General features: G+C 68.8%; 102 protein-coding genes and 6 pseudogenes. 55 read left to right on the top strand and 53 right to left on the bottom strand.

What is annotated here, in order from left to right; all coding sequences use genetic code 11:
- Positions 1–240: 240 nt before the first annotated feature.
- A complete protein-coding gene (locus tag AC07EQ_RS21120; RefSeq protein WP_478389621.1) occupies positions 241–966 on the top strand; it encodes an aspartate/glutamate racemase family protein in 726 nt (241 codons plus the stop codon).
- Positions 967–1,008: 42 nt separating this feature from the next.
- Here AC07EQ_RS21120 and AC07EQ_RS21115 read toward each other — a convergent pair whose 3' ends face one another.
- A complete protein-coding gene (locus tag AC07EQ_RS21115; protein ID WP_478389620.1) occupies positions 1,009–1,668 on the bottom strand; it encodes a GntR family transcriptional regulator in 660 nt (219 codons plus the stop codon).
- Between the two features lie 116 nt (positions 1,669–1,784).
- Here AC07EQ_RS21115 and AC07EQ_RS21110 point away from each other — a divergent pair, with 116 nt between their 5' ends.
- The 5 genes and pseudogenes from AC07EQ_RS21110 (at position 1,785) to AC07EQ_RS21090 (ending at position 4,481) form a co-directional block, all read left to right on the top strand.
- Positions 1,785–1,916: a hypothetical protein gene (locus tag AC07EQ_RS21110; protein ID WP_478389619.1), complete on the top strand. Its 132-nt coding sequence runs from the start codon at positions 1,785–1,787 to the stop codon at positions 1,914–1,916.
- 323 nt (positions 1,917–2,239) lie between these two features.
- Positions 2,240–2,416 (top strand): hypothetical protein, encoded by a 177-nt coding sequence (locus tag AC07EQ_RS21105; protein WP_478389618.1) that lies wholly within the window; start codon positions 2,240–2,242, stop codon positions 2,414–2,416.
- Between the two features lie 4 nt (positions 2,417–2,420).
- Positions 2,421–3,134: an ABC transporter ATP-binding protein gene (locus tag AC07EQ_RS21100; RefSeq protein ID WP_478389617.1), complete on the top strand. Its 714-nt coding sequence runs from the start codon at positions 2,421–2,423 to the stop codon at positions 3,132–3,134.
- A gap of 539 nt (positions 3,135–3,673) precedes the next feature.
- Positions 3,674–4,048, top strand: a pseudogene (locus AC07EQ_RS21095) (reverse transcriptase/maturase family protein); the annotation flags it as partial.
- Positions 3,954–4,481, top strand: a complete 528-nt coding sequence (locus AC07EQ_RS21090; RefSeq protein WP_478389653.1) for a group II intron maturase-specific domain-containing protein — start codon at positions 3,954–3,956, stop codon at positions 4,479–4,481. The pseudogene AC07EQ_RS21095 and the gene AC07EQ_RS21090, both read left to right, overlap by 95 nt.
- Before the next feature lie 302 nt (positions 4,482–4,783).
- Here the strand turns inward: AC07EQ_RS21090 and AC07EQ_RS21085 are convergent, their stop codons facing one another.
- A complete protein-coding gene (locus AC07EQ_RS21085) occupies positions 4,784–5,443 on the bottom strand; it encodes a hypothetical protein (protein ID WP_478389655.1) in 660 nt (219 codons plus the stop codon).
- A gap of 1,065 nt (positions 5,444–6,508) precedes the next feature.
- Between AC07EQ_RS21085 and AC07EQ_RS21080 the strand changes: the two genes are divergently transcribed.
- The gene (locus AC07EQ_RS21080) at positions 6,509–6,871 is read left to right on the top strand and encodes an ISL3 family transposase (RefSeq protein ID WP_478389616.1); all 363 of its coding nucleotides are present in this window, start codon (positions 6,509–6,511) and stop codon (positions 6,869–6,871) included.
- 61 nt (positions 6,872–6,932) lie between these two features.
- Here AC07EQ_RS21080 and AC07EQ_RS21075 read toward each other — a convergent pair whose 3' ends face one another.
- The 4 genes and pseudogenes from AC07EQ_RS21075 to AC07EQ_RS21060 form a co-directional block, all read right to left on the bottom strand.
- On the bottom strand, positions 6,933–7,121 hold the full coding sequence (locus AC07EQ_RS21075) for a hypothetical protein (protein WP_478389654.1): 189 nt from the start codon (positions 7,119–7,121) through the stop codon (positions 6,933–6,935).
- A 29-nt stretch (positions 7,122–7,150) separates the two neighbouring features.
- Positions 7,151–7,249 (bottom strand): annotated as a pseudogene (locus AC07EQ_RS21070) (GntR family transcriptional regulator); the annotation flags it as partial.
- 211 nt (positions 7,250–7,460) lie between these two features.
- Positions 7,461–7,901 (bottom strand): ester cyclase, encoded by a 441-nt coding sequence (locus AC07EQ_RS21065; RefSeq protein ID WP_478389615.1) that lies wholly within the window; start codon positions 7,899–7,901, stop codon positions 7,461–7,463.
- 69 nt (positions 7,902–7,970) lie between these two features.
- Positions 7,971–8,477 carry a carboxymuconolactone decarboxylase family protein gene (locus AC07EQ_RS21060; RefSeq protein WP_478389614.1) on the bottom strand — a complete coding sequence of 169 codons (507 nt, stop codon included), beginning with the start codon at positions 8,475–8,477 and terminating at the stop codon, positions 7,971–7,973.
- Between the two features lie 161 nt (positions 8,478–8,638).
- On the opposite strand from AC07EQ_RS21060, the gene sigJ reads away from it, so the two are divergent.
- Positions 8,639–9,562 carry an RNA polymerase sigma factor SigJ gene (sigJ, locus tag AC07EQ_RS21055; protein WP_478389613.1) on the top strand — a complete coding sequence of 308 codons (924 nt, stop codon included), beginning with the start codon at positions 8,639–8,641 and terminating at the stop codon, positions 9,560–9,562.
- A gap of 184 nt (positions 9,563–9,746) precedes the next feature.
- The gene (locus AC07EQ_RS21050) at positions 9,747–12,743 is read left to right on the top strand and encodes an arabinosyltransferase domain-containing protein (protein ID WP_478389612.1); all 2,997 of its coding nucleotides are present in this window, start codon (positions 9,747–9,749) and stop codon (positions 12,741–12,743) included.
- Positions 12,744–12,903: 160 nt separating this feature from the next.
- Here the strand turns inward: AC07EQ_RS21050 and AC07EQ_RS21045 are convergent, their stop codons facing one another.
- On the bottom strand, positions 12,904–14,133 hold the full coding sequence (locus AC07EQ_RS21045) for a trans-sulfuration enzyme family protein (protein ID WP_478389611.1): 1,230 nt from the start codon (positions 14,131–14,133) through the stop codon (positions 12,904–12,906).
- A gap of 99 nt (positions 14,134–14,232) precedes the next feature.
- Between AC07EQ_RS21045 and AC07EQ_RS21040 the strand changes: the two genes are divergently transcribed.
- The 3 genes from AC07EQ_RS21040 (at position 14,233) to AC07EQ_RS21030 (ending at position 17,533) form a co-directional block, all read left to right on the top strand.
- A complete protein-coding gene (locus tag AC07EQ_RS21040; protein ID WP_478389610.1) occupies positions 14,233–14,736 on the top strand; it encodes an Lrp/AsnC family transcriptional regulator in 504 nt (167 codons plus the stop codon).
- A gap of 138 nt (positions 14,737–14,874) precedes the next feature.
- Positions 14,875–16,284: an endoglycoceramidase I gene (locus AC07EQ_RS21035; protein WP_478389609.1), complete on the top strand. Its 1,410-nt coding sequence runs from the start codon at positions 14,875–14,877 to the stop codon at positions 16,282–16,284.
- A 238-nt stretch (positions 16,285–16,522) separates the two neighbouring features.
- The gene (locus AC07EQ_RS21030; protein ID WP_478389608.1) at positions 16,523–17,533 is read left to right on the top strand and encodes a phosphotransferase family protein; all 1,011 of its coding nucleotides are present in this window, start codon (positions 16,523–16,525) and stop codon (positions 17,531–17,533) included.
- A gap of 110 nt (positions 17,534–17,643) precedes the next feature.
- On the opposite strand, the gene AC07EQ_RS21025 is transcribed toward AC07EQ_RS21030, so the two are convergent.
- Positions 17,644–18,228: an O-methyltransferase gene (locus AC07EQ_RS21025; protein WP_478389607.1), complete on the bottom strand. Its 585-nt coding sequence runs from the start codon at positions 18,226–18,228 to the stop codon at positions 17,644–17,646.
- A gap of 391 nt (positions 18,229–18,619) precedes the next feature.
- On the opposite strand from AC07EQ_RS21025, the gene AC07EQ_RS21020 reads away from it, so the two are divergent.
- Positions 18,620–19,270 carry a GntR family transcriptional regulator gene (locus tag AC07EQ_RS21020; protein WP_478389606.1) on the top strand — a complete coding sequence of 217 codons (651 nt, stop codon included), beginning with the start codon at positions 18,620–18,622 and terminating at the stop codon, positions 19,268–19,270.
- 153 nt (positions 19,271–19,423) lie between these two features.
- Here the strand turns inward: AC07EQ_RS21020 and AC07EQ_RS21015 are convergent, their stop codons facing one another.
- Entirely contained in the window at positions 19,424–20,353 is a 930-nt protein-coding gene (locus tag AC07EQ_RS21015) for a carbamate kinase (protein WP_478389605.1), read from the bottom strand.
- An 88-nt stretch (positions 20,354–20,441) separates the two neighbouring features.
- Between AC07EQ_RS21015 and AC07EQ_RS21010 the strand changes: the two genes are divergently transcribed.
- From AC07EQ_RS21010 to AC07EQ_RS20995, 4 genes are read left to right on the top strand one after another with little or no spacing between them, the layout of a single operon-like run.
- A complete protein-coding gene (locus tag AC07EQ_RS21010; protein ID WP_478389604.1) occupies positions 20,442–21,401 on the top strand; it encodes an oxamate carbamoyltransferase subunit AllH family protein in 960 nt (319 codons plus the stop codon).
- Positions 21,398–22,942, top strand: coding sequence for an acyl-CoA synthetase FdrA (gene fdrA, locus AC07EQ_RS21005; protein ID WP_478389603.1), 1,545 nt, complete (start codon positions 21,398–21,400; stop codon positions 22,940–22,942). The genes AC07EQ_RS21010 and fdrA overlap by 4 nt, the downstream gene beginning before the upstream one ends.
- Positions 22,939–24,390: a YlbE family protein gene (locus tag AC07EQ_RS21000; protein ID WP_478389602.1), complete on the top strand. Its 1,452-nt coding sequence runs from the start codon at positions 22,939–22,941 to the stop codon at positions 24,388–24,390. Before fdrA ends, AC07EQ_RS21000 begins: the two co-directional genes overlap by 4 nt.
- A 10-nt stretch (positions 24,391–24,400) precedes the next feature.
- Positions 24,401–25,711 carry a cytosine permease gene (locus tag AC07EQ_RS20995; protein ID WP_478389601.1) on the top strand — a complete coding sequence of 437 codons (1,311 nt, stop codon included), beginning with the start codon at positions 24,401–24,403 and terminating at the stop codon, positions 25,709–25,711.
- A 99-nt stretch (positions 25,712–25,810) separates the two neighbouring features.
- Here AC07EQ_RS20995 and AC07EQ_RS20990 read toward each other — a convergent pair.
- Both AC07EQ_RS20990 and AC07EQ_RS20985 read right to left on the bottom strand, forming a co-directional pair.
- Positions 25,811–26,131: pseudogene (locus AC07EQ_RS20990) on the bottom strand (nuclear transport factor 2 family protein); the annotation flags it as partial.
- Between the two features lie 130 nt (positions 26,132–26,261).
- Positions 26,262–26,885, bottom strand: coding sequence for a TetR/AcrR family transcriptional regulator (locus AC07EQ_RS20985; protein ID WP_478389600.1), 624 nt, complete (start codon positions 26,883–26,885; stop codon positions 26,262–26,264).
- Positions 26,886–26,952: 67 nt separating this feature from the next.
- On the opposite strand from AC07EQ_RS20985, the gene AC07EQ_RS20980 reads away from it, so the two are divergent.
- From AC07EQ_RS20980 to AC07EQ_RS20940, 9 genes are all read left to right on the top strand, one after another.
- Positions 26,953–27,594, top strand: coding sequence for an MSMEG_1061 family FMN-dependent PPOX-type flavoprotein (locus AC07EQ_RS20980; RefSeq protein ID WP_478389599.1), 642 nt, complete (start codon positions 26,953–26,955; stop codon positions 27,592–27,594).
- Between the two features lie 13 nt (positions 27,595–27,607).
- Entirely contained in the window at positions 27,608–28,516 is a 909-nt protein-coding gene (locus AC07EQ_RS20975) for a PDR/VanB family oxidoreductase (RefSeq protein WP_478389598.1), read from the top strand.
- A gap of 363 nt (positions 28,517–28,879) precedes the next feature.
- Entirely contained in the window at positions 28,880–29,827 is a 948-nt protein-coding gene (bla, locus tag AC07EQ_RS20970; protein ID WP_478389597.1) for a class A beta-lactamase, read from the top strand.
- A gap of 228 nt (positions 29,828–30,055) precedes the next feature.
- Positions 30,056–31,084 carry an iron-siderophore ABC transporter substrate-binding protein gene (locus AC07EQ_RS20965; RefSeq protein WP_478389596.1) on the top strand — a complete coding sequence of 343 codons (1,029 nt, stop codon included), beginning with the start codon at positions 30,056–30,058 and terminating at the stop codon, positions 31,082–31,084.
- Positions 31,081–32,124: a FecCD family ABC transporter permease gene (locus AC07EQ_RS20960; protein ID WP_478389595.1), complete on the top strand. Its 1,044-nt coding sequence runs from the start codon at positions 31,081–31,083 to the stop codon at positions 32,122–32,124. Before AC07EQ_RS20965 ends, AC07EQ_RS20960 begins: the two co-directional genes overlap by 4 nt.
- Positions 32,121–33,176 (top strand): FecCD family ABC transporter permease, encoded by a 1,056-nt coding sequence (locus tag AC07EQ_RS20955; protein WP_478389594.1) that lies wholly within the window; start codon positions 32,121–32,123, stop codon positions 33,174–33,176. Before AC07EQ_RS20960 ends, AC07EQ_RS20955 begins: the two co-directional genes overlap by 4 nt.
- On the top strand, positions 33,173–34,018 hold the full coding sequence (locus AC07EQ_RS20950) for an ABC transporter ATP-binding protein (protein ID WP_478389593.1): 846 nt from the start codon (positions 33,173–33,175) through the stop codon (positions 34,016–34,018). Before AC07EQ_RS20955 ends, AC07EQ_RS20950 begins: the two co-directional genes overlap by 4 nt.
- Positions 34,019–34,118: 100 nt before the next feature.
- On the top strand, positions 34,119–34,277 hold the full coding sequence (locus tag AC07EQ_RS20945; RefSeq protein WP_478389592.1) for a hypothetical protein: 159 nt from the start codon (positions 34,119–34,121) through the stop codon (positions 34,275–34,277).
- Positions 34,274–34,816, top strand: a complete 543-nt coding sequence (locus AC07EQ_RS20940; protein WP_478389591.1) for a cysteine hydrolase family protein — start codon at positions 34,274–34,276, stop codon at positions 34,814–34,816. Before AC07EQ_RS20945 ends, AC07EQ_RS20940 begins: the two co-directional genes overlap by 4 nt.
- An 89-nt stretch (positions 34,817–34,905) precedes the next feature.
- Here the strand turns inward: AC07EQ_RS20940 and AC07EQ_RS20935 are convergent, their stop codons facing one another.
- Positions 34,906–35,235 carry a hypothetical protein gene (locus tag AC07EQ_RS20935; protein WP_478389590.1) on the bottom strand — a complete coding sequence of 110 codons (330 nt, stop codon included), beginning with the start codon at positions 35,233–35,235 and terminating at the stop codon, positions 34,906–34,908.
- Positions 35,236–35,363: 128 nt separating this feature from the next.
- On the opposite strand from AC07EQ_RS20935, the gene AC07EQ_RS20930 reads away from it, so the two are divergent.
- The 3 genes from AC07EQ_RS20930 to AC07EQ_RS20920 all read left to right on the top strand — a co-directional run bounded on the left by AC07EQ_RS20930 (position 35,364) and on the right by AC07EQ_RS20920 (position 37,136).
- Entirely contained in the window at positions 35,364–35,594 is a 231-nt protein-coding gene (locus AC07EQ_RS20930; protein ID WP_478389589.1) for a hypothetical protein, read from the top strand.
- Between the two features lies 1 nt (position 35,595).
- Entirely contained in the window at positions 35,596–35,841 is a 246-nt protein-coding gene (locus AC07EQ_RS20925; protein WP_478389588.1) for a hypothetical protein, read from the top strand.
- A gap of 74 nt (positions 35,842–35,915) precedes the next feature.
- Entirely contained in the window at positions 35,916–37,136 is a 1,221-nt protein-coding gene (locus tag AC07EQ_RS20920) for a GNAT family N-acetyltransferase (RefSeq protein ID WP_478389587.1), read from the top strand.
- Positions 37,137–37,486: 350 nt separating this feature from the next.
- On the opposite strand, the gene AC07EQ_RS20915 is transcribed toward AC07EQ_RS20920, so the two are convergent.
- Both AC07EQ_RS20915 and AC07EQ_RS20910 read right to left on the bottom strand, forming a co-directional pair.
- The gene (locus tag AC07EQ_RS20915; RefSeq protein ID WP_478389586.1) at positions 37,487–38,725 is read right to left on the bottom strand and encodes a polysaccharide biosynthesis protein; all 1,239 of its coding nucleotides are present in this window, start codon (positions 38,723–38,725) and stop codon (positions 37,487–37,489) included.
- Entirely contained in the window at positions 38,722–40,224 is a 1,503-nt protein-coding gene (locus tag AC07EQ_RS20910) for a cell shape-determining protein (RefSeq protein WP_478389585.1), read from the bottom strand. Before AC07EQ_RS20910 ends, AC07EQ_RS20915 begins: the two co-directional genes overlap by 4 nt.
- Positions 40,225–40,519: 295 nt before the next feature.
- Between AC07EQ_RS20910 and AC07EQ_RS20905 the strand changes: the two genes are divergently transcribed.
- The 3 genes from AC07EQ_RS20905 to AC07EQ_RS20895 are packed head-to-tail and all read left to right on the top strand — an operon-like array spanning position 40,520 to position 43,493.
- On the top strand, positions 40,520–41,287 hold the full coding sequence (locus AC07EQ_RS20905; protein ID WP_478389584.1) for a CDP-alcohol phosphatidyltransferase family protein: 768 nt from the start codon (positions 40,520–40,522) through the stop codon (positions 41,285–41,287).
- Positions 41,288–41,289: 2 nt separating this feature from the next.
- Positions 41,290–41,742 carry an FAD synthase family protein gene (locus AC07EQ_RS20900; RefSeq protein ID WP_478389583.1) on the top strand — a complete coding sequence of 151 codons (453 nt, stop codon included), beginning with the start codon at positions 41,290–41,292 and terminating at the stop codon, positions 41,740–41,742.
- Positions 41,739–43,493: a right-handed parallel beta-helix repeat-containing protein gene (locus AC07EQ_RS20895; RefSeq protein ID WP_478389582.1), complete on the top strand. Its 1,755-nt coding sequence runs from the start codon at positions 41,739–41,741 to the stop codon at positions 43,491–43,493. Before AC07EQ_RS20900 ends, AC07EQ_RS20895 begins: the two co-directional genes overlap by 4 nt.
- 268 nt (positions 43,494–43,761) lie before the next feature.
- Here the strand turns inward: AC07EQ_RS20895 and AC07EQ_RS20890 are convergent, their stop codons facing one another.
- Both AC07EQ_RS20890 and AC07EQ_RS20885 read right to left on the bottom strand, forming a co-directional pair.
- The gene (locus tag AC07EQ_RS20890; RefSeq protein WP_478389581.1) at positions 43,762–45,420 is read right to left on the bottom strand and encodes a PQQ-binding-like beta-propeller repeat protein; all 1,659 of its coding nucleotides are present in this window, start codon (positions 45,418–45,420) and stop codon (positions 43,762–43,764) included.
- Positions 45,417–46,589, bottom strand: coding sequence for a DUF1972 domain-containing protein (locus AC07EQ_RS20885; protein ID WP_478389580.1), 1,173 nt, complete (start codon positions 46,587–46,589; stop codon positions 45,417–45,419). Before AC07EQ_RS20885 ends, AC07EQ_RS20890 begins: the two co-directional genes overlap by 4 nt.
- Positions 46,590–46,797: 208 nt before the next feature.
- Between AC07EQ_RS20885 and AC07EQ_RS20880 the strand changes: the two genes are divergently transcribed.
- Positions 46,798–48,099: an O-antigen ligase family protein gene (locus tag AC07EQ_RS20880; protein ID WP_478389579.1), complete on the top strand. Its 1,302-nt coding sequence runs from the start codon at positions 46,798–46,800 to the stop codon at positions 48,097–48,099.
- Between the two features lie 2 nt (positions 48,100–48,101).
- A complete protein-coding gene (locus AC07EQ_RS20875) occupies positions 48,102–49,244 on the top strand; it encodes a glycosyltransferase (RefSeq protein WP_478389578.1) in 1,143 nt (380 codons plus the stop codon).
- Between the two features lie 15 nt (positions 49,245–49,259).
- On the opposite strand, the gene AC07EQ_RS20870 is transcribed toward AC07EQ_RS20875, so the two are convergent.
- The 7 genes from AC07EQ_RS20870 to AC07EQ_RS20840 form a co-directional block, all read right to left on the bottom strand.
- Positions 49,260–50,774 (bottom strand): sugar transferase, encoded by a 1,515-nt coding sequence (locus tag AC07EQ_RS20870; RefSeq protein WP_478389577.1) that lies wholly within the window; start codon positions 50,772–50,774, stop codon positions 49,260–49,262.
- 437 nt (positions 50,775–51,211) lie between these two features.
- A complete protein-coding gene (locus AC07EQ_RS20865) occupies positions 51,212–51,772 on the bottom strand; it encodes a hypothetical protein (protein ID WP_478389576.1) in 561 nt (186 codons plus the stop codon).
- A gap of 343 nt (positions 51,773–52,115) precedes the next feature.
- A complete protein-coding gene (locus AC07EQ_RS20860) occupies positions 52,116–52,334 on the bottom strand; it encodes a hypothetical protein (protein WP_478389575.1) in 219 nt (72 codons plus the stop codon).
- A 427-nt stretch (positions 52,335–52,761) separates the two neighbouring features.
- On the bottom strand, positions 52,762–53,184 hold the full coding sequence (locus AC07EQ_RS20855; RefSeq protein ID WP_478389574.1) for an SRPBCC family protein: 423 nt from the start codon (positions 53,182–53,184) through the stop codon (positions 52,762–52,764).
- A 166-nt stretch (positions 53,185–53,350) separates the two neighbouring features.
- Entirely contained in the window at positions 53,351–54,811 is a 1,461-nt protein-coding gene (locus AC07EQ_RS20850; RefSeq protein ID WP_478389573.1) for an MFS transporter, read from the bottom strand.
- A gap of 208 nt (positions 54,812–55,019) precedes the next feature.
- Positions 55,020–55,424: a RidA family protein gene (locus AC07EQ_RS20845; protein ID WP_478389572.1), complete on the bottom strand. Its 405-nt coding sequence runs from the start codon at positions 55,422–55,424 to the stop codon at positions 55,020–55,022.
- A gap of 22 nt (positions 55,425–55,446) precedes the next feature.
- A complete protein-coding gene (locus AC07EQ_RS20840; RefSeq protein ID WP_478389571.1) occupies positions 55,447–56,277 on the bottom strand; it encodes a phytanoyl-CoA dioxygenase family protein in 831 nt (276 codons plus the stop codon).
- Positions 56,278–56,380: 103 nt separating this feature from the next.
- On the opposite strand from AC07EQ_RS20840, the gene AC07EQ_RS20835 reads away from it, so the two are divergent.
- A complete protein-coding gene (locus AC07EQ_RS20835) occupies positions 56,381–57,043 on the top strand; it encodes a TetR/AcrR family transcriptional regulator (protein WP_478389570.1) in 663 nt (220 codons plus the stop codon).
- A gap of 25 nt (positions 57,044–57,068) precedes the next feature.
- Here AC07EQ_RS20835 and AC07EQ_RS20830 read toward each other — a convergent pair whose 3' ends face one another.
- From AC07EQ_RS20830 to AC07EQ_RS20815, 4 genes and pseudogenes are all read right to left on the bottom strand, one after another.
- Positions 57,069–57,395 carry an FAD-dependent oxidoreductase gene (locus AC07EQ_RS20830; protein WP_478389569.1) on the bottom strand — a complete coding sequence of 109 codons (327 nt, stop codon included), beginning with the start codon at positions 57,393–57,395 and terminating at the stop codon, positions 57,069–57,071.
- Positions 57,396–57,493: 98 nt separating this feature from the next.
- Positions 57,494–58,357: pseudogene (locus AC07EQ_RS20825) on the bottom strand (flavin monoamine oxidase family protein); the annotation flags it as partial.
- Between the two features lie 36 nt (positions 58,358–58,393).
- A complete protein-coding gene (locus AC07EQ_RS20820; protein ID WP_478389568.1) occupies positions 58,394–59,707 on the bottom strand; it encodes an NAD(P)/FAD-dependent oxidoreductase in 1,314 nt (437 codons plus the stop codon).
- Between the two features lie 432 nt (positions 59,708–60,139).
- Positions 60,140–61,216 carry a glycosyltransferase gene (locus AC07EQ_RS20815; RefSeq protein ID WP_478389567.1) on the bottom strand — a complete coding sequence of 359 codons (1,077 nt, stop codon included), beginning with the start codon at positions 61,214–61,216 and terminating at the stop codon, positions 60,140–60,142.
- A gap of 664 nt (positions 61,217–61,880) precedes the next feature.
- Here AC07EQ_RS20815 and AC07EQ_RS20810 point away from each other — a divergent pair.
- Positions 61,881–62,489 (top strand): hypothetical protein, encoded by a 609-nt coding sequence (locus AC07EQ_RS20810; protein ID WP_478389566.1) that lies wholly within the window; start codon positions 61,881–61,883, stop codon positions 62,487–62,489.
- Between the two features lie 172 nt (positions 62,490–62,661).
- On the opposite strand, the gene AC07EQ_RS20805 is transcribed toward AC07EQ_RS20810, so the two are convergent.
- Complete coding sequence (locus tag AC07EQ_RS20805) at positions 62,662–63,252, bottom strand: DUF4232 domain-containing protein (RefSeq protein WP_478389565.1); 591 nt, start codon at positions 63,250–63,252, stop codon at positions 62,662–62,664.
- Positions 63,253–63,708: 456 nt separating this feature from the next.
- Here AC07EQ_RS20805 and AC07EQ_RS20800 point away from each other — a divergent pair, with 456 nt between their 5' ends.
- The gene (locus AC07EQ_RS20800) at positions 63,709–65,628 is read left to right on the top strand and encodes an FAD-binding monooxygenase (RefSeq protein ID WP_478389564.1); all 1,920 of its coding nucleotides are present in this window, start codon (positions 63,709–63,711) and stop codon (positions 65,626–65,628) included.
- 24 nt (positions 65,629–65,652) lie between these two features.
- Here the strand turns inward: AC07EQ_RS20800 and AC07EQ_RS20795 are convergent, their stop codons facing one another.
- From AC07EQ_RS20795 to AC07EQ_RS20785, 3 genes are all read right to left on the bottom strand, one after another.
- Entirely contained in the window at positions 65,653–66,660 is a 1,008-nt protein-coding gene (locus AC07EQ_RS20795; RefSeq protein WP_478389563.1) for a glycosyltransferase, read from the bottom strand.
- Positions 66,661–67,070: 410 nt separating this feature from the next.
- Positions 67,071–68,060 carry a glycerophosphodiester phosphodiesterase family protein gene (locus tag AC07EQ_RS20790; protein ID WP_478389562.1) on the bottom strand — a complete coding sequence of 330 codons (990 nt, stop codon included), beginning with the start codon at positions 68,058–68,060 and terminating at the stop codon, positions 67,071–67,073.
- Between the two features lie 282 nt (positions 68,061–68,342).
- Positions 68,343–68,987 (bottom strand): GyrI-like domain-containing protein, encoded by a 645-nt coding sequence (locus tag AC07EQ_RS20785; RefSeq protein WP_478389652.1) that lies wholly within the window; start codon positions 68,985–68,987, stop codon positions 68,343–68,345.
- 486 nt (positions 68,988–69,473) lie between these two features.
- On the opposite strand from AC07EQ_RS20785, the gene AC07EQ_RS20780 reads away from it, so the two are divergent.
- Positions 69,474–71,492, top strand: a complete 2,019-nt coding sequence (locus AC07EQ_RS20780) for a transglycosylase domain-containing protein (protein ID WP_478389561.1) — start codon at positions 69,474–69,476, stop codon at positions 71,490–71,492.
- A gap of 275 nt (positions 71,493–71,767) precedes the next feature.
- On the opposite strand, the gene AC07EQ_RS20775 is transcribed toward AC07EQ_RS20780, so the two are convergent.
- The 7 genes from AC07EQ_RS20775 to AC07EQ_RS20745 all read right to left on the bottom strand — a co-directional run bounded on the left by AC07EQ_RS20775 (position 71,768) and on the right by AC07EQ_RS20745 (position 79,610).
- The gene (locus AC07EQ_RS20775; RefSeq protein ID WP_478389560.1) at positions 71,768–73,363 is read right to left on the bottom strand and encodes a methyltransferase; all 1,596 of its coding nucleotides are present in this window, start codon (positions 73,361–73,363) and stop codon (positions 71,768–71,770) included.
- A gap of 455 nt (positions 73,364–73,818) precedes the next feature.
- Positions 73,819–74,610 carry a crotonase/enoyl-CoA hydratase family protein gene (locus tag AC07EQ_RS20770; RefSeq protein ID WP_478389559.1) on the bottom strand — a complete coding sequence of 264 codons (792 nt, stop codon included), beginning with the start codon at positions 74,608–74,610 and terminating at the stop codon, positions 73,819–73,821.
- 52 nt (positions 74,611–74,662) lie between these two features.
- Positions 74,663–75,781 (bottom strand): acyl-CoA dehydrogenase family protein, encoded by a 1,119-nt coding sequence (locus AC07EQ_RS20765; protein WP_478389558.1) that lies wholly within the window; start codon positions 75,779–75,781, stop codon positions 74,663–74,665.
- 1 nt (position 75,782) lies between these two features.
- Positions 75,783–76,598 carry an enoyl-CoA hydratase/isomerase family protein gene (locus AC07EQ_RS20760; RefSeq protein ID WP_478389557.1) on the bottom strand — a complete coding sequence of 272 codons (816 nt, stop codon included), beginning with the start codon at positions 76,596–76,598 and terminating at the stop codon, positions 75,783–75,785.
- The gene (locus tag AC07EQ_RS20755) at positions 76,598–77,545 is read right to left on the bottom strand and encodes an acyl-CoA dehydrogenase family protein (RefSeq protein WP_478389556.1); all 948 of its coding nucleotides are present in this window, start codon (positions 77,543–77,545) and stop codon (positions 76,598–76,600) included. Before AC07EQ_RS20755 ends, AC07EQ_RS20760 begins: the two co-directional genes overlap by 1 nt.
- The gene (locus AC07EQ_RS20750; protein WP_478389555.1) at positions 77,542–78,468 is read right to left on the bottom strand and encodes an acyl-CoA dehydrogenase family protein; all 927 of its coding nucleotides are present in this window, start codon (positions 78,466–78,468) and stop codon (positions 77,542–77,544) included. Before AC07EQ_RS20750 ends, AC07EQ_RS20755 begins: the two co-directional genes overlap by 4 nt.
- Positions 78,469–78,470: 2 nt before the next feature.
- Positions 78,471–79,610: an acyl-CoA dehydrogenase family protein gene (locus AC07EQ_RS20745; RefSeq protein ID WP_478389554.1), complete on the bottom strand. Its 1,140-nt coding sequence runs from the start codon at positions 79,608–79,610 to the stop codon at positions 78,471–78,473.
- Between the two features lie 382 nt (positions 79,611–79,992).
- Between AC07EQ_RS20745 and AC07EQ_RS20740 the strand changes: the two genes are divergently transcribed.
- The 3 genes from AC07EQ_RS20740 (at position 79,993) to AC07EQ_RS20730 (ending at position 83,234) form a co-directional block, all read left to right on the top strand.
- A complete protein-coding gene (locus AC07EQ_RS20740; RefSeq protein WP_478389553.1) occupies positions 79,993–81,402 on the top strand; it encodes an MFS transporter in 1,410 nt (469 codons plus the stop codon).
- 97 nt (positions 81,403–81,499) lie between these two features.
- A complete protein-coding gene (locus tag AC07EQ_RS20735) occupies positions 81,500–81,685 on the top strand; it encodes a hypothetical protein (RefSeq protein WP_478389552.1) in 186 nt (61 codons plus the stop codon).
- A 25-nt stretch (positions 81,686–81,710) separates the two neighbouring features.
- Positions 81,711–83,234, top strand: a complete 1,524-nt coding sequence (locus AC07EQ_RS20730; RefSeq protein WP_478389551.1) for a class I adenylate-forming enzyme family protein — start codon at positions 81,711–81,713, stop codon at positions 83,232–83,234.
- Between the two features lie 35 nt (positions 83,235–83,269).
- Here the strand turns inward: AC07EQ_RS20730 and AC07EQ_RS20725 are convergent, their stop codons facing one another.
- The 4 genes from AC07EQ_RS20725 to AC07EQ_RS20710 all read right to left on the bottom strand — a co-directional run bounded on the left by AC07EQ_RS20725 (position 83,270) and on the right by AC07EQ_RS20710 (position 86,925).
- The gene (locus tag AC07EQ_RS20725; protein WP_478389550.1) at positions 83,270–83,404 is read right to left on the bottom strand and encodes a hypothetical protein; all 135 of its coding nucleotides are present in this window, start codon (positions 83,402–83,404) and stop codon (positions 83,270–83,272) included.
- 183 nt (positions 83,405–83,587) lie between these two features.
- Positions 83,588–84,409: a cyclase family protein gene (locus AC07EQ_RS20720; protein ID WP_478389549.1), complete on the bottom strand. Its 822-nt coding sequence runs from the start codon at positions 84,407–84,409 to the stop codon at positions 83,588–83,590.
- Between the two features lie 311 nt (positions 84,410–84,720).
- On the bottom strand, positions 84,721–85,983 hold the full coding sequence (locus AC07EQ_RS20715) for a cyclase family protein (protein WP_478389548.1): 1,263 nt from the start codon (positions 85,981–85,983) through the stop codon (positions 84,721–84,723).
- Between the two features lie 204 nt (positions 85,984–86,187).
- On the bottom strand, positions 86,188–86,925 hold the full coding sequence (locus tag AC07EQ_RS20710; RefSeq protein WP_478389547.1) for an SDR family NAD(P)-dependent oxidoreductase: 738 nt from the start codon (positions 86,923–86,925) through the stop codon (positions 86,188–86,190).
- Between the two features lie 312 nt (positions 86,926–87,237).
- Here AC07EQ_RS20710 and AC07EQ_RS20705 point away from each other — a divergent pair, with 312 nt between their 5' ends.
- Genes AC07EQ_RS20705 through AC07EQ_RS20680 form a run of 6 tightly spaced genes read left to right on the top strand, consistent with a single transcriptional unit; the run spans position 87,238 to position 93,645 of the window.
- Positions 87,238–87,990: an ABC transporter ATP-binding protein gene (locus tag AC07EQ_RS20705; RefSeq protein WP_478389651.1), complete on the top strand. Its 753-nt coding sequence runs from the start codon at positions 87,238–87,240 to the stop codon at positions 87,988–87,990.
- A gap of 28 nt (positions 87,991–88,018) precedes the next feature.
- Positions 88,019–88,864, top strand: a complete 846-nt coding sequence (locus tag AC07EQ_RS20700; RefSeq protein ID WP_478389546.1) for an ABC transporter permease — start codon at positions 88,019–88,021, stop codon at positions 88,862–88,864.
- A 40-nt stretch (positions 88,865–88,904) separates the two neighbouring features.
- Positions 88,905–89,909: an ABC transporter substrate-binding protein gene (locus AC07EQ_RS20695; RefSeq protein ID WP_478389545.1), complete on the top strand. Its 1,005-nt coding sequence runs from the start codon at positions 88,905–88,907 to the stop codon at positions 89,907–89,909.
- Complete coding sequence (locus AC07EQ_RS20690; RefSeq protein ID WP_478389544.1) at positions 89,906–92,038, top strand: acetate--CoA ligase family protein; 2,133 nt, start codon at positions 89,906–89,908, stop codon at positions 92,036–92,038. The genes AC07EQ_RS20695 and AC07EQ_RS20690 overlap by 4 nt, the downstream gene beginning before the upstream one ends.
- Complete coding sequence (locus tag AC07EQ_RS20685) at positions 92,035–93,177, top strand: thiolase family protein (RefSeq protein ID WP_478389543.1); 1,143 nt, start codon at positions 92,035–92,037, stop codon at positions 93,175–93,177. Before AC07EQ_RS20690 ends, AC07EQ_RS20685 begins: the two co-directional genes overlap by 4 nt.
- A gap of 30 nt (positions 93,178–93,207) precedes the next feature.
- Complete coding sequence (locus AC07EQ_RS20680) at positions 93,208–93,645, top strand: Zn-ribbon domain-containing OB-fold protein (RefSeq protein WP_478389542.1); 438 nt, start codon at positions 93,208–93,210, stop codon at positions 93,643–93,645.
- Between the two features lie 107 nt (positions 93,646–93,752).
- On the opposite strand, the gene AC07EQ_RS20675 is transcribed toward AC07EQ_RS20680, so the two are convergent.
- Positions 93,753–94,496 (bottom strand): FadR/GntR family transcriptional regulator, encoded by a 744-nt coding sequence (locus AC07EQ_RS20675; RefSeq protein WP_478389541.1) that lies wholly within the window; start codon positions 94,494–94,496, stop codon positions 93,753–93,755.
- Between the two features lie 729 nt (positions 94,497–95,225).
- Between AC07EQ_RS20675 and AC07EQ_RS20670 the strand changes: the two genes are divergently transcribed.
- Positions 95,226–95,600 (top strand): VOC family protein, encoded by a 375-nt coding sequence (locus AC07EQ_RS20670; RefSeq protein ID WP_478389540.1) that lies wholly within the window; start codon positions 95,226–95,228, stop codon positions 95,598–95,600.
- A gap of 20 nt (positions 95,601–95,620) precedes the next feature.
- Positions 95,621–95,782: pseudogene (locus tag AC07EQ_RS20665) on the top strand (hypothetical protein); the annotation flags it as partial.
- 89 nt (positions 95,783–95,871) lie between these two features.
- On the opposite strand, the gene AC07EQ_RS20660 reads toward AC07EQ_RS20665, so the two are convergent.
- From AC07EQ_RS20660 to AC07EQ_RS20645, 4 genes are all read right to left on the bottom strand, one after another.
- Positions 95,872–97,083, bottom strand: coding sequence for an amidohydrolase family protein (locus AC07EQ_RS20660; RefSeq protein ID WP_478389539.1), 1,212 nt, complete (start codon positions 97,081–97,083; stop codon positions 95,872–95,874).
- A 53-nt stretch (positions 97,084–97,136) separates the two neighbouring features.
- A complete protein-coding gene (locus tag AC07EQ_RS20655; protein WP_478389538.1) occupies positions 97,137–98,138 on the bottom strand; it encodes an ABC transporter ATP-binding protein in 1,002 nt (333 codons plus the stop codon).
- Positions 98,135–98,923, bottom strand: a complete 789-nt coding sequence (locus tag AC07EQ_RS20650; protein ID WP_478389650.1) for an ABC transporter ATP-binding protein — start codon at positions 98,921–98,923, stop codon at positions 98,135–98,137. The genes AC07EQ_RS20655 and AC07EQ_RS20650 overlap by 4 nt, the downstream gene beginning before the upstream one ends.
- 689 nt (positions 98,924–99,612) lie before the next feature.
- Entirely contained in the window at positions 99,613–100,890 is a 1,278-nt protein-coding gene (locus AC07EQ_RS20645; protein ID WP_478389537.1) for a M20 family metallo-hydrolase, read from the bottom strand.
- 134 nt (positions 100,891–101,024) lie between these two features.
- On the opposite strand from AC07EQ_RS20645, the gene AC07EQ_RS20640 reads away from it, so the two are divergent.
- Entirely contained in the window at positions 101,025–102,074 is a 1,050-nt protein-coding gene (locus AC07EQ_RS20640; RefSeq protein ID WP_478389536.1) for a LacI family DNA-binding transcriptional regulator, read from the top strand.
- A gap of 290 nt (positions 102,075–102,364) precedes the next feature.
- Here the strand turns inward: AC07EQ_RS20640 and AC07EQ_RS20635 are convergent, their stop codons facing one another.
- Both AC07EQ_RS20635 and AC07EQ_RS20630 read right to left on the bottom strand, forming a co-directional pair.
- Positions 102,365–103,267 (bottom strand): S1 family peptidase, encoded by a 903-nt coding sequence (locus AC07EQ_RS20635; protein WP_478389535.1) that lies wholly within the window; start codon positions 103,265–103,267, stop codon positions 102,365–102,367.
- 463 nt (positions 103,268–103,730) lie between these two features.
- Positions 103,731–104,107 (bottom strand): annotated as a pseudogene (locus AC07EQ_RS20630) (IS5/IS1182 family transposase); the annotation flags it as partial.
- 204 nt (positions 104,108–104,311) lie between these two features.
- Between AC07EQ_RS20630 and AC07EQ_RS20625 the strand changes: the two are divergent.
- The 3 genes from AC07EQ_RS20625 to AC07EQ_RS20615 all read left to right on the top strand — a co-directional run bounded on the left by AC07EQ_RS20625 (position 104,312) and on the right by AC07EQ_RS20615 (position 107,095).
- On the top strand, positions 104,312–104,983 hold the full coding sequence (locus tag AC07EQ_RS20625) for a response regulator transcription factor (RefSeq protein WP_478389534.1): 672 nt from the start codon (positions 104,312–104,314) through the stop codon (positions 104,981–104,983).
- Positions 104,980–106,497 (top strand): sensor histidine kinase, encoded by a 1,518-nt coding sequence (locus tag AC07EQ_RS20620; RefSeq protein ID WP_478389533.1) that lies wholly within the window; start codon positions 104,980–104,982, stop codon positions 106,495–106,497. The genes AC07EQ_RS20625 and AC07EQ_RS20620 overlap by 4 nt, the downstream gene beginning before the upstream one ends.
- A gap of 193 nt (positions 106,498–106,690) precedes the next feature.
- Positions 106,691–107,095, top strand: a complete 405-nt coding sequence (locus AC07EQ_RS20615; RefSeq protein ID WP_478389532.1) for a hypothetical protein — start codon at positions 106,691–106,693, stop codon at positions 107,093–107,095.
- A gap of 98 nt (positions 107,096–107,193) precedes the next feature.
- Here the strand turns inward: AC07EQ_RS20615 and AC07EQ_RS20610 are convergent, their stop codons facing one another.
- On the bottom strand, positions 107,194–107,769 hold the full coding sequence (locus AC07EQ_RS20610) for a cytidine deaminase family protein (protein WP_478389531.1): 576 nt from the start codon (positions 107,767–107,769) through the stop codon (positions 107,194–107,196).
- Positions 107,770–108,472: 703 nt separating this feature from the next.
- On the opposite strand from AC07EQ_RS20610, the gene AC07EQ_RS20605 reads away from it, so the two are divergent.
- On the top strand, positions 108,473–108,601 hold the full coding sequence (locus AC07EQ_RS20605) for a hypothetical protein (RefSeq protein ID WP_478389530.1): 129 nt from the start codon (positions 108,473–108,475) through the stop codon (positions 108,599–108,601).
- A gap of 301 nt (positions 108,602–108,902) precedes the next feature.
- Here AC07EQ_RS20605 and AC07EQ_RS20600 read toward each other — a convergent pair whose 3' ends face one another.
- A complete protein-coding gene (locus AC07EQ_RS20600) occupies positions 108,903–110,390 on the bottom strand; it encodes an MFS transporter (RefSeq protein ID WP_478389529.1) in 1,488 nt (495 codons plus the stop codon).
- A 25-nt stretch (positions 110,391–110,415) separates the two neighbouring features.
- Between AC07EQ_RS20600 and AC07EQ_RS20595 the strand changes: the two genes are divergently transcribed.
- Positions 110,416–110,853 carry a MerR family transcriptional regulator gene (locus tag AC07EQ_RS20595; protein WP_478389528.1) on the top strand — a complete coding sequence of 146 codons (438 nt, stop codon included), beginning with the start codon at positions 110,416–110,418 and terminating at the stop codon, positions 110,851–110,853.
- A gap of 76 nt (positions 110,854–110,929) precedes the next feature.
- Here AC07EQ_RS20595 and AC07EQ_RS20590 read toward each other — a convergent pair whose 3' ends face one another.
- Both AC07EQ_RS20590 and AC07EQ_RS20585 read right to left on the bottom strand, forming a co-directional pair.
- On the bottom strand, positions 110,930–111,130 hold the full coding sequence (locus tag AC07EQ_RS20590) for a hypothetical protein (RefSeq protein WP_478389527.1): 201 nt from the start codon (positions 111,128–111,130) through the stop codon (positions 110,930–110,932).
- The coding region (locus AC07EQ_RS20585) for a hypothetical protein (protein WP_478389526.1) at positions 111,127–111,820 on the bottom strand (694 nt) is incomplete at its 5' end. The genes AC07EQ_RS20590 and AC07EQ_RS20585, both read right to left, overlap by 4 nt.

Raw genomic sequence — 111,820 nt, 5'->3', positions numbered from 1 at the left:
AACAGTGGAAAGGGGGAAGACCGCGTGTCGGAACGGGGGAGGGCAACAGGGTGGGGGGGGGGAGCCCCCAAGCGGGGAGAGGGGGGGGGGGGGTTCCCCGCGCGGCATCGGCCGATCGCGCCCGGGGCTCCGGTCGTGTCGAGCGCCGCCTTCGACGATCCTCGGCTGATAGCGATGCCCGCGATGCTCCGCCGGACGCCTCCGCCGGAGATGCAGCCACACCTTGAGAGGACGGCCCTGTTGTCGCACACCGACGCTCCGACGGTCATCGTGGTGAATCCCAACACGAACCGGGAAACGACCACGATGATGGCTGATCTGGCGCAGCGCCACCTGGCACCGGCCGGCCTCGCGGTCGAGGGCATCACGGTCGCGCGAGGCCCTTCGATGATCACCGATCCCGACGCCCTCGCCGAGGCCGCCGGGCACGTCGTGGACGTGGTGCGGCGCCACCTCACCGGGCCGGTCGGCGACCGGGCCGTCGCGGTGATCGTCGGTGCGATCGGCGATCCCGGCCGTGCGGAACTCGCCGCCTCGTTGGACGTGCCGGTCGTGGGGATCGGGCAGGCCTCGATCCTCGCCGCGGCCGGTCGGGGCCGACGGTTCGGCATGGCCACCAGCACTCCGCTGCTCGTCGACTCCCTCGCCGGATTGGTCGAGGGACACGGCAGGGCCGAGACGTTCACCGGCGTGCGCCTCACCGATTCGGCCCCGCTGGCCCTCGCCCGCGACCCCGAACGGCAGTACTCGGAGTTGGCCGCGGCGGCGAGGGTCTGCGTCGACGAGGACGGCGCGGAGGCGGTCATCGTCGCCGGCGGGCCGCTGAGCCAGACCGCTCGCCGGCTTGCCGAACTCGGCTTCGTCGAGATCGTCGAGCCGCTGCCCAGCGCCAGCAGGCTGGTCGTCGACGTGCTGGCGACACGGCCCGGAGCGGCCGGGCGTTCAGCGCAGGTCCGACCAGGCTGATGCGGGCGAGGTCGAACCTCCCCGGCCGTGGTCCGGGGAGGTTCAGGTGCCGAAGAGGAACTCCAGCGTGCGTTCGCGGGACGCGCGCACGTGGTCGCTGGCCGCGGCGGCCGCCACGCCGGGGTCGCCCGAGGAAATGGCCTCGCACAGCGTCTCGTGCTCGGCGTGGATGAGGTCGAAGTCCTCGATCTTGCGGCGCAGCCAGCCGACCTGACCCATGAGGGGCTCGAGCGTCTTCCCCAGCAGCGCGTTGCCGGAGAGCTCGGTGATCTCGTCGTGCAGCCTGGAGTTCGCCGCGTGCGCGGCCTGGACATCGCCGGCGGCGATGGCCTCCCGCGCCTCCCGCATCGTCGCGGCGAGGTGGTTCTCGGTCCCCTCCGCGATGTGCTCGGCCGCCTGCTGGGCGGCGAGGATCTCCAGCATCTCGCGAACGTCGAACAGTTCCCTCACCTGGCGCCGGTCGAGCACGCGCACGACGAGCCCGCGAGTGGGCAGGTACTCGACGATCCCCTCGTTCTGCAGGATGCGGAGCGCCTCGCGGACGGGCAGTCGCGAGACCGAGTACTGCTCGGCGAGCTCGCGCTCGACGAGGCGGGTGCCGGGCGGCAGCGTCCCGTCGTAGATCCCGTTCCGGATGCGTTCGCCGACGATGTCGCGCAGCGGCTTCTCATGCCGGTACAACTTGCTGGACGGCGTCGCCACTGATCACCACGTACCTTCGTCGGACCTGCATCGGATGCCATCATCTTATCGACCTGCACGCCCACCACGCGGCGCTTGAGACGCTCCCGCCCCGGCGAGGATCACGTCCGGTCGTCGTGCAGGATCACGCGGAGGATCTCAGCGCGGACGCCGCCGAGAACCACGCCCGTCGGGTGCTGCGCACCGCCGGCTACGAGCACTACCTGAACGCCCCCGACTGGGGTCGCGCACGAATCCAGTTCGAATGACCGATCGACACATTCGCGGCGGAGGGCGCCCGCGACTTGCCTGCTCCGGCGACGCGCCGGAGTGGCTGGCGCAGTTGGCGCGACGGTACGCCGCGTGGTGCGTTGAGGCAGGGCGGAAGTAACGACCGTGTGCAACCTCCTTCCATCGTGTCCATCAGGTCAAGGCGACCGAGGCCAGCACACCGACCACGGACACGATCGAGGCGAGGGTGGACCAGAGTCGTCTGATTTCGTTGCAGGACAGCGGGATCAGGTGGTCGACTTCGAATGCGGAGCCCCATTTTACGGTTGCGGTTGCGGGGTCGCTGTTCCGGCTGGAGCCGGTGGCCGCCGCGGTCGCGGTGAGCTGGTTCGTGCTCGCGGGCGCACCCATGCTCGACGGCCGGGTGCCGGTGCTGTTCGACGGCCCGCTGCCGGTGCTGTGGTCGGCGCTGATCGTCCTCTCCCTCGCCGTGCTGTACGTGCGCCGCGCGAGCCTCCACCACACGTTCAGGAGTTGATCCGTTGCCTACCATCGAAATCCAGGACCTGACCGTCCGATTCGGACGCCGCACCGTGCTGGACGGGATCACCGCGCAGCTCGGCGTCGGGGTGCACGGCCTGCTCGGTCCGAACGGCGCCGGGAAGTCGACGCTGTTGCGAGTGCTGGCCACACTGATCACCCCGAGCAGCGGTTCGGTCCGGCTGCTGGGCCGCACCGACCTGCGCGAGATCCGCCGCCGAATCGGCTACCTGCCGCAGGAGTTCGGCTACTACCCGAGGTTCACTGTGCGGGCGTTCGTGGAGAACTTCGCCTGGTTGACGGAGGTCCCCGCGGCGGAGCTGCCGATGGCGGTGGACCGAGCGCTGACCCGGGTGGGGCTGGTCGACCGCGCGGACGACAAGCTCAAGCGGCTCTCCGGCGGCATGCGCCGACGGGTAGGCATCGCGCAGGCCATTGTGAATGATCCGAAGATCCTGCTGCTCGACGAGCCGACCGCCGGTCTGGACCCCGAGCAGCAGGTGGATTTCCGCGCGCTGCTGCGCGAACTCGGCGAGACCTGCTGCGTGGTGTTGAGCACGCACCTCATGGGCGATGTCCAGTCCTGCAACCAGGTGTGCGTACTGGATTCCGGACGGGCGGTGTTCCGGGGACCGCCCGGCGAGCTGGCCGCCGGCGGCAGCCTGAACGAGCGCTACCGCGCCTTGCTGAGCGCAAGCCGGGCGGGCGCAGCATGAAGCAGCTCCGACGATGTCGGGACGCGCCAGCACTGCCAGATGGTGCGGGTCCGGCTAGCGAGGCCAGAGGGTACAGCGAAAGCGAACCAGTGGTTGACGCCCCGTAAGCGTAGTACCGGCTCCAACCTGGTGGATATGGGCCGAGATGCAGTGCGCGGTCCCAGTTTTGCGAGGGGACCGACTCCGACACCGCCTTTTTCGACCGTTGAGGAGGCTACGCCGAAGGTCTGCGGCGTAGGCGTGGCGATGCTGCCGGGGTAGAGCTGGGTGCCTGCCTGGCCGATCGAACACCGAGTGAACGTGGGAACCGCCCCCGTTCGCCCTCCCCGCGCAGCAGCCAGCCGGGCGGCGGGCAGGTCCGTTGCCGACTGAGGGGCGTGGGGCGGGGCGGAGGTCTCGTAGTACTCCGAGCCGGGGAAAGCCCGGTACATAGGGAAGGAGACCAGCAAGTCAGCAAGGAGGATGCTGGAATGCCGGGAGGACGTGGGTGAATACCGACGCGGCGCCGTCGTGTCGGGGACAAACGCGTTCTGGCTCTGGTGAAGGCGTTCCTGAAAGCAGGGATCCTCAGCCAGGACCGGCAGTTCAGGAACACCGAGACCGGCACTCCGCAGGGAGGCATCCTCGCGCCGCTGCTGGCCAACATCGCCCTGTCGGTCCTGGACGAGTATCTCGCCCAGGTCGAGGGCGGCCCGGCCACCCGTGAGTGGGAGCATCGCAAGCGACGGTTGCGTGGCCAGGCCAACTACCGGTTGATCCGGTATGCGGACGATTTCCTGGTCATGGTCTCCGGCAACCGCGCACACGCCGAAGGAGTGCGTGACGCGGTGGCGGCGGTCCTGGCGCCGATGGGCCTGCGCCTGTCGGAAGCCAAGACGATGGTCACCCATATCGACGAGGGTCTCGACTTCCTCGGCTGGCGCATCCAGCGTCACCGCAAGCGGGGCACCAACCGGCAGCACATCTACACCTATCCGGCCAAGAAGGCCCTCAAGGCGGTCATGGCTAAGGTCAAGAAGATCCTGCCGGGAGAACAACAACGAACCCTTGGCGGTCCTGCTGCGCCGGCTCAATCCGGTGCTGCGGGTCTGGGCCACCTACTTCCGGGCCGGGGTGTCCGCCTCGACGTTCCAATACCTGTCCAAGTACGCCTGGGAACGGGTAATGGGATGGATCAGGCGCAAACACCGCAAGATCACCTGGAAGGACCTCCGACGGCGCTTCTGCGGCGGCGAATGGTGGCCCACCGACGGTCAGTACTACCTCTTCGACCCCGGCCGGATGCGGATCATCCGCTACCGCTACCGAGGGACGAAGATCCCGACACCGTGGGCCGCCACCAGTTGAGGAATACCGGCCGCTCGGCCGGGACTTGTGGAGAGCCCGGTGCTCAGTAATGGGCACGCCGGGTTCGGCGGGCGGCCCGAGGAAACGGACCAGTCGAGAGACCGGCACCGCGCCTCGGGCCGACCCAACAGAGCCGAGGGCAAGAAACACAACGCCGCACTGATCTGCCTGGCCCGACGACGTTGCGACGTCCTGTTCGCCATGCTCCGCAACAAGACCCTCTACCGGCCAGCCCGACCCACAACCCAAGCCGCAGCACCCCCAGCCACCGTGCTACACGGTGGCCACGACCCCGTCGCCCGTCACACAGGCTCTGAGGATCCTGCGGGTGCGATCTCGATGACCCGCCAAGGTTGTTCGACGTCGGTGTATTTGAACGCGTCCTTTACCGCACCATTCGGTGCCACCCACCAGATTTCCAGAGCTGTGGGAAAACGCGAGAGAGCAGAAAGGTGGCCGGTCGTGGATGCGGATCCTGCGGGTGCGATATCGAAGGTATGCCAGCCTGTTTTGTCGTCATACCAGTACGCGCCCTTCACCGCACCATCCGGCGCCACCCAAAAGATTTCCATACTCGTAGGAATACGCGAGACAGCAGCACAACGGCTGTCCGGAGATGCGGATCCTGCGGGTGCGATCGGGTAGGTCGTCCAAACTCCGCCATCATAATGGTATGCACCCTTCACCGCGCCATCCGGCGCCACCCACCAGATTTCCATAGCCTCAGGAAGACGCGAGAGGGCAGTAATGCGCGTGGTCGTGGATGCGGATCCCGCGGGTGCGACCTCGTAGGTATGCCAAGGTGGGCTCTCCTGGAAGAACGAACCCTTCACCGCACCATCCGGCGCCACCCACCAGGTTTCCATCTTCGTGGGATGACGCGAGTCAACAGCGAGGCCGAGCTGGGATGATGCATATGTAGTACTGTTTACCACAGCGGCCGTAGTGGTCATCGTTGTCATCGGTGCTCCTCGATGAGCTTGGGGGAATTACATCGGGATACCCGGTCGCGATGGCTGCCCAATATGGCGAACAGCCCATCCCGACAACTCGGATGAACTCCCGAGTAACCGTAAAATCGAGATGATTAGCTACCTATTGCGCACAATTGGCCCGATACAAGGCAACCGCAGGCTGCAATTCGGGCGCATGCGGCGTTTAAAATCGCTGTTATTCGGAGACTTGTGCGTGAAACTACGCTACGCACATGAGGATCGCAGCGATAGGCTCCTATGCGTCGCGGTAACACCATCACCCCCTCGGCGACTACTGCTACAACAAGACAACGGTATCAAGCGGCGGCCTGAGTACGAAATGGTCGAAAGTCTCTTCTGCGTTCCCGCAGCGCCGTGAATATTCCGCGTGCACTGTCGGTTACGTCAAGAGGCTCCGGGAAATCCGACAAGAAGTTTTTATGAGATCAATTCTTTCGGGGCGTGATCGCGCGCGTGCCCGCATCGGTAGCGAGAGCCGTACGTCCTGATGGATGAAGAGCGAACGGCGCCTTTGCTTCGCCAGGCGATGCGAAGGTGCCGTTCACCTCGAAAAACTCAGCGTCCCGGAGCCAGCGTGAAGCCGGCGCCGAGGCCACCTCGGGCGTTCATGTCGTTGATGATCGACAGGATGGACGCGCTGCTGCCGGCGCCCCAGGTGTGGCCGAGCAGCGTCGTTCCAACCGCGACCGGCGAGCCCTACCGCCCACCCAACGCAACGCCCCCGCCCGCCTGGTCGAAGGCGCCACCGTGCACGGCTGGAAACAAGCCCTCGGCCAACTCGCCCTGCACTTCCCCGACCGACTCGACCCCCACCTCAACTAACCCGACATACACAAACCACTTGACAAGCCCCGGCCCAACGCGGGAGCGCTACTCCGCCATCCATGCCTTGCGCGCCGAAGGCGTGGGCATCAGAGCAATCTCCGCTCAACTCGGACTGGCGCGTGGGACCGTTCGCCGTTTCGCGCAGCCGGCCGCGTTCCCCCGCCGCCCCTCAAACCACCTTCGGTGCGGCGGGTCGTGGGTTGGATCATGAGCGATCCGTCCAACATGGAATCAAAGAGCCAATGCCGGCTCGACGCGATTCTCGCTGCCAGTCCACAACTTACCGCGCTGGCTGGTCATGTCCGTGCCTTCGCCACCATGATGTGGGGCGTGCGCGGTCAGGATCTGGAGGGATGGATGGCCGCTGTCGACGCTGACGATCACCCGGCCTTGCGCTCCTTCGTCCTTGGCCTGCGACGCGACCAGGACGCCGTCACCGCCGGACTGACCCTGCCCTACAACAGCGGCCCGGCGGAAGGGCACGTCAACCGGATCAAAATGATCAAAAGACAAATGTTCGGCCGAGCCAAGCCCGACCTGCTCCGCAAACGCATCCTCCTCAGCGACTGAGCCCCAGGCCAGATTCACGGAAACCGCGCCAGAGCCATGATCCAGCTGCCGTTGACACGCGTTAATGAACACGCGGCGCGGTAACTAGGTGAAATGCTGCTCGTACCCGGGACGCGCGCACGTGGTCGCTGGCCGCGGCGGCCGCCACACCGGGGTCGCCCGAGGAAATGGCCTCGCACAGCGTCTCGTGCTCGGCGTGGATGAGGTCGAAATCCTCGATCTTGCGGCGCAGCCAGCCGACCTGACCCATGAGGGCTCAAGCGTCTTCCCCAGCAGCGCGTTGCCGGAGAGCTCGGTGATCTCGTCGTGCAACCTGGAGTTCGCCACGTGCGCGGCCTGAACATCGCCGGCGGCGATGGCCTCCCGCGCCTCCCGCATCGTCGCGGCGAGGTGGCGGGTCGCCTTGCTGCTCATGCTCCCGACCTGACGATCCTGCTGTGCGGGCTGTGGTTGAAGCACCTCGATAACCGCGCGGCGATCACCCCAGCCTCACACGCGACACCCTGTCCACAAGAGACACCGAACAGCTGGAACCGGACGACCCAATACGAACCTGTAAGATCGCGGTCGCCCGGATCAGGAGTTTCTCCTAGAACTCTCCGGGAATCGCGCCGAGCTGTCGCAGCTGCGCGAAGACGTCGACGACTCCTCGGATCTCGACGATCCGGCCGCCGGCGAAGCGGACGATGAAGATCTCGTTGTAGGTAACGGCTTTTCCGGTGGGCTGGAGGCCCCGGTACTCGCCCAGGTGGGTCCCGGTCACCGTGTTCCTGAACACGACCTTGTCCCCCTCGGCGACCATTTCCTCGACCGCGACGTGAATGTCGGGGAACGCGCGCAGGAGTACCGCCCACACCTGCTTGAGGGCCTGCGCTCCGCCCACATCCATCGGCACCGGCGTGTGGAACTGCACGTCCGGCACGACGAGCTCGTCGATCGTCTTCGCGATGATCTCCGCATCACGGATGTTCATGGCGTCGTGGAAGCGGCGGAACGTCGCCTTGTTGTCGGCTTCCTGGTCCGTTGGCATCTGGTTTCTCCTCAGGTCGGACATTTCCGCGTTCGGGGTGCGGGCGCCCGCACCCCGAACCGGTTGGCGTTACTTGCTGTAGTTCTTCCCCGGGGGCCTGCCGGGGATCGGCTTGCCGATGAGAGCGACCGGGACGAACAAGCAGAAATGCCCCATCGCCATGGTGAGCGTCCAGAGCGCTTGGTCGTCGTAGTGGGCGGCGGCCTTGGCGAACAGCTCGTCGGAGACGCGCTCCCCGAACGGGTTCGGGGTGAGGACGGCCTCCACCAGTTCCAGAACGACTCGTTCGGCGTCGGTGAAGTAGGGCGCGTCCTGCCAGGTGACGACGGCGGTGATGCGTTCCTCGGCCTCCCCTGCCTTGCGGAGGTTTTCGGTTGCTCGAATGGTGTGGTAGGTGCTGCCGACGATCTGCCCGGCTCGGAGCTGCATCAGGCCGACGGTGCCCTGCGCGACGGGACCGTTCCGGGTGGCGTTGAGGACGGCCGCGGAGAGCTTCGCCAGCTCGGGGAACTGGTCGGTGAGGTCGGGCAGTCGCGACTTGATGTCATCGCGCTGGGTCGTCGTGGGTGTGGACATGGCCAGGTGTTCCTCTCGGTCTCAGTGGCGCGCTGGACGGCGTCACACCGGTTCGACAACGCCGGCCCCCGGAATGTGAGGCGAGGTGGCGATGTCACAGTTCGGCGCGCTGTCTTGTCCTACTGGTGAGGACAGCTGCGACCGAGGGAGCCGGCGACACCATGACCACGCGATCCGAACCCGCGCACGACCGATCCGACCCGAACCTGGGCGCGATCATGAGCGAGCGGCGTCAGCTGATCAATCTCGCCTATCGGCTCCTCGGCTCCTTGGCCGATGCCGAGGATGCCGTCCAGGAGACCTACGCGCGCTGGTACACCCTGTCCCGGGAGGAGCAGGACGCCATCGCATCCCCCGGCGCCTGGCTGACGAAGGTGGCCAGCCGCATCTGCCTCAACCTGCTCGGCTCGGCCCGCGCCCGGCGGGAGCGCTACGTGGGCGAATGGCTCCCCGAGCCGCTACCCGAACCCGCGGAGTGGACCGGCGGCGTCGTCGACCCGGCCGACCGGGTCACCCTCGACGAGTCGATCAACATGGCCTTCCTCGTCGTGCTCGAGTCGATGACCCCGGCGGAACGCGTCGTGTTCATCCTCCACGACGTCTTCCGCTACGCCTTTCCCGAAGTGGCCGACATCGTCGGCCGGACACCGGCGGCCTGCCGCCAACTTGCCACCTCGGCCCGCCGCCGCATCCGCACCGCGCAGGCACCCGCGACCCCGGCAGCCCGGCGAGCCGACATCGTCCGGGACTTCAAGCAGGCCTGGGAAGCCAAGGACATCGACGCCCTCATCGGTCTCCTCGACCCCCGCGTCACGGTGATCGGCGACGGCGGCGGGCTCGCCAGCGTCAGCCGCCACCCGATCGAAGGCGCGCAGCAGATCGCGCGTGGCCTGGTGGGTCTTGCGACCCTCGCCCCCGATGTGACGTTCCTGGAACGAACGGTCAACGGCCAGCCCGGTCTGGTCGCCCAGCAACACGGCGTCATCGTGACCGTGTACGCGTTCGGCATCGCAGCAGGGAAGATCAAGAACATCTGGGCCGTGCGAAACCCCGAGAAGCTGCGGCCGTGGAAGTCATCTCGCTGACGGGGCGCGTTCTCCTTGCCCGGTCGCTCGAAGCACGGGTGCACGGGCGGTTCCCGCTGACTTCGCGGGCAGCCTTCCCGGCTTTCGTAATCTGCTGTCGACTGCGCCGATCATGCTGCAAGATTGACGCACGGGGATAGCGGCCTTGGGCGGTCAGTGAACTTCTCCCCTTTGATCACGAAGAATGAGGCAGAGCTTGGGAGACGTTCCGCCGAGCCGGCACGACCGCGCCCCGCGCGGCAATCGCCGGCTCGCCGCGTTGGCCGGTCTGACGCTCTTGCTCGGAGTGCTCGCCGTGCTCGCGCCGGTGAAGACGGATGCGCCGCTGGTCACCTGGCCGCGAGCCGGTGACGCGACGCCGTCGACGGTGTTGCCGCTGTCCCCGTACCGGCCGCTGGACTTCACCGCCACGATCCCGTGCGAAGCGCTGCGCACCAGCACCGCACCCGCGTTGCGCACGCACGCCCCGGGCAACCCCGGCCTGGAAGTGGCCGCGCGGGCAGGGCAAGCACGGTTCCTGGTCGACGGCAGCGAGATCCTCGCCGACCCGCTGCGCGCGACGTGCGAGTACCAGGTGATGGCCGACGCCACCGGAATCCGCGTCTCCCGAGACGGCACGCTCCTGGTGAACCGGCCGGACCTGCTGCCGCCGCAGGTCTCCGAGCTGTCCACCACGTGCTCGGTCGACGGCCTCGAAGTCGCGCTGCACCCCGATGCGCGCTACGAATCCTCGCCCAGTGCCTTGAAAATCGCGCTCCTGCTGGCACACTCGGCGTGCCTGATCGCGCTGTTGGTGCTCGCATGGCGGCGGTGGCGGGGCCGGCAGTCGATGAGCGGCCTGACGATCCCCCGCTTCGCCGCCGCCGACGCGGTGATGGTGCTGGTCGCCGCGGCGTGGGTGCTGCTCGGGCCGGTCAACATGGACGACGGCTGGTACCTGATGATGGCCCGCAACGCGGGCGAATCCGGCTACGTCGGCAACTTCGTCTACATGTTCAACGCGACGGAGAACCCGTTCGTGCTGAGCCAGTACCTGCTGCAGTGGTGGGGCGAGCTCGGCGGCTGGTCGCTCTGGTGGATGCGCCTGGTCCCGATGTTCTGCGGGCTCGCGACCTGGGTGCTGCTGCGCATCGTCTTCGCCACGCTGCTCGGACGTGCGGCCAACCTCCGCGCGGTGCCCTGGGCGCTGCTGGTCGCGCACCTGGTCTGGTTCTTGTCCTACGGCATGTCGCTGCGCCCGGAACCGGTGATCGTGGTCTGCGCGGCGGCGGCGCTGCTCTTCGCGGAGGCCGCCGCCCTGCGGCATTCGATCGGCGCGTTAGCGGTGGCGACGATGTTCGCGGCGCTGGCGATGACCGCCTCGCCGTCCGGCCTGGTCGCCGCCGCTCCCCTGGTGCTGAGCGTGCCGTGGCTGCTGCGCTGGCTCCACCGGAAGCCCTGGTCGGGGCGCGTCGCCGCGGTGTTGCTGGCGGCGGCTTCGGCGACCGTTGTCGTGCCAGTGGGTTTCGCCGACGCGAGCTTGGGCGATGTCCTTGAAGCGACCGACATCCACCGCTGGTACTACCTGTCCTTCCCCTGGTACGAGGAGTTCGAGCACTACAACACGCTGCTGAACACGGCCGGTTGGGCGCGGCGGCTACCGGTGTTGCTGACGTTGGCGATCGTCGGCGTGGTCGCGTTGGCCAGCGGACGTGGTGGCATGGGCCGGGATCCGATCCGCCGCCTGCTGATCACCAGCGCGGTCACCACCGCGATCGCGCTGGTGCTGATCGCGTTCAGCCCGACCAAGTGGGTGAGCCACTTCCACGCGGTGGCCGCCGCGCCGACGGTCCTGCTGGCGGCGGCGCTGCTGCGCTCGCCGTTGCCGCGCCGAGCCGGGCCGGTGGTCGCGGGAGCGAGCCTGGTGCTGATCATCGGTGCGGTTTCGCTGAGCTTCGCCGGGGACAACTGGTGGATCCCGTTCTCCGACGCCGGGCAGCGCTTCGGCGAACACCTCAACCCGGATTCGCAGACCAACAACCTCGAACCGCACTTCGGCCCGCTCTACCTGCGCAATCCGCTGTTGTGGATCGGCATCGCGGTGGTGGCGTACTCGTGGGCGAAGTGGCGTCGCCGGCGTGGCGAGCCGGTGCGCGTGGGCCCGGACCGCGCGGTGCTGGGCGCTGCGTCGATCGGCTCGGTGCTGCTGCTGGTCGCGTTGTTCTGCTACGCGCCGATCGGGCAGGCACCGGGGTGGACGATCGCGCGCTCCGGCGCGCAGACCTTGTTCGGCGACGGCTGCGGCCTGGCCGGCGATGTTCGGGTGCAGCTGCCGTCCGGACGGCTCGGCGCACCGAGCGCGCCGGAACTCGCCGGGGACTTCCAGGTCGGCGACGTGCTGCCGGCCGGCCCGTGGCCGGAGCCGGTGACGATCTGGAACACCGATCGTCCGGACGGGACGGCACCGGGCGTCGGTCGACTGGTCACCGGCTGGTACCCGCTGTCCGGCCAGGGCACGCACGTGACGGTGCCGGTGGCGGGGCTGCTCGCCGGCCAGGCCCTGGAGGTCGAGTTCGCGCGTCCTGGCGGTGTCGTCGCGCAGCAGCTGCACCCGGAGTTGCGCCGATCCGCGTTGCGGGAATGGCAGCAGCTCGCGGTCCCGATCCCGGCGGGCGCGCAGTCGGTGCGGGTCGTCGCGACCGACCAGGTGACCGGGGCGCGGTCGTGGTTGGCCGTCGCGGAACCCAAGACGACCGAATCCCGCCCGATCACCGAACTCACCCGCGGCCGGCCGGTGCTGGCGAACCACATCAATGCGCCGTTGTGGCCCTGCGTCGACCAGGTCGGCATCCGCGACGGTGTCACGGACACGCCGACGGTGCGGCTGACCGCCGACGAAGGGCTGCCGCCGGAGTGGCTGGACAACATCAGTTACCTGGAGTGGGGCGGCGCCTGGACGCAGACGACCCGGGAGTGGACGCAGACCCGGCTGGCCGCGGAACTGCCCGGCGGACCGCCCCGACTGCCGTGGGGGAACGTGTTCGTGGTCCGCTACCAGCTCCCGGTGGACCGCTACGACCTGCGCGTTTCGCAGGAGACGCGGTGGGGTTGGACGCGCCTGCCGACGCTGGCCGACAACGACTACCCGGACATCTCGCGAAACGCAGGCGTTCAACCACCCGACGACGGCCACATCCGGTAAGGCCGGGGCGGAGCACGGACGCCTGGATGGTGTTCGCCGGCCGTTGCGCCATTTCCGTGCGGTGCACCAGCCGGATCGGCTTCACCACACCGACTTCCCCGTCGCCGCCGCGGAACACGCGTCGTGGGACGGGGTTTCGCCGGGCTGAAGGCAGATCCGCTCAGTGCCCTGAGCCAGGTGCTCCGCTGCTCGCGGCCTCCACCAGCGCGCCGGCCGAGGCGGCGGCGAGGGCTTGGTCGAGGTCGGCGCGCAGGTCTTCGACGTCCTCCAGGCCGATGGACAGCCGCAGGATGTCCGCGCCCGGGCGGGCCCCTTCCGGAACCGGGCGGTGCGTCAGCGCCGCCGGATGCTCGATGAGCGAATCCACTCCGCCCAGCGAGACGGCGTGGGTGAACAGCCGAACCCGGTCGGTGACCCGCATCGCGTGCTCGTGACCGCCTGCGAGCCGGATGGAGATCATGGCGCCCGACCCGCTCATCTGGCGCCCGAGGAGGCCTGCGCCGTTGCCGTCCAGCCCCGGGTAGAACACCTGTCGGACGCCGGGCCGGAAGCGCAGCCAATCGGCCAGTTCCGCAGCCGTCTCCTGCTGCCTTCGGACGCGGACCGGCAGCGTGGCGAGACCTCGGTGCAACAGGTACCCGGCCATCGGGTGCAGCAGGGCTCCGGTCACCGCACGGACCCGCCGCAACGCCGCCGACCATCCCGCATCGGCCGCGATCACACCCCCGACCACGTCGCCATGACCGCCGAGGTACTTCGTGGCGCTGTGCAGCACCAGGTCCGCGCCGTGCAGGGCGGGTTGCTGGAGCACCGGGGTGGCGAAGGTGTTGTCCACCAACACCGGGCGCCCTGCCGCGGCGGTCACCACGGCACCGATGTCGGTGAGCTCCAGGGTGGGATTGGCGGGTGTCTCGACCACCACCAGGCAGGTGTGCCCGGTCACCGCGTCGGCGACCTGGTGCGGCTCGCAGTAGGTGACCTCGACGTCGAGCAGCCCCGAGGCGAGGAGGTGATCGGTTCCCCCGTACAGCGGCCGCACGGCCACGACGTGGCGGCCGCCGAGTTCGGCCTTGGCGGCCAGTACCGATGCCGTCATGGCGGCCATTCCGGAGGAGAACGCCACGGCATCTTCAGTTCGCTCCAGCTGCGCCAACGCCGACTCGAACCGGGCGACCGTCGGGTTCCACAACCGCGCGTACACGGCGCCGCCTTCGGCAAGCGGCCGGCCACCGCCGGCCATGGACTCGTAGGACGCGCCACCGGCCTCGGAGCCGGGCAGCGGGTTGGTCGATGAGAGGTCGATCGGCGGGGCGTGCACGCCGAGTCGGATCAGGTCTTCCCGGCCTGCGTGGACGGCGATCGAATCGAAGGAGCGAGCACTCTGCGTCATGCGCCGTAGGATGCAAGAAAACATCGGTGTGAAGCGCAATGGACGAAGAAACCTCGGTTTGTGGCGATATCACCGAGGATTATGACGGAAGGTGGCGTGGTGAAGGTGGCCGTATCGAGGAATTCGCCGGAGCAGGCCGGGCTGGACGCCACCGATCTGGAGATCCTGGCCGAGCTCGCGGCCGACGGCCGCATCACCAACGCCGCGCTGGCCGCGCGGGTCGGCATCGCGGAATCGACCTGCATCCACCGAGTGCGCGCGCTGCGGGAGGCCGGCGTCATCGCGGGGTTCCACGCGCAGCTCGACCTCGCCGCGCTCGGCCTGCCGATCCAGGCGCTCATCAAGGTGCGGCTGGGCAGCCACAATCGCGACGAGGTGCTCAGGTTCCACGCCAAGCTCGCGAAGATCCCCGGCATGCTGACCGCGTTCCACGTCGCCGGCGAGGACGACTACCTCCTGCACGTCGCCGTCGCGTCCCCGGAAGTGCTGCGCGACCTGGTCCTGGAGCACATCAACGTCCACCGGGCCGTCCGGCAGACCGAGACCCAGCTGGTGTTCAACGTCCTTCCCGGCACCGGCCCGCTGGCCGCCGCCCGGCCTTGAGCACGGCGTTCCAGGCCGGACGACACCGCATGGCACCTGTGAGCCCGCGGAGACAGGAGCCCGGGGCGGGCACGCCCTGGCCAAACGTGAGAATTATTCATATGATCCTCGTCCGGTGGTGATTCGACAGGAGGCAGCATGTTGCGGTTGCCCAGGTTGTTGCTCGTCCTCGCGCTCGCATCGACCATGGTGGGCGCCGCGGCCCCGGCACAGGCCGCGCCCGCCGATCCCCCGCTGCGCATCGACGGTCGCTGGTTCGTCGACGAGCAGAACCGCGTGGTGCTGCTGCACGGCGTGAACAACGTCGACAAGGACGCCCCGTACATCGAGCCCGGTGACGGCTTCACGTTGACCGCCGACGACGCACGGTTGCTGGCTCGGCACGGGTTCAACACCGTTCGGCTCGGGGTGTCCTTCGACGGACTCATGCCTTCCCGGGGCGACGTCGACGAGGCCTACCTCGACCGCCTCGCCGGGGTCATCGACGTGCTGGGGGCGTCCGGGATCCACGTGTTGCTGGACAACCACCAGGACGGACTGAGCAAGAGCTGGGACGGCAACGGTTTTCCGGAGTGGGCCATCGAGGCGCGACCGCAGTCGTGGGAGTCGAACCCGGGATTCCCCCTCTACTACCTGATGCCGAGCATGAACGCGGGCTGGGACGAGGTCTGGCACAACACGAACGGCGTCGTCGACCACCTCGGTGACGCGCTGGCCGCCCTGGCCGCCCGGGTCGCCGACAAGCCGAACGTGCTCGGCATCGAGCTGCTGAACGAACCGTGGCCCGGAACGGCCTTCCCGACCTGCTTCCCGTTCGGCTGCCCGTTGTTCGACCGCCAGTACCAAGCCGTGCACGAGGATCTGACCGAGCGGATCCGCGAGGTCTCCCCCACCCTGCCGGTGTTCTGGGAACCCAACGTCACCTGGAACCAGACCATGCCGACCCACCTCGCCGAACCGCCGCTGACCCCACCGATCGACGACCCGAACGTCGCGTTCTCCTTCCACGACTACTGCATCATCAGCCAGTCGGCGATCTACCTGGGCATGCCCAAGGAACTGATCGGCATGTGCCCGCTGCAGCACGACATCACCTGGGGCAACGCCGACAAGTTCACCGAACGCACCGGAACACCGGCGCTGCTCACGGAGTTCGGCGACAACGACCCCAAGGTGCTCGGCAACTCGCTGTCGCGCGCCGACGAGCGCTTCATCGGATGGCAGTACTGGCACTACGCGAGCATCAGCGGCCCGGAACCCGAAGAGGACCCGTTCCTCGGTGAGGCCGGACGCCAACTCGTGCGCACCTATCCGCAGGCCACCGCGGGCACACCGGTCTCGATGAACTTCGACCCGGACAACGGCGCTTTCCGCTACACCTACCGCCCCAACGGCACGGCCCAGACCGAAATCTACGTGTCCGACCTGCACTACCCGGACGGCTACACCGTCTCGGCGGCCGGCGGCGAGGTCACCTCCCCACCCGGAGCACCGATCGTGACCGTGCGGGCGACCGGCAGCGAACCGGTCACGGTGAACATCCAGTAGCGATCCGGTGCCGGCCTGCTCCGCAGTGTGAGAACGCATGCCCGCCGCCGCGCTCGCACATAGAGTGCGGTCGCGAGGGAGTCCAAGTCCGTCTTCACACACCGACGTTGGATTCCCTCCTTCTATGCGCGCAGGCATCTCCTAAGATCGGTCGCTCATGCGTGGCATGCCTGAGCGGCAGCGTCTTCCTCCAGCAGCGGGGACCGCGCAGTCGATACATCGGGGGGGGAGGCAGGTCGTGGACGCGGTACGCAGTGTTGTCACACGGGATCACCTGGAAGGCGTCGCGCGTGCGGCTCTGGGCACCGAACACCGCCTCGTCGGCGTCTCGCGGCTCCGAGGTGGAAGCAAGAAGGGCGTATATCGCCTCACCATCGACGATGGCTCCACCGCGATCGTCTACATCTGGGACGACTCCGAGAACTACTGGCCCACCACACAAGCCGACGACGCCGACAACCACACGGACCCCCTCTCGCCTGCCTCCGGCATCGAGCTCTTCGAAGCCGCCCACCGGCATCTGGACACCCTTGGAATCCGCACGCCCCGGATCCATCTGGCCGACCGTGGCGGGAGCCACTGCCCGGCAGACGTCGCGGTGGTCGAGGACGTGCCCGGCGACAACTTGGAAGCACTGCTCCACCAGAACTCGCGCAGCGTGGAAGCGACCATGGCACGACTCGCCGAGGCGCTCGGTGCGATGCAGAGGCACCAGGGGCCACGCTTCGGGAAAGTCGCCCTGATCGACAGGGGCGGCGCCTCCGAGGACAGCTCATGTGAGCAGGTCGTCCTGAGCCGCGCCCTCGATGATCTCACCGAAGCCGCCTCTCGCGACACGCGGATCACACGTTCCCACGACCAGCTGGAGACTGTAGTTCGCAAACTGGCTGCGGCTGTGCGCCCACGATCGCAGTACGGGCTCATCCACGGTGAGCTCGGGCCGGACCACGTGCTGGTGGACCGGCATGGGCAGCCGGTCCTCATCGACTTCGAGGGATTGATGTTCTTCGATGTCGAGTGGGAGCACGCGTTCTTGCGACTGCGCTTCGGCGAGCACTACCGGTGGCTGGACCGCCGTGGCCTCGACGAGCAGCGTCTGACGTTCTACACGCTGGCGATGCACCTGTCTCTCGTCGCCGGACCACTGCGGCTCCTCGACGGCGACTTCCCCGACCGCGACTCCATGAGGGGAATCGCCGAGCACAACCTCCGAGAGGCGCTCGCCTTCCTGCTCATGGACGACCGCTGAACCCCTTGGAATAGATCATCTAGCGCCCGTGCACGGCTTTCGGCTCGCACATCGACAGCTTCACCAACGCCGAGGGCCCGTGGTTCTGGACGCGTTCCGCCAACGCTTGATCAGGTGTCCTTCAGGATCAGCAGCTCGCCTTTGCCGATCGGGGCCAGGGAGCTGAGGTAACCGTCCGAGGCTGCGACCAGCCGGTTGAAGTCTTCCATCTGGTGCGCGTGGGAGATCGCGTTGTCGACGACGAGCAGGCAGCCGTCCGCGAGGATCCGCTGCAACGAAGGCCACCAGTCGGCGTACTGGCCACGATCGCTGTCCAAGAAGATGAAGTCGTACTCGCCGGCGGCGCGTGATGCGATGAATCGGCCGGCGTCGTCCGCGATCTGCTGAATGCGGGGGCGGAGCCCGGCGCGCCGGAAGTTCTGCTCCGCCATCGCGATCTTGTGCGGCGCTCGTTCAATCGTCGTGACCGAGCCGTCCGCACCCACCGCGTCGGCGAGCCACAGCGTCGAGTAGCCGTTCGACGTCCCGATCTCCAGCACGTTCTCGCACTTGCCGACCTTGACGAGCAACGCGAGGAACTTGCCGGTGTCGTGGGTGATGTTCAGCATCTTCCGGCTTCGGTCGCCGGTCGCCGCATCGTTGGTCTCGCCGAATTCTTCCAACTCCCGCAGCAGCCCGGTCAGCTTCTCTTCCACGTTGCTTCCTCGTCTCGTTTCACTGAGCTTTTCCATCCGCTGTGCGGAATGCCGGTGGCTCTGGGTCGTGAGTGGTCATGGCTGCTATGACGACCATAGGCACTCACGACCCCTGTGCATCCGGGGCCTGGCCTGACACTGCGGACCAGGATGAAGGCTCACTACGACATCAACCCGTCGTACTCGCCAGGACATCTCGTCACGGCACTCCCACCATCCCGGAGCGATCTGTGATCCACATTACACAGTCGGCGCATGTCTGCGGTGCTTTCACGGCAGTTCACCGACATCGCCGACGACCGCCCGGCGAAATGCCGTTGGGCGCAAGGGAACCGCTGTGACCGGTGCGGCGAACGTGGTGGCATCTCCCGGAGGTGGAAGAATGCCGGTCATGGCAGTTGCAGGTGACGAGCCCGAATCGGCCCGAGTCGTCCGGCACATCCGCGACGAGATCCTCGACGGCATCCGGAAGCCGGGGAGCAAGCTCGTCGAGCGCGACCTGGCCAATGAGCTGGGCGTGAGCCGGGTGCCGGTGCGCGACGCGCTGAAGACGCTCGTGGCCGAGGGCCTCGTGACGCCCCGGCCTCGGACCTGGGCGGTCGTGCGGGAGTTCACGCCCACCGACATCGCCGACATCAACGAGGTTCGTTCCGCGTTGGAGGTGCTCACGTTCAAGCTCGCCGCGCAGCGCCACACCCGCGAGGGCCTGGCCCGGCTCCGCGCCGCGCTGGATGCCGAGTTGGAGGCGGCACGCGTCGACAACGCCATCGCCGCGCGCCGGTCGGCGGCGGACTTCCACGAGATCGTCACCGAGCTGGCGGGAAACCATCTGCTGAACGAGCTCGGGCAGACGATGCGCAGCCGGATCCGGTGGTTGCTGGTCCAGCACGACGATCTGATGCGTGTGGCCGAGGAACACCGGACGCTGTACGACGCGATCGCTCAGCGGAACGTGGCTCTGGTCGGCGAACTCGTGCTCGACCACATGGAGACCGGGCGGTACCTGCACGGCCCCCACGACGCGGCGACGCGGTCGGAATGAGGTTCTTCCGACCTCGTTCTGGATGGCGGTGCGGGTAGCGGAACTTCAGACGCCGCAGTCACAGCCGCGTCCAGGGCGAAGAAGGCGGAATCGAACTGACCCGGCCGGAGGCCCGGACTCCTCCTTCGCGGCCGGGCCCCCGCTTCGTCGTTCCTAGGCGTAGACGATGCCTTCGGCCACCTCGCCGCGGATCTCGGTGCCGACCTTGCGGGCCAGCAGATCGTCGAGCCGGTCGAGCGGGCCGATCAGCGCGCGTCCACCGGCCCGCGCCACGCGGATCGCGGCGTCGACCTTCGGCTTCATCGAGCCTTCGGCGAACGCGAGGGCCGAGATCGCGTCGGCCGAGGCGGTGAGGATGTTGCGCTGCTCGGGCGTTCCCCAGTTCTCGCTGACGAAGTCGCCGTCGGTGAGCATGATCAGCGTGTCGGCTTCGAGCTCGGCGGCCAGCGCGGCGCTCGCGAGGTCCTTGTCGACCACCGCCTGCATGCCCGTCTGGCGCCCCTTCTGGTCGGCCTTGACGGGCACCCCGCCGCCACCGACGCACACCACGAGCCGATCGTTCTCCAGGAGCAGCCGGACCATCGGCGCCTGCACGACGCGAACCGGGTCGGGCGACGGGACGACACGCCGGAAGGCCGCGCCGTCGCGGGCGATCGTCCAGCGGTACTCGGCCGCGGCTTCCGCCGCGTCCTGCGCGGAGTAGGTCGGGCCGATCAGCTTCGTCGGCCGGTCGAAGGCCGGGTCGTCCTCGTCCACGACCGTCGTCGTGAGCACGGCCGCGACCTCGCGTTCGCCGGCGAGGGCGTTGGTGAGCTCCTGCTGGATGACGTACCCGATCATGCCCTGGGTTTCGGCGCCGAGGATGTCCAGCGGATAGGCGGCGACGTCCTGGTAGGCGAGGTTCTGCAGCGCCAGGAGCCCGACCTGCGGGCCGTTCCCGTGGGTGATGACGACCTCGTTCTCGCGCGCCAACCCGGCCAGCGCCTGGCAGGTCGACTTCACATTCGCCCGCAGCCGGTCGGCCGTCATCGGCTCCCCGCGCCGGGCCAGGGCGTTGCCGCCCAACGCCACAACAACTCGCATGCCTACGTCTCCTTCAGTGCTTTGAGCTGCGACTCACGCGAACCTGCTGCCGCGGATATTGATAATGGTATACCATTTGTGGAAGGCTGTGCGGCCCGGCGACTCCGAAAAGCAAGCAGGGGTGATCCCGATACTCATGCTCCGTACCACTGCGGGCGCGCTCTCGATCGACGCGGAGGCAGCCGACCACCTCGCCGCGAACCTCGGGCCCGGCCGCGTGCATTCGGTCTTCGAGCGCGTGGTAAACGTGCTATCCGACAGCAACAAGCTCGTTGCGCTGTGCGCGGACGGGCTGGACGACGCGCCCTGGAGCGTGCGCGTCGACGTTCCACATTGGACGGAATGGCGGCTCTCCGCGGGCGATGACGTCCGGCTGTCCTCGGCGGCGATCGCGTTCGCGGGCCGTGCGCCTCGGGTCGTCCGGCTAGTCGAAGCGGCCAAATGGTATACAAATTGCGTTCCGGTCGATATCGGGCATGACGAACTGGGGCGACGTGCGAAGGCACTCGCCGCGCTGCTCGACGTTCACGGCGGCAAGGGAGGAGCCGGCGAGGCGCTCACGGCTTTCGAGGCCGAGATCCGGAACTGCCTGGCGCAGGCGTGCACCGCGCTGGTCGCCGCCATTCGCCGCGGGGATGCCGCGGGCGTGGCCGGCGCCGCGACGAGCCTGCTCGGCCTCGGACCCGGGTTGACCCCGGCCGGCGACGACTTCCTCACCGGCATGGCCCTGCTGGCGGCGCAGCCGCGCAGCCGCCTGTCCTGGATCGCTCCCGTCATCGGACGGGTCCTCGACGAAGGCCCGGAGCGGACCACGCTCCTGAGCCGCACCACGCTGCGCGAGGCACTTCGCGGGCGCGCACGGCAATGCCTGCTCGAACTCCTGCCCGTTCTGCTCCTTCCCGACCCGTGCGGCGACGGGCACCTGGAGGAGCGACTTCGGATCCATGCCAAACCGGTGCTGGGCATCGGCCACACATCCGGAACCGACATCCTGTCCGGCCTGCTGGCCGGACTCCGCCTGGAAGAAGAACTGAGAGGTTTCATGTGACTGTCACGGCATTGATCAAGGAGAACACCTACTTCGACTCGGTGTCGCTGATGTCGATCTCGACGAAGGCGAACAAGATCGACGGGGTGGAGCAGGCCTTCGTGGCGATGGCGACCGAGATGAACAAGGGGGTGCTGAAGAACCTCGACCTGCTCACCCCGGAGCTGGCGGCCGCGGGCAACGGCGACCTCGTGATCGTCGCCGTGACCGCCGGCGGGGTGGCCACCGACGACGTGATCGCCCAGATCGAGGACCTGCTCACCCGCAAGGCGCCGGCCGGCGGCGAGACGGCGATCACCTATCGCACGATCGCCTCGGCGGCGGCCGGGGAGCCGGGCGCGAACCTCGCGATCCTCGCGGTGAACGGCGCGTACGCGGCGCGTGAGGCGCGCAAGGCGCTGGAGAACGACCTGCACGTGATGATGTTCAGCGACAACGTCAGCGTCGAGGACGAGATCGAGCTGAAGACCCTGGCCCACCGCAAGGGCCTGCTGATGATGGGCCCCGACTGCGGCACCGCCATCATCAACAACGTCGGGCTCTGCTTCGCCAACGCGGTCCGCCCCGGCACGATCGGCATCGTCGCCGCCTCCGGCACGGGTTCGCAGGAGGTGAGCGTGCGCATCCACGCCCTCGGCGGCGGGATCTCGCAGCTCATCGGCACCGGCGGGCGCGACCTGTCCGCCGAGGTCGGCGGCATCATGATGATCGACGGCATCCGCGCCCTCGCCCAGGACCCGCGGACCGAGGCCATCGTGCTGGTGTCCAAGCCCCCGGCGCCCGAGGTGGAGAAGAAGGTCCTCGCGGAGATCGCGACGGCCGGTAAGCCCGTCGTCGTGTACTTCATCGGCGGTTCCGAGCAGGCCGTGACCGCCGCCGGGGGCCACTTCGCGTCGAGCAGCCAGGACGCCGCGCTGCAGGCGGTCCGTCTCTCGGCCGTCCCGGACGCGGTGGTGCCGGAGCTCGACACCGCTCGCGTGGCCGAGGTGCGCGGCGAGCTCGGCGCGGATCAGCGCTTCGTGCGCGGCCTGTTCTGCGGCGGCACGCTGTGCGACGAGTCGATGTACGCGCTGCTCGACGACGGCGAAGAGGTCTTCAGCAACATCCAGAAGAACGCGGACTTCGTCCTGCGCGCCGCGGACGCCAGCACCGGCCACACGTTCCTGGACTTCGGCGACGACGAGTTCACCAACGGCCGCCCGCACCCGATGATCGACCCGTCGCTGCGGCTGGAGCGCCTGGTCCGGGAGGCCGCGGATCCGGCCGTCGCCGTGATCGTCATGGACTTCGTGCTCGGCTTCGGCGCGCACGAGGACCCGGTCGGCGTCACCCTGCCGGCCATCGCCGAGGCCAAGCGGATCGCCGCCGACGCCGGCCGTCACCTGGAGATCGTCGGGTACGTGCTCGGCACCGACATCGACACGCCGTCGCTGGCCGCGCAGGTGGCCGCCCTCGAAGCCGCCGGGGTCACCGTCACCCGCAGCAGCACCGAAACCGGGCAGTTCGCCCGCGCCATCATCCGGAAGGACGCCAACGCATGAGCACGCCCACCACGCAGCTGTTCGGCAGCGAGCTGAACGTCATCAACGTCGGCCTGGCGATGTTCGCCGACGACATCGCGGCGCAGGGCGGCGCCGTCACGACGCTCGACTGGACTCCGCCCGGCAACGGGAAGCCCGAGGTGATCGCCGCCCTCGATCTGCTGGAGCGCCCCGAGATCGCCGCCAAGATCGAGGAGGCGAACGCCGAGGCGGCCGACCGGGTCATGAACGCCAAGCCGATGCTCGTCGGCTTCGGCCGGGCCATCGACGTCGTTCCCGGGATGACGCCGACCACCATCATCCACGCCGGCCCGCCGATCGAGTTCGAGCGGATGTCCGGCCCGATGAAGGGCGCCGTGCTGGGCGCGCTCGTGTTCGAGGGGCTCGCCGCGGACCTGGCGGAGGCGGAGCGGGTCGCCGCATCCGGGCGGATCGACTTCTCGCCGTGCCACGAGCACGACTGCGTCGGCTCGATGGCGGGCGTCACCTCCGCGTCGATGTACATGCACATCGTGCACAACGAGACGCACGGCAACTACTCCTACACCAACCTGTCGGAGCAGATGGCCAAGATCCTCCGGATGGGCGCCAACGACGAGAGCGTCGTCGAGCGCCTGATCTGGATGCGCGACGTGCTCGGCCCGATGCTCAAGGAGGCGATGGAGATCGGCGGGCCGATCGACCTGCGCCTGCTGCTGGCGCAGGCGCTGCACATGGGCGACGAGGCGCACAACCGCAACAACGCCGGAACCCTGCTGCTGTTCCAGGCGCTGGCGCCGTCGCTGCTGCGCACGAGCTTCACCACGGAGCAGAAGAAGGAGGTCTTCGACTTCATCGCGAGCTCCGACTACTTCTCCGGCCCGACCTGGCTGGCGATGGCGAAGGCCGCGATGGACGCCGCGCACGGCATCGAAGGCTCCACAGTGGTCACCACGATGGCGCGCAACGGGGTCGAGTTCGGGCTGCGGGTGAGCGGCCTGCCCGGCAACCACTGGCTCACCGGCCCGGCCCAGAAGGTCGTCGGCCCGATGTTCGCCGGGTACCAGCCCGAGGACGCCGGTCTCGACATCGGCGACTCCGCCATCAGCGAGACCTGCGGCTTCGGCGGCTTCGCGATGGCGGCCGCCCCGGCGATCGTCGCCCTGGTCGGCGGCACCGTCGAGGAGGCCGTCGCCTACACCCGGGACATGGGCCAGATCACCACGGCCGAGAACCCGAACCTGACGATCCCGTCGCTGGGCTTCCAGGGGCTGCCCACCGCGATCGACGTCCGCAAGGTGCTCGACACCGGGATCCTGCCGGTCATCAACACCGCCATCGCGCACAAGGAAGCCGGCATCGGCATGATCGGCGCCGGCATCACCAACCCGCCGGCCGAGGTCTTCGAGAAGGCGATCATCGCGCTCGCCGAGAAGTTCGCCCAGCAGTTCCCCCGCACAGAAAACTGATACCGCGGACATGACAAAACCATCGGGAACAGCGCAAGATGCCCACACCGGCATCGAACTCGAGTCAGAGTTCGAGCACAGCCCGGTTCCACCGTCCCACCGGAAGTCGCTCCTGACGGTTTCGGCCGTCTGGTTCGGATTCCCCATGATCCTGACCAACGCCGTGCCCGGTGGCCTCGTGGTCGCCCTGCTCGGCTTCTGGCAAGGACTGGCCGCGATCCTGGTGGCCAACGTCATCATGTTCGCCTACGTCAGCCTGCTCAGCTACCGGGCCGGGCAGACCGGCAAGAGCTTCTCGCTCCAGGCGACCGAGACGTTCGGAACCGCCGGGTACGCGATCGCCTCCGGCTTCCTGTCCACAGTGGTCGTCGGCTGGTTCGCCTTCAACACGGGCGCGACCGGGGCGAGCCTCAACGAGGCGTTCGGCTGGAACGAGACCCTCGTGGCCGGCGCGGCCGGCGTCGTCTTCATCGCCGTGACCTACCTCGGCATCAAGGCGCTCTCCTGGCTCGGGGCGATCGCGGCGCCGCTGTTCATCATCGCGGCCGGGACCGCCATGGTCGTCGCGGCGAGCAACGGCGACTTCGGGCAGATCACCGAATTCCACGGGACCGGCGGTGGCGCCATGACGTTCGGGGTGGCGGTCACCACGATCATGGCGACCTTCGCCGACTCCGGCACCATGACGGCCGACTTCACCCGGTGGTCGAAGAACGGCCGCCAAGCCGTGTGGGCCACGGCCACGGCGTTCCCCGTGGCGAGCCTCGTCGCGCAGCTCAGCGGCGGCATACTCGTCGCCGCCGGCGCGATCGCCTCGGCCGAAACGGCGGGTGGTGACTTCACGCCGATCCTCACCGGCGTGGGAAGCCCGGTCCTCAACGTGCTCGTCGTCGTGTTCGTGGTGATCAACCTGGGTTCGGTCTGCACCCACTGCCTCTACAACGGGGCGCTGGGCTGGTCGCACCTGGTCCGCTCCAAGATGCGGCTGCTCACCCTGGTCCTCGGCGTGATCGGCGTGCTCGTGGCGCTGCTCGGAGCCTGGGACTACTTCGTGAACTGGCTGTCGATCCTCGGCGTCCTGGTGCCGCCGCTGGGAGCGGTGCTCATCGCGGACCAGATCATCCTCCGCGGCCGCCTGGCCGGCCGTGCCGAGACCAGGTTCCGCCCGACGGCGTTCATCGCGTGGGCGGCAGGTGCGGCGGTCGCGCTGCTCGTGCACGTGGTCGCGCCGTCGTTCTCGGACGCGGTGGTCGGCCTGCTGGTGGGCCTCGTGGTCTACCTGGCGGTAGAACTACCGCGGAAGCAAGTTCCGCAGGCGTGAGGAGAGGGCCCCGACGGGGCCCTCTCTGCGTTCCGGCCGCGAAGCGTCGCGGTGGCCTTGGACACCGGCCGATGCGTCCACGGCGGGTGACAGCCGGCATCAGGCGGGTTGCAGGACTTCTATGTCGCCGATGGCGAGGTGCACGTCGAAGATCCGGTCGTCGATGCGCCAGCCCACGGATTCGCGGCGCAGGTGGTCGCGGTACACACCGAAGCATTCGTACGGTGGCAGCGAGGATCGCGCGCCTGCACCGTAGTGGAAGACGCGAGCCTTGCAGGTCGCAACGGCCGTGTCACCGTGGATCTCGATCAGATGCGTGCCCAGCAGGCGAACGCTGAGAACCCGCGGCGGTGCGAGTGTCGTAGGTGGGTTATGCGCCTGCGGCGCATGCAACACCCATCGACATGCGGCTTTGCGACCCGCGGCTACGGACCAATCAGGATGAAAACGCTCATTGGATGTCGAGCGGGATCATCGCCTCGTCGCCGTTCCGGCAACAGCTCCGGTCCCGGCCAATGAGACGTCGACGGAATCCGCTGAGGCCGGACATTCACCGGCTCGCGCGCAGGTAGCCGGTGATCATCGCCACGAGCTCGTTCTCCAGCCGCGTGGTGTCGATGGAGCCGGGCGCGGCGATGAGCTGGTGCACGGTCAGCTCCACAGTGGACGCCACGAGCCGGGCGGCCGTGTCCTTGTCCCGGACCCGGACCTCCGCGTGGCGGTCGAGCAGATCCCGCAGGCCACCGACTATCTCCCACTCGTGCCGGGTGACCCGCTCCAGCAACTCGTCGGAGCGGGGCGCCTGCTCGATCATGATCCGCAGCAGCTGCGGGTCGTCGAGATGGTTTTCGATCACCACTCGCACGAACGCCCGGACGATGTCCTCGAGCGACTCCGGCAGGTCCTCGTACTGGCGGAGCGTCGCGGCCGCCCGGTCGCCGTCGAGGTGGCGGGTCAGCAGCTCGGCCAGGATCGCGTCCTTGTTCGGGTAGTACTGGTACAGCGAGCCGATCGAGATCCGCGCCCGCTCGGCGATCCGGTTCGTGGTACCGGCGGCGTAGCCGTGCTCCGCGAAAATGTGAGCAGCCGCGGTGAGGATGCGCTGCCGGGTCAGCTCGGCCCGGACCTGGCGCGGCTGTTTGCGCGGCTGGAGCCGGCGCTGCTCCAACGTCATGGCACCCCCTGCGAACCGGCGCGAAAGCGAGTAGCGCACAAACCGAATGATTGCTCATAATTGTGCCATGACCAGCACTGATCGCGTCAGCGAGACTCGCCCGCGCCGGGTCTCCTTCGAGGAGGTCCGCGCCCGGCTCGGGGAGCCCGAGGCCCTGATCAAGGCCAAGGTCCACGACCGCATCGACCGGCACTTTCGCCGTTTCATCGCCCATTCCCCGTTCCTGGCGATGGCCACGTCGGATGCGACCGGCCTGCCGGACTGCTCACCGCGCGGCGACTACCCGGGGTTCGTCAAGGTGCTCGACGAGCGCACGCTCGCGATTCCCGACCGGCCGGGCAACAAGCTGGCCGACTCGTTCCGCAATCTCGCCGAGAACGACGGGATCGGGCTGATGTTCGTCGTCCCCGGGGTGCGGGAGGTGTTGCGCGTCAACGGTCGTGCGTATCCCACCGACGAACCGGACGTGCTCGCCCGGATGCAGACCGAGGGCAAGGACGCGGAGCTGGCGCTCGTCGTGGAGGTGGCAGAGGTCTTCTTCCACTGCGGACGCGCGCTGATCCGGTCTCGGCTGTGGGATCCCACGAGTCAGGCCCTGGCCGAGGAGTTGCCGTCGGCGGGTGAGATGGCCGCCGAGCAGATGGGGGTCGACGTCGATCCGGCGGCGCTGGAGAACATGCTCGAAGCCGGCTACCGGCAGCTGTACTGAGGGGATCCGCTTGATGCAGCGAACAATTCTCGACCACGTGGAGCCGGTCGCCGAGGGCGTCGTCTCGCTCGTCCTGCGCGGCGCCGAGGGCCCGCTGGCGCCCTGGGAACCGGGCGCACACGTCGATCTGGCACTGCCCAACTGGCTGACCCGGCAGTACTCGCTGTGCGGGAACCCGGCCGACCGCGACAGCTACCGCGTCGCCGTCCGCCACGACCGGCTCAGCCGGGGCGGCTCGGAGTACGTCCACCTGTTCCTGCGCACGGGCCGCGCGCTCGAAGTCTCGGTGCCACGGAACAACTTCCCCTTGCTGCCCGCACCGGAGTACCTGTTCCTCGCCGGAGGGATCGGCATCACCCCCATCGTGCCGATGCTGACGGCGGCGGTCGAAGCGGGAGCCTCGGCGACGTTGGTGTACGTGGGCAGGGCGGCGGCCACCATGCCTTTCGCCGACGAACTCCGAACTGCCCACGGCGATCGGGTGCGCATCCACGCCACCGAGGAGCACGGCAGGCCGGATTTCGCTGCGCTGGCGGCCGCGCTGAGCCCTCGAGCGCTGGTGTACTGCTGCGGCCCTGCGTCGATGCTCGACGCGGCCGAGGCGGCTTTCTCCGCGCAGCGGCTGCACATCGAGCGTTTCCGTCCGGCAGTCAAGGAGTTCGCGCCCAACAAGCCGTTCGAAGTGCACTGCGTCCGATCAGGACGAAGCGTGCAGGTCGGCCTGGAGGAGTCCATGTTGAACGCGCTGAACCACGCGGGGTATCGGATACCGTCCGGCTGCCGCGAAGGGGTTTGCGGCAGTTGCGAGATCGTCGTCATCGACGGGGAGCCGGAGCATCGCGACGACATCGGCGCGCCGCCCGGTCGCATGTACTGCTGCGTCTCCCGCGCGCTCTCGTCCGGCCTCACCGTCGACCTCTGACAGCGCCTTCTCCGGGACGCTCCGGTGGATCTTCAGGCCCAGCACCCGGTGAGCGCAGTCGGATCGCCGAACGCTACCGCGACGCCGCCGAACGCATCGCCGGCATCGCAGCGCGTGCTCGCCGGCACAGCTGGAAGCCATCGCGAAGGTCATGCCCTCCGCGCGCACCGGCCGCGCAGACATCCCAAGACGGCCCACATGCCCCGCCCGGTTCCGTCCTCGGCGGTGTATCCGCCCTGCACCGAGCACTTCGGCATGTCGCTCCCCCACTTCACCCCGCAGACGCGGTTCCCCCATCAGCCCCTGACGGCGTGCAGGGGCCGAGATCACCAGTGGTGGTTGCAGTCCTGCAAGATTGATCGGGTGCAAAGCGAATCCGAACGGAACCTCGTGCAACGATCCATCTCCCGTCGCGCTCTTCTCAGCACGATCGCACTCCTACCGGTGGCTGGGTGTGCTCAAAGCGCACCGATGGCGAACCCGCCCTCAAGCCCCACCGCTCCACCGACGACGTCCGCATCCGCTCTCCCGCCGACCGACGGCGACCTCCTCGCGTTGGAGCGAAAGTTCGACGCACGCCTCGGGGTCTATGCCCTCGCCACCGGCACCGGCACCGCTATCGCCCACCGGGCCGACGAGCGGTTCCCGTTCTGCTCGACGTTCAAGGCACTGGCGTCGGCGGCCGTGCTGCACCGCAATCCACTGTCCCATTTGGACACACTTGTCACCTACACCGAAGCCGACCTCATGAAGAGCGCGAGGATCACCAGCAAGCACCTGGCCACCGGGATGACCATCCGCCAGCTGTGCGACGCCGCGGTCCGCTTCAGCGACGGCACCGCCGGCAACCTCCTGCTCCGCGACCTCGGCGGCCCGGCCGAACTGACGGCGTACACGCGAAGCCTTGGCGACACGGTCACCAGAATGGACCGAGTTGAACCGATGATCACCGAAGCCACCCCCGGCGACCCCCGCGACACCACCTCTCCCCGCGCGATCGGCACCGACTTCCACCGCATCGTGCTGGGCGACGCCCTGCCGACCGACAAGCGCGCCTTCCTCCTCGACCTGCTGGAGCGCAGCGTCACCGGCGCCAAGCGCATCCGGGCCGGCTTGCCACCGGGCTGGACGGCCGCCGGCAAGACCGGGACGGGCGACTACGGCACGGCCAACGACATCGCAGTCGTGCGGCCCCCGAACGGCGAGCCGCTCGTCATCTCCATCATGTCCAGCAGGGCCGCGAAGGACGCCGAGTACAACGAGGCCCTCCTCGCCGAGGCGACCACCAACATCGTGGAGAGGCTTGCCTGACGGAGACATCGAGCCGCAGGCCGCCGATGCAGGGGTGGTCGTGGCCGCGCCTCCGATGTCGGTCTCAGATCACAGCGCCCGATCTGTCCGGACGAACAATCATGCTCTAGCTTTAGGTTAGCCTAAGCATACTGATCGGGTCGGTGTGCGTCCGTCCTGCGGCTCCGAGGTGGTTCCGCGTGCGTTACCGCCGCCTGGGCTCGGGGCTCGACGAAAGGGGTTCTTCGCATGCGTCCACGCCTCCTGCGGACCGCCGTCGTCGCGGCCGTCGCTGCGATGGCGCTCAGCGCTTGTTCGTCCACGAGCGGGAACGACACTGCTCCGGACACGGTCGCCGGGGACGCGTTCCCGGTCACGATCAAGCACGCGTTCGGCTCCACCACGATCAACGAGAAGCCGGCGCGGATCGCCACCGTGGCGTGGGCCAACCACGAAGTGCCCCTGGCGCTGGGAATCGTGCCCGTCGGCATGGCGAAGGCCAATTTCGGCGACGACGACGGCGACGGTCTGCTGCCGTGGGTCGAGGCCAAGCTGGACGAGATGAACGCCGAGCCGCCGGTGCTGTTCGACGAGACGGACGGCATCGACTTCGAAGCGGTGTCCGACACGCGGCCGGACGTGATCCTCGCGCCGTACTCCGGGCTCACGCAGGAGGAGTACGCGACCCTCAGCGAGATCGCCCCGGTGGTCGCCTACCCCGAATCCGCGTGGGCGACCTCCTGGCGCGACAGCATCACGCTGGGCAGCAAGGCGATCGGCCGATCCGCGGATGGTCAGCGGCTGATCGCGGACATCGAGCAGCAGATCGCCGACGTCAAGGCGAAGTACCCGCAGCTCCAGTCGAAATCGACGATGTTCATGACCCACTTCGACACGACGGACCTGAGCCAGATCGGGTACTACACCACGCACGACACCCGCACGCGGTTCTTCGAAGATCTCGGCATGCGCACGCCGGGCAGCATCGCGGAGGCGTCGGCGACCACCGACAAGTTCGCCCTCCGGCAGAGCGCCGAGCAGATCGACGTGTTCGACGACGTGGACATCGTCGTCGGCTACGGGGACGAGGAGGTCGGACGCGCACTGGCCGCCAATCCGCTGTTGTCCAAGATGCGCGCCGTGTCCAACGGCTCGATCGTCATGCTGCCCGGCAGCTCGCCATCGGGAACCGCGGCCAATCCGACGCCGATGTCGGTGCCGTGGGTGCTGGACGAGTACGCGAGCAAGCTCGCAGCGGCCGCTGATCGGGTCAAGTGAGCGAGACGACCGACCAGACGACCCTGGCGGCGGGGAGCGCGGGACGCTCAGGTCGTGTGCGGGCCGTCTGGCTGCTCGCCGTGCTGGCCGTCCTGTTCGCGGCCGTGATCGCGTCGGTCGTCGTCGGTGCGCGCGGTGTCTCCGCCGCCGACGTCCTCTCCGGTGTGCGCGGCGCGGACGGGACGCTGGCGGAAGCTGCAGTCGCGCAACGCGTTCCGCGCACCCTGCTGGCAGTCCTCGTCGGCGCGGCGCTCGCCATGGCCGGGACGGTCATGCAGGGGGTGACGCGCAACCCGCTCGCGGACCCCGGAATCCTGGGGGTGAACCTGGGCGCCTCGCTGGCGATCGTCACCGGCATGGTCTCGTTCGGCCTGGTCAGCGCCGCTTCCCACGTCTGGGTCGCCATTTTCGGTGCGGCGGCGGCCGCGGTGTTCGTCTACGCCGTCGGCTCCCTCGGTCGCGGCGGTCCGACCCCGCTCAAACTCGCCCTCGCGGGGGCGGTGACTTCGGCGGCGCTCGCCGCGCTGATCAACGCGGTCGTCCTGGCGCGCAACGACGTCGCGTCCACCTTCCGGTCCTGGCAGGTCGGTGGTGTCGGCGGTGCGTCCTTCGAGCGGATCGGGCAAGTGCTGCCGTTCCTGGTGGTCGGGATGGTGATCTGCCTGCTCACCGCACGCGGCCTGAACTCCCTGGCGCTGGGCGATGACCTGGCTGCCGGGCTCGGCGAGCGCGTCGCGCTGATCCGCGCCGGCGCTGCGCTCGGCGCTGTCGTGCTGTGCGGCGCGGCTACCGCGGCGGCGGGCCCCATCGGGTTCGTCGGCCTGGTCATCCCGCATCTGTGCAGGCTGCTGATCGGGGTCGACCACCGCTGGCTGCTCCCGTTCTCCGCGCTGGGGGGAGCGGTGCTGCTGACGTTCGCCGACGTCGTCGGCCGTCTCGTGGCCAGGCCCGAGGAGATCGACGTGGGCATCATCACCGCGCTTGTCGGGGCGCCGTTCTTCGTCTGGATCGTCCGCCGGCAGAAAGTCCGAGCCCTGTGAACGCCACCGCCCTCTCCAGCGCCCCCTCGACCGTCGATCTCGTGATCCGCACCAGGGTCGCCCGGTCCCGTCGCCGCCGAATCGTGATCGCGGTGCTCGTCGCGCTGATTCTCGTGTCCGCGGCGGTGTCGCTGATGATCGGCCAGCGGTTCTACCCTCCGGGTGACGTGATCGCCGTGATCCTCGGGGAGCGGGTGCCGGGGGCGTCGTTCACCGTGGGACGGCTGCGACTGCCGCGCGCAGTGCTGGCGACGCTCGTCGGACTCTGCTTCGGCCTGGGCGGCGTGACCTTCCAGACCATGTTGCGCAACCCGCTGGCCAGCCCCGACCTGATCGGCGTGAGCGCGGGCGCCAGCGCCGCCGCGGCGTTCGCGATCGTGTCGCTCTCCCTCTCCGGCGCCGCCATCGAGGTGTTCGCCATCGCCGCGGGACTCGGCGTCGCACTGCTCATCTACCTGCTGTCCTACCGCGGCGGAGTCGCCGGAACCCGGCTGATCCTGGTCGGCATCGGAATCGCGGCGATGCTGGACAGCACGATCAGCTGGGTGCTCAGCGAGGCCGGGGAATGGGACCTCCAGCAGGCACTGCGGTGGCTGACCGGCAGCCTCAACGGCGTCTCCTGGTCCGACGTCGTCCCCGTCTCGTGCGCCGTGATCGTGCTGGGACCGCTGCTGTTGGCCCAGACCCGTCGTCTCGCCACCATGCAGCTCGGCGACGACGTCGCCGCGGCGCTCGGCGTGCGCCTCAACCTCACCAGGGTGGTCGTGATCGTCTGCGCGGTCGGGCTGATCTCGTTCGCGACGGCCGCCACCGGCCCGATCGCGTTCGTCGCGTTCCTCTCCGGCCCGATCGCCGCCAGGCTCGTCGGACCGAGTGGTTCGCTGCTGATCCCCGCGGCACTGGTCGGAGCGCTGCTCGTGCTGCTGGCGGATTTCAGCGGTCAGTTCCTGCTGGGCGCTCGATACCCCGTCGGCGTCGTCACCGGCGCGCTCGGGGCCCCCTACCTGATCTACCTCATCGTTCGCACCAATCGTGCTGGAGGATCGCTGTGACCACCACCCACGGCCTCGCGGTGGATGAGCTGACCATCGGCTACGGCGATCGCTCGGTCATCAGCTCGCTGGACCTGGTGATCCCTCCTGGCGAGATCACCGTGATCGTCGGAGCGAACGCTTGCGGCAAGTCGACGCTGCTGCGCTCGATGTCCCGCTTGCTGGCCCCGCAGGCGGGCCGGGTGCTGCTGGAGGGCAAGCTCGTGCACCGCATGCCCGCCAAGGAGCTGGCCCGCCGAATGGGCCTGTTGCCCCAGTCGCCGCTCGCCCCGGAGGGCATCACGGTGACCGAACTCGTCGGCCGCGGGCGCCACCCGCACCAGGGCATTCTGTCTCGCTGGAGCAAGGAGGACGATGCGGCCGTCGCGGCGGCCCTGGAGGCGACCTCGACGACGGAGCTGGCAGACCGCGCCGTGGACGAACTCTCCGGCGGTCAGCGACAGCGCGTGTGGATCGCCATGGTGCTCGCCCAGCAAACCGATCTGCTGCTGCTCGACGAGCCCACGACGTTCCTGGACGTGAGCCACCAAATCGAGGTGCTGGACCTGCTCACGGACCTGAACCGCTCGCGCGGTACGACGATCGTGATCGTCCTGCACGACCTGAACCTGGCCGCCCGCTACGCCGACCACCTGATCGCATTGGCCAACGGCGGCCTCCACGCATCGGGCGCCGCCGACGAGGTCCTCACCGAGGAGGCCGTGCGCGCCACCTTCGGGCTCGAATGCCAGATCATCACCGACCCGATTTCGGGCAAGCCGCTCATGGTCCCGATGGGCAGGCACCACACCCGCGCCGGAGGAGATGCTGCGGCGGAAAGGGCCGGCAGGGGCACGATCTGACCGCCGGCTCAGGGTGATTGCGAACGCGTTCAACGCCATCCGCGAAGTTCGGTTCGGCGGACTCGCGTTCCCCCTGCATGGGATGCGCCCCGATCCCCGTATGCGCGCGATCTCAGCGGCCCCCTACTTCGCTGGGACCATCGCGACCGGTAGCTTCACCCGTGCACTGTTGACCATCGCGATCACCACGACCGCCGGGCCGGCCGTCCTGTTCACCGCGGGGCGCCGGATGCAGCGGCCGGACAGGAGCCTCTCGTGACCACCGCACTGATCATCGGCGACGTCCAGCGGGGCATCACGAGCAACTATCCGTTCGCCAGGCAGGTCAAACCGCCGCTCACCGAACTGCTCCCGCGCGCCCGCGCGGCCGGTGCCCTCGTTGTGTTCGTACGCTTCGCCGTCCGGAGCAACGGAGCCGACTTGCCGCCGGGCAACGCGATGTTCAGGACGTTCCACGAAGCCGGGGACACCTTCCACGAGGGATCGGCCGGAACCGAGATCGATCTGCCGGTCGCCGACGAGGACGTCGTCGTGCTGAAGCGCCGTGCCAGCGCGTTCGCCGGCACAGATCTGGACCTCGTGCTCCGCGCCGGCGGCGTCGACACCCTCGCGATCGCCGGAGTCGCGACCAGCGCAATGGTGGCCGCGACGTGCTACGACGCGGCGGACCGCGGCTACGAAGTGACCGTGCTGCGGGACGGTTGCGCCGACGACGATCCGGCAATGCACGACTTCTTCATGGACGCCGTCTTCCCCAGTCGGGGATTCGAGGTCGTGCCCTGCGCCGGTTGGTCGTAGAACTCCGCTCCGGGCCGGGGAAGTAACCATCAGCGCACGCGGTGATGGTTCCTCGCCGAGCCCGGCACGGCCGCGCCGCCGTTCGTGGTTCACGGGAGTCCGAGCGTTGCCGGGTCTACCTCGACCCAGCCGGTTCGGTTGAAGCGAAAGCCATCCGGCAGACGGACGGGCGAAACCGGTTGCGGCTGCTGGTCGCGCCAGCACGTGAACAGGTGCGGCTGGTGCCAGCGCCCGTCTTGGCGCCGTGCGTCGTTGAGATCGTCGTTGATCCAGTCGTTCCGGCTGATGTCGTTCTTCACCCGGCGCCACGCCTCGTCCAGATCCTTGACGTGGCCGTGGAAGAGGACGTCGTCGACGGTCAACAGCGATCGAACGGTCCGGGTGCTGTCGGCGGCGTAGCAGGAGAAGCCCTTGCCCATGCCGGTTTTGCGGCGACCTCGACGGGGCGCTGGCCGACCTGACCGAGGCCAAACGGCTGGCCCGCGAGTTCGGGTCGCTCAGCCTCAGCGACGAGATCTTCATCGACCTGCGCCTGATCGATCTCCACGTGCGGCTCGACGAGACCGCGCGGGCGACCGAGATGATCGACGCGACCCGGGAGCGCGCGCTGCGCTCGGCGACGCCCGAGATGGCGATGCTGCTCGACGCGCGGGAGGCCGGCCTGGAGGTGCGGCTCGGTGGCCTGGACCGGGCGCGCGAGCTGATCGAGTCTGCCGATCGTCGCGGTGGTGGCGGTGACCGTGGCCGGCCTCGCCGCGCTGTACGGGCAAAACCGTGACGTGGCCGTCATTCTCGGCGCGGCGGCCCGCCTACGGGGCGCCCACGACCACACCGACCCGCAGGTCCGCACGCTGACCAGCCACGGCCGGGCCGCGCTCGGCGACGAGCGCTTCGCCGAGGCGTACGAGCTCGGCTGGCGACTGGACGCACCGGCGGCCCTGACCCGGACCGACCCGGCGCGGCTGCGCCGCGCGGCACTGCCCGCGGCGGATGCACCGGGCCCGGCCGTAAATCGCTTGATCTAGCCACAGGTCGACGCTGCAATGTGACGGGACACCACGAGTCGTGGTGCCCGCATCCCGGGGAGGCAGCGGCAGCGATGGAGATCCGTTCCACTACCGACCAGGACCTCGACGTCTTCGTCGACACGGTCCATGCCGCGTTCGGGCGCTTCCCGGAAACCCCGCCCGATGGCGGCGGGGGCTGGTGGTCGGCGCTCGAAATGGACCGCAACCTGCTCGCCACGGCGGCGGACGGGCGGCCCGTCGGCACCGCCGGTGCGTACTCCTTCGAACTCACCCTGCCCGGCGAGATCCCCGTCCCGGCCGCCGGGGTGACCGCCGTCGGCGTCCTGCCCTCGCACCGGCGCCAAGGCGTGCTCAGCGCGATGATGCGACATCAGCTCACCGAGCTGCGGGCCCGAGGGGAGATCCTCTCCGCACTGCTGGCCTCCGAGGCCCTGATCTACCGCAGGTTCGGCTACGGACCGGCGACCTACACGCAGCGGCTGATCGTGCCACGCCACCAGGCAGCCCTCGCCGTCCCCCGGGCACGCGGAACGGCCGACGCCCCAGCGACCGGATCGGTCGAGCTGCTGCGGCGTGCCGAGTGCGGCGAAATCCTGGAAGAGGTCTACGACCGGTACCGCCGCGCACAGCCCGGCGCGCTGTCCCGGCCGCACCACTGGTGGGCCTTGGGCGCGGGGCAGCCCCCGGTCTCTCCGGCGCCGCGCTACGTCGCCGTCCACCGTGACGCCGACGGCGTCGCGGACGGGTACGCCAGCTATTCGCTCGGCGAGCCCGGCACTTTGACCGTCGACGAGACCGTCGCCACCGACGACGCCGTCTTCACGGCCCTGGCCCAGTTCGTGCTCGGACACGACCTGGTCGCCCAGGTCGTGTTCAAGAAGTTCCCGCCCGAGCACCCGCTGCGCTGGCAACTCGCGGACTTCCGCGCCGGCCAGGTGGATGACGACACGGACTGGCTCTGGGTGCGGCTGCTGGACGTCCCGCGTGCGCTGACCGCGCGCGGCTGGTTCATGGACGGCGAGCTCGTCCTCGACGTCGACGATCCGTTCCTCGGCGAGCACGGCCGCTACCTGCTGACCGTCCGGGACGGCCAGGCCGACTGCGTCCCGACGGACCGGGAGCCCGACCTGTCCCTGGACGTCAGCGATCTGGGCTCGGTCTACCTCGGCGGCACCGCCCCGAGCACGCTCGTGCGTGCCGGACACATCCGGGCCCACCGCCCGGGCGCCGCGATGCTCGCTGACGCCCTCTTCCGCGCCGAGCGCTCCCCGCACTGCCTGCACTGGTTCTGATCAACGGCACCACGACGCAGATCTCGTTCGTGGCAGGAGCGCCTCGGCATTCGCAGTGGTCTTCCCTCTCGACTCGCAGTCACCTGACGCGCACAGCCCATGCTGCGGCTGGAACAGCAACAGCTCACGTATTCCTTGACGTCGCCCCACTTCCGTCGCGCCGGGCAGCTGACCCTTCATCAGCTTCGAGCGTTCCTGCGCGACAACCTCGCTCGCACGAGGTGATGTCCCTCGTGGCCGCCCGCCGGCGACTGATCATTTCCACCCGCCTCCCCCTGAAATCCATTGCTGCAGCAGGACGATTACCGGACTGGCAGGATTTGCACGCGCGCCCCCTTGCCCCAGTCCGGTCAGGCGGTTCGTGCTTCGCGTCGTGAGCGGATCGCCAGGCGTCGCACGTGCCATGCCGAGTAGATTCCGCCGCATGCCATGAGCCACGGGACGGCGATCACCGAGCCCGACAGGACTGTTACGACCGCGACCAGCACGATGCCCAGCGCCGAATCCGCAAGCCGGACGAGGAAGAGCTGGCGTGACATGCGCCGGGCGACCACCTCGGTGACATGGGGCAGTCCCGCTGCCCAGACCATCAAGTACGCGACCCACCCGAGCACCAGCAGGGGGTCCACGGCTTGACCGGTCAGCAAGGTGCCCAGGGGGTTGGCGAGCAACGTCAGCGCGACGCCGCCGACTCCGGTGCCGGTGATCAGCAGCCACGTCGCGCGGTGGACGAGCCGCTGCGCGGCGACGGCGTCGTGCCTCATCTTGGCGACGAAGTTCGACAGCAGGAAACTGCCCGCGCCGTTGATCACGACCTGCAGCGGCGCGACGACGAGGCGACCGGCTTCGAGCATTCCCACCGCGGCCGTGGACACCAGCAGCGCGACCAGGGCGCGTGAACCGAGGAGTGCGGCCGGACGCAACGCGGCCTGCAAGGATCTCCAGGCGGCGAACGACATCACCGCGGGCAGACCGGCGGTTCCGGCCCGCAGCTGCCGCAATTCCGCTGCGGGCAGCTGCACAACGCCCACGAACACCGCTGCGGCCGCTCCGACGGCCATCGACAGGAACAGCGCCGGCAGCGAGACGCCGGCCACCACTGCTGGTGCGAGCGCGAGCACCGTCCCGGTGACGTGCACGATGTCGTTCCCCACGAGGTGCCAGAACTGCAATCTGGCCATGAGCAACCGCCGCACCGTTTCCGCGGCCAGTCGCAGCACTACCATCGTCCCGAAGGCCAGTGCGGTAGCTGGTTCGCCGTCGCGCAGCAGCAGGGCCGTGCCGACTGCGGCGGCGAAGCACAGCGTCCAGCCCGCGAGGGCGCTGGTGACGATGCTGGCCCGGATGCGGGGTTCGCGGCGGTCGAGGACCGCTAGCGAGTCACCCACCCAGCCCGTGTACAGCGCGATCGCCGTCACCAGCAACGCCAGCAGCAGCACGAAGGATCCGAACTCGGCGAGCCCCAGCGTGCGGGCGGCCAGCACTTGGAGCACCAGGCTCGTGCCCGCGGTGATGCCCTGCGACAACACCGGGGCGGCGACCTTCGGGATAAGGCGCCGTTTCGGCGCTCGCGCGCCGGTCGTGGTCATCGGGATGGTTGGGGGGCGGGAGATTCGCCGGCGCGCCAGGCCGGGGCCGCCCCGGCGAACGTCAGCACGTACCCGGTGATCGTCCCGCCGAACAGCTGCAGCTGCTCGCGCAACCTGCGCAGCGAACCGAGATCGCCGTCGCGCCGCACCGTCACCACCACCCCGTCAGACGCGCTGATCAGCGACGTCGTCTCCGGCTGGGAGATCAGCGTGGGCAGGTCCACCAACACCAGGTCGTAGCGCGACCGCATCTCCGCGATCACCTGCTGCAGCAGCCCGGACCGCAGCTGCTCCCGGGAGTAGGGCTGTCCGTGCCCCGCGGGCACCACGCTGAACCCGACACCGTTGCCCAGGTGCACCGGGTGCGCCGACTGGGCCAGCGACGCGGTCCCGGTGGCGATCGAGGTCAGCCCGGGCCAGTCGGCCAGGCCCAGCATCTGCGACAAGTCGCGGGAGCGGAACGCGGCGTCGACCACCAGCACCTGCAGGCCGTCCCGGGCGGCGGCGCCGGCGATCTGCAGCGTGGTCGTCGTCGCTCCCTCGCCGCCGGACGGGCCCGTGACGAGTACGACTCCCCTGCCCACCGTCGACCGCAGACCGGAGGCCACCAGCTGGTAGGAACGCAGCGGCGGGACGCCCGGTCTGCGCAGCGCCAGGATGGCCTGGGCGGGCAGCGTCTCGATCTCGCCGAGCACCGGTTCGTCGACGACGCGGGTGAGGTCGTCGGCATCGCGCACCCGGTGATCGCGATCGGCGCGGAACCAGGCCAGCGCGGCCGCGAGCATCAGGCCGACGGCCGTGCCGATGGCGAAATCGCGCAGGACCCCGCGCCAAGGGCTCGTGCCGTCCGGCGACGCGACATCCACGAACGACACCCCGTCGGCGAACTGGGCCGCCACCACCCGGATCCGGGTGATCTGCTTGTCCAGATCGCTGAGCGTCGAGCCGGCGGCCGAGCCGACGGGGCTGTCCGGCGAGACCATGCCGGCATCGGCCACGATCGCCGCGCGTTGCGCGTTCAGCGTCTCCAACGCCTTGTCCGTGGTGGCGACCACCTCGGCCCTGGACCGGTCCTGGTAGGCGGCGATGACGGCGTTGGCGATCAGCACGGAACGCTCGAAGCCCGGCCCGTCGACGTTGATCTCGATGGACTCACCGCTCGAGGAGGCGTCCGCGGTGATGGCGGCGCGCAGCTGCAGCACGGTCTCGTCGCCGCCGAGCCGGGCACGCGCGTCGTCGAGCACTTCGTCGGAGGTGACGAACAAGGCCCGCTGCTTCACGTATCGGAGGAAGCTCGACTCGCTGGCCATCTCGATCCCGAGCACGCCGGTCTGGTCGGGTGCCTTGAGCACGATGCGCGCGTGGGCGCTGCGACCGTCGCCCGCCACCAGCGGGACCAACAGGCTCGTCAGCACCGCTGCTGCCACGATCCCCAACGAGATCCAGCGATACCGCCACAACGAACCGAAGATCGTCGGTGCCGGGTGGGCGTCGTTCATCGACCGTCATTCCGCTCTGTGTGCCAAAAGGGGGATTCCTCCGGGCAGGCCGGCGCTCATCGGTAACGCACCGGGCCCCTGCGGCGAATACCGCGTGAGCGCAGTGATCGGAAACCGCTAGGAAGATCGCGGCTGATGAGGCAAGTCGACCGGCCGGGCCACCCGGGAGGAGAACTACCGATATTTTCAGTATTCAGACGATGGTGATCGCCTGTCAAGTTCCTCCTCCCGGCGGCGCCGTCCCTTGGCCTACCCAGTGATTTCCGTGCTTGTTGCACAGGAAAGAAAGGCTTCGATGACCACCACCGACATGCCGAAATCCGGCTTCGCGGCGGCGTTGCGCCGGTTGCCGTCCGCGCAGAAGTCGGCCAAGGGGGCGCCGGCCTACTCGCGGTTCGTCAACCGCAGAGCGGGTGGCTACCTCGCGGCGGCCGCCTACCTGCTCAAGGCGACCCCGAACCAGGTCACCGCCGTCAGCGCGCTGTTCACCTTCGCCGGCATCACCGCCGTTGCCACCGCCGCACCGTCGTGGCCGCTGGGCATCGCGGTGGGCCTGGCGCTGGCCGTCGGGTACGCGCTGGACTCGGCCGATGGGCAACTCGCCCGGTTGCGGGGCACCAGCAGCATCGCGGGCGAGTGGCTGGACCACGTGATCGACAGCGCGAAGATCGCCACCCTGCACCTGGCCGTGCTCGTCTGCGCGTTCCGGTTCTTCGACCTCCCCAGCGGTTTCCTGCTGGTCCCGCTCGGTTACGCCGCCGTCGAGACCGTCATGTTCTTCGCGATGATCCTCAACGACCAGTTGCGCCGCGGCCATCAATCCGGTTCCCGCGCACCGGCGCCCGCCGGGGGGCCGCCTTCGATCCTGCGGTCGTTGCTGGTCCTGCCGACCGACTACGGAGTGCTGTGCCTGGCTTTCCTGCTGCTGGGATCCCCGATGGCGTTCTCCGCGATCTACGGCACGCTCTTCCTGCTCAACACCGCCTTCCTCGCCGCGGCGCTGCCGAAGTGGTTCGGCGACATGGCGCGCCTCGACGGCGCCGCTGCGGAACGGGTGCGGTGACGATGCCCACCATCGGATACGCACCCGGCGCCTTCGACATGTTCCACATCGGACACCTCAACATCCTGCGGCGAGCCAGCAAGGAATGCGACCACCTGGTGGCGGGTGTGGTGACCGACGACGTCCTGCTGAAGGTGAAGGGCCGCAAGCCGGTCATCCCCTTCGAGGAGCGGTTGGAGATCGTGCGCAACATCCGGTGCGTCGCCGAGGCCATCACCGACCAGTACGAGGACAAGTTCCGCATGTGGGAACACCTCCGGTTCGACGTGCTGTTCAAGGGCAGCGACTGGCGCGGCACGGCACGCGCCGACGCGTTGGAGCGCAAGCTGTCCGCCGTCGGGGCGCGGATCCGCTACTTCAGCTACACCACCCACACGTCCAGCACCCTGCTGCGGCAACGAATCCCGCTCCTCTCGCCCAGCGTGCTCGGCGAGCTGGAGCCCGGGCCGGCATGAACCGCCCGCGTCGCCGCGCCCGGCTCGTGCCCGCCATCGCTGTCGTGACCGCGCTGCTGGCGGCCTGCACCGCGAACAACAACGGCACGACCGCAGCACATCCCATCGACGCGACGATCACCACGACCGACTACCCGGTGCCCGCCGGCGCGCTCGTCGTCGCCACCAACGGGAAAGACTCTGCGCAGGGCGATATGGCGCGACCACTGCGCAGTCTCGGTGAGGCGGTGCGCCGAGCGCAGCCCGGCGCCACGGTCGTCCTGCGCGAAGGGACGTACCGGGAGACGGTCGGCATCATCGGCAAGAAGTTGTCCATCCAGCCGTATCCGCGTGAGCGCGTCTGGCTCAAGGGCAGCCGGGTGGTCGCGCAGTGGTCCCGCGACGGCGATGTGTGGCGGCACGCGGGCTGGAACCCACCGCTGTGCCGGACCTGCTTCCTGCCTGAGATCATCGACCCGGCGCATCCGCTGGCCGGGCTTCCGGACATGGTTTTCGTCGACGGCACGCCGCTTCGGCAGGTGGGCGAGCGGAGATCGGTCGCCGACGGCACGTTCTACGTCGACGTCGCGCGCGAGGAATTGGTGATCGGCGAGGACCCGGCCGGGCGGTTCGTCGAGGTGACCGAGTTCGACTGGCTGCTGCAGTTCGACGGCGCGGGAGCCGCGGGCAGTTCGCTGCGCGGGATCGGGATCGCGCACTACGGCTCGAACCAGAAGTACGGTCAGCGCGGCGCGATGGTCGTGGTGAACGCGCCGTCGGTGGTGTTGGAGAACAACACCTTCGCCGCTTCCGCCTCCAGCGGCGCAGCGGTCTTCCAACCCGATGCGAACGTGATCGGCAACCAGTTCCTCGACAACGGTCTGGTCGGCTTGATGGCCAACCGGGCCGACGGGCTCCGGTTGGACTCGAACACCTTCGCGCGCAACAACAACGAGAACTTCGCCTTGACCGGCGAGGCCATCGGAGCGGCGGGTGCGAAGGTGACGCGCACGAAGCGGGCGTGGGTGTCCGACAACACGTTCGCCGACAACATCGGCACCGGCTGGTGGTGCGACCTGGGGTGCACCGACGCCGTGGTGGTCCGCAACATCGCGCGGGGCAATGCCGTGAACGGCCTGTACTACGAGGTTTCGGCGAGAGCGCTGATCGCGTCGAACGTCGTGGTTTCCAACGGCGGGCGCGGCATCAAGGTCTCCAGTTCCGACCACGTCCGGCTCGTGCACAACACGTTCGTCGACAACAAGATCGAGCTCGGGCTGTACAACGACAAGCGGTCTGCGAGCTCGGACCCCTACAGCGCGGAACTAGGCCTGTCCTGGACCACGTCCGACACCGAACTGGTGAACAACTTCCTGATCAGGCAGCACGACACCGAGCCGTTCATCGAGTCCGCCGACTACAAACCACACCCCAAACCGGCGTCACCGTTCGTCTTCGCCAGCGACGGCAACGCCTTCCTGCGGGCGGCGGGCCCGGCACCGCTGGGCACTTGGTCGCTCGGCTCGGGCGAGGTCGTCACGGTCCACACGCTGCCGCAGTTGCGGGCACGGACGGGACTCGACCTGCACAGCCTGGCGGCAGCACCGCCGCCCGGGCCGTTCCGCGATCCAGACCGGGGCGACTACTCGCTTCGCCCGTCCACGCCGGGTGTCCGCGCCGGTCAGGCCCTGCCGCCGGACGTCGCCCGGATCGTCGGCATTCCACCGCTGGACCACCCCGACATCGGGGTGCTCACCGGCCCACGCGGGTGAGCGCGGGGACGCCTGTTCCGACGTCCCCGCGTCTCCTGGATGCTTGATTCCTCCACGCGATGGCGGGGTGAGCTGCCGCAAGCGCGCAGCGCTCAACCCACCCTCGCAGCGTGCACCGCCGCGGGTTCTGAGCGGTCTTCTCGCGAGGACAGCCCCTCCGCCGCGTATCGGACATACATAAGGAGGGGCTCCCACAGCCGAGAAGGCCGCTCAGGTTCCGCTACCCGCACCGCCACGCAAAACGAGTTCGGAATCAATCCCCGCTGGATCAGCCGATGCTGCTGCGCGGGGTGCTGAGCACCGCTCCGTCGGCGTCGACCGCCCGGATCCAGTACTCGTTCCTGCCCTGGGGCGCTTGCTCGTCGGTGAAGCTCATCGTCGTCACCGACCACGACCAGGCGCTGCTGGTGGTGGTGTAGATCGGGTTCGCGGTTCCGCCGCGCATCACCTCGTAGCGGATCTCCCGGTTCTGCGCGTCCCAAGTTCCCGTCCACCTGATGGAGATTCCGCCGAACAGACGCCGGTCGAGCTCCGGGGCGGGGAAGGGCACCTGCGGCCCGTTGTTGACGGCGCCGGGCACGCCCCGGGCGGCGAACCGGGTCAGCGACTGCTGGGCACTGCCGTTGACCATCGTGAACTCGCCGCCGACCACCACGTAGCGACCGTCGGCGTCCACTGCCCACGGCCCGTTCAGCCACGGGCTGCCGGCGGGGCCGCCGTTGGTGTTGGGCAGCCACGGCAGCAATTCCGGAACCGGGTCGCCGAAGCGCACGTGGTTGACGTTGCGCTGGGCCGTTCCGGTGGCGATCGTCGTTTCGGCGAGCAGCCGGTGGTAGTCGATCGGTCCGTTCTCGGGGACGGCGTTGATGGCCTCGCAGTTGTGGGCGTGCGAGGCGCTGTAGAGCACACCTCCTGCTACCGCGACGCTTTGGGTGTCGCCGTAGCAGCCGTCCAACCAGCGCGGCTTGCCGGTGGCGATGTCGATGGCGCCTCTGCCCTCCAAGCGGGGATTGCCGCCGCGCCAGTTGTAGGAGCCGAGGTAGACCGTCCCCGTGCCGTCGGTGACCAGGTCCGTGATCGTGTCGTCGGGCGAGGGCGTGACCCATTCCCACGGCACGAGGGCACCGCTGGCCGCGTCGACCGCGGTGAGTCCGTGCCGGTAGGTGCCGTTGACGTTGTCGAAGGCTCCCCCGATCACCGTGCGCCCCTGGGCCGGGGCGGCCAGGACCGCGAAGACCTCCCGGTCCGCGGTCGGCGCCCAGGGCAGCAGCGCACCATTGCCGGTGGACACCGCGGCGAGCCGGGTGCGCGGCACGCCGTCGACGGCGTTGAAGCCGCCGCCGAGGTAGACGGTGTCGGCGGTGATCGACAGGCCACGGACCCGGCCGGCCACGCGGGGCTTGAAGTTCGGATCCAGCGCGCCGGTCGCCGCGTCGAAGGCGGCCACGCGCGAGCGCCACTGCCCGTCGACCTTGTCGAAGTCGCCGCCGACGTAGACCTTCTTCCCGTCCGGGGAAACCTCGATCCGGAACACGGTGTCGCAGATCCAACGCCCGGCGTCGGCGGGCTTGCAGAACGGTCCCGGGTCCGCGCCGGAGAACACGCTGCCGCTGACCACCGGTGCCCACGGCAGGAGTTCGCCGGTGGTCACGTCGAAGGCCAGCAGGTTGTTGCGGGTGACCTCACCCGGTCCCCCCGGCGCCACGCCGGGCGGGCGCGCCTTGCTGAACCTCCCGCCGGCGATGGCGGTGTTGCCCGCGATGGCTACCGCGAAGACGACACCGTCGGTCTGCGGCGTCGGCAGCGCCCCGGCGGTGGCCGGCTGCGGCAACTCCGCGGCGATCGCTGCCGGCCCCGGCACCACCGATGCCGACAACGCGGCGACGGCCACTGCGGCGACGCACGACAGCTTCCGCGCGCGATTCATCGGACCTCCTTGGTTTCCGGCATGGACACGGCCGCTGTGACGGCAGCCCGCGCGCCGGGCAACCCGCGCGGCGCGGGTCTCCGCCTGCCCACGAGCAGGACGCGGGCGGCCAGTTCTTCGTACTTCTGCGCTACCCCGTCCCACGTGTAGCGGTCGAGCGAGGCCACCTGCTCTTGTCCGCGCAGCAAGGTGCCCGATGGGTCGGCTTCCGCCGCGTCGCACAACGCCGCGAGATCGCCAGGATCTCGGAAGTAGCGGCCGAACGAGCCGAGGACTTCGCGGTTGAACCGCACGTCGAAGGCGGAAGTCGGGGCAGCGGCGCCCATCGCGCGCAGCAGCGAGGGGTTGGTGCCGCCGACGGAATGACCGTGGATGTAGGTCAAGGCGTTGCCGTAGAGCTGGTCCAGCAGCCGCTGGTCCCACACCGCGCCGAGCAAGCGCACGCGGGGATCGCCCTCCGCCGCTCGCGCGATGGTCGCGGTGTATTCGTCGGCGTAGGGCGCCGATCCCACCACGACCAGCGGGTGGCGGGCGTTGCTGCGGAGGTAGCCCTCGACCGCCACGTGCACGTGGTTCTCCGGTTCGAACCTGGCCACGACCAGGTGGTAGCGGCGGGGGCCGAGCCCGAGTTCGGTGATGCCGTCGGTCCCGACCTCGCCGAGGACCGGTGCCCCGTAAGGGATGTAGTCGGTCTCGGTGTTGAAGCGATCGCGGTAGTAGTCCTGGATTCCCCGGGCGTCGGCGATCAGCGCGTCGGACCAGCGGACGGCGAGCGCTTCGGCGCGGCGGTAGTAGGCCGACCCCGCAGGCCCCCACTTGGCCCGCTTCCACTCCAGGCCGTCGACGTGGATGATCGTGGGAATTCCGCGGAGCCCCAGCAGGGGCAGCAGCGGCGCGTTGGCGGCGTTGAACACCACCGCCACCTCCGGTGGCCGCACCACCGCGTGCAACGCCGAAAGGGCCGTGTGGCTCAGCGTTTCCAGTGTCTTGCGGCGCAGCGCGGGAAGATGCACCAGGCGCATCCCGAGGTGGCGCTCGGGGCGGGGGCCGCCGAGGTTGCGGCAGTACACCGTGACCTCGTGTCCGCGCTGGACCAGTCGTCTCCCCACCTCCTCGACGCACGTCTCGAAGCCGCCGTAGCGCGCGGGCACGCCGCGGGTTCCGATCATCGAAATCCGCATTCTCGTTCTACCGTTTCGTCGAAGGGCGGCCACCGGATCACGACGGGCAGCCCCGTAGCCGCGCAGCTGTTTCCGCGCGGCTCACTGGATTCGGTGCCCAGCTTGTAATATGTCGACGACGGGCAGTCGTTACACCGATTCCGCAACCCGTCTTCGGCGCATTCGCGCCCGAACCCACCTGATCCGAGGACCGGCCGTGAGCTGGAATGCCCTTCGACGCCGCTATGGCGTCGCGCGTCGCCGGGCCTTCGCCGCCGAGCGCTGGCCCGTCGTGTGCGTGCTCGCACTGATCGTGGCCAGCGAATACAAGTTCCGCGTTCGCGCCGACGACCAGTCGGTGTCCGGCTCACCCGACCTTTTCGTGCTGGCCGAAATCGCCGTCTACGCGGCCGTGGCGTGCTTCCTGTTCCTGCGCTTCCGCCCCACGTCCCAGGTGCGGCGCGCCGACTGGATCACCTGTTCGGCCTATGCCTACGCGGCGGTCCTGGTGCTTTCGGCGCTGTACTCGCCGTACCGCGAACTGGCCCTCGTGCGGGCCTGCCAGGTCGTGGTCGTGCTGGCGCTGAGCCGTTCGGTCGCCCGCCATTGCGCCCGGGATGCGTTGCACCGCATCGCCCACGCCTTCGCAGTCCTGGTCAGCGCCTCGGTCGTCTTCGGCGTGGTCGTGCCGTTCCCCCGGCTTCCGACGCAGCCCGACAGGTTCACCTGGCTGCACCTGCATCCGGTGGACGCGGGCCAGTTCCTCGCGCTCGCGGTGGTGATCCTGGTGGCGTACGCCTTCGGCCACCGGTTGGCCCGGCCCGGCCCGCACTGGCCGCTGCCCGTCTACCTCGTGCTGCTGGCGATCTGCGCCGCCGGGTTGATCGGGAGCAACACCCGGGGGGCCGCGTTCGGGGCGATCGTGGGTTGCCTGGTGATCGCGGGATTGCGCTGGCGCGGCCGCCGGCGGCTGGAGATCGCGGTGGCGTTGGCCCTCTTCCTGATCACCGCGTGGCTCGCCGCGGGGCCGCTGGTCGAGGCATTCTTCGTCCGCGGTGAGTCCGCCGAGCGGCTCGCGTCTTTGAACTCGCGAACGGACCTGTGGGCTTACGCGTTCGACGCCTTCCTCGAACGCCCGCTGTACGGCCACGGTCTCACCTCCTCGCAGGGTTTGTTCCTCGACGAGATCGGGTTGGGCGGCGGGCACAACGGGCTGGTGAACCTGCTGGTCGACGCCGGACTGCTCGGCGCGGTGGTGTGGCTCGTGCTGCTCGGCTGCGTCTTCACCGCAGCGGTCGCGCTGCGGAACCTCCGGCCCGAGCCGCGACTGGATCGCATCCTGATCCTCGGGGCGTTGTCGGGCTTGCTCGCCAACTCGATGTTCACCGAAGGGCTCGGTGCTCCGGCCAACGTCGCCTGCGTCTGGCTTTTCCTGCTGGCTGCGTGGACGAGCATGGCGAGTACGCGGAACCCGGCCTCGGTGCCGCCATCCCACATCCCCGTCGAAGAGCTGGAGTGACGTTGGCCCGACGAACCGCGCTGATGGTCCATCCCGGTGCCGAGCTGTACGGATCCGACCGCATATTCCTGGAATCGGTCATCGCGTTGACCGAGGCGGGCTGGCGGGTGGTGGTCGCGCTGCCCGAGCGCGGGCCGCTCGCCGACCGCCTGCGCGACCGCGGCGCGGACGTGGTCCGGTGCCCGACCCCGGTGCTGCGGAAGGCGGCGTTGCGCCCAGCCGGGTTCCTGCGACTGCTGCTGGAAGGCCTGCGAGCAGTGGCACCGACTTTGCGCTTGCTGCGGCGGACCCGCCCCGACGTCGTGTACGTCAATACCGTGACCGTGCCGTTGTGGCTCCTGCTCGCCCGCTCGACCCGGCGATCGGTGATCGCCCACGTGCACGAGGCTGAAGACAGCGCACCACGCCTGATCAGGACCGCGCTCGCCGCTCCCCTGCTGTGCGCTGTCTCGGTCGTGGTGAACAGCGAGGCCACGGCTCGCGCGATCACGCGACCGCTGCCCTGGCTGCGTCGCCGGATCCGCTTGGTCTACAACGGTGTTGCCGGGCCGGTGCATGCCGCGGCCCGTGGCGGTGAGCGACCCGATCCGGTCCGGATGGTGCTGGTCGGCCGACTGTCACCGCGCAAGGGCACCGACGTCGCGGTGCGCTCGATCGCCCGCTTGCGCGCCGATGGCCACGACGTCGTCCTCGAATTGCTGGGGTCCGCGTTCACCGGCTACGAGTGGTACGAGCGGCAGCTGGAGGACCTCGTACGGCGTCACGGCCTGGCCGGGGTGGTCGCCATCCGCGGTTTCCGCGCGGACGTGTGGGATGCCTACCGGGACGCCGACATCGCGCTGGTCCCGTCGCGGTTCGAGCCCTTCGGCAACACCGCTGTGGAGGCGCAGCTGGCCGGAACCCCGGTGATCGTGACCGATGTGCAGGGCTTGCCCGAGACCGTCGCGCAGGGGCGCTACGGCCGCGTCGTGCCCGCCGACGACCCCGACGCGCTCGCCGAAGCGATCAGCGATGCGCTTGCCGAATGGCAAGGAACTCTCGACACCGCAGCGCAGGCTCGCGAGCACGCCCAGGAGGTGTTCTCGCCGCAGCGCTACCGCGACGACATCGTCGCGATCGCGACCGACGTCGCCCGCTGCCGCTGACGGAGCCAACGGCCGTCAGTACGCGCCCTGCTTGGTCAGCACCGCGCGCACGGTCTTCCAGAGGATCACGGCGTCCATCGCCAGCGACCAGTTCTCCACGTACCGCAGGTCGAGCCGGACGCTTTCGGCCCACGACAGGTCGCTGCGGCCACTGACCTGCCAGAGCCCGGTGAGCCCCGGCTTGACCAGCAAGCGGCGCCCCACCTCGTAGTCGTAGGTCTCGGTCTCCTCCGGCAGTGGCGGCCGCGGACCGACCAGCGACATGTGCCCGGCGAGGACGTTGAACAGCTGCGGCAGCTCGTCGAGCGAGTACCGGCGCAGCAGTCGACCGACCTTGGTCACCCTCGGATCGCGGCGCAGTTTGAACAACGGCCCTGCCGCATCGTTGGCCGGGCGCAACGCGGTTCGCATCGCGTCCGCGCCCACCACCATCGTGCGGAACTTCAGCATCGTGAACGTGGTGCCGCCGCGCCCGGTCCGGCGCTGCCGGTAGATCACCGGTCCACCATCGGACAACTTGACGGCGAGGGCGATCACCAGCATCGCCGGCCCGATCAGGCCCAGCAGGAGCAGCGCGCTCACCCAGTCGGCGAGAGCCTTCACAACTCGGCGACCACCGGTGAAGGAGGGTTCGCTCACCTTCAGCATCGGCATCCCCAGCACCGACGACACGTGCAGCCGGGGACCGGCCACCTCCATCAGCACCGGGGCGACGACCATCTCGGCGGAGGTGTCCTCGATCTTCCACGCCAGCTCCTGCAGGCGACGTGGGGTCCAGTAGGAATCGGCGGTGATGGCGACCACCCGGTATCCGCCGCGCCGGACGTGCTCTGCGAGCTCGTCGACATCACCGATCACCGGAACGCCGTCCACCTCGCGGATCAGTCCCTCGCCGGCCTCGGGACGAAGGCACAGCGCTTGGATCTGCCATCCGACGTGTGGCTGCCGGCGGGTGCGGGCGATGAGGTCGCGCAGCGTGCGGGTACTGCCTGCCGCGATCACCGGTAGCAGGCACCTGCCGTCGCTGCGGGCGCTGTGCAGGTAGCGGCGCAGCACGTACCGCTGCGCGAGCACCAGCAGCGCAAGCGCGGGTAGGACGCCGAAAACCCATGGCCGCACGTTCAACGGCGGCACCGCAAGCCCCGCGACCGCCAGGACGACGCCGGCGGAGAAGATCCCTCGCCCCAGGCGCCGGTACTCCTCGTGTCCTTGCCCCAGGACCCTGACGTTCCAGGAACCGACCAGGGCCCACAACACGGCCACCGCGGTGAGCAACGCCAACACCGGCGGAGGCAGCACCGCGACGTCCAGCACTGCCACCCAGACCGCCCCGGCTGCCGAAGTCATCGCTGTTGCGATGGCGTCGCTGGCGATCACGGCGAGTCGGTATCGCCGTTCCCACATCGTCGCGGGAAGTGCGGGGAGCGGGTGGGCTGGGGGCGCCGTCGCGTTCAACCGCGGAGCCCGGACGAATCCGGCCGACCCCACCCCGTCCGGCAATGACATCGGTGCGCGCATCGGCTCCTGCATCGGACCCCTCTCCAGTTGGCAGAAACGTCCGTGCGGCGGAGGCGATCGGACGTCAGAGCTATCGGGGCCATCACGAATCCGTTACACGTTCCCCGACGGGAGGTGAACGGCCGTGCGGACTGGAAAGCTTCGTGCCGCGGCTACGTTCAGCCGGGGCTCGGACTCCCCGGGCTGATCGACGGCCCGCTCCGCGCTTGCGCGAGCGATCACGCTGACGCGCGGCCGTCGGCTGGTCCAGCGCTGACCGCTGCCGCCCCACCGGCGGTCTCCTCGTCACGATCCGACTCCCCGGCAACCCGCTGCCATCGCCCCAAGACCCATGAACGTCACGATCTCCGGCTGGAGTACCGGTAGGGCCACGACGGTCACCGGTCGTATGGCGGCGGGGCCCGCCGGGTTTCCCGACGGGCCCCGGTCTCCGCAGCGCGCGGCCGCGGTCAGCGGGCCGGCTTCACCGCCTTGGCGTAGCGGTTGATCGGCGGGAGCCAGCAGAACACGAGCGTCAGCAGGCAGCAGGGCCAAGCGGCCATGAGCATCCCGCCGACCGTGTCCGATCCCATGGCCGAGGTGCCGATGGCGGCGAAGTGGACGATGAAGGCGAGCACCGAGAACACGGTGAGCAGCACCCGAGCCCAGATCGTGCGGGCGAAGATCGTCCACACCAGCACCAGGATGCCGAAGCCGATCTCGACGCCCGCCCAGGCTGCCATGGCGCCCTGGAATTCGGCGACGAAGCCGTCCCACTGGCCGGTGCTGCGCATCAGTTCGACGAACGCGTCCTCGCTGAGGCCCGCGTCGTCCAGCAGGCCGGGCTCGATGCGGTCGATGTTGTTGACCAGCTCATCCTCGGCCAGCTGGTGGCCGCCGGCGAAGTTCAGGATCCCGGCGACGATCGGCAGCAGTCCGGACAGTCCGGCGAAGATCTGCAGGATGAGCAGCGTCACCGGTCGCTTCGGCGCGTGCACGTGCGCAGGCGCGGTGGTGGGGGCGTAGGTCATGGTCGGGGGTCTCCTCTTGGGGTGCAGTGCCGCGTGTCGCCCGGCGCGCCGGAGGAGTCGGCTCCGGCTGTCGGTACGACAGTCGTTCAGATGCAGCCCACCCGGTGGCGGTTCAGAATTCCCGCCAACCGTTATCCCCTCGATACCAACGGCGGTCCCGGAGACCCAGTTCCCGCGAGAAGAAATCCGCAGATCAGTCGCGCTGTCCTCGAGATCAGCGCGGACCGTCCACAGTGGCGTCCAATTGGTGCGGTCGGCGCGAGCAACGGGGACGGCATTCGGCGAGTCCCTCGGTTCGTCGTCGAAGAGGGCCTCGCCGAATCGCACGACTACTGCCGGGCCGTCACAAGCTGTACGTCCACAACTCGTACACGCCGTTGTTGGGCCGGCACTCGTGCGGCAGGTTCGGGCCCCCTCCGGTCATGTCTTCCCAGGCCTTCTCGCACTGGGCCTCGGTGTAGTACCAATGCCCCGTGTAGGTCCAGCCTTCCGCTGCCGCGGGCGTTGCGGTGGCCGCCAGCACACTGAGCCCGAGAACGGCGCCGATTGCGAACTTCTTCACCAGAGTCCTCCCGTTGACCATCATGCAGTTGCGCTTCAGCCGAATCCAGACGTCCGACGCGTTCTCATCGGCCGTCATCGTTCTTTCGCGGGGCAAAGCGGGAGTGCCGCACCAACCGCTGTGCCGACCGGGATTGATCGGTGCCGATGTCGATGACGCAGCAGCACCGGCTTCGACTCCCCCACGGCTTGACGGATGCGCAGGCCCGCACTGCCCGGCGACCGCAACCGACGGTCAAGATTCCACGTGCACCAGGACGACAGCCATTCGCAGCACGCAACTCTGCCCGAACATCCATCCTTCTTGCCCCGTCCGTCCGGCCAACCGACCGTCGACGCTGCCGATCGTCCTCGCCGGCCGCCCAAACCGAAGTGTCGCTAGCGGCGGACGATGACCAACGTCCCCAAAGTCGGCTCCGGCAGGCACATCAGTGGTCCGGCGCTTCGCAGGTCCGCTTCAGGGCGGCGGCCTCGGACTCGACGAACCGGCGGATGCGGCCCGCCAATACCGGCGCCAGCAGCCAGGCGAAACCGCCGGTGAAGTCGATCCGCAACCGCACCTCGCTGCCCGCATCCGTGGCCGCGATCCGGTGCGTGGCGACCATCCGGCCGCCCCCGAACCGGGCCGCCCAGACGAACGAAGCGCCCGGTTCGACCTCGACCACGACCCAGACGGCGGCGGCGACCCCCGGCTGCTCGACCACGAACCGGTGGCCGACCCGCAGTTCACCGTCCAGCGCCGCGATCGAGGTCGCGGTGGGTGTCCACTCGGGCCAGTTCAGCACGTCCGCCAGCACCGCCCACACCTCGGTTGGAGATGCGGCGATCGCCACGGTGGTCTCGTGTCGCATCCCCGGCACCGTACCGCCGAACGACCGCGTTCCGGCCGACTTGGCGAAACCTCGCCGCCCCGCCAGGACCTCGCGCATCGGCGCCACGGGCGGCTGAGCAGTGGACGCGGCTGGCCGCGTGGCGGGTGCCCGACGAGCGCGGCCCGGATCGGCGGGCGCTGCGATGTCAAGGCCCTTGCCGGCTGTGACGGTGGCGTCGGCAGGCGATCGTGCGGCTCGCTATTCCCCTGCTGCTGCGCGGAGCTCTTCCGCGACGACTCCTTCGAGCGAACGCCCCGTCGTTCGGGGGCCGAACACGAGGACGATGATCGAGAACACGATGTAGGAGACCGCCGCGGTGATCATCAGCCCGGCGACGCCCCAGCCGCCGTAGACCGCTGCGCCGAGGACACCCGAGGCAGCACCGCCGAACTTCCCCATGCTCATGACGATCCCGCTGCCCAGGCCGCGGGCGTTCGTGGGCATCACCTCCGGGATGTAGGCGTAGTACACGGTGACGACGAGTCCGGTGACGATGCCGGCGAGGCCCCCCCGACACAACGACGGCCCAGCTGTCGGTCGAGACGCCGAGGACGACGAGCGGGATCGCGGTGATGAGGGATGCCGCGAAGACGAGGGTCTTCCGTTCCACCCGGTCCATGAGGAGCAGTCCGATGACGGGCGTGATGACGTAGACCACGTTCCAGATGAGCTGGATCTCGTATGCCTCGACCTCGGGGTACTCGAGCCCGTCGACCAGTGCGTAGAGCGCCCAGTTCTGGAACAGGTACAGACCGAGGGTCGATCCGAAGTAGCCCACGGAAAGGACGGCGGTGGTGCGCAGCACTCCCTTGTTCGCGAGGAGCCGGCGAAGGGTGAGCTCCTTCGGGCCTGCCGGCACGGGCTGCGGCTCGCTCAGCGGTCCTCGACGGAGCGCACGGGCCTCGAGCCGCTCGACGATCTCCGTCGCTTTGCCGATGTTCCCGCGAATGACGTACCAGCGCACGGACTCCGGCATGAGGAGACGCACCAGAGGGGCGATCAGCAGACCGACGCTGCCCCACATGAACAGGTGGCGCCAGGCGTCCGGTCCGGCGTTGGGGATCACGGCGAACGCGAGCAGCGCGACCACCGGAGCGATGATCACGAAGGCGAGGGTCACGATCGACACGAAGCGGCCGCGTGACTTGGTCGGGAACATCTCGGCGATGTAGACGAGTAGCGCCGACGTCGCGGCCTGCACTCCGATTCCCGTGATCACCCGGGCGACGAGCATCAGCTCGAAGTTCGGCGCGAGCGCCGTCGCCAGCGCCCCGGCCGAGTAGAGGACGGTCGACCAGACGAGGACCCACCGGCGGCCGAACTTGTCGGAGAGGCGCCCACCGACCAGGGCGCCCACGATCATCCCGCCGAAGAAGGCACTGCCGATCAGGCCGATCTGCCCGAGATCGAACGTGGTGTCCTCGATGATCGCCGGGATCACGTAGGCGAAGAGTGCGTTGTCGTAGTACTCAAGAGTGAGGTTGGCGGTCAGGAGCGCGATCCAGACGATGTGCGGCAGCATCACGGGCAAGCGGTCGAGCCGCGCAGGCACGTCGGTGGGGCTCTTCGGGCGGACAGCCGTGTCCGCGTTGTCTTGAAGACCCATTGTTCTCCCTTTCCATGCGACAACGCTGTCGCACACGCGAGCGGGGAGGAGCAAGCACGCGCGAAAGTGCGTGCAGATCAGGAAACCGGCAACCCGATGGGCCGTCGCCGCCGGAGCGGCGGTAGCGCGTCAGTGCGGTTCGACTGCGACCGAGGGCAACCGGAGTCCCTCGGTCGCAGCTGGTGCCGGGCCGCGAGGTGCCTCGAGGTCAGCCCTCTCCGCTGCCCGCCACGGCGACGACACGGATCTCCACCAAGAACTCGGGGCGGGCCAGCTGGGTCACCCCGACCGCGGTCCACGATGGATACCGGTCGGGGAGGTACTCGTCCTTGACCCGGGTGAACTCCTCGACGTCGCCCCGGAGATCGGTGTGGAACGTGGTCAGTTCGACGATGTCGGCCAGGCTTGCACCGGCGGCTTCGAGGACGTTCTTCACGCCCTCGAACGCGAATCGGGCCTGGGCTTCCATGCCATCGCCCGGCGTCGTGGTGGCCGGGTCGATCCCGACCTGACCGGACACCCAGATCGTGTCGCCGACCCGGGTCGCCTGCGAGAAGTGCAGCCTGTCGTAGATCGCCCGGGTGGCGGGCGGGTTGATCGATCGGCGCTTCATGTCGCCTCCTCACGGGATTTGGTCAGACGACCTGACGGAAGATGGGCGAGCGGAACGGGTCTCCCGGGTTCAGCTTCGCCATCTCCTCGGCGAAGAGGACGCCGTTGCGGGCGTAGCGCGGGTTCGACTCCGGCAGGGGCCGGAACGTGGCGTCGTCGCCGAAGAAGCGCAGCACCAGCGTGTGCCGGTCCGGGCACCCGGCATCGACGCCGGCGCCACCGTGCAGCGAACGGGGATGGAGCACGACGACATCACCGGGATCGACCTCCCACGAGATCACGTCGTAGGCGTCGGGGTCGACCGCGCGTTCGGCGTCGATGTTCGGCAGCCGAGGCAGCGTGCCGTCACCGTAGAGCAGGTCGGTGGGATCGTCGGCGTTGGCGAAGCTGGCCCCGTCGTACTGGATGCCGCGGTGGGAGCTGCGGACGATTTCCAGCGAGTTCTGCTTGGGGATGTGCTGGAAGGAGATCCAGGCGTTGCCCCAGTGCTCGCCTGCCCACGGCAGGTTCGCGGTGTCCTGGTGCCAAGGTCCGCGACCGCTCTTCCCGCCGGCCTTGAGGAACACCTCCTCGGCGAAGTACCAGACGTGCTCCGAGCCCCACAGGTCGGCGAACAGCCGGCCGAGGGGCAGCGACGACACCAGGTCGTCCAGCCGGTCCTTGGCGAGCGGGTTGGCGTTGTCGATGTGGGTCTGCAGCTTGGTCCCGTCGAGACCCTGGAACACGTGAGGGCCGGGGTTGGCGACGGCCCAGTCGAACGCCTCGCGGCACTGCGCCAGCTGCGCGTCGTCGAGGCAGTCCTCGATGAGGACGGCGCCGTCGTCCCGGAACGCTTCCCGCACTGACTCGTCCATCGGTGGCTCCATTTCTCGTATCGGTTGTGATGGGAAACACGGTAGGAGTCCGCTCGGTTTCACACAACGATCGTTATGAAAATTGTGTGGCAGAATCGGCGGGGTGCCGAACACGAAGGCCCGGCCGGCGGGTGGCGAGGGCGGAACCGAGCCGGCCGTGCAGCGTGGCCGCCCGACCGGGGACCACGCCGCGAAGCGGGCGGAGCTGCTGAAGGCGGCGACGTCGGTGATCGCGCGGGAGGGCTACGCCAACGCATCACTGCGCAAGGTGGCCCAGCGCGCGGGGTGCACGACCGGGGCGGTGACCTACTACTTCGCGAACAAGGAGGAACTGGTCACCGCGTTGACCGAAAGCCGGTTCGACACCTACGACGCGATGCTGGAATCCGCCCGGGAGCACACCGACATCAAAGCGCTCTTCCAGCGGTGGCTGGATCTGACCACCGGCGATCCCGAATTCTGGCCGGTGATGTCCCAACTGCTCGCCCACGCCCGATACGAACCCGCCCTCGCCACCGTCATCGAGCAGCGCTACGCGCACTACCGCGACATGTACACCACGATCCTCCAAGCCGGCCAAGCACGAGGCACCGTCCGCGACGACATCCCCCCGGACCTGCTCGCCGATCAGCTCGTCGCCATGGGCGACGGCTGGATGCTGATGCACCCCTTCGAACCCCAGAGATTCACCCCGAGCCGGGTCCAGGCCCTCACCGACGCCGCCCTCGCCCTGATCACCCCCACCCCGGGCACGCCTGGCTCATAACCCGCGCACTTCCCGCGGCGCGCGATCAGTCGCCGTCGGCCAGTGCGCGAGCGATGTCCCGGGCCGCCTTGGCTCCGGTCGCGATGGCGCCGTCGATGCCACCGACGCCGACCGCCGCGATGTCACCACCGGCGAAGTGGATGCGCCCGTGGGGCTCGCGCATCAGCGGCGCGGCCCGGGTCAGGTTCCCCGGCCGGTGGTGAACCCAGGTGCCCTGCGAGAACTCGTCGCCGACCCAGTCGTGAGCGGCGGTGGCCACCACTTCGATGTCGGGGACGAAGATCCGCAGGGCCTGCTGCACCGCCTCCCGGTCCTCGGCGCTGATCGTCGAGGCGTCGGAGCAGAAGCACACGATGAGCGTGTCGCCGTCGTGGCGGTATTCCGTCTTGGCCGTGTTGATGGGGTGCTTGCCGACCGGGGCGTTGCCACGAAGGGCTCGATCTCGCCCTTGGCCCGCGCCCAGATCTTGGTCGTCTTCATCGGGTTCCCCTGGTCGATCATGGTGCGCACGGGCTGCGCGACCGGAGGCGTGATGGCCACGTCGTTCAGGGTGTTGAGCGGGAGCGCGATCACCGCCCGCCGTGCTCGGATGCGCTCGCCGTCGCGGGTCGTCACGACGACCCCGGCTCCGTCGTCCTCGATCGCCGCCACCGGCGTGGACAGGCGCAGCTCGGCCTTCGAATCGCCGGTGATCGCGTCGAGCAGGCGCTTGGTCCCGCCCTCGATCGGCCAGTGACCGGCCGTCTCGATGAACGCGCCCCAATCGCCGAAATTGGCCGCGACCCACAAGAGGAACTGCGCCATGCCCTGCTCGCGGTAGGAGTGGACCAGCGACGACACCATGCCGTCGAGCACGTCACGGTCCCATGTGGACAATTCCAGCGAGTCGAGCCGGTCCCCGAGCGTCTCCTGCTCGATCGCACTGGCGTCGACGGCTGCGACGTCGAACGGCCGTGGAAACCGCTCCCGCGCGTCGGCCACGAATCGAGCGACCAGCGGGTCGCCGAAACCGGCGTACTCGACCGGGGTTCCGGAATGCACGTCGCCATTGGCGAGCCAGTGGATCTTCTCGATCTCCAGCGGCGTCGACAGGCCGATGTCGTAGCGCTCCAGCTCGCGCCAGACGTTCGGCTGGGTCCAGTGCGCGTACGCGCCGCCGAACTCCACCGAGCGGCCGAAGGCTTCACCCGAGAAGGTCCGGCCGCCGATCCGGTCGCGCGCTTCCAGATGAATCACCGAGCAGCCCTCGACACTGAGATCCCGGGCCGCGATCACGCCGGCGAACCCGGCGCCGACTACCGCAACGTCATACATGTCACGAACTCCCGTCATGAGTCCTTGAAGGACATTTCAGCCCTTGCGGCCGTGGAGGCGGTCCGACATCCGGTCGATCATCCACATGGCACGCAGGGCAAGCGGGTTGGAGATGGGCGTCGGCGCGAACCGCGGCTGTGCTCGCCAGACGGCGCTGAGGTCGTCGTGCGGTTCGTCGCCGGCGAGCCGGTCGGCGAGCAGCGTGCCGAGGTAGGGCGCCTGGGCGAGGCCGTGGCCGTTGCAGCCGATGGCGTAGAAGACGTTCCGCGTCGCTTCACCGGCGACGGGCAACCACGGCGGGGTCATCGCGATCCACCCGCCCCACGTCCGGTCCAGCGCGACGTCGCGAAGCGACGGGAACCGGGAGCGGAAGCCGCGGGCGAGGTCCGCGACGGCCGCCGGGTCCGGGCCACGGGTCTCCAGCGCTCCCCGCCCCACCTGGAGCCGGCGAACACCGAAGACGATCGTGTTGCGCGGCGTGAGGCGGTAGCTCTCCATGATGTTGTGCTTGGTCGCGATGCCGGCACGACTCGTCCAGCCGGTCGCTTCCAGGCGTGCGGGCTCGATCGGTTCGGTCTCGACCATGCGAACCCAGATCGGCGTCGCCAGCCGCTTCGGGGCGATCGCGAGGTCGCGCGAGTAGGCGTTGGTGGCGAGCACGACCCGCTCGGCACGGACGCGGCCTCCCGGCACGCTGACGACGACTCCTGCACCGGTGGGCTCCACAGCTCGCACGGGAGTGCGCTCGAAAACCCTCGCACCCGAGCCGAGAAGCGCCTCCCGAACCCCGCGCGCGAACTTCCCGGGGTTCATCAGTCCTCCGAGGGGTTCGAGGAGACCGCCGAGGAACGCGTCCGGCAGACCGAGATCGCGGCCATCGCCGAACTCGGCGTCCGCCCCCGCCTTCTGGAGAATCTTCGCGATTCGCCGCACCTTCTGGAGCTGTCCCGTGGAGACCGCTGCCCCTACGTTGCCGGTCGGCTCGTAGTCGCAGTCGATCTCGAGCCGCTCGAGCAGTTCCTCCGTGAAGCGGACCGATCCCTGCGCGAAGCGGACGATGCCGCGAAGACGGTGCGGGTGCAGCGCGCCCAGGAGCTGGGGATCACCGGCCGGCGAAGCCGACAGCTGGCCTGCGTTGCGAGAGCTCGCCCCGAAGCCGCAGAACTCGGCCTCGAGCAAGACGACGTCGGCGCCTCGTTCGGCCAGCCGCAGTGCGGCCGCCATGCCGGCATACCCGCCACCGACGACGGCGACATCGCAGGTGAGTTCACCCTCGAGCGCCGGCACGACTTCCGTGGGGGGATCGATCCAACCGCTGAACGACGAGTAGGTGATTCCATCGACGGTCACATCGCACCTCTTCTGCTGTTGGGCCGACGCCGCCGACGGCGTCGATCCAGGCGCGGAAGCCGAACGCTCCCGACTCAGCTGCCTCGGTCGCCGCCAGGACCCGCCCGCCGCAACGTCGTGCATGTTGGTCGCGAGCGCCAGACGACTGGAGGGGACCATACCGAGCCCCCGAGATTTTGCGCAACAGTCGTTATGAAAATCTGGAGGAAGGCGGTCCCACCCGGCGAAGGCTCGATGCGAGCGCGCAGGGTGCGGATCTCGATCCGGCCCAGGGCCCCGCGATGCGGGGACACAGCCCGCAGGGCAGCCCCTGCGGGCGGCGATCAGACCGAACCAGGAAGCCACTATCCGCAGCTGAACACGCTGGTCACCCGGTGGCAGCCACCCGCACGCGTTGCGGCGGCCCTCCTGGATGAGCGGCGCTCTCGGGGATCATGCCGGTACCGGCTCGGCGCACGACTCGATCACGTCGCCGACGATCTTCTCCAGCCCCGGAAGAGCGATCATTCGCCGCCGAACCGCGGATACCGCAGCGCGGTAACGCTTTTCGGTGAGAACCTCGAAAGTCGCGTCCCGGACCTGCGAAGGGGTTGCGGTGAACCGGTCGAGCAGCAGCCCCATGCCCCGCGCGGCCATTTCTCTTCCGTTGAGCGGCTGGTCGGCGAACCACGGAAGCATCACCATCGGGGTTTCGGCCTCGATCGCTTCTCGCGATCCACCGAACCCGCAATGCGTGACGAACACGTCGGCGCGCCGGAGCACGAGCGTTTGCGGCGCGTAGTCCACCACGCGGATGCGGCGAGGCTGTGGGAGGTACTGGGAGACGTTGCCGCGTCCGACCGCGACGATCACGGCGCCGTCGAAGTCCGCCAGGGCTTCGAGAACGGTGCGGTTCGCCCGGTGGAAACCGGCCGCCATGCCTGGCGCGCAGTTCCCGGAACTCCCGAGCATCACGTAGACCAAGGGCGTGTCGTGCGGCAGCTCACGTACCCAGCGCGGGAGCCCTTCGCGGGCCTGCCTGGGGTTCTCGTGCCGGTAGGGCTGGACTGCCGGAATGGGCAGGTCTGCGAGGAAGAGTTCCCGCGGTGCGGGGGTGAGCACCACGTGGTCCAGGCTGCTCGGTGTCCGGGGTTCGGGGCCGAGGCCGAGCGCCGAGCGGTGTTCGGTCAGCCTCGGACGGATGTGATCGGCGTGGTGATCCCAGACGTTGCGCAGCAGGCCGTTGTCGGCGGAGAGGTTCCGGATTCCCAGCGACAGCGCCAGAAGCGGTCCCGCCCACTCCGCGCAGTCGTTGACGACGACGTCGGGGGCCCAGTGCCGCGAGTGTTCCAGCAGGTCCTCGAACATCGGCAGCACGCACTGCCCGGCCAGGACCTCGCCGTAGAGCACCCGGCAGAAGGCTTCGTTGCCATCCCGGGCCAAGGCCGACGTCAGCCGCCGCTCGATGTCCGGGTCCGCGGTCCAGTCGAGCCCGGCCGGCAGGTGGGGTATGCCGTACGACCTGGTCACGAGGCGCTCCATCGACGCCGCTGTCGCCAGCCGCACGTCGTGCCCGCGCCTGAGCAGCGCTCGCGCCAACGGTTCGTGCGGCCGGATGTGGGCCGGCAGGGCCAGTGATGTGAACAGGATTCTCAGCGGTCTCGCAGCGACCGCCCGCGATCCGGGGCCGGCCGTTCCCGGCAGCGGATCGGCCGGCGGAAGATGCTGCGCCGTAGACGGATCGGCCTCGTCGGCGACGGATGACGGATTCCCATCCGCCGAGTTCATGCGTTATCAGCGCAGAACACGCACTGTCCTTCCGTGTGGGGTTCGTCACCGGGACCTGGCCGCGATCGACGCGATGCATCTGCGAGCATTCCTACCGGCCTCGGAGGATTGGCGGGTACCCGCGAACCGTGGTGCTGCCTGAACGCTGCAGGAGTCTGCCTCTTCGGTCATCGCCGAGGCTCGGGAGAGCCGTGTCGTCGAGCGGATGCGCTCAACCGCGTCCCGGTGACCGGCTATCCACATAGGACACGCAGATCATGGTGAAATCGGCAACGAGCCGTTCATCGAATGTCCGCACGATGACTGGAACAACGGGGCCATCAACGCCTTCTACGAGGACATCGCCGACCACGTCATCAAGTATCGTGCTGCGCATTTCCCGGACGAGTGCAAGACCAGGCTCTACATGGGATCGCTCAACCACCTCGACGATCCCGAGTGGACAGGTGAGGGCACCGAGCGCTGGATGGCCTACGTCCGCGACACCCCGGAGATCGAGGGCACGGACATCCATCCGCACGTTGCGAACCTGAGCGACGCCGATGCCTACCTCGACTACGTCCTGCCCCGGCTGGGTCCGGATAAGAATTTCCTCGCCACCGAGTTCTCCCGTGTGCAGCTCTGGCAGGAGCATCTCACCGACCGGGTGTCCCGCGAGTACGCGGACAAGTACGACATCCCGCCGGACACCCGGGTGTGGCAGGTCATCAAGAACGCGCTCGACAAGCCGTTCCCGCAGGAACGGTGGTACGACTTCCTGCGCACCAGCTCGTGGTTCGAGAAAAACAAGAACTTCCTGCACGACCAGACGCAGAAGTTCCGGGCCACCGGCAAGCTCGCCGTGGCCACCTACGGGGTCGGCCAGGACGCCGCCATGTCGAACGGCTTCGGCCCGGACAAGAAGCCGTGGCTGCTGAACAGCCTGTTCGCCTCGCGCACGGTGCAGCCCCTCCCCGACGGCACCCCCGCTCCCAACTACGCCTGGCTCGACGAGTTCAAGGCCCTGCAGCATTGACTCCTGCGCTGCGAGCGGAAAGAAGTGCTACCGCACGACTTTCTCCCCATCGGCAAAGTCGCCCCGCCGGCTGGAAACGCTCGGCCGGGACACCCCAGCCGAGCGTTCTGCCACGCGATTCGTCACCGCCGACACGCTGCGGTGTTGCGACGGCTCCCCAGATCCATCGCCGTCAGCCCAGCTCTTCCGGGGTGGACACCAGCGAGCTGACCCGCAGGTGCTCCGCGGCGAATCGCATCTCGTCGCCGACGACGTTGATCGGCTGCGGCTCGGACATGTCCGGCAGCGAGGACTGGAACCCGGTGAGGACATTGGCGTTCGGGTCGTTGCTGTCGGTCAGGATCATGCCGATGCCGGCGTACGCGCTCTCGCCGGGCTGGAGGGTGAATTCCTCGGGCGCGTCGGGAAGCCGCACGTCCTCGACGGGCAGTTCCTCGATCGGCGAGCCGCTCATGTCCAGGCCCTGGAGGTTGGGCACGCCGCCGTTGATCGTGCAGGTCTTGTCCGACCGGTTCTCGTACGACACGATGAAGCTGCCGGGCTCGCCCTCCACAGGTGTGGCAGAGATGCGGAAATCGGCTTCCGAGCAGTTCGACGTGCCGATGTCCCCGCCGCCCCCGCCCGAGGCCAAACCGGCATTGGCCGCGCCACGCTCGGGCGCCGGCGAGGGCTGGAGCGCGGAGGCGGCTCCGCAGCCGGTGATCAGCAGTGCCCCACCCAGAATACCGGTGATGGCCGTCGTCATACGGTGGCGCTTGAGCACGGTGCTCTCCTTTTCCTCAGGTGTATCAGCGGTTTCTCACCGCTTTGTCATCCCGGAAGACGCACCATGCCCACCGGGGTTGCGTCCACCCGCACGAAATCGGACGAGTCCGGGCAACGTTGCCCGAAGGGGCACCGAACCCGTGATCGACTTGACTCGGAGAGACCGAGAGGGATCTTCCCGGAACCCACGCGGCTCTCCGCTTGAAAGCGCGGACACCCATGTGCCGCGGTACAGCTTCGCTCCTCCCAGGAGCGACCGGCCGCCTTCGTGAACGGCTCGCACATGTCGATTCGTGGCGCCCACGGCCGTTGGCTGTTCTTCATAGCAGAACAGACTTTCCGTCAGGGCGTCACTGCCGCACGATGGAACGTGCTACCCGGTAGTCCGCGGCAAGGCTCGGCAGCCCACGCCCTGACGGCCCCGGGTGGTCCGATGCCCAGAGGAGCAAGACCAGTGCAGTTCTATCTCGACGGCTACAAGCCCGGTGACCCGTTCGTCGCGGACCCCCACCCGTCCCTGGCCGACCGTCCAGGCGGCCTGCCGGACACGGCCGATGTTCTGATCATCGGCTGCGGTCCGGCCGGGCTGGTCCTGGCGGCCCAGCTCGCCGAGTTCCCCGAGATCCACACCGTGATCGTCGACCGGCGGGACGGACCGCTCGAGGTCGGCCAAGCCGACGGCGTGGCGTGCCGGACGGTGGAGATGTTCGAGGCGTTCGGCCTGGCCGACCAGCTCGTCCACGAGGGCTACCAGGTCAACGAAGTGACCTTCTGGCGACCGGACCCCCAGGACGGCACCTCCATCGTCCGGACCGGACGCATCGACGACGTCGAGGACGGCATCTCCGAGATGCCGCACATGATCGTCAACCAGGCACGGATGCTGGCCTATCTGCGCGACCACATGCGCCGCTCCGCCTCCCGTGCCGAACCCAGCTACGGGCTGCACGCCACCGACGTGCGGATCGACACCGACGCCAACGACGAACACCCGGTCACGGTCACACTCCAGCACGTCAAGGACTTCCAGCCGACCGGGGAAAGCTCGACCATCCGCGCCCGGTACGTCGTCGGTTGCGACGGCTCGCGCAGCGGCACCCGGGAAGCCATCGGCCGCCGTCTCAAGGGCGACACGGCCAACCAGTCATGGGGCGTGCTGGACGTCCTCGCCGTCACCGACTTCCCCGACATCCGGCTCAAGTCCGCCATCCACTCCGAGCAGGGCAGCATCCTGGTCATCCCGCGCGAAGGCGGTTACCTGGTCCGGCTCTACATCGAGCTCGACAACGACCGGGACGCCGAGATGCTCCGCGAGCGCAGCGTGACCCCGGAGAAACTCGCCGCAGTCGCCGGCCGGATCCTGCACCCCTACACCCTCGAGGTGAAGCACGTCGGGTGGTGGGCGGTCTACGAGATCGGCCAGCGCCTCTGCGATCGCTTCGACGACGTCCCCGACGCCGAGACCGACACCCGTCAGCCTCGCGTGTTCATCGCCGGCGACGCCTGCCACACCCACAGCGCGAAGGCCGGGCAGGGCATGAACGTCTCGATGGCCGACGCCTGGAACCTCGGGTGGAAGCTCGGCACCGTGCTCCGCGGGACCTCGCGACCCGAGGTGCTGCGCACCTACTCGGCGGAACGGCAGAAGGTCGCCCAGCAGCTCATCGACTTCGACCGCGAATTCGCTGCGCTGTTCAGCACCCGGCCGGACAGCGATAAGGACGCCGACCCGGCGCGGTTCCAGCACTACTTCCGCGAGCAGGGTCGGTTCACCGCCGGGGTCGCGGTCCGCTACGAGCCCTCGGTCCTCACCGCGGCACCGACCCACCAGCACCTGGCGGCGGGCTTCCCGATCGGGATGCGGTTCCACTCCGCGCCGGTCATCCGGCTGGCCGACGCCAAGCCGATGCACCTCGGCCACGCAGCCCGGGCCGACGGCGCCTGGCGCCTCTACGCGTTCGCCGACCGGGCCCATCCCGGCGGCCCCGATTCCCGGCTGCGGGAACTGGCCGGGTTCCTGGCCTCGGAAGGCTCACCGATCGCCCGGTTCACCCCGCCCGGCGCCGACCCCGACTCGGTGATCGATGTCCGGGCCGTCCTCCAGCAGGGACATCGCGACGTCACCGTCGATGACCTGCCGCCGGTCCTCCTCCCCCGCAAGGGATCGTTCGAGCTCATCGACTACGAGAAGGTCTTCTGCCCCGATCCGGCCACCGACATCTTCGATCTGCGCGGTTTGGACCGGGACCGCGGAGCCCTCGTGGTCGTCCGGCCGGACCAGTACGTCGCGAACGTCCTCCCCCTCGACGCCCACGACGAACTCGTCGACTTCCTCGGCAGCACGTTGGTCGAGGTCGGGACGCCGACCTGCTAACACGTCACCAGCACAGCGGTCATCTCAGCCAACGATGGGCCCCTGGGTGATTTCCTTGATGACATCGGCGGGGCCGGGACGAGCGTCGTTCTCCGCGGCGGCGGCCCGGGCCCGATCGCGGAAGGTACCCTCCCCCAACGCCCGCCGCACCGCGGGGAAGATCTCGTCCCCGCGGTCAACGGTGATCGCCGCTCCGGCGGCAGCGGCGCGGGCGGCATTGATCGGCTGATCGGCGCCCTGCGGCCACAACACCATGGGAAGACCGTGTGCCAGGGCGCCGAGGACCGTGCCGGGACCACCGGCACCGACGACAAGATCCGCTCGGTCGAGAAGCTGGCCGAGCGGCACGAACGGCACGAAGTGCACCTCGACGCCGTCGGGTCGCCGGCTCGGCCGGGTGCCGTCATCGCCCGCGGCCGGGTTCCTCATCGACGAGCCCACAGTGGCGATCACGTTGACGTCGCGGCCTGCCGTCGCCCCCACGGTCGTGTCCAGCACATCCGGGTCGGAGAAGATCGTGCCCAGGGTGACCAGCACCGTGGGCTTGGCCGGGTCCGCGAAGGCCGGCGGTTCGAATGCCATGTCGCGGGGGCGTCGGTGGGCTTGCGCACGCAGCGGCAGCACGGGTACGCGGCTGGACCAGTCGGGGTCCTGCAGTTGTGGTGGACACGGGTCGATGTAGCTCAGCGGCTCAACGGGGTCCAGCCCGGCGTCCCGATAGCGCGAAGCCGCGACGCGCTCGATCTCGGTGATCACAGCGGGCGTCGCGGGGCCGATACCCACCTGGTACCAGGGGATCCCGAGAGCGGCTGCGACCATCGGACCGATCGCGTCGAACATCTCGGCCACGATCAGGTCGGGCGCCCACTCGCGGCCAAGACTGATCGTTTCATCGCCGCCGAGGTCCACGCGGGAGCCGCCGAAGATCTCCCCGATGAGTTCGGGCCCCGGGTGGAAAGGGTCTGCGCCGGTGCGGCGGGCAGCGTCCTCGGAGAACTCCATCGGCATCGCACCCGCGGCCAGGAACTCCACCTCGGATGCGAGCTCCGGACCGACCTCGTCCCGCACGCCGGCGCTGGTCGCCAGCGCAACGGCATGCCCCGCCTCGACCGCGGCCTGCATCAACGGCCCCAACGGCAGAACATGGCCGTGAGCGGGGGTTGCACTGAACAAAATTCGCACAAAACCAACCTACACAGCAGTTCTGCCACTCGAGTCCGCATCGAAGTCGATCAGGACCATTCGTCGATCGCAGCGAGGCGAAAGCCCCAGAACCATCCGGTACCCGTGCCATGGGGTGTTCCTCCTCTCCTGTTCCGGGGGCCGTGGCTCAGCGAGCCGGGCGGTTGAGGGCCTGGGACCGCGGATCGTGCAGCTCGTCCTCGGCGTGCTGCCACCCCGTGACTCGTGCCTGCCGGCCTGGTCGAACTCCGCCTCCCGCCTCAGCGGTCGATCAGCGGCGCCACCTCTGCGACCCGGTTGGTCCAGACGAAGCCCTTGAAACCACCGGGAATCCGCCCCAGCGACTCCTGCGTGTCGAATCCCTCGGAGAACCCGCCAGATCCGGCCACCAGGACGACGCGGGTGCCCGCGGACTCCATGCGGCTCACGAACTTCGACGGCCACGCCCACAGCCACGGCGCGTAGGACTCCGGGATGTGCAGTTCGGTGTTCGCGCAGGCGTCCGGAACGATCCCGGTCCACCCGATCGCCTCGTACCGCAGAAGGCAGTCGGTCATGCTGCCCTTCGACGCGGCGCGGATCTGCGGCAGCCGGTCCCGGACGGCCCGCACCGGCGCATCACCACCGTAGACGGCGATGTTGGCCAGCCGAGCCGCGTCCAGCTCGGACAGCCGCTGGGCCAGCGCGGCGCCCTCGCCCGCGTCCTCGCTCTTGACGTGGATCAACAGCGGCTCCTGGGGGAACGCCGAGAGCACCTCGTCCAGCGACGGCATGAGCCCGACACCGCGCCCCCGGAACGGGAAGGTCCGGCCGCCGTCCGCCGTGTAGCCGTAGCCGATGTCGAGCGCCTTCAGCTCGGCCATCGTGAAGTCCCGGGTGGTGCCGGACCCGTCGGTGCGGCAGTCCACCTCCCAGTCGTGGAAGACCGCGAACTGCCCGTCGCTGGTGGGATGCACGTCGAGTTCGACCAGGTCGGCCCCGGAGTCGAACGCCGCGCGCATGCCGGCGATCGTGTTCTCGAGGAACCCGTGCGCCGGAGGATCGATCCGCTCGGCGGTGCACGTGTCGTTCTCCACGCCGGCGGTGCTGAACGTCTGCGCGACACCGCGATGTGCCAGCAGCTTCGGAGGTTCCCCGCCGACCTCGGCGAACAGCTGGGTGTTGTTGGCGAAGGCGAACGCGGCGAGGACCACGACGACACCGCCGAGGATGTACCGCTTCTTCCGCCACCGCGGACGTGCTTCGAGCATGCCACATTCTGCCGCGAGTCCGGAAACCGCCGCCACGCACCCACGACCGGTCAGCGGACCAACGCCGCACCCAAGTGCAGCGCGGGTCTGGACGACCGCAATGAGGTTCGCGTCGGTCGACGCCGCCCCACTGCACTCCGGGTCCAGCACAGCGGCGGCGAACGACCTGACCTGCGGAACATGTCCACAGTGGAACTCGCCAGGCACCGACTCGTCGACGCACCCGGCTCCATCGACACCACACGACTGGAGAGCGGGCTAGTGGCGATGATCCGGCCTGGTTCAGCGGTGCTGAACATCCCCGGCGGCAGCGGAACGCACCCGTTGCCTGAGGATGGTGCGCTGCTTCTCTGGCGCGACCTTGCGGAAGTCGCTGAGATAGATCTCGTGATGCTTGCCGGCCATGCACAACCCGTGGCCGGGGATGAACTCATGATGCAGTTGCGCGAGCACGTCCGCCTCGTCGTCGAAGGAGCCGATGTGCAGCGTCTGCACGCACCGCCCCTCGGACAGCGCCTCCAGCCGGACGTCGTCGAGACGCGCTGGCCGGTTCTTCGTCCCGGCATGTTCGACGGCGGCGGCGAACATGGCCTGGTCGATCCAGTCGGGGACCATGAGCATCATCGTCCAGTCCCACTGCGACTTGTCACGCCCGGCCGTGAAGGAGTCCATGTCCTCGGCCCACCACAGGCCTTCCAGCGGCGGGACCACGTAGTCGCGGCCGAGCCCCTGCTTGCTGGCGAACTTCAGCTTGTAGGCGACCGGGTAGAGCGCTTCGACCGCCTCGGCGAAGGCGGGCGAGGTGTTGGGGTCGCCGTGGCCGTCGACCATGAGGTACTGCATGTCGGGCACGTCCACGAACCGGAATCGGCCACGTTGTGCTTGATAGGAGTCGAGAGTCTTCTTGAAGTCGATCTTGTCGGTCATCAGGCACCCCGGCTCGCCTGGCGAGCCTTGCCTTTCTGCCTCCAGGAGGCTGAGCGAATACGAGAACACCTCACACGCCGGCCGGCGACCACTCACGAGCAGGTGGGTGGAAGCTCGATGCCGGCGGATGTCCTCGCTGTCGAGTTCGTCGGCGAGCATCAGCACACCTCCATCCCCTGAACACCCCGAACTCTTCCGGCCAACCACCCCGATCGCCACCGCTGACCATCCGAGCACGCTCGACACTCATCGCCGTGCCGAGCCGAGTCGGCACGGGTGCAGGCCGGACAGATGCGGGAACACAAGCCATCATCGACCAACCGGCTCGGCCCAAGATCACCTGTCCTCGAATCACCGACTTTGTGACAGAGCCGACATTCTTGGTTTTCGGGAGCCGCATGTGCAACCTGGGTCCGATTCGCCGCGTCTTGATCACTGGTAGCTCCTTGACTCCGAAGGGCGGGACCTGTGCACGACGAGCCCACCGTGGTTCTTCCCAAGACCGGCAGGCGCTGGCGGCGCGTTCGGCGGATCGGCTTGTCCGTCATCGGCGGCTTCGTCCTCGCCGTGGCGGGTGCTTTCGGCGTCGGGTACCTGGCTTGGGAGGTGCCGGATCCGCAGCAGGTCGCCGCCGGGACGCAGCAGTCGATCGTGCTCAAGTACGCGGACGGTTCCGAGATGATGCGGATCGTGCCGGAGAGCGGGAACCGGATCATGATCCAGGACCTGGGGGAGGTTTCCGGGCCGATGCGGCAGGCCACCCTCGCCGCCGAGGACGCGTCCTTCTACACCAACGGCGGGTTCGACTTGTCCGGCATCGTGCGCGCGGTGTTCGCGCAGATCACGGGCAGCGCCGGGGGTGGTTCGACGTTGACGCAGCAGTACATCAAGCTCGCCACCGGCGACGATGAGCACAACTACGCCCGCAAGTTCAAGGAGATCGTGCTGGCGTTCAAGATGACCAACGAACAGCCCAAGGACGAGATCTTCAAGGCGTACCTCAACACGGCGTACTACGGGCGCGGTGCTTGGGGCGTCCACGCCGCCGCCAACGCCTACTTCGGCAAGCTGCCGCGCGACCTGAACGCGTCCGAAGCGGCGCTGCTGGCGGGCATGGTGCAGAAGCCGAACGAGAACGACCCGCGGGTGGACGCGGATCAGGCGAACTGGCGCTGGACCTACGTGGCCGACCAGATGCTCGCCAACGGGATGGTCGACCCCGGGCAGCGGGTAGCGATGCGGATGCCGGAGACCCGGGAGCGGTTCGCGTGGCGGGGCGAGGAGATGTCCGGTCCGCTGTTCCACGTCCGGGAACGGGTGCTGCAAGAGCTGGAGCAAGCCGGGTTCAGCGCCCAGCAACTGCATCAGAACGGAAGCACGGTCATCACCACGATCGACCGCGACGCGCAGCACGTGGCCGAGTCCGCGATGGCCGCGGAGACCGCGAATCAACCGCAGAACATCCGGGCGGCGCTGGTGGCGATCGAGCCCGGTACCGGTGCAATTCGCGCCTACCACAGCGGAGACCGCCAGATCGGCGGCTTCGACTGGGCCAAGGCCGTGCAGCCGCCGGGCACGACGATCCAGCCGTTCGTCGTGGCCGCGGGGTTGATGCAGGGTTACGGCCTCGGCGAGGTCTACAACGGGCGGTCACCGCAGGAGATCAACGGCGCCACGTACCGGAACACCGGATCCTGCTCCGACGTCTCGCCCTGCAGCGTCCGTTCGGCGATGTCGGAGTCGGTCGAGACGGCCTTCCTGAACATGACCCTGAAGTTCGGTCCCGGGAAAGTGCGCGATGCCGCCCTGCGTGCGGGAATTTCCCCGACCGCCGGGGGGAAACCGTCGATGCAGGAGCCTGATGGCGAGGTGGGGATCCGCATCGCGATGGGCGACTACCCGGTGAGCACGGTGGACATCGCGCACGGGTACGCGACGCTGGCCGACGGCATGCGGTCGCAACCGCACTTCTTGCAGAAGGTGTTGGACAGCAACGGGAACGAGTTGGCCGACTTCGCGACCGCGCCGGCGAGCGCCTTCTCCGACAATCCCTCGGAGAGCAGGGACATCGCCGGGAACGTCACCGAATCCATGCGGTGGTCGCACCCTTCGACGCTCCTCAACGATCCGGCCACCGGCGGGCTCACCACCGAGCGGCCGGTCGCGGGGAACAGCGGCATCGCCCAGTTCGGCGGTTCTCCGGACAAGACCCTGACGGCATGGACGGCGGGGTTCACGCCGCAGATCGCCGTCGCGGTGTCGGTCAGCGCCAGTGACGAGAAGGGCCGACCGCAGCCGGTGGTGGGGTCCCACGGCTCGATGATGGGCGAGATGTACCCGAACCGGATCTGGCAGCAGTTCATGAAGGCATACCTGGAGCCCCGGCCGGTCGAGGCGTTCATGCCGTTCGCCCCTGTCGGGACCTACGGGGACCCCAACCCGCTCCCGCCGCCCCCGGGCGCGGCGGTGGTGGCGAGCATCACCCCGACAGCGAAGCCGCGTTGACACTTGTATTCGCCTTGTGACGTGGCGACCGGGAACTTCGTTCACCGCACCGGATCAGTCGAACGGCTTCCAGCGCTCTCCTGCGAAGCGGACGAGCGCCTGTTCGAGCTGAGCGGGCACGGAGCAGTCGGTCGGCAAGTGGTACATCGCGATCCATTCGGCGGAGTTGATCCGTACCACGCGGACCAGAACCAGCCACCGACTGTGTGGATGGCCCGAGACCCCCGGCTTCGTCACCCTCAGCCAGGCTCTGAATCGTCCGCTGGGGGTGCGATTCACTCGGGGCAGGCGTCGATCGCGACAACTGCCGTGGGAAGACGGTGAATAGCACGGACGGTGAAATCCGCTTTGCCGAGCAGTTCGCTGAATTCGCGAGCCGAGCGCTCTTCTCCGCCCACCACGGTCATCATGTAGAGGTCCATGAGTGCGGCGAACCGCGCGTCCTGCCCTGTGTCGCCGTCCTCGACGACCCGTTCGACGATCATGAGGTGGCCGCCGGGAGGCATGGCCTGCCGACAGACGCGCAGCAGCTCGACGCAATGCTCGTCGTCCCAGTCGTGCAGGATCTGGCGCAGCATGTAGAGATCCCCGCCCGACGGCACGGAGGAGAAGAAGTCCCCGGCGATCGCCGAGCAGCGGTCGGACAAGCCCATGCGGTCGATGCGAGCCTGCGCGCTCGCGGTGACCTTGGGCCTGTCCAGCAGGATCCCTTCGACGCTTGGGTTGGTTTGGAGCAGACGGGCGAGCAACGCGCCATCGCCGCCCCCGACATCCACGATCCGGCGATGCCCGGAGAAACCGACCGCCTCGAGCAGTTGGTCGATCTCCAGCTCCTGGTCGTGGTCCTGCGACCGGTCGAACAGCTCTCGGAGCCGCGTGTCCCGGCCGAGGTGTTCGAAGAGGTTCGCGCCTAGCAGCTCGTTGAACGCCGTCCTGCCGGTGCGCACCGTGCCGGCCATGCCGGTCCAGGCGGTTCCGATCTCGCCGGCCGCCAGCAGTGCGGTCGGAAGTGCTGATCCGGGGACCCCGGTGCGCAACGCCGCCCCGAGCGGGGCGAGCTCGTACGAGCCATCAGCGCGGGCACGGTACACCTCGAACGCCGACAGGCTCCGCATGAGCTGGGACAACCGCCGAAGGTCCGCACCGGCGCGCCTGGCCAGTTCCGTGACCGGCAGAGGGCCGTCGGCGAGCAGGTCCGAGATCCCGAGCTCGGCCGCCGCGCACACCGCGCGGGAGAGCAGTTGGCCGAAAACCATCTGCCGGATCAGCACGGCCCCCGGCCGATTCCCGCCGTAGCGGTTTCTGGCGCTCTGGTGCAGCTCGCGGATGAGTGGGTCCGTCCGCGTCCGTGTGGAGTGCGCCGCGAATCTCGCGTCGTACTCCTGGAACCATTCCTGGTCCGCGTGCAGGAAGAGCGCGTCGTGTGGTGCCATGTGCCGGATGGCGTAGAGCGCGATCGGCGACCGGGAGACCGGGAAGGCCGGGTTGCGCACGGCCCGTTCGTCGCAGGCAGGATGGAACTGGCCGATCATCAGGCCCGCGCCGACGGCCAGGTCTTTGAGCTCACCGTAGCTCTCGTCGATCTGCCGCCAGCCTGCCTCGGCGGCGTCGGGGAGGACCACCAGCAGGCCGTCCAGCGAGATGCCCGACTTCTTCGGCGGCGCCGTCGTCCGCTTGAACTCGCGCAACTTGGCGGAGACCAGGCGCCGCAGCTCATCGACGTCGCACGCGTCGACGCCGTAGTGGAAGCTGAAGCGGATTGCGTCGGCATTGAGGGCCCCGGGCATGAACGGGCAGACCGGCCCGGGCCGGCCGATGTGCTCTGCCGGGCTGCTCACGTAGTCGCGCAGCCAATCGAGGATGGTCGACATGTCGCGATCGAGACGGCAGTCGGGCGGTAGCGCGGGGGCCACGATGATTTCGGGCATCACCCGGGCTCCGTCCGGTGTGCGACGGGCGGCTCGACCGCCCGCGGAAGTGCGTACCCGGCCGCTGGTTCGGTTCCGCCGGGCGAACGATCAGCCCCAGTGCGACGCAACGATCCAGCGCGGCGCAGGAAGTAGGCCTTCTGCAAGCCCGTCGGACCCGCACCCACCACGAAGAACGGAACACGCGACATCAGCGCTCTCACCCCCCGGCATCGAAACGCGTGGTGCTCGACGGGTTCCCCATCCAGGTCGTGCTCAACCGCACCGGCCGTCCGGGCCACTGTCATCTGTGGCTACTCCGACGACACCGTGCACGGCTGCCGGGCGAACATGCACACCCAGGAGTTCCGCCCCGCTCCCCCGGCAGCCGCACCGGTGCAACTGCAGTCCATGACTCTTCAGCGTCCCGTCCATCTCGGCTTGCGCTTCTCCGCGAACGCTGCCAGCCCCTCGAGCCGATCCTCGGAGTCGAGCGCCCTGGCGGCGATCGGCTGCTGTGCCTCCCACGCCTCCTCCTCCGCCGCCCACGACGACGACCGGAAGATGATCTCCTTCGACGCCATCACCGCCGTAGGCCCGTTTTCCCGCAGAGATTCGGCAAGTTCCAACGCGGTCTTGAAGGAGGCTCCCGGGGATACGACCCGGTTCACCACACCCCAGCGGTGGAAGAACTCCGCGTCGCGGAACACACCGGTCAAGGCGAGCTCCATGGCCACGTGGTAGGGCAACCGCTTCGGTAGCCGGAACAGTCCGCCGCCGGCCGCCACGACGTTGTGCCGGACCTCGGGCAGCCCGAACCGAGCGGTGGCGGAGGCGACGATCAGGTCGCAGGAGAGGCACAGCTCGAACCCGCCGCCGACGGCGAACCCCTCCACCGCGGCGATCAGGGGCTTGCGCGGTGGCCGCCGGAAAACTCCGAAGCCGCCCCGCTTCGGCGTGGCCGCCTTTTCGCCCCTGGCCGCCGCTTTCAGGTCGCCCCCGGCGGAGAACGTCCCGCCTGCGCCGGTGATGATGCCGGCGAACAGGTCGTCGTCGTCATCGAGCAGGTCCATCGCCCGCTCGATCTGCTCGGCGGTCGCCAGATCGACCGCATTCCGGGATTCGGGTCGGTTGATCGTGACGATCAGGGTTCGATCGCGCCTTTCGGTCAGGACGAGGTCCTTGGCGGGGCTGCTGGACCGTTCTGGCATGGATAGCGCCTCTTTCCCCTGGCCGTGAGCGAACGTCAATCCAGTACCGGGCTCAGGCGCGCAGCCCGAATTCCTGCCGGGCGATGAGCCCGCGCATGACCTCCGAGGTGCCGCCGCCGATGGTTTCGAGGATCGACTGTCGCCACATGAACTCTGCGTCGGTTCCCTTGACGAGCGCCTCGGCCGAGCCGAACTCCAGTCCGGCACGGGCGATGTCCTGCGCCAGGACCGTCCCCGCCAGCTTGTGGTAGGCCGCGGGCACCGCCGATGGCTCACCGCTGATCACCTCGCCGAGAAGCGCCAGTGCCAGCGCCTCGACCTCCGCAACGCGCACGGCCAGTTCCGCGAGCCGGCGCCGGACGACCGGGTCACCGAGGGCACCGGCGGCCTCCAACCCGGTCACCACGTCGTGCAGGTCGCGCCGCAGCCGTTTCGGTGGGAACTGCACGTGCCGCTCCACCGCGAGCGCCGAGCTGACCACCTGCCAGCCCTCGTTCTCGTCGCCCACCCGGTTGCCCACCGGGACCCGCACGCCGTCGAACCGGACCTCGTTCAGCCGCCCGCCGTCGAGCGTCGGAATCGGCGAGACCGACACCCCGGGACTGTCCAGCGGCACGATCAGCACGCTGAGTCCGCGCGATCTGCTGTCCTGGGTGCCGGTCCGGCACAGCAGCCAGATGTAGTCCGACCAGTGCGCGTTGGACGTCCAGCACTTCGCGCCGTCGACCACGTACTCGTCGCGGTCGCGCCGGGCCCGGGTGCGCACCGCCGCCAGGTCGGAGCCGGCGTCCGGTTCGGAGTAGCCGAGGCAGAAGTTGATCCGGCCGCGCCGCAGTTCGGTCAGGAACCGGGTGCGCTGCTCGTCGGTGCCGTGCGACATCAGCGCCTTGGCGACCAGGCCGGGTCCCATCGGCGGCCGGGCCACGCGGGCGTAAGCCATCTCGTCCCACAAGATGAATTCGTACGCCGGCGAGCGGCCGGCGCCGCCGAACTCGACAGGCCAGGACAGCGACAGCCAGCCCCGGTCCCCGAGCGCCCGGTAGACGCGCCGGACCCCGTCGGGTGTGTTCGCCCCGCGATGGAAGTATCCGTTCACGTCGCGGTAGCTGTCCAGGAACTCGAGGACCTCGCCGCGAAAGGCCTCTTCTTCTGGTGTGAAGCCGAAATCCATCTCAACCCTCCGCGCCGGTGGTCCACCTCGGTTCCCGGCCCTCGCTGAACGCGCGCGGCCCTTCCTTGGCGTCGGGGTGGGCCCAGTGCATGCGCAGCAACGCCCAGCCGTACTCGCACGCTTGCGCGTATCCCATTTCGAGCGAGCCCCAGATCGCCTGCTGCGACAGCGACACCGCGGCCGGCGAGTTCCGCACGATCGCGCGGGCCATCTCCTCGGCCGCGTCCATCAGACCGGCCGTTGTGGACAATTCGTCGACCAGGCCGAGCTGGTAGGCTCGTTCGGCCGGCATGCGATAGCTCTTTCCCAGCAACGTCATCCGCAGCGCGGACCCCAGCGGCAGCCGCTTCGCCAGCCCGATGTTCTCCATCGCGCCGACGAGCCCGACGTTCACGTGGGTGTCCATGAAGGCCGCGTGGTCCACGGCGAGCACGATGTCCGCGTCCACCACGAAGTGCAGTCCCGCGCCGGCGACGAGTCCGTTGACCGCGCTGATCACGGGTTTCCACACCCGGTTCTGCTTCGGCGACCAGTACACCTCATCGGTCAGCGGCCCGGTGCCGGTGCTCATGCCACCGCGTTCGGCGACTGCGTTGACGTCCGCACCGGTGCAGAAGTGCCGGTCACCGGCACCCGTGACGATCGCCGCGCGGATCCACGGGTCGTCGCGCACCTCGCCCCAGATCTCCTTCATCCGCGGCATCATCGACCCGGTCAGCGAATTTCCCTTGTGCGGACGGTTGAGCGTGATGTACGCGACGTGGTCGCGCTTGTCGAAGAGCACCTCGGGGGCAACAGCTGCATCCTGCTCGCTCATCATCCCTGACCTTTCCGGCAGTATCTCGCCAATACCTGTTCGCCCAGGCGGTTCGCGTAGCCGGGCAGCGTTGCCAACTGCCTGATCCGGTGCGCCACCTGCCCGATCGGCCCCTCCACGGAATACCCGATCGCACCGAAGGTCTGGTGCGCGACGAGCGCCGCCTCGACCGCGGCCCGGGAAGCGGACAGCCGCGCGGAAACCGCCAGCACGCCACCGTCCTGGGAACCTGCGTCCACCGCAAGCGCGGCCATTGTGGTCAGCTTCTCGGCCGACGTCAACGCGACGCCCGCGGTCACGATCGGATGCGCGACCGCCTGGAAGGAACCGATCGCCCGGCCGAACTGAACGCGGGTCCTGGCGTGCTCGGCCGCCGCGTCGAGCAGTCGCCGGCCTGCGCCCCACAGGTAGGCCGCAAGGGCCACATCGGACAACGCCATCCCGGCGCGCACCCGTTCCAACGCCCGCACGCGCTCCAGGACGACCCGGCCCCACGGCTCGCCGCCCAGCGTCTCGACCGGCTCGACCGTCCCGGTCGGACGGGCCAGCCATGCCCCTTCGCCGTCGGTTTCGACGAACACCTCCGCCAGCGGGGCCCAGGGCAGCAGCGGTGGCTCCCCGAACGCGGGAAGGCTGGTGCCGTTGGCGAGGGGGTCGACCATTCCCGCTGGCAGCGTGTGCGTGGCGAACACGGTCGCCACGAGGGGCCCGGGTGCGGCGGCTCGCCCGAGTTCCGCACCGACCGCGGCGATCTCGCCGGCCCCGCCGCCCTCACCGGGCACCGCCAGCGACAGCACACCCAGCTCGGCCAGCCCTCGCCAGAACGGCCACGGGAAGGAACCGGGACCGGCGCACCGGACCTCCTCCGTGCAACGCGCCGCGCAATAGCTCCGGACCAAGTCGGCCAACGCACGTTGCTCCGCAGTGCGGGTCAGCGCGATGCTCACGACGCCCTCGCCCAGCGCGCGGCCACCACCGTGCGTTCGTGCGCGCGCCTGCCGCCGAGTTCGGCCCGCTGCGCCTGCATGCGCAGCGTCCACAGGTGCAGGTCGTGTTCCTTCGTGAGCCCGACGGCGCCCATGATCTGGTGCGTTTCCCGCGTCAACCGGCTCAGCGCGGCCATCGTGTGCGCCGCGGCGACGGCGGCCGACTCCGTCGGCGCACCGCGGAAAGCAGCCTCGTAGACCAGCCAGCGCGCACCCTCGACGAGCACGCTCAGCTCGGCCAACCGGTGCTGCAACGCCTGGAACGACCCGAGCGACCGGCCGAACACCTTGCGATCCTTGGCATAGGTGACGGCGACATCCAGGGCCTGCCGCATCATCCCCACTGCTTCCGCCGACGCTCCGACCCGCCACCAATTCACCATGGTCGCGGCAGTTCCGGGAGCAAGCTCACGCCGTCGTGCAGGAGTGACCCGCGCCAGCGGGTAGCCGTAGGCGGATGGCACCGGCTCGGCGGCAGCCGGGTCGAGCTCGGCGACGACACATCGGTCGCCGTCGGCCAGCAGCATCCGCCCGGCCTCGCCACCGAAGCGGGCCGGGCCGGGATCCCCGCCCACCGCCATGGCGATGGGCCCCTCCTGTTGATCGAGCCCGAGCGCCGGCAGCACCAGCAGGTGCGGCACCGGCGTGATGGCGCCGAGCTCGGCGGCGATCCGCTCGACCGCGAGCGCCGCGCCGAGCGGACCGGCTTCCTCAGCACCGAACAGGTCGAGGAAGCCGGCCCGCCGCAGCTCGGCTTCCAGGGTGTGGTCGTACTCGCCACGGACGGCGAGTTCACGGCTGCGAGTTGTGCCGGCGTGCCGGCTCAGCAAGGTGCCCAGGGCGTCGAGTAGCGCGCGCTGGGTCGACGACGGCTCGAAATCCATGGCTAGTCCTTCGGCAGGTTCAGGATGAGACGGGTGATCAGGTTGAGCTGGACCTCGTAGCTGCCCGCCGCGATACCCGCGCCGAGCGAGTTGCGGAACTGCGCGTCGCCCAGCTCTCCCTCCACCAGGGCTTCGCCGCCCATGACGTCCAAGGCGAGGTCGCCGACGGCCCGTTCGGCCTGCACCATCGCCGCGCGGGCCTGGTACGCCAGCGGCGAGGGTTCCTTCGCCTTCGCTCGTTCATCGATCACGCGGTAGACGAGAACCCTGGCCGCTTCGCACAGCGCCCGCGCGTGGCCGAACTGTTCTTGGACACCCACGTCGGCCAGGCGGCCGGCCGCCCCGCACAACTCGGCCAGCCGGTCGAGCACCAGCGCGGCGCGCGCGTACCGAGGTGCCCCGACGCGTTCGTAGGCGAGTGTGCGCCGGACGATCTCCCAGCCCTTGTTCTCCTCGCCGAGCAAGCATTCGGCAGGAATCCGGGCGCCGGTCAGGAAGAGCTCGTTGAAGGAGTGATCGCCAACGAGTCCGTCGATGCGCCGGACCTCGACCCCGGGCGTCTTCAACGGCAGCAGGAAGACCGAGATGCCGTCGCGCCCGGCGGCGACCGAACCGGTCCGGGCCAGCAGGAAGCAGTAGTCCGCCGCATTGGCGTATGAGGTCCAGATCTTCTGTCCATCCAGGACGTAGCCGTCCCCGTCCCGCACCGCCCGCGTCCGCAGCGCCGCCAGGTCGGTACCGGCCTCCGGTTCGGAGAAGCCCTGGCACCAGAAGACTTCGCCGCGCGCGATCGGCGGCAGCAGCTTGCGCTTCTGCTCCTCGGTGCCGTACTTGATGATCGCAGGGCCGACCCAGTTCACGTTCATGTACTGCGGTCCGCGTGGTTCCCCGCGCTTCCACATCTCCTCGCCGAGCACGAAATGCTGCCACGCACCTTGACCGCCACCGCCGTACTCCTCCGGCCAGTGCGGCGTGAGCCATCCCCGGTCGGCCAGCTTGCGCACGAACGCACGCGAGAAGTCACTGTAGACCGCGCTGCCAAGGCCGGTCTCGGATCGTTCCCAGCCGGCCAGCTCGCGGTCCAGGAAAGCGACGAGCTCGCCGCGGAAGTTCGTGTCGGCTTCGCTCCACGCGAATTCCATCAGTTCCTCCCGGGCGCGCGATCGTCCAGCCGGTTGTTCGCTCGGATCACGTCTGCAACTCCCATCAACGGAGAACATTCGACTATTGAGTGTACTCTATTTTTGCGACCGGCCGCGAGCCGTGGGCAGCGGTGCCGCCACGGGACGCAGCGGCACCGGCGCGAACCAGGAATGTCGCCTTTGGTCAAACCGAACGCCCTGCTGCTCGAGGTCAGTAGCCATGTTCGACACCCGCCGGCGCCGCCAATCTTCACTCCTCGGCGGGCACGCCGCCGGCCCGCAGTAGGCGCCGAACGTCTTGCGAGCACAGATTAAAGAGGATACTCTTTTCGGATCGTCGGCACTAGTGCATTGCCGCGTCCGTCACCTCACGGAGGTCTCGATGGTCTCGCCGGAACCACACACGCAGGCCCCGTCGACAGCCGACAACTCCACGGGGACCGGCGACACCGCCCGCCGCGGCCAGTCCGCGCAACTGCGCAAGGTGACGCTGTCCAGCCTGATCGGCACCGTGATCGAGTACTACGACTTCCTGATCTACAGCACGATGGCGGCCTTGGTGTTCGGGGAGTTGTTCTTCCCGTCCCTTGATTCCGCCACCTCCACGGTCGCGGCATTCGGCACCATGGCGGCCGGCTATGCGGCTCGCCCCTTGGGCGGGCTCGTCTTCGGGCATTTCGGCGATCGCCTCGGCCGCAAGTCGATGCTGATGGTGACCATGGTGCTGATGGGCAGTGCCAGTTTCCTCATCGGCGTCCTGCCCACCTACGGCTCGATCGGTATCGCCGCGCCGCTGATCCTGGTCGTTCTGCGCGTGGTGCAAGGCCTCTCGGTCGGCGGCGAGTGGGGAGGCGCGGCGCTGATGGTCGTCGAACATGCCGACTCGCGCCGTCGAGGCCTGTGGGCGGGAATCATGCAGCTCGGATCGCCCCTCGGCTCCTTCCTGTCCACCCTGGTAGTCGCCCTGATCAGTCTGCTGCCGAAGGATTCCCTGCTGTCCTGGGGGTGGCGGCTGCCGTTCCTGTTGAGCGCCCTGTTGCTGATGATGGGCCTGTACGTGCGGCTTCGGGTGGTCGAGAGCCCGGTGTTCGAGGCGGCGGCCGCCGAGGCCGGCTCCCGGCGGCGCCCCAAGATACCTGCGCTGCAGGTGCTACGCCGTCCCCGTGCGCTCGTCCTCGCCTGTGCGGTCGGGATCGGACCATTCGCGCTCTCGGCCCTGATCAGCTCGCACATCATCGCCTACGCCAAAGGGATCGGCTACGAGATGCCCGACATCGCGCGGGCGTTGATGCTCGTGGCGTGCGTCGGCATCGTCTGCATCCCGCTGTTCTCCGCGTGGTCGGACCGACTGGGGCGCCGCATCGTCAGCCTGTCCGGTGCCATCGGCGCGGTGCTCTTCGCGCTGCCCTTGTACGCCTTGGTGAACACCGGTTCCGCGGTGCTGCTGACCGTCGGCATGATGTTCGCCCAGGTGTTGCAGAACCTGATGTACGCGCCGCTGGCACCGATGCTCTCCGAGATGTTCGGCACGGGCGTCCGCTACACCGGCATTTCGTTGGGCTACCAGCTGGCCAGCCTGATCGGCGCCGGCTTCACGCCGTTGATCGCGAGCAGCCTGGTCGCCGGCGCCGGAGGTTCGAGCCTGCCGCTGAGCTGCATCGCGGCCGTGGCGGCTGGAATCACGATCGTGGCAATCTGGCGCATCTCCGAGACCCGCGGTCGCGACCTCACCGAGGGCCACTCCGCCCGGCCGCGCGGTGCGGAGTCCTCATCGGAACGGGCAACGCAGTGACGCCCGGCAAGGCTCGCTACCGGCTCGATCTCAGCGTGAGTGTCCGCGACCTGGTCGCCTCCTGAACATCGGTTGATCACAGCACGAGGAGAACACGATGAACGCCGACCCGTCGACCGTCGTCCCGGCGTTGCTCGCCGCGGCAGGTCTGTCGCCCGCACCGCAGGAACAGGCGCAGATCATCGCCGAATACCCGAGCTGGATTGCGGAGGTCGCTACGCTCTACGCCCTGCCGGAGGCCCGTTACGAGCAGCCCGCTCTGGTCTTCCGGGCCGAGCTCTGACCGCGTGAGATCGAGGGAGAACGTCGTGGGCAAGGAACTCACGCTACCGAACTGGCTGCGAACGATCGGCGCGCAACGGCACGGGGCGCACCGCCGAGCGCTCGTCGACGAGTGCGGCGAGCTGACGTTCGCCGAGCTCGTCGACGCGATGAACGCGGTGGCGGACGGACTCCGGAACGCGGGCGTGCGCCCTGGCGACCGTGTTGTCACGGCGATGGCACCGTCGATCCCGCACACCGTCGTGATACTCGGCGCCCTGGCGGGCGGGATGGTGGCCGCGCCGCTGAACATCCGGCTGACCGCGCCGGAGGCACGGTCCTATCTCGCCGCGCTCGACCCCGCCGTCGTGCTCGCCGACCCGACTCACACGGCGCTCGCGCGCGAGCCCGGCTACCGGGTGATCGAACTGCCCGCCGCGGACCGACCGCTGCCGGTGTCCCAACGCCTGGAGCCGCTGCACGGCAACCCCGACGGCCGGCTCACGCCGGATGAGGACGACCTCGCCGTGATCTTCGCGACCGGCGGCACGACCGGCACCCCGAAGGGCGCAGTGCGCACGCACCGCAGCCTGTGGCTGTGGCTGAACACCTGCGCGCACGGCAACCCCCGGACCCCCACCGACGTCGAACTGTTCTTCTCCCCGTTCTTCCACATCACACTCGGCACGAACCTGCTCGCACCACTGTTCGCCGGCGGCGAGGTGTGGATCCAGCCCCGCTTCGACGCGGCGGCGGCGCTCGCGGCGATCGATCGCGGCGCCAGCAGGCTCATGGGCGCACCGACGATGTTCAACGCGCTGCGCGCCCGGCCCGAGTTCGCCACCACCCGGCGCGGCAACGTCACCGCGATCCGCTTCGGCTCCGCCCCCTCCACCGACGACTTCGTGCAGGGCTTGCTGCAGGACTTCCCGAATGCCCGGATCCGCGCCGGGTTCGGGGCCACCGAGTTGGGGTCGGTCATGGGCTTCGACCACGAGGACCTCCTGGCAGGCCGGTTCAGCGGAGTGGGCAGGCCGCTGCCCGGTGCCACCGTGCGGATTCTCGGTGCGGATGGCCACGAGGTTCCGCCCGGTGCCGTCGGCGACCTGGTGGTCTCCTGCCCGTGGCAGGCCGGCGGGTACTACGGGCTGGCCGAGGACACCGCAGCGACCTTCCGGCCGGACGGGGTGCACATCGGCGACCTCGCGTCCCGGACCGAGGACGGCTGGGTGTTCATCGCCGGGCGCCGGAAGGAGATGATCATCAGCGGTGGCGAGAACGTCTACCCGCGCGAGGTGGAGGAAGTGGTGCTCCGCCACCCGCACGTGGCCGACGCGATCGCGTACGGCATGCCCGACGAACACTGGGGCGAGCGGGTCGAGGTGGGCGTCGTCGCCGTGCCGGGCAGGCCGATCGAGCTGGCCGAGCTCCGCGCCCACTGCCGGACCGAACTGGCCGGCTACAAGATCCCCAAGACGCTGCGCCTGCTCACAGCGATCCCGCTCACCCCGAACAACAAACCGGACCGCCGCCGGGTCCGGGCGGAAGCCCTCGCCGACGGCCGGCCCTGAGCTGAGGGTGGTGCAGCCGGCCGGCTGCACCACCCTCAGCTCACCTGGTCGCGCAACACCGCCTTGCGGACCTTCCCGGTCGACGTCCTCGGCAGCGAGGTGAACCGGATCTCCCGCGGCACCTTGAAATGTGCCAGGCGGCCGGCCAGCCGCTGCGCGCGGTCCAGCAAGCTCGACAGGACACCCGCTCTCCGGCGTCGGTGACCACCCCGATGTCGTCGCCACTGATGTCGGCCGTGCGGTGCAAGAAGCTCAGCGGGCTGAGCGGCACGTCGTTGGCCGGATCGATCAACGCCTCGTCCGGGCGCCGGTTCATGGTCGTCTCCCTTCCGCACTTCCGTCGACGGCCACCGTCACACCACTGCGATGGGCCGCAGCGGCGAACCGGTGCCGCCGCGGATGGTCAACGGCAGCCCGACGAACAGGAATTCCGCGACCTCGTCGGCGGCCAGCTCCTCGCAGTTGACCCATTCCATGATGTGCACGCCATGTTGTTGCAACAGCAGCAGATGCACCGGCAACGGGTTGCCCGGCACGGTCGAAGGTCGCACCTCGAAGGACATCGTGTCCGCGCCGACATAGCGCACACCGTGCGAGAGGAGCCACTGCGCGCCGTCCAGCGCGACGCCGCTGCCCCCGCTGTGCTCGGCGATCCGGTCCATGTCCGGCCAGAACTTCATCTGTCCGGTGCGGACCAGCACGATGTCGGAGGCCGCGATGGTGATGCCCGCGGCTTCCGCCGCACGCCCGAGGTGTTCCTCGCCGACGGCGAAATGCGGCGGAAGCACGTCCAGGCCGAGTGCGCGCGGCACGTCCAGCAGCACACCGCGGCCGATGATGGGCGCGAGTTCCGCGGCGTCACCGCGCGTGGCGCCGTAGTCGCCCAGCGCGGTATCGGCCGGCACCGAGCCGTGCCACTCGTCGTCACTGCCGCAGGTGACGTGGCAGAGCGCGTCGATGTGCGTCCCGGTGTGCAGGCTGCCCGACACCAGCTCGGAGACGTAACCGAACTCCACGTCGTTCGCACCAGGCTCGTGGAACGGGAAACGGCGGTCGACCCGTTGGCCCCGCGGCGAGTTGTAGGTGACGACCTCGAACCGCGGGTAGCCGTCGAACGTGGGCATGTGCCGCCACCAGCCCGAGGACAGGTCGTACACCGTCCCTTTCGTTGGCACGCCGAGGCTTCGCACCAGATCAGCGTCGGCAGCGGGCGAAGGTTTCGCGTAACTCATGGAAACGTCCTTGTCGCGTAGCGGGCGGGTGAGGTTCGGCGGTGATGTCCGATGGACGGCCGCGTCCAGGTGACGACCGTGCCGGTGATCGCCGACGCCCGGCGGCGTTGTCGTCCTGCCCGGCGATGGGTCGATCGACCAGCACCGCCGCCGCGTCCGCGACTGCGAAACTCCAGGACATCGCGAAGGAACGGTCCGCTGGAGGCTCACCCGCGACACCGGCGAACGTCTCACCCGCGTTCAGGAACAGGCCTTCACCGGCGGGATCTGGCCAGGGCGAGCGGGGGTGTGTTGCCCGCGGTGGCACCTTCGGAGAACTGGGGCGTCACCGCGAAGACGAACTCGTGCACCCCGTCCCGGGCGAGATCTTCGAGCACGTAGGACTCCCCGATCCGGATGCCGTGCCGCATGATCAGTTCCTGATGGACCGGGAACACCGCCCCGTCCTCGTTGACCCGGCTGCCCAGCACCTCGAGCGCCCAGGTGTCACTGCCGATGACCGCCGGGCGAGACCGGGCCAACCAGCGGGCTTCCCGCAGGTAGATCCCCGGCATGCCCCTCGAGGCCTTCCAGCGCTCGATGTCGCCCGGGTCGCGGCGGGCCAGGAGTTGGTGCCACCCGGTGCGCACCAACACCACATCGCCGGGCTCGATCGCGTCGATGCCGCCGAAGTCCATCGCTTCGGCCAGATCCTCCACTGTGATCCGGTAGTCCTCCCGCAACAACGGCTCGCCGTTCGATGCCGGTTCGGCGAGATCCCCGGCCTGGCCCTTGGCCAGCTTCACCCCGAGCACGTCCAGCAGCACTCCCCTGGTCACGACGGGGCCCATGTGCTCGCTGCCCAGCTTGGCCGTCCCGTGCCCCCGGGCGAAGTCAGGCCCCCGCAGCCCGTTGTAGTAGAACTCGCCCGCCCCGATGTGGTTGAGGTTGTCCAGCTGCGACCCGATCTGGAACGTCGTCGCCAGCGGTTCGGGATGGTTCGCGAACACCTCCGCGGCGAAACGCTCCTCGTGATAGCTCAACTTGTTGGTGCCGATCGGATCGGCGGACATCAGCACACCCCCCGCAGCCGCGAAGGCCGGGGGCGGCGCATATCCACCGACGGCCAGCCGCTGCTCGTAGCTGCGCGGGAGACCGGACCCGGCCGCCGGAAAACCGTTCCACATCAACTCCCCCAGGTTGTAGGTCGTCACGGCGCTGGAACGGAGCAGGCCCAGCGCTGCCGCGGTCTTGCCGGGCGTCACCTCGTTGAACGCGCCCCGCTGGTCGTCGGCGCCGTACCGGCTCGGCGTCCAGTCGGACAGATTCGCCGGATCCGCGTAGTCGAAAAGCGTGTCGTCGAAACGGTCTCCGGGCCTTCTGCTCTCCGCACGAGCGGGACGCTCGGCCGCGCCCGCCACGGGTGCCCCGGCCCATGCTGCAGCCCCGAACGTTGCTGCGGCCCCGGCAATCCGCAGAGCGTCACGGCGGCTGGCCCTGCGGCCGGCGAGGTAGGTGCGCAACAGATCTGGATTCATCGAACAACCCTTTCGGTGCTTTCCTGCAGCGGTGGGCGGCTGCGGTGCCCACGACGAGGCCCGGCAACCGCTCACGGCTGCGCGTGGAACCAGGACCGCTTTCCGTTGTGCGGACTCAGCAAGTCGAGGTGGGCAGCGGGTTCGCGGAACTCATCGGCAACTCCCCGCGCGCATCAGCGAGTGGGCTCGACGCCGCATCGGCGGTCAAGTCGTGACCGAGAGGCCCGCGTCCACGGTGACGACCGTGCCGGTGATCGCCGCCGCGAGCGGGGAGAGCAGGAAGAGCACGGGTGCGGCCACCTCCGCCGGTTGCACCGGAATCCCGCGAGGCGTGCGCGCCACCATGCGCTTGCCGGCCTCCGAGGGCAAGAATTCCTTCATCCGCGGGGTTTCCACCAGACCGGGGGCAACGGCGTTCACCCGGACCGCGAAGGGGGCCGCGGCGGCGAGGTGGCGGGTGTAGCCGATGACGCCGGACTTCGCGGCCGAGTACCAGCCCACTCCCCCGCCGATCGCGGTACCGGCGATCGACGCGATGTTCACCACCGCCGAGGCCCGATCCCGCACGCGATCCAGCCAGGCGGTCGTCACCAGCTCGACGAGGCCGAGCACGCCGACGATCCCATCGGCGAACGGCCGCGGCACGCCGCTCGGCGGCCCCGCGTTGTTCACCAGCAACCCCGGCGTGCGCCACGCCAGCGTGCGGTCGAGCGCCGCCGCGACGGACTCCGCGCTGGACGCGTCGACCTCGACCGGCAGTACCGTGCCGCCCAGTCCGGTGATCTCGGCGGCCAGCTCGCCCGCCGCCCGGCCGTGGATGTCCCACGCCGCGACGGCAAGTCCGAGCTCAGCCGCTCCGAGCGCGACGGCACGGCCGATGCCACTGCCCGCGCCGGTCACCACAACACAACCATCGGCGTCGAAGCCCATGTTCGTGAACATTTATTCAGTATACTCTTTACAACTCGTCCGTCCAGTACGAGACGCAACATCATTGCGTTTCTAGGTTTCTTGTCGCCTACCGCTGGTCAATGTCTTGCAGGTCACATCCAAAGAGGATACTTTAATCTCCACTCAGTGCGGTCGATCATCACCTCGCCGACCTGCCTGCGCGCACTCGCCCGGCGGTCGACGCCGCCGGGCGCCCACCGCACCTGATCGCGACTCCAACGGCACACGCGCCAGGCGAGAGGAGCCACGCAGTTGACTCATCGAAGCCCGCAAGGGACCACCACGACCGGCACAACGGAGAAGGTGACCGTGGCCGGGGTCGGAAAGCGCTACGCGTCCCGCCTCGCGGTCGAAGCGCTCTCCGGCGTCGACCTGAGCATCCGCGGCGGCGAGTTCGCGTGCCTGGTCGGGCCGTCCGGTTGTGGCAAGTCGACGCTGTTGAAGATGATGGCCGGACTGGTCAAACCCAGCTCCGGTGAGATCTCGATCCACACCTCGGGCGCGGCCCGCCGCGCGACGGCGATGGTCTTCCAGGACTACGGAATCTTTCCGTGGAAGACCATTCACGACAATGTCCGATTCGGACTGGACATCCTCGGCGTCGCGCGTGCGGAAAGCGATGAGATCACCCGCAAGTGGCTGGGCAGGCTCGGCCTGCTCGACTTCGCCAAGTCCTACCCGTCCGCGCTGTCCGGCGGCATGAAGCAGCGCGTCGCCATCGCTCGCGCGTTCGCGGTGGAACCGGACATCCTGCTCATGGATGAGCCGTTCGCCGCGCTGGACGCCCAGTTGCGCATGCTCCTGCAAGAGGAACTGCTCAACCTGTGGGAGGAGAACGCGCGCACGGTCGTCTTCGTGACGCACAGCCTCGACGAGGCACTGCTGCTCGGCGATCGCGTCATCGTCATGTCCGCCCGTCCCGGCCGCATCATCGAAGAGATCGAGGTGCCCTTCGCGCGCCCGCGGCAGCCGGAAATCCGCACCAGCGAGAAGTTTCGCCATCTGGAGCAGCGATTGTGGAACCTGCTTCGGCACGAAGTGCGGACACCGGTGTGAGACACGGATCCAGAATCGGAGATTCCGCATGGTGCTGACCGACAGGGCCGGCCGGCCGCCCGGCGTGCTGCGCATAGTGCCGACCGCCGCCGAGATCGATCCGACCGGGCACGAAACGCGCCGTCGGCGCATCGACCGCGTGCTCTCGATCGCCGCCCCCGCACTGTTCCTCGCGCTCTGGCAGCTGGCCGCCGGCAGCGGTCTGGTGAACACGCAGTTCTTCCCCGCGCCGTCGCAGATCGTGCTCGCCGGCGTCGACCTGGCCACCGACGGGACATTGCTGCACGACCTCCTCGCCAGTGCCCGCCGCGCCCTGTTCGGGTTCGCGCTCGGTGTCGTGGTCGGCAGCCTCACCGGCACGCTGCTCGGAATGTCGCGCATCGCCCGCGCGGCGCTCGAGCCGTTCCTGTCCGCGCTCTACACAGTGCCGAAACTCGCGCTGCTGCCACTGCTTCTGCTGATCTTCGGCCTGGGCGAGCTGCCCAAGGTGCTGCTGATCGGGTTCGGCGTGTTCTTCCTGATGTGGATCAGCTGCCTGGAGGCGTTCCTCAAGATGCCGTCGGTCTACCGGGAGGCGGGCCAGGCCTTCGGCGCCAACGGCTGGCAGACCTTCCGGCACATCACGTTGCCCTCGTTGCTGCCGCATCTGTTCACGGGTATGCGACTGTCCATCGGCGTCGCGGTCCTGATCATGGTCGGGATCGAGTTCGTGCAGGCCAGCGACGGCATCGGTTACCGGATCTGGCATTCGTGGTCGCTGCTGGCCGCCGATCAGATGTACGTCGGCATCGTCACCGTCGCCGTGATGGGCCTGGTCTTCAGCTCGATCATCAAGTTCGCCGCGAACCGGATCTTGCCCTGGGCAAGGCAATGACCCACCTCTGCGCCGGCACCATTCACCGAGGAGATCAGCCGTGTTGAGACGAATTGCCGTGCTCGGCAGCCTGCTGTCGCTGGCCCTGGCCGGCTGCGCGCCGGCGGGCTCGCAGTCCGGATCGGACGTCGACACCGTCACCGTGGCGATATCGTCCAAGCTGGAAGCGTTCGCTCCGGTACTGCTGGGCGATGCCATGGGCGAGTTCGCCGCGCAGAAGATCAAGATCGAGTACGCGGTGACCAAACCGAGCGACGGGTTGGTGCTGCTGTCCACGGGCCGGGCCGACGTGCAGCTGACCGGGCCGACGGCGTCGTTCTTCAACGCCGTCGCCGGCGGTTCCCAGGTCAAGGTCGTCGCGCCGCTCACTTCGGGCAACCCCGAGTCGAAGCAGGGGCTGTGGGTGCGCAAGGACCTCCTCGCCGGTCCGGCGTTCGACCCCGCGGCGCTGCGCGGCCAGAAGATCGCCTCCGCGGTCGGTACCGGCGCGCAGATCTCGCTGGTGATCAACGAGAAGCTGGCCGGGGCCGGGCTGGACATCAACGCGGTCCAGTTCCAGCAGATGGGGTCCGCCGACATCCTCGTGGCGCTGCGGTCGGGCGCGGTGCGAGCCGGGTGGCTGGTCGACCCGATGTGGCAGGAGGCCGAGAAGTCCGACTGCTGCGTGTTCGCCTTCGGCGTGCCCGCGGGCATGCCGCTCGGGGTGACGCTCTACGGTCCGAGCCTGCTGAAGGACGACCGCGCACTGGGCGAACGGTTCATGGCGGCCTACGCCGGCACGATTCGCGAACATCTGACCGGCGACTACCACGCCAACGCCGAGGTCATGCGGAAGCTGTCCGAGGCGACCGAGATCGGTGCGGATGTGATGAGCCATTCCCCGGCCAACGTGTTCTCCCCCGAGCTGGCCATCCCCGGCTCGATGATGCACGACCTGCAGGAGGTGTACGGGCTGACTCCCGGTGTCCTCCGGTACGGCCGGCCGCTGGCCGACACGGACGTGCTCGATCTGTCCTTCGCGCAGAAGGCGGTGGCGAGCCGATGAACGGCGCGGACGAGTCAGTGGCGCACGCCGGGGGCATCGGGCCGACCGTGGATCTCACCCGGTTGTACCGGCCACGCGGCCTGGCCCTCGTCGGCGCGACGGAGAGCGGTACCGCCGTCGCCGCGCAAACGCGGCGGCTGATGGAGATCGCGGACGCCCGCGGTGCGGCCTTCTACCCGATCAACCCCAGGCGCTCCCAGGTCTTCGGACGGGCCGCCTACCCCAGCCTCGCGGCCGTGCCGGGCCCGGTCGACGTCGCGGTGCTGCAGGTCGCCGACCCGGTCGCGGTGCTGGAAAGCGCGGTGCACGAGGCCGCCACGACGGGCGACCTGCCGGCGTTCGCGATCGTGTTCACCTCGGGGTTCAGCGAGCTGGGCACCGCCGACAGCATCGAACGCGAGCACCGGCTGGCGGCCGCGTGCCGCCGCGGTGGCATCCGGCTGCTCGGGCCGAACACCAACATCAACAGCCTGGAACTGCGCGACCACGCGGGCACTGCGGCGAAGATCGGGCTCGTCACGCAGAGCGGCGCGCAGGGCAGACCGATCATCCAGGCCGAGGAGATCGGCGTCGCGTTCAGCTACTGGGCGCCGACCGGCAACGAGTCCGATCTGGAGGCGGCGGACTTCATCGAGTTCTTCGCCCACGACCCCGGCACGGTCGCCATCGCCGGTTACATCGAGGGCTTCCGGTCCGGCCAGCGCCTGCGCGAGGCCGCGATCGCGGCTCTGGACCAGGACGTGCCCATCGTCGTGGTCAAGGTCGGCCGGAGTGCGGTCGGCGAGTCGATGGCCGTCTCCCACACCGCTCACCTGGCCGGTTCGGATGCCGTGCACGACGCGTTCTTCGCCCAGTACGGGATCACCCGGGTAGATGACATGGACGAGCTGCTGGAGGTCTCCGTCGCCCTGGCCCGGTCGCCGATGCCCGGCACGGACGGTGTGGTGCTCTACGGCATCTCCGGCGGCTCGGTGGCCCACCTCGCGGATCTGGCCACGGTCGCCGGCCTCGCCCTGCCGCCGCTGTCGGAGAAAACGCAGACCCGCCTCGGCGAGCTGATCCCCGACTACCTCGTCGTCGCCAACCCGGTGGACAACGGCGGCACGTCGGTGTTCGCCGGCACCGCCCCCGACCAGTTGGCCGCGATCCTGGCCGACCCGGCCACCGGGGTGCTGCTCTGCGTGATCCCGGGGGACTCCGGGGCGCTCAGCGACGGCATGGTCGACGCCGTCGTGGCGGCGCGCCGCACGACCGGCAAGCCGATCCTGGTGGTGTGGCTGGCCCCGACGACGTCGGGCGAGGGGTTCCACCGGCTGCACGATCATGGTGTGCCGGTCTTCCGCAACTGCCGCAACGCGCTGGTGGCCACGAAGGCGCTGATCGATCGGCACCGCCGGCAGGCGACCGGCGATGCCTTCCGGCAAGCCGCACGCGCGCTGCCCCCGATCACGGACAGCCGCGACGAGGACACTGCCGTGCTGGACGAAGCCGCGTCGCTGCGGTGGCTCGCCGAGCGAGGCATCCCCGTGGTCGAGCACCGGGCGGTCGGCACTGTCGACGAAGCGGTGCGGGCAGCGGCCGAGATCGGCTATCCCGTGGTCCTGAAAGGACGGGGCTCGGGCCTGCCGCACAAGTCCGAGCTGGGGCTCGTGCGGGTCGGCCTCGCCTCGGCCGGCGAGGTGCGGGAGGCCGCCGAAGCGATGCGCACCGGACCCGCCGCCGACGCGCTGGACGGCTTCCTGGTCGCCCCGGTGATGGCCGGCGGAATCGAGCTGCTGGCCGGGATCTCCCACGACCCGGTGCTCGGACCGGTGATCACGATCGGGGCGGGCGGCGTGCAGGCCGAGGCGCTGGCCGACACCGCGCTGTCGGTGCTTCCGCTGCTGCCCGAGCGGGCCGAGTCCATGATCGGCAGCCTTCGCATCGCACCGCTGCTGGACGGCTGGCGCGGCAGCCCACCGGCCGACCGTGCCGCCGTCACCCAGGTACTGCTGCGCCTGGCCGAAATCGCCGCGAGCGGTGCGGCCGCGGAGATCGACGTCAACCCGCTCCTGGTCACGGAGGACGGCGCCTGCGCCCTCGACGCCCTGGTGCGAGTGCGCCCGGACCGGGCCGGTGATCACGGATGACCCGCGACATCGGCGCGGCCCTGCAGGGCGTAGCCGTCGTCGGTGCCTACAACACCCGGCAGGCGCGGACGCTGCCCGGCCGCACCTCCAGCGCCGTGACGCTCGAAGCGGCAAGGGGGGCCCTGGACGACGCCGGACTGACCATGTCGGACGTCGACGGGTTCAACATCGGCATCGGCCTGGACGCCGACGCGAGCAGCCGGTTCGCCTACGAGGCCGGCGCCACCGGCTTCTGGGTCGGGCGGGAGATGGCGGGGGTGCAGGCCGCGCTGGAGGCCGCACTGGCGATCGCCGCCGGCGAGTGCGAGGTCGCACTGATCGCCAGCGGGCAGGCGTCGATCTACACCGACCGCGGCTCGACCGCGCCCTGGACCCGCCCCAGCAACGAGTTCATCGAGACGTGGGGCCTGCACACCGCCGTGGAGTGGGCACTGCCGGCGCAGCGGTACATGTACGAGTTCGGGATCCGGCCGGAAGACCTGGCCCACATTCCGGCGACCATCCGCAACAACGGTGCGGTCAATCCGAACGCGGTGTACTACGGACGTGGTCCGTTCACGGCCGAGGACATCCTCGCCTCCCGCATGATCGCCTCGCCGTACCGGCTGCTGGACTGCGCGACGACGTCGGAAGGCGGCAGCGCGATCGTGCTCACCTCGATGCGCCGGGCGCGCGATCTGCTCACGACGCCGGTCCGCATCCTCGGCGGCGGGCGCGACGAGTGGGGACCCACCTACGTCAACCCGCCCACCTACGACCGCACCGGTCCGGTCGGCAGGCGGGCCGCCGCGGCGGCATTCGGCCAGGCGGGCATCGACCGCGCTGACGTGGACGTGTTCGAGCTCTACGACAATTTCACCTACGAGGTGGTGCGGTACTTCGAGGCCTACGGCTACTGCGCGCCCGGCGAAGGTCCGGCGCTGCTGGCGCCGGAGGAGATCCGGGTCGGCGGCAGGTACCCCATCTGCACCGACGGCGGGCTGATGTCGCATTCGCACACCGGCGTCTCGCAACTCATTCAGAAGATCGTTCGAGCCGTTCAGCAACTGCGCGGCGAGGCAGGCGTCAACCAGGTTCCGGGGGCGAAGGTCGCACTGGCGAACTGGACGAAGGGCCTGCTGCTCATGACCTCGGAGTGACCAGTGCCCGTTGACGTACCAAGCCGGCCGATGCCGATCCCCACCGCCCTGTCGGAACCGTTCTGGCAGGGCTGCGCCGAAGGTGAGCTGCGCTACCAGCATTGCACGCAGTGCGGGGCGGCGGTGTTCAAGCCGCAATCGCACTGTCCGCAGTGCCTGTCCGAACGGCTCACCTGGCGGGCCGGCTCCGGAATCGGCGTGGTGTACAGCTTCTCCGTGGTGTGGCGACCACAGACCCCCGCCTTCGAGGTTCCCTACGTGGTGGCGATCGTCGAACTCGGCGAGGGCTACCGCATGATGAGCAACATCGTGAACTGCGACGCCTCGTCCGTCCACTGTGGCATGCCGGTGGTAGTGGCCTTCACGCGCATGCCGGAGGGCATGGTCCTGCCGTTCTTCGAACCCCGGCGCGGCGGGCTGCCTACCGGCACCACCACAGCCGAATCACCGCAAGGAACCCCAGGATGACCGAGGCCCGACAGCCGGTTTGTGGACATGGAGTTCGGTGACATCGCCCTGCACCGTTGGCGACGAAACCGGCGGGTGGCTCCGGTCCGGCGCCACCGTCGGCATCGTCAGGACTCCGGCTCGAACAGCGCAGCTATCGCCTGCAGGTGCCGCCGCATCCGGTACTGCGCCAGCGGCGCGTCCCCGGCGACGATGGCCGCGACGATGGCGCGATGCGCGTCGTGCGACTCGACGGCGGCATCATGGTGCCCCTCGTCCTCCTTTTCCGTCGCATCCCATTCCCGCTGAACAATGTCCTGATCGAGCTGCGCCAACACTTCCACGAACAGCGTTATCGCGGGATTTTCGGCCAGTTCGGCGATTACCCGGTGCAGGTTTCTCGCATGGCCGCGAGTCACACCTTGACCGATCAACTCCTGCTCGACGCGCAGCGCCTCGTTCAGCACGCCGATTCCCGTTTCGGTCAATTTCTCGACAGCACTGGTAATCCCCGCGAGTTCGAGCGCCATGCGCGCCTCGAACAGTTGCTGCCGGCTCACCGCAGCATGTCGCAGGTACAGTCGAGCGGCATTTCGCACCACCCCGGGATCGGGTTCGGTGACCACCAGCCCACCCCCTGGGCCTCGCCGCATGCTGGCCATCTGCTGATGCTCCACGAGCCGGACCGCCTCGCGGAACACTGCCCTGCTAACGCCGTAGCGCTCGATCAGGTCCAATTCGGAACCGAGCACCGAACCAATCTGCCAACCACTGTCGATGATGTCTTTTTCGATCGATTCGGCAACCTTCTCCGCAAGCCGCCGATTTCCTCGAGCCGCGTGCGCAGACTTGCTCTTCCGCTCGGTTGCCATCAATCAGTCCCTGTTTGCTCGGCGTCCACTGGATCGACAATTGCGATAAGAACATCATAGCCGATACCACACACCCGAGGTGTCCACGCGAGCGCTAATGCGGCCCCGGACCCGATGACCCACGCGGAATCGCCCCCGCAGTGCCGAATCAAGTCGACAGGATGATCGGCTCCGACACCGGGGACACCCCTCCTCATGCCCAGCGGCACAGACACGCCTCATGGACCTGCCGAAGTGATACACATAGGACTGTCCACTTACGACATTGTTGAAATTGTTTCATAGTAGAAGAAATACCGGCACATCCACTTTACTCCCGTCGGCTCGTCGTGACCGAACGAGGTGGATATCCGGTCTTCGACCATCACCCACCAAACGCGGATGCGGCGGGAAACGGGCCGGCATCGCACCGACGATCGCGCCGGCCGAAGCTCCCACTCATGTCCGCCGGAGCCAGGTCCACACCTCGGCGGCGCAATCCGGCGCTGCTGCCTGACGAGCCAGTCGCAGCCGATCGCCTCCCCGTTGTGGCAGCCGGCCTGATCAAGTAATGTCACCCAACGTGAACACCGGACCGGCGCTACGCCACGCACGGATTGGCCACCCGGTGGAGGGCTGATCGCACGGCGGGTGCAAAGAACGCACCCCCTCAGTTCGGCACGCGGACCTCCCGGCACTCGCGCACCGCGAGTCCGTTTCCCCGTGTCGAACAACAACGAGGTCAGCCGAATGACAGCCACGTTCAACCACACCATCATCGCCGCCAAGGACCGCAACGAATCTGCTCGGTTCTTCCGGGAGTTGCTGGAGTTCTCAGAAGCACCGTCCTGGGGCCCGTTCACCAACATCCAGCTCTCCGACGGCGTGCTACTGCAGTTCGCCGAGCCGCCGGTGGAGATCCAGATGCAGCACTACGCGTTCCTGCTCGACGACGAGCTGTTCGATCGCGCCTACCGGCGGCTGTGCGAGCGCGACATCGAGCACTGGGCAGATCCGCAGATGCGCCGCCCAGGCGAGATCAACAACGAGCACGGCGGGCGAGGCGTGTACTTCAAAGATCCCGCCGGCCACGCGATTGAGCTGATCACCCGCCCGTATCTGTAGCCGAGGGAGGACCTGGCCGGGTGCCCGGAACACGGCGCCCGACCAGGCGATCAACGCTGACCGACTTCGGGCCGCACGCCCAGCGCGGCCTGGTCGTCCGGCTGGGCGTGGACCCGAGCGACATGGCCAAGGCGGTCGACCAGTTGGCCGCCGCCGGGTACGTCGACCGGGCACGCGACATGGCGGACCGGCGGTGGGTCTCCGCATCCCTCACCCCCGCCGGGCGGGCCGGGCTGGCGGACGCCGACGGTGCGAAAGCCGCGATCACTTTTCAGCGGCGCACCAGGGCCAGTTGGTCGGCGACGACGACACCGTCGTGCAGGACGGTGCGGTCGGTGCCGCGGTCCATCACGGCACTGGTCGGCGTCTCGCCGTCGACCAGCACCAGGTCGGCACGGTCGCCGACGGCAAGACCGGGCCGGTCGGCGACCCCGCCGAGCCGGGCGACGTCGTGGCTCATGATCGAGGCCCCACCGATGGTCGCGACCGCGAGCGACATCTCGATCAGGTCATCACGGCGGAACTTGTTGGTGAAGGCCAGCTGCCAGGTGCGGTCGAGCATGTCGCAGTTGCCGTAGGGGCTCCAGTAGTCGCGCTGGCCGTCCTCGCCCAGGCCCACCCGGACGCCCGCCTCCGTCAGCGCCTCCAGGGACAGCTGGTCGCGGTCCGCCGGCGCCACGGTGGCCATCGCGATGTCCAGTTCGGCGAAATCGTCGATGATGCGACGGCTCACCGATTCGGAGACCGAGCCCAGCTCGTAGGCGTGGGAAATCGTGACCTTGCCCTGCATGCCCAGCGCCCGGGTGCGTTCGAGCACGAGATCAGTGGAGAACACCCCGAGATGCCCGGGCTCGTGCAGGTGGATGTCCACCTCTACCTGGTACTTCTCGGCCAGCCCGAACACGACGTCCAAGTGCCCCTTGGGGTCCCGGTCGAGGCTGCAGGGGTCGATGCCGCCGATCACCTCGGCTCCGGCCTTCAGCGAGGCTTCCAGGTAGTCGGCGGTGCCCTCCTCGCGGAGGATGCCGGCCTGCGGGAACGTCATGATCTGGACGTCGGCCTGACCTGCGAACTTCTCCTTCGCGGCCACCACGGCATCGAACTTCTCCAGCTTGCAGTCCACATCCACCTGGGCGTACGACCGCACCCGTGTGGTGCCGCGGGCGATCATCCGCTCCAGCGTGCCGGCCACCCGCTCCTCGAGGGAAACCTCTGCGGTGCGCCAGTTCTGCCGGTCGTTGAGCATCATCGTCCACACTCCCGGGCCGCCCGTGTGCGGCCGGAACGGGAGGCCGATCCGGGTCGAGTCCAGGTGCACGTGCACGTCGCTGAACGACGGCAGCAACAGCCGGCCACGGCCCTCGACGACCTCGCCGGCCGGCTGCGCGGCCGGGTCGTGGCGGCGGATCCCCGCAATGCGATCGCCGGCCAGTTCGACATCGCTGCGCTCGCCACCCCACGGACGGATGTCGCGGATCAACACGGTCGTCACCTTTCTGTTACGCGGTAAGGATGTTCAGCAGGATGTGGATCGGCTCACCGGGGCACGGAGGCCAGTGCCTCTCCTGCGGAATCGGCGTGATGGCAGGCGATGTCGCCGCTCGGCACGCTGTCGGTGCACAACTGCCGGCGTTGCGGGTCCAGCAACGGATGCGCCGGGCACCGGGACTGGAACACGCAACCGCGCGGCGGGTCGGCCGGGCTGGGCAGATCGCCGGACAGCCGGATCCGCCCGCTCCTGTCCGCCGCCGGATCCGGTTGCGGGACGGCGGACAACAGCGCCTGGGTGCAGGGATGTTGCGGAGCGCCGAAAACGCCTGCGCTGTCCCCGTACTCCATGATCTTTCCCAGGTACATCACCGCGACGCGGTCGGCGAAGTGCTTGACCACGGACAGGTCGTGCGCGATGAAGAGGTACGCCACCCCGGTGTCCCGCTGGATGTCCTCCAGCAGATTGATCACCTGCGCCTGCACCGAGACGTCCAGCGCGGATACCGGTTCGTCGCAGATGATCAGCTGCGGGTCCAGGGCGAGCGCCCGCGCGATGCCCACCCGCTGCTTCTGGCCGCCCGAGAACTCGTGCGGGAAGCGGTTGTAGTGGTCGGGGCGCAGCCCCACCTGGTCCATCAAGTCCCGCACCCTGGCCTTGACGCCGCCGGTCGGGGTGATCCGCTGGGCCAGCAGCGGCGCGGCGATCGCACTGCCCACGGACTGGCGCGGGTTGAGCGAGGACGAGGGGTTCTGGAACACCATCTGCACCCGGCGCCGGTACTCCTGCAGGTCCGACCGGCGGAGTTCGGCGATCTCCTGGCCGTTGAGCCGGATGCTCCCGGAAGTGGCGGTCAGCAACCGCATGAGCAGCCGGCCGGTGGTCGACTTGCCACAACCGGACTCCCCCACCAGCCCGAGGGTTTGCCCGGCGTCGATCGAGAAGCCGACCCCGTCGACGGCTTTGATCACGCCGCCGGCGGATCTGAAGACGCCGGAGCGGATCGGGAAGTGCTTGGTCAGGTCGGTGACCTGCAGCAGCGGCGTCATCGGACCACCTCTCCGGCCAGGGGCAGCGTCTCCAGGTGGCATCGCGACGGGTGCCCGTCGGGGCCGGTCAGCGTCGGCATGCGGGTGCCGCAGGCGTTGTCCGGCACCAGGTGTGCCTTCGGACAGCGGTCCGCGAACAGGCAGCCCTCGGGCAACGCCGACAACGACGGCGGAAAGCCCGGAATCGGTGTGAGCCGCTCGGACTCCCCCGCCAGGGATGGCATCGAGGCCAGCAGTCCCTGGGTGTAGGGATGTCGCGGGTTGCTGAAGAGGTCGGCGACCGTCGCCTGCTCCACGTGCACCCCGCCGTACATCACCACGACCTGGTGACAGACCTCGGCGACCACGCCGAGGTCGTGGGTCACCATGATCACCGAGCTCCCCGTCTCGGCCTGCAGCTCGTTGAGCAGATCGAGGATCTGGGCCTGCACGGTGACGTCCAGTGCGGTGGTGGGCTCGTCGGCGATCAGCAGCTCGGGCTCGCAGACCAGCGCCATGGCGATCATCGCGCGCTGCCGCATGCCGCCGGAGAACTCGTGCGGGTATGCCGAGTACCGGCGCCGCGGGTCGGGAATCCCGACCCGGCCGAGCATGTCGACGGCGACCGCCGCCGCGGCCTTCTTGGACACCACGTTGTGCACCCGGTAGGCCTCGGCGATCTGCACCCCGACCGGGTAGAACGGGTGCATCGCCGACAGCGGGTCCTGGAAGATCATCGCGATCTTCTTGCCCCGGTAGACGCGCATCTGGGCCTCGGTGAGCGCGTTGAGGTCCTGTCCGTCCAGCAGGATCTACGGCAATCTGTATACCAAATGTTCGACCTGCTAGAACGCGCCGACACCGAGCCCACCCCGCCGATCGGACGACCAGGATTACCGATGTTCCTACAGCGAAGCGATTTGCACCCACAGCAGGATCGCGCCGTCCAGCCCGGACGGGCCACTCGACCAGAAGTCCTGACCACTCGCCCATGCTAGATGGTATACCCAAAGACGGGCTGGTGGAAACCACGCTGGATGCGACGAGGGAGCCCGCCCGGTACGACGCCACCAGTTATCTGCCGAGGAATGCCCCGCGCGGCTCGTCGATGTCGTCGGCGAATGACCAGGGATCGCACACGATCGCGGTCGGACAATCCCGTTGACGGGATCCTCGCCGCTCAGCACCCGGACGACGCCTTGAATGGCAGCGACACCCATTCTGGCGTTGACCTGGTCGGCGAACGCCGCGATGAGCGGGGCGACGATCAGGTCGGGCGCACCCGGAAAGGGCTGCCGCGCGGCGGTTCGACGGCGCACGCATCGACCCGGCACCGGCAAAATGTCCACTGTGGAACAGAGTCGCGCGAGCGCGAATTCACCGACCAGTCACCCGCGGGCGGGGTTCACCAGGCAGGAATCGTCGCCTCCCGGCGGCACGGCTTCGCCTACCGTCAACGCTCAGCGGATGTCGCCGGCAGCAGACTCCCGGTTCTTCATCGGCCGGCCCCGAAGTCGTTGTCCACAGTGGCCTCTTGATCCATTCGCGCCAGGCCGGCCGCCAGCAGGTGCACGCCAGTGGCGATCTGGTCGGAGTCGGTCCATTCCTCGGGGCAGTGACTGCGACCGTCACGGGAGGGCACGAAGATCATCCCTGCCGGGCAGCGCGCAGCTAGATGTGCGGCATCGTGGCCGGCGCCGCTCGGCATCGCCAGCCACGAGAGGCCGAGTTCATCGGCGGCGGCCGAGGTCAGGTTCTGCACGGACGGATTCGTCGGGACGACCGGGTTGTCCACGGTCCAGTCGATCAGCGCTTCGACACCGTTCTCGGCGCTTTCCCGAGCGATCTCCTCGACGATCCGCCGGCGAACACCGGACAGCCAGACCTGGTCCTCGCTGCGGAACTCGGCCACCAGGCGCGTCCGGCCCGGGACCACGTTCTCCGCACCCGGTTCGACCCGCAGGTCACCGCAGGTGGCTACCGCATTACCGGGCGCCGCACACCCCTCGCGCTCGACGGTCAGCACCGTCCTGGCGGCCGCGACCAACGCGTCCCGCCGATCATCCATCCGCCTGGTCCCCGCGTGATCGGCCCGGCCGACGAAGGTGGCGAGAAAGCGCTCGATACCGACGATCGCGGTGACGATCCCGATGCCGATGCCCCGTTGTTCCAGCGTCGGCCCCTGCTCGATGTGCAGTTCGAGGTAGCCGTGCAGCGGCCGCGTTGCCCAGGTGGGCGTGAGCATCCCGTCGGGGTCCAGCCCGAAGGCCGTCGCCACGTCGCCGAGCCGGTTGCCGGCCGCGTCCACCCGGTCCAGGTTCTCCGCCGTGAGCACCCCGGTCGCCGACTGGCTGCCAAGGCAGCTACCGCTGTAGGGGTTGGACTCCTCGCCGAGGAAGTCGACGACGAGGAGATCGTGGTCGAGCCGGGTCCCCGTTTCCCGCAGTCGGCGCGCGACCTCGATGCCGCCGAGCACTCCCACGATCCCGTCGAACCGCCCGCCTCCCTGGACGGTGTCCGTGTGCGAGCCGGTGACCAGCGGAGCGCCACCGTGCCGGCCCGGAAGCCGGCCGACGATGTTGCCCGCGGGGTCGACGGAGACCTCCAGCCCGGCATCGCGCATCCGGCCGCGCACCCAATGCCGGGCCGCCCGGTACGGCTCGCTGAAAACCGGGCGCGTCCAGCCTTCCGAATCCGGCTCGCTCAGCCGCGCGAGATCGTGCAGATCGGACCACAGCCGTTCGCGGTCGGGCGCCAGCGAGTCGACGTTCACTCGATCACCTCCGGTGCGCGTCCGGTCAGAACGAGCTCATCACCAACCGGCTACCCAAACGTTTGCCCCAAACGTTTGGGTGACTATGCTGGTCTTATCCACCAGGCGTCAAGAGGCTGGGTAGAGTTCCTCCGATGTCGACGCAGGACGCCCCTCGCGCAGCGCCGCTCAAGCCGCGCCGCCCCGCGACGTTGCGTGCCATCGCGGAGGCCGTCGGAAGCCACTCCTCGACGGTCTCCCGCGTGCTCAACGGAACTGCGCAGGAGCGGCGCGCGGCGGCCTCACCCGAACTCGCCGACCGGATCCGCCAGATCGCCGAGGAGCTCGACTACCGGCCCAATCCGCACGCGGCCAGCTTGCGCACCCGGCGAAGCGGCTTGATCGGCGTGCTCGTCCCACGCCTGTCGGACCTCGTGCTCGCCATGGTCTACGAGGGGATCCACGCCGCAGCAGCAGATGTCGGCCTGTCGACGTTCGTGACCAACACCGACGGCCTCGCGCAGCGGCAGCGAACCGCGACCGAAGTGATGCTCGCCCGCCGCGTTGACGGGATGATCTTCGGCGACGCCCACCTCGACAGCGAGTTCCTCACCGAATTCGCCGCCCGAGGCGTCCCGTTCGTGCTGGTCAACAGGTGGTCGGGCAGCTTCCCGGCCGCGACCTGCGACGACTACCTCGGTGGCCGGCTGGTCGCGGAGCACTTCCTGGACCGCGGCTTCGAACGCGCTGCGGTCCTGGCCGGGCCGAAGTTCGCGAGCACGGCCCGCGACCGCACGGCCGGATTCGTCGACCGCTACCGCGAAGAGGGCATCGAGGTGCCCGGGAACCGGATCGTCCAGGCGGGACTCGATGTCGAGGAGGGCCACCAGGGCGCCGATCAACTGCTCGCCCACGGCCCGACGCCGGACGCGATCTTCGCCGTCAACGATTTCGCCGCGATCGGCGCGATCGGGGCCCTGCGCGACCACGGCATCCGAGCAGGCGAAGACCTGGCGGTCGCCGGCTACCACGACACCCCGCTGGCCGCCGAACTGCCCATCCCGCTGACCTCGGTGCGGACTCCCGTGAAGCAGATGGGCAAGGCCGCAGTCGACATGCTCGCGCAAGCCATGGCCGGGGAGACACCGGAATCCGTGCGCCTCCCACCGACCCTGGTGATCAGAGCCTCCACCAACCAGGGCTGAGCGCAGGTTCGCAGATCAGCGCGACTCGCCGGAGCTTCACGAGGACCGGGCGAGTTTCCTCCCGGATTGCGGCATTCCGCGAGTTCGGTGGTGGGTTTCGAGCCTGCGACGCCTGGACGGTCCACAAGAGACGATTACCGGTCAGAACCGAGAAACTCCAGGCCAAATCGGTGCATCTGGGCGTCGTTCAGCGGTCGGCGAGCGCGGAGACGGCTGCCGTCCCGCAGCTGCCGCGCCTCGGTGGCACGGCAGCTGCGGGATGGCGAGGGAGTCCGCCGCAGGCGATGGATTCACCGGTGGCGCGTCGTCCCCGGCGGGAACGACGGCTTGCCGGAAGGCATGTCGGAGCGTCCGTCGGAGGACTCGCCGGGCAGCTCGGACGAATCGTCGGAACCGCCAGAACTCATGGTCTGGTTGATCCAGTCAGCGTGCGCCACGACGTCGCTGTAGATGCCCGGCTTCTCCGCGCAGTTCTCCGCCATGCCGCGGCTGGTCGCTCCGACCAGTGCAAAATCGCTGCCGTCCTGCACCACGGCCGGGCCACCGGAGTCGCCATAGCAGGCGTTCACCTTGCCCTCCTGATTGTCGATGCACAGCTCCCGCGCCGAATCGAACCCGTCCTGCGAGCTGCTGCAGTTCGCCGGGGCGAGCGTCTTGGTGTCCAGCTCCTTCAGCTTCACCGGCGGCTCGCCGCACTTGGGCGTCCCGCACGTCTGGCCCCAGCCGAGCAGCTGCAGCGCGGTGTCGGCCTCCGGTGAAGTGGTAGCGATCTTGATCGGCTCCTCCTGCGCCGGGCTCGACAGGTGAACCAGGGCCAGGTCGTAGCCGGCGGAGACGTCGCTGCCGGCCTGCTTCTGCTTCGACTTGGGGTGGGCCACGAACTTGTCCGGCTTGACCACCTCACCGCCACTGGTGCGGTCGCTCGTCCCGATCCGGTACTGGACGTTGCCGGGCTGCTGCCCGTCCACGCAATGCGCGGCGGTGACCAGCCACTGCTTGTCGATCAGCGAGGCGCCGCAGTGGTGCTTGCCGTCGGTGGACTGCATGGACGCCATGAAGCCGTAGGTCTGAGTCGCTTGGTCACCTCCGATGACGAGGGGCGCAGCCGCGGCGGTCGTCGCCGCAAGCGCCGGGCCGGCCAGGATCGTCACGGCGACCGCAAGAACGCCTCGGACCAGAGAACCTCGGGGCATGTTCTCTCTCCTTCCATCCCCAGCAGGCGTCCCGGGGATGAACAACGCCAAGAGCTGGGGGTTCGTGTGCAATTTCCGGGCGATACTGCCCGTAACGAGGACTAATTTCTTTACCCCTAATGGGGGATTCACTGCGGGTGGTCTCTCGGCTATGGAGAGTACAAAGCGTCATCTGTTGAAGGCAGCGCCTCATGTGAACGCGGCGCCGCATGCGTCGTGACGGGTTCACGAGACCGATGAACACGGATGGGACTCGAAACCGGCCGGCGAACCGCATTCCGGTCCCACTGCGAGCCGGAAGCTCCCTTCAACGCCCACAACCCGGGGCAGCCCGGTCGACCCGCCGGGAAGCGCAGTAGGTCAGGTACGACGCCGTGCGACCCGCGCAAGCCCTGACCGCGGTCGGCGAGCGATCCCGACCACCAGCCCGGCCAGGAACACCGTCGCCTCGACGTGGATGTCGAAGGATCTCGGCGCCGGTCCGCAGCGCGGTGGTGTCGTGTTCGCCGAACCGCACTCCGGAAGTCCACAGTGGCCAGTCGCCCGGCGTGGCGAGGACCTGGATGTTCCCGCCGTGGTGGGCGTGCTTGCCCGACCACCAGAGGTCCGCACCGAGGTGCGACCGGGATGCGGCACCTGCCGATTGCGATCAGTCGTGCGCGGTGGACTTGCTGATCGCGTTGTCGCAGGCCAGTTGCGCCACACGGGTGTTGTCGAGGAACCAGCGCAGGATCAGGACTGCTTGCTCGAACGGGCTCGGCGCTCGGCTACCGGCACGGGTGCTGCGGCGACGTCGTTCAGGACAGGCGGAAACAGCACCGTCTGGTCGCGTACGGGCAGCGTGGCGATCTATGTGACACTCATCTGGATGCGGGATCTCCAATGAAGTTGATCTCGGAAGGATCCTCTTCATACCGGGGTTCCGCGTCTTCGTGCTGTACCGCACCACTCTTCGGCGCGTCCTCGGTCACCGCTACCAACGTCACGGTTGGCTACCCGGAAAGGCTCAGCGTGGCATCCGAATCCGGAACGAATCTGCTCATCGTGGACGACGAACCCACGGTGCGAGAACTCCTGGCCGCCACACTGCGATTCGCCGGCTTTTCGGTGACCTCCGCTGCCAGTGGCGACGAAGGGCTGCAGCAGGCACGGCTCAGCACGCCGGATCTGGTGCTGCTGGACGTGATGCTGCCGGACATGGACGGCTTCGAGGTGATCCGGCGACTCCGGAAGCAGACCGGCGCGGGCGTTCCGGTGCCGGTGCTGTTCCTCAGCGCCCGCGACGATCCCGCGGACAAGATCAACGGGCTCAGCCTCGGCGGCGACGACTACATCACCAAGCCGTTCGACCCCGAGGAGCTGATCGCGCGGATCCACGCCGTGCTCCGGCGCTCCGGCGGTCTCGCGCCGCGCGACATGTTGCGGGTCGCGGACCTGGAACTCGACGTGGACGGACACCAGGTGGTGCGCGCCGGCATCCCGATCCGGTTGTCGCCGACCGAGTTCCGCCTGCTGCGCTACCTGATGCTCAACGCGGACCGGGTGGTGTCCAAGCGGCAGATCCTCGACCAGGTCTGGGAGTACGACTTCGGCGGCGATCCCAGCATCGTCGACACCTACATCAGCTACCTGCGCCGCAAGACCGACAAAGCCGGCCCCAAGCTGCTGCACACGGTGCACGGCGTCGGGTACGTGCTCCGCGAGCCGCGGGCATGACGAATCGGCGATGGTTGCGCGGCCTGTCGTTGCGCGCACGGGTGCTGCTGATCGCGAGCCTGCTGCTCGCCGTCGGGCTGGCCGTGGGCAGTGCGGTCGTGACCGGTTTTCTGCACGGCTACCTGATCAGCCGGATCGATGCGCAACTCCACCCGATGGCGACGGGCGTGGCGCAGCAGGTGCGGTCCCCCGAGTCGTTCGCGAAGACGATCCCGGTCGGCGAGGGCGGTGGATTCTGGGACAACTACGCCGCGTTCCTGGATCCGGACGGCGGGCTGATCGTGGAGCAGCGCCCCCAGGGGCGGCCCAGTCCGGCCGATCCCGCGCTGCCGCACCTGGACGTCGCCGCGGTCGACGCGCGTGGCGGTCGCCCGTTCGACGTGCCCAGCGAGGACGGTTCGGGCAGCTGGCGGGTACTCGCCCTGACCTCGAACGGCTTCGCGGTCGGCGACGGAGGTTCCAGCGTGCGGATCCGCCGCGAGACGGTGGTGGTGGCGGCTTCGTTGGACGGGGTGCAGGCGACCATCACGCGGCTGAACGCCATCTCGCTGGCCACCGGTGCCGGCCTGCTGGTCGTGCTCACCGTGGTGGGGTCGTTCGCCATCCGGGGCGGGTTGCGGCCGCTGCGGCGCATCGAGCGGACCCTGGCGGGCGTCGCCGACGGCGACCTCAGCCAGCGCGTGCCCGGACTGGCCGCGCCGAGCACCGAGATCGGCCGCTTGTCCGATGCGCTGAACAGCATGCTCGCGCAGAACGAGGCCGCGTTCGCGGCCAAGGAGCGGTCCGAGTCCAGGATGCGGCGGTTCGTCGCCGACGCGAGCCACGAGCTGCGCACCCCGTTGGTCGGGATCCGGGGATTCACCAAGCTGTTCCGGATGGGCGCGCTGACCGAGCGCGCGGACGTCGAGCGGACCATGGACCGCATCGAGCGCGAGTCGCTGCGATTGACCCGGCTCGTCGAGGACCTGCTGCTGCTCGCGCGGCTCGACGAGCAGCGCGATCCGACGGACTCGTTGGAGCTGGCGCAGATGGATCTGCGCACCGTGGCCGCCGACGCGCTGCACGACGTGCGCGCGCTCGATCCGTCCCGACCGGTCGAGCTCACCGGGCCGAACGGCGAAGCACCGGCCGCCGCACCCGCGTTCGCCGACGAGGCCCGGATGCGGCAGGTGGTCACCAATCTCGTCGGCAATGCCGTCCGGCACACCCCGGAGGGCACGCGGATCCGCATCGGCGTCGGCACTGCGGACGGCCAGGCCGTTCTGGAGGTCGCCGACGTTGGTCCGGGGCTGACGAACGAACAGCAGGCGCGCGTGTTCGACCGGTTCTACCGCGCGGACGACTCCCGCAGCCGCACCGACGGCGGCGGCGCCGGACTCGGCCTGGCCATCGTGCACTCCCTGGTCGCCGCGCACGGCGGAACGATTTCCCTGGATACGGCACCGGGAGCCGGAGCGACGTTCCGGGTGCTGCTGCCGCTCGTCGATGATGCGAGCTCCGACGCGGCTGAGTGAATCCCGGAAAGTTCTGGGAGTTCCCTGGGAACCGGGCGGTGCTCTCCAGCGAGAACAGGTTCGCCTCTCCCCGCGAGCCCTCGGATTCTCAGAACTCTCCCAGATCTTCTCCGAGATCGCTCAAACGGGGCGGGCAGGCTGTGCTCATCCGGTCCTCGAGGACCGGCGCACACAACGCGAAAGGCGAAAAACCATGTCTGCCAAGAGCACGCGCCGCGTCGGCGTCATCGCCGGCCTCGCCCTGCTGCCCGCCCTCGTCTTCGGTGGGACCGCCGTTGCCGCGTCCGCCGACGGCCAGGTCGCGAAGAGCCACCCGAGCCAGACCCAGCAGGCGAAGCCGTCCGATGAGACGCACAACATCAGGGTCGAGGGCGAGGTCAGCAAGATCGAGAAGCGGGGCGACGTCGTGTGGGGCGAAGTGACCGTGTTCTCCGTCGTCGCGCACCCGGGCGCGCCGGAGCTGGAGTTCGTCCTGACCCCGGACACCACTGTCGAGCTCGGAAACGGTGCTCCCTGGGTCGGTGAGAAGGTGACCGCCTCGGGCGCGGTGCAGCAGGACGGGAAGACCGTCCTCGCCGACCACATGACCTTCCACTGACACGAATTTCTGCTGCCGCGGCCGGTGGACGGGGTGGGGGCCCGCCCACCGGCCTGGCAGTCCCTCGCGTGGACGAGACGGCCACCGCAGTGGTCATGTCAGGTTCGGTGCTCGGGATCGTTGTAGCTCGACGCGTCGAAGGCGGTCGTGCCGGCTTCCGGGGTCCACCGCTGGAACAGCGGCAGCAAATCGGCTGCCACTACAGAACGCAACCCGTCCGGAGTGGGCACGACAACACGCATCATCGGGTAGTAGTCCGCGAACACCTGCCGATCACGCCCACACGGGCCCGTGACGCCGCGCCCGTCGCTGCCGACCGCGACGATGCACTTCATCTGCCGCGCACCCTGTGCCCGAGCCGCGCCGAGTGCGACCAGCTCGGCGCATGGGCCGCCGGTGAAGTGGAAGAGATTCACGCCGCTGAACATGCGGAAATCGGCCGCCATCACAGCGGCGCCCATCGTGTGGATGCCGTCCTCGCCAGGACCGGAATCCGCGTTGGCGTCGATCGTTCGGCGGGCGAGCTCAACCAGTTCGTGTTCCTCCGCGTCGAGCGGTCGCGCCGATGGCGGTACGTACATGCCGACTTCCCTCCTGACAGTCCGGACGCCACTCTCGCCGAGCGCATAGCTGACCGCAAGCGAGTATTCATGGCCCTGTCGAAGGGCAGTCACGCCGGCAACAGCAGAGGTCCCGGAGGGCTGCCAAGGACCGCAAAGGTGCTATCTCCGCGACCACGGTGACGTCCCCGACACCTCACCAGGCGCAGGCGCCGCTGTTCGCCTGCTCTTCCAATACAGGAAATCAGAAGCCGGCGAGGGATTCCTTCGGCCCACGAGCTGACCAGAACAACATCTGCAACACCGCGTTGGTCCTGAGCCCAGGTCAGCGGGCCCCGGAGAAGGTGATCACCGCGAGGACGTGTCGGTGCGAGGGAGGCCGGCTTGTCCACCACGGTGGAGGCGGTTCTTGGAATCACCTGCCCAGCACGAGTGATTTGAGCCCCGCAGTTTCAGGTTGCCTGGGCTGTGGTTCAGCAAATCTCGTCGTCGATGCCGCCTCTGGTGACCGACTGTTCGTAGCACAACGCCCTTTCCTTCGCGTCGGTGAATCAGCGGGTCCGCCGACTCCTCAGTGGACACGGAACGTGCGTGGGACGAAAGTCCCCTTTTTCTCACCGGAGTCCGGGACTACCGTCGAGAACGCAGTACATGAGAGCCATCGGTGATGTCTTTCCGCCGATGACTCGGGAAGTAATCGCGTTCTCCCGCCATTCATCTTCAGGAGCGCGCCTGGTGCTGCCACTGCGCACAGCACGATTTTGACACAGAGATCCACTGAAACCATTACGCCCAACAGCGATGATGGGGAACCGTCATGAAGATCAGCACTGTCTTCGGTCGTCAGCGCACCAACTGGGGAGGTTGGGGCTGGGGCGGCTGGGGCTGGGGCGGCTGGGGCTGGGGCGGCTGGGGTGGCTGGGGCTGGGGCGGCTGGGGCCGGTAACCAGGCCCTAGTGCTCCCGGAGACCGCATCCAGATCAGCCAGTTCCTAGCTCTACCGGTTGCTCCCACCCAGAAGGCGTCACACCCTCCTGCCGACTGGAAGCAAACAGATACGGGCGGTTGTGCTGTCGTTTCTACCGCACAGCACAACCGTCGCTTTCGTGTCTCAAGGTCGGCCGCCTGCGGCCCACTCACCGAACGGAAAATCCACATAGGACCCCGACTTTCCCAGCGCGCGAGTGTTCCGCGACGACGCCGTTCATGTCCTGGGTCATGCCGTGTTCCGGCCGCGGGCGTCGCGGTCATCGGGCGCGGACCGATGACCGCGGACCATCCGGGCCGTGGTCGAGCTCCCTGAACAGCGCCGCCGCATTCGCTGCGGTGGACTTGGCCCATGATCCAGTGCTGAGCAGCGCCAACAGCAGGACGCTCAGGCCGAGGCAGAGCACCATCCACCACACACCCCGCGCTATTTCGGTGTAGCCGGCCGGCCCGGCCGTCAGTGCTGGTCCGACGATCGTGCCGGCGATCGCGACGCCCAGCGTGGTGCCGGTTTGCCGGCCGGCGGAGGCCAGCGATCCGGCCACCCCGGCCATCGACCGGGGCATGCCGGCGACAGCCGTGTTGGTGATGGGCGGGTTGACCATCCCCAGGAAGATGCCGATCAGCAGGCAGACCGCGAGTACGAATGGCAGCGGCGTCTCGGGTGACAGCCACATCGATGCCCCTCCGCCCAAGGCAAGGGCCAGCCCGGCGATCACGAGCGGAATCCGCGAACCACGTGCCCCGACCAGCCGTCCGGTGAAGGGCGAGAGCACCACGACCAGGGCCCCGACCGGAACCAGGCACAGTCCCGCTGACAACGCCGACATGCCGCGCACGTCCTGGAGGTACAGGGTGGTCACGAACAGGAAGGCGCTGAACCCGCACAGAGCGAAGAGCGCCATGAGGATCGCCGCGCTGAACGGCACACTGCGGAACAGGCGCCACTCCAGCAGCGGGTCGGTCCGACGCGGTTCGTAGCAGACGATGCCCAGAGCACTCACGATGGCGACGGCGAACAGGCCGAGGATGGCCGGTGAACTCCAGCCCAGCGCCCTGGACTCGACGACCGCGTAGACGACGCATCCCATCAGCAGCGCCACCAGAATCTGGCCGATCGGGTCGAGCCGGCGGGCACGGGCAGCGCGGGACTCGGGAATGAAGATCGCGGCGCACACGATTGCGGCGGCCACGATCGGCACGTTGACGAAGAAGACCGAGCGCCAGCCGAAGACATCGACCAGCGCGCCACCGAGGATCGGCCCCAGAGCCAGGGACAGGCCGGTCGTCGAACCGAACACACCGATCACCCGCGCCCGCTCGGCCGGCTCCGTGAACGTGTTGGCCACGATCGCCATCGCCACCGGATTGAGCATGGTGCCACCGACCGCCTGGAGCGCTCGCGCCGCGATCAGCCACCCGATCGTCGACGCCAGCCCGCACAACAGCGACCCGAGTCCAAAGACGGCGAGACCGACGAGGAAAACGCGCCGTCGGCCGAAGCGGTCGGCCATCGAGCCCGCCAGAACGAGAAAACTCGCCAGCACCAGGGTGTAGGCGTCGACCATCCACTGAAGACCGGCCGTCGACGCGTCCAGGTCGCGTCGAATCGCCGGCAGCGCGACATTGACGATCGAGATGTCCATCACCACGACGATCACGCTGGCGCAGCAGATCGCGAGCACCAGCAGTCGGCGTCGTTGATCGGTACCCCTCTTCGGCGACGGGAACGGGGTTGGGAGATTCATGTCGGGGAACGCTAGGATTTAGAGCGTGCTCGAAGTCAACCGAGACGTGCCGGATCCGATCCCCGAGGCGGGACTGAGCATCGCCGAAGCCGCGCGCCGCAGCGGCGTCAGCGCGCACACCTTGCGCTACTACGAGCGAGCCGGCCTGGTCGTCACTCCCGTGGACCGCACCCACGGAGGCCGCCGCCGATACCACGAGCTCGACCTCGAGTGGATCACCGTCTGCACCAGACTGCGCGCGACCGGCATGCCCATCAGAGGCATCCGCCGCTACGCCCAGCTCGTGGCCGCCGGCAGGGGCAACGAGCACGACCGCCTGGACCTGCTCGAGTCGCACCGCGACCAGGTGCTCGCCCAGATCTCCGATCTCCACGAGAACCTGGAGCTCATCAGCCACAAGATCGACGTCTACCGAGGCCGCCTCGACGCCGGAGATGCCGACCAACTGTGGGCGCCTCGCTGACGACCGACCCGACGCACGCGACCTCAGGGCGGCGAAGCCGACCACTGCCGCAGGGGCTTCGTCGTGGTCGTGATCATCAGTGGAAGCCGGTGATGGTGGTGCCGAAGATCCCGCCGTTGTCGGTGGCGACAAGGCTGCCTGGTGCCGCCACTGGGGTCGTCCACCATGCCGGCGTACGTCGTGAAGCCGAGTACCACCGTTCGGCCGGAATCGAAAACGTGCACATCGGTTCGTGCTCGATGGATTCCGTCACCCGCCGCTGCGGGCTCGCGCTCATCCGAACCCGATGAACTCGGTCACGCCGGGAGTGGGGCTCGCGTGGGGGGATCTCATCACGATCAGCGTTCCAGGAGCGGCTACGACGCTGAGCTGAATCTCATTCGTCGTACTCCCCTTCACGTCGTACCACGGAGTGCTGTGCAGCTCGTGCAGTTCCGCGCCGGTGCTTCGATCGAGCAGCACCAGTCGTTCACGGGACTGCCCTCCGGATTCGTCGTTGCTCGGTGCGAATTCTTGGTTGACCAAGGCGACGGCATCCGGCAGGAATGTCAGAGCCTGCTCGCCTTCGGGCACAGACGCCATGTCGAACCGCGGGCCGTCGACCTTCCACCGCAAGCCCTCGCCGGGGTGGAACAGACCGAGCCCACCGCGTTCTTCGTCCCCGAGTTCGCCCGCCACAACCGGGCCGTTCGGGTCCGCGTAGAACTCCATGAAGCCCGGGTTGAGGCCCGTTTCCCGACCGGTGCGGGCGTCCACGAACCGCCCCTTGTCGAACGATTCATCTGGATCGGACAGGATGACCGCGCCGTTCGACGTGACGGCCGTGGCGTTGTCCTGCCGCCACAGCTCGGCGCCGGTGCGGGCATCCAGTGCTAGTAGTACTTCGTTAAGTTTGTCTTCGTTTGGGGAGTTTTCTTTGGCATGTGGGGCAAACGCCGGTCCAGCACAGTAAGACGCTTTGGAGCAG

The organism is Saccharopolyspora sp. NPDC045839, assembly GCF_056431645.1.
The sequence above is the reverse complement of the archived record's forward strand: the minus strand, read 5'-3'. Positions and strand labels throughout refer to the sequence as shown.

Coding starts and splice junctions, on each gene's coding strand:
- AC07EQ_RS21065 (WP_478389615.1), bottom strand. CDS start 7,901: ATGCCAACGGACCAGGAAGCCGACAACAAGGCGACGTTCCGCCGCTTC.
- AC07EQ_RS21045 (WP_478389611.1), bottom strand. CDS start 14,133: ATGACGCAGAGTGCTCGCTCCTTCGATTCGATCGCCGTCCACGCAGGC.
- AC07EQ_RS20980 (WP_478389599.1), top strand. CDS start 26,953: ATGACCAGCACTGATCGCGTCAGCGAGACTCGCCCGCGCCGGGTCTCC.
- AC07EQ_RS20885 (WP_478389580.1), bottom strand. CDS start 46,589: ATGATCGGAACCCGCGGCGTGCCCGCGCGCTACGGCGGCTTCGAGACG.
- AC07EQ_RS20915 (WP_478389586.1), bottom strand. CDS start 38,725: ATGACCACGACCGGCGCGCGAGCGCCGAAACGGCGCCTTATCCCGAAG.
- AC07EQ_RS21085 (WP_478389655.1), bottom strand. CDS start 5,443: ATGACAACGATGACCACTACGGCCGCTGTGGTAAACAGTACTACATAT.
- AC07EQ_RS20790 (WP_478389562.1), bottom strand. CDS start 68,060: ATGCTCGAAGCACGTCCGCGGTGGCGGAAGAAGCGGTACATCCTCGGC.
- AC07EQ_RS20810 (WP_478389566.1), top strand. CDS start 61,881: ATGGGATCGCTCAACCACCTCGACGATCCCGAGTGGACAGGTGAGGGC.
- AC07EQ_RS20685 (WP_478389543.1), top strand. CDS start 92,035: ATGACCCGCGACATCGGCGCGGCCCTGCAGGGCGTAGCCGTCGTCGGT.
- AC07EQ_RS20785 (WP_478389652.1), bottom strand. CDS start 68,987: ATGACCGACAAGATCGACTTCAAGAAGACTCTCGACTCCTATCAAGCA.
- AC07EQ_RS20750 (WP_478389555.1), bottom strand. CDS start 78,468: ATGGATTTCGAGCCGTCGTCGACCCAGCGCGCGCTACTCGACGCCCTG.
- AC07EQ_RS20765 (WP_478389558.1), bottom strand. CDS start 75,781: ATGGATTTCGGCTTCACACCAGAAGAAGAGGCCTTTCGCGGCGAGGTC.
- AC07EQ_RS20760 (WP_478389557.1), bottom strand. CDS start 76,598: ATGAGCGAGCAGGATGCAGCTGTTGCCCCCGAGGTGCTCTTCGACAAG.
- AC07EQ_RS20590 (WP_478389527.1), bottom strand. CDS start 111,130: ATGAGCGCGAGCCCGCAGCGGCGGGTGACGGAATCCATCGAGCACGAA.
- AC07EQ_RS20635 (WP_478389535.1), bottom strand. CDS start 103,267: ATGCCCCGAGGTTCTCTGGTCCGAGGCGTTCTTGCGGTCGCCGTGACG.
- AC07EQ_RS20680 (WP_478389542.1), top strand. CDS start 93,208: ATGCCGATCCCCACCGCCCTGTCGGAACCGTTCTGGCAGGGCTGCGCC.
- AC07EQ_RS20640 (WP_478389536.1), top strand. CDS start 101,025: ATGTCGACGCAGGACGCCCCTCGCGCAGCGCCGCTCAAGCCGCGCCGC.
- AC07EQ_RS20670 (WP_478389540.1), top strand. CDS start 95,226: ATGACAGCCACGTTCAACCACACCATCATCGCCGCCAAGGACCGCAAC.
- AC07EQ_RS20850 (WP_478389573.1), bottom strand. CDS start 54,811: ATGGGTCTTCAAGACAACGCGGACACGGCTGTCCGCCCGAAGAGCCCC.
- AC07EQ_RS20770 (WP_478389559.1), bottom strand. CDS start 74,610: ATGCCAGAACGGTCCAGCAGCCCCGCCAAGGACCTCGTCCTGACCGAA.
- AC07EQ_RS20605 (WP_478389530.1), top strand. CDS start 108,473: ATGAAGATCAGCACTGTCTTCGGTCGTCAGCGCACCAACTGGGGAGGT.
- AC07EQ_RS20735 (WP_478389552.1), top strand. CDS start 81,500: ATGAACGCCGACCCGTCGACCGTCGTCCCGGCGTTGCTCGCCGCGGCA.
- AC07EQ_RS20715 (WP_478389548.1), bottom strand. CDS start 85,983: ATGAATCCAGATCTGTTGCGCACCTACCTCGCCGGCCGCAGGGCCAGC.
- AC07EQ_RS20975 (WP_478389598.1), top strand. CDS start 27,608: ATGCAGCGAACAATTCTCGACCACGTGGAGCCGGTCGCCGAGGGCGTC.
- AC07EQ_RS20890 (WP_478389581.1), bottom strand. CDS start 45,420: ATGAATCGCGCGCGGAAGCTGTCGTGCGTCGCCGCAGTGGCCGTCGCC.
- AC07EQ_RS20655 (WP_478389538.1), bottom strand. CDS start 98,138: ATGACGCCGCTGCTGCAGGTCACCGACCTGACCAAGCACTTCCCGATC.
- AC07EQ_RS21080 (WP_478389616.1), top strand. CDS start 6,509: ATGAGCGATCCGTCCAACATGGAATCAAAGAGCCAATGCCGGCTCGAC.
- AC07EQ_RS20910 (WP_478389585.1), bottom strand. CDS start 40,224: ATGAACGACGCCCACCCGGCACCGACGATCTTCGGTTCGTTGTGGCGG.
- AC07EQ_RS20895 (WP_478389582.1), top strand. CDS start 41,739: ATGAACCGCCCGCGTCGCCGCGCCCGGCTCGTGCCCGCCATCGCTGTC.
- AC07EQ_RS20920 (WP_478389587.1), top strand. CDS start 35,916: ATGGAGATCCGTTCCACTACCGACCAGGACCTCGACGTCTTCGTCGAC.
- sigJ (WP_478389613.1), top strand. CDS start 8,639: ATGACCACGCGATCCGAACCCGCGCACGACCGATCCGACCCGAACCTG.
- AC07EQ_RS20615 (WP_478389532.1), top strand. CDS start 106,691: ATGTCTGCCAAGAGCACGCGCCGCGTCGGCGTCATCGCCGGCCTCGCC.
- AC07EQ_RS20845 (WP_478389572.1), bottom strand. CDS start 55,424: ATGAAGCGCCGATCGATCAACCCGCCCGCCACCCGGGCGATCTACGAC.
- AC07EQ_RS21000 (WP_478389602.1), top strand. CDS start 22,939: ATGAGCACGCCCACCACGCAGCTGTTCGGCAGCGAGCTGAACGTCATC.
- AC07EQ_RS20935 (WP_478389590.1), bottom strand. CDS start 35,235: ATGGGCAAGGGCTTCTCCTGCTACGCCGCCGACAGCACCCGGACCGTT.
- AC07EQ_RS20985 (WP_478389600.1), bottom strand. CDS start 26,885: ATGACGTTGGAGCAGCGCCGGCTCCAGCCGCGCAAACAGCCGCGCCAG.
- AC07EQ_RS20600 (WP_478389529.1), bottom strand. CDS start 110,390: ATGAATCTCCCAACCCCGTTCCCGTCGCCGAAGAGGGGTACCGATCAA.
- AC07EQ_RS20870 (WP_478389577.1), bottom strand. CDS start 50,774: ATGCAGGAGCCGATGCGCGCACCGATGTCATTGCCGGACGGGGTGGGG.
- AC07EQ_RS20995 (WP_478389601.1), top strand. CDS start 24,401: ATGACAAAACCATCGGGAACAGCGCAAGATGCCCACACCGGCATCGAA.
- AC07EQ_RS20740 (WP_478389553.1), top strand. CDS start 79,993: ATGGTCTCGCCGGAACCACACACGCAGGCCCCGTCGACAGCCGACAAC.
- AC07EQ_RS21035 (WP_478389609.1), top strand. CDS start 14,875: ATGTTGCGGTTGCCCAGGTTGTTGCTCGTCCTCGCGCTCGCATCGACC.
- AC07EQ_RS21020 (WP_478389606.1), top strand. CDS start 18,620: ATGGCAGTTGCAGGTGACGAGCCCGAATCGGCCCGAGTCGTCCGGCAC.
- AC07EQ_RS20710 (WP_478389547.1), bottom strand. CDS start 86,925: ATGTTCACGAACATGGGCTTCGACGCCGATGGTTGTGTTGTGGTGACC.
- AC07EQ_RS20700 (WP_478389546.1), top strand. CDS start 88,019: ATGGTGCTGACCGACAGGGCCGGCCGGCCGCCCGGCGTGCTGCGCATA.
- AC07EQ_RS20775 (WP_478389560.1), bottom strand. CDS start 73,363: ATGTCGACCATCCTCGATTGGCTGCGCGACTACGTGAGCAGCCCGGCA.
- AC07EQ_RS21015 (WP_478389605.1), bottom strand. CDS start 20,353: ATGCGAGTTGTTGTGGCGTTGGGCGGCAACGCCCTGGCCCGGCGCGGG.
- AC07EQ_RS20745 (WP_478389554.1), bottom strand. CDS start 79,610: ATGGAATTCGCGTGGAGCGAAGCCGACACGAACTTCCGCGGCGAGCTC.
- AC07EQ_RS20905 (WP_478389584.1), top strand. CDS start 40,520: ATGACCACCACCGACATGCCGAAATCCGGCTTCGCGGCGGCGTTGCGC.
- AC07EQ_RS20620 (WP_478389533.1), top strand. CDS start 104,980: ATGACGAATCGGCGATGGTTGCGCGGCCTGTCGTTGCGCGCACGGGTG.
- AC07EQ_RS21060 (WP_478389614.1), bottom strand. CDS start 8,477: ATGTCCACACCCACGACGACCCAGCGCGATGACATCAAGTCGCGACTG.
- AC07EQ_RS20690 (WP_478389544.1), top strand. CDS start 89,906: ATGAACGGCGCGGACGAGTCAGTGGCGCACGCCGGGGGCATCGGGCCG.
- AC07EQ_RS20855 (WP_478389574.1), bottom strand. CDS start 53,184: ATGCGACACGAGACCACCGTGGCGATCGCCGCATCTCCAACCGAGGTG.
- AC07EQ_RS20840 (WP_478389571.1), bottom strand. CDS start 56,277: ATGGACGAGTCAGTGCGGGAAGCGTTCCGGGACGACGGCGCCGTCCTC.
- AC07EQ_RS20945 (WP_478389592.1), top strand. CDS start 34,119: ATGCGCGCGATCTCAGCGGCCCCCTACTTCGCTGGGACCATCGCGACC.
- AC07EQ_RS20675 (WP_478389541.1), bottom strand. CDS start 94,496: ATGGCAACCGAGCGGAAGAGCAAGTCTGCGCACGCGGCTCGAGGAAAT.
- AC07EQ_RS20965 (WP_478389596.1), top strand. CDS start 30,056: ATGCGTCCACGCCTCCTGCGGACCGCCGTCGTCGCGGCCGTCGCTGCG.
- AC07EQ_RS21050 (WP_478389612.1), top strand. CDS start 9,747: ATGAGGCAGAGCTTGGGAGACGTTCCGCCGAGCCGGCACGACCGCGCC.
- AC07EQ_RS20865 (WP_478389576.1), bottom strand. CDS start 51,772: ATGACCTACGCCCCCACCACCGCGCCTGCGCACGTGCACGCGCCGAAG.
- AC07EQ_RS21075 (WP_478389654.1), bottom strand. CDS start 7,121: ATGGGTCAGGTCGGCTGGCTGCGCCGCAAGATCGAGGATTTCGACCTC.
- AC07EQ_RS20900 (WP_478389583.1), top strand. CDS start 41,290: ATGCCCACCATCGGATACGCACCCGGCGCCTTCGACATGTTCCACATC.